This is a genomic window from Pseudomonas sp. RIT411, from assembly GCF_003057735.2.
In the GTDB taxonomy this organism is placed as follows: domain Bacteria; phylum Pseudomonadota; class Gammaproteobacteria; order Pseudomonadales; family Pseudomonadaceae; genus Chryseomonas; species Chryseomonas oryzihabitans.
The window spans coordinates 1-112,174 of sequence record NZ_QBIZ02000018.1 but is presented as its reverse complement, the minus strand read 5'-3'; the positions used below and the strand labels follow the sequence as shown (position 1 = coordinate 112,174).

Genomic DNA, 112,174 nt, shown 5'->3' with positions numbered 1-112,174 from the left:
GCCTCGGGAGCCGTGGGCAGTGAGGTCTCGCGACCCTGGCTACAGGCGGCCAGGGTCAGGGACAGGAAAAGGGGCGTAAAGATCGACAGAGGCATTCGCAATGGGGGGCTCCTGGGCAACGGGGCTTTCGCCCGCCAAGCCTAGCCCATCACCTGCCCCACCGCCGCCTGTCTGACCTCAGAGCGGCAGGTGACGGTGCAGAAAGCCGCCGCAGAGCACATCCAGCCAGAGCAGCTGGTGCAGGGCGACGATGGCGAAGAACACCAGCCGAAAGCTCAGCTTGACGGTCTTGTGGCGAAAGCGCTGCTGGGCGATCAGGGCGCCCGGCCAGCCGCCGAGCAATTCGCCCAGGTGCAGCATGCGCTCCGGCACGCGCCAACCCTTGTCGCGGGCGCGCTGCTTGTCGTGCTTGTAGAGCAGGTAGGTGGCCACGCTGGCCACCAGATAGAGCGGCATCGGCCAGAGCACCCCGCGGCCGAAGGCCAGCGACAGCATGCCCACCAGGGGCAGGATGAAGACGGCGATCTGCAGCAGCGCCAGCATGTCCTGGCGGGCGATGGCGGCGCGCTGCTGATAGGGCGTCAGCGGCGCTGCCCGCTTGGCGGCCTTAGGGGAAGCATTCTGCCCAGACGCACGAGCCGGCTTGCGCCGGCTCTGCTGTTCCTTCTCGGGTTTCACCCGGCCGCCTTGGCCGCGTGCCAGTCGATCCAGCCGAATTGCCAGGTGGCCAGGATCAGCAGTCCGAAGACGATGCGGTACCAGCCGAAGACTTCGTAGCTGTGGTTGCCGATGAACTTCAGCAGGGCCTTGACCGCCAGCATGGCGAAGAGGAAGGAGGTGACGAAGCCGACTCCGAACACCAGGACGTCGCTGGCGGTGAACAGGTGACGGTACTTGTACACGGAGTAGACCGTCGCTCCGACCATGGTCGGCATGGCCAGGAAGAAAGAGAACTCGGTGGCCGCCTTGCGCGACAGGCCGAACAGCAGGCCGCCGATGATGGTGGAACCGGAACGCGAGGTGCCCGGGATCATCGCCAGGCACTGGGCGCAGCCGACCTTGAGGGCGTCATGCCAGCGCATGTCGTCCACCTCTTCCACGCGGATGCGATGGGTACGCTTTTCCGCCCAGATCATGATCACGCCACCGATCACCAGGGCGAAGGCCACGGTGATCGGGTTGAACAGGTATTCGTGGATCAGGTCACCCAGGATCACGCCCAGCACCGCGGCGGGCAGGAAGGCGATGATCAGGTTGCCGGTGAAACGCTGTGCATAGGACTTGCGCGGCAGATCGGTGACGATCTCGAAGACCTTGAAGCGGTATTCCCAGACCACGGCCAGGATGGCCGCCAGCTGGATGATGATATTGAAGGCGATGGCCCTTTCCCCACCGAAGCCGATCAGATCGGCAACGACGATCTGGTGGCCGGTACTGGAAATGGGCAGAAACTCGGTGATGCCCTCGACGATCCCCAGAATCAGCGCCTGCAAGGCACTCCATAGGTCCATGGTATTACTCCATCCAAGTGAAACATTTGCAGGTAGCCGGAGCTGCAGGCTCCGGCGGCAACGGGGTTCGAACCGTGACGCTCCGCAGGGCATGGCCCTTCGCGGTACCCAAGACAGCACGTGCTGAAGTCAGCGCCCGGCACCTTACCAGAGCGAGACCGGTTGAAGAGACCGATAGACGGCCATTAGGTGCCGTACAATGACGAATTCAATCTTTCCGGATGTGAAGCATGTCGTTTCTGGAGTCGCTCACCACCCTGCTGGGCATGTCGCCCGTGGAGCTGCTGGCCGCCGTTCTCGGGGTGATCGCTGTCTGGCTGACGGTGCGCCAGAACATCTGGGCCTGGCCCATCGGCCTGGTGATGGTGGTGCTCTACGCCTGGATCTTCCTGGACGTGAAGCTCTATTCGGACATGCTGTTGCAGTGCATCTATGCGGTGCTGCAACTCTATGGGTGGTGGCAATGGCTCAGGGGCGGCCAGCAGCACCAGGGCCGCGAGGTCACTTCGCTGGCGGCGAAACCCCTGCTGGCCGGTCTGGCCGTTGGCGCCCTGGGCAGCCTGGCCCTCGGCTATCTCATGGGCACCCATACCGATGCCGCCCTGCCCTGGCTGGACGCCGCGCTCACCGGCTTCAGTCTGGTCGCCCAGTTCTGGATGGCGCAGAAGCGCCTGCAGTGCTGGGTGCTGTGGTTCGTGCTGGACGTCATCTATGTGGGCCTCTTCTATTACAAGGGCCTCTACCCCACCGCGATCCTCTATGCGGTCTTTGTCGGCCTGGCGGCCTATGGCTGGCTCGACTGGCGTCGCGCCCTGGCGACCGCGCGATGAAGGTGGTGGTACTGACCGGCCCCGAGTCGAGTGGCAAGTCCTGGCTGACGCAGGTGCTGAGCGAAAGGTTCGGCGGTATGCGGGTCGACGAGTACGTCCGCGAATACTGCGAGCGGCACGGTACCGACACCACCCTGGCGGATGTGGAGCTCATCGCCCGCGAGCAAGTGCGTCGGGAAGACCAGGCGCGCGCCGCCGCGCCGCCCCTGCTGCTGCTGGACACCCATCTGCTGAGCAATCTGCTGTGGAGTCGGCTGCTGTTCGGCACCGCGCCCGCCTGGCTGGAGCCGGCGCTGCTGGCCCGCCGCTACGATCTGCACCTGCTGCTCGACCCCCGCGACGTCGCCTGGCAGGACGACGGTCAGCGCTGCCAGCCGGAGCTGACCGAGCGGCTGGCGTTCTTCGCCCACTGCCGCGACTGGCTGCAGGCCCATGGCCAGCCGCTGCTGGAAATCGCCGGCGACTGGTCCGAGCGGCAAACGGCCGCGCTGGCCGCGGTGAGCCGATTGCTGCACGAGGCCTGACCCGCCGGTAGAATGACGTCCTACACCGGAGAACGCCATGCACGACGACGATGCCTCTTTCGCCGACTTCACCCGCGGGATCCGTCCGCTCAAGCAGGATCGCGCCGACACCGGCAAACCGCGCGCCGACCTGGGCCAGGTCGCCCAGCGCCGTGCCGATGCGACCAGGACCACGACCGCTATCCGGGTCGATGGCCTGAGCGATGCCTTCGTCATCGATGTGGGCGCCGAGGACGAACTCTACTGGGGTCGCGACGGTGTCCAAGACACCCAGCTGCGCCGCCTCAAGGGTGGACAGATCCCGTTCGAGGGCAGTCTGGACCTGCACGGCATGACCGTGGAGAAGGCCCGGGAAACCCTCTGGGACTTTCTCGCCGAGGCCACCCGCCTGGAAATCCGCTGCGTGCGCATCACCCATGGCAAGGCCGCGCGCCTGGACGGGCGCCGTCCGCTGATCAAGAGCCACGTCAACACCTGGCTGCGCCAGCACCCCCAGGTACTGGGCTTCACCTCCTGCCTGCCCCGCCACGGCGGTACCGGCTCGCTTTATGTCTTGCTCAAGCGCACCATGCTCGAAGGTCGCGACGAGTGACTCCGCGACTCGGGTGACGTCTCATCCGAGCGCCAACCTCCTTATCGACAAACAGGAACCCAAATGTCTCTCGAACAGCACTACTCCTCGATCCTGACCGGACTCGGCGAAGACATCGGCCGGGAGGGGCTGGTGGACACGCCCAAGCGCGCGGCCAAGGCCATGCAGTACCTCTGCCGTGGCTACAACCAGACGCTGGAAGAGGTGGTGGGCGAGGCGCTCTTCACTTCCGACAACAGCGAGATGGTGCTGGTCAAGAACATCGAGCTGTACTCCCTGTGCGAGCACCACATGCTGCCCTTCATCGGCAAGGCCCACGTCGCCTACATGCCCAAGGGCAAGGTGCTCGGCCTGTCCAAGGTGGCGCGTATCGTCGACATGTTCGCCCGTCGGCTGCAGATCCAGGAAAACATGACCCGGCAGATCGCCGAGGCCATCGAACAGGTCACCGGTGCCGCCGGGGTCGCAGTGGTCATCGAGGCGCAGCACATGTGCATGATGATGCGCGGCGTGGAAAAGCAGAATTCCTCCATGGTCACCTCGGTGATGCTCGGCCAGTTCCGCGCCAGCGATGCCACCCGCGCCGAATTCCTCAGCCTGATCAATCGCTGAGTCGGCTGCGACGTCCGCCACCCTGGAGGGTCGAAGTCTCGAACCTCCAGGAGACCTGCACGCCATGCCGGACATCCACAGCCTCACCCTGCTCAGGGCCCAGCCCGAACGCTCCCAGGCACTGGGCGCCCATCTGCTCGATCTCGCCGCCGTGGCGGTGACCGATGCAGGCTGCCTGGACTACCGGGTGTTCCAGGGCAGCGAGGATGGCGACCTCTGGGTGATCCAGGCCCGCTGGGCCTCGGTCGCCGCCCAGGACGACCACTTCAACCAGCCCCATACCCTCGCCTTTCTCGACGAGTTGCCCAAGCTGGCGGACGAGGTGGACCTGTATCCGCTGGAGCCGAGAAGACCGGCTGGCAAGCCTTGATACGGCTTACAACGTCCTATCGCGGCCATGGCGGTCCGCCGATGCGGCCGCTCCTACAGAGGGTGATGCTTTTGTAGGAGCGGCCCATGGCCGCGATAAAGCTAAGTCAGCTGTCGCGTGACCTCATCAATACTCGGACAGCGCAAAGCTCGTCAGGGCGAAGGTGGGGATGCCGGCGGCTTCCAGGCGCTTGGAGCCGCCCAGTTCGGGCAGGTCGACGATGGCGGCGGCCTCGTGGACCTCGGCGCCCAGGCGGCGGATCAGGTTGCCGGCGGCGACCAGGGTGCCGCCGGTGGCGATGAGGTCGTCGACCAGCAGCACCGAATCGCCGGCGCCGACGCTGTCCTTGTGCACCTCGATCACGGAGTCGCCGTATTCGGTGCTGTAGACCTCGGTCAGCAACTCGGCCGGCAGCTTGCCCTGCTTGCGGAACAGCACCAGCGGCTTGCCCAGTTCATAGGCCAGGATCGGGCCGATGAGGAATCCGCGGGCATCCAGCGCCCCGACATGGGTGAAGGACGCCGAACGATAGCGCTCCAGCAACTCCGCCATGACGGCGCGCAGGCCTTCGGGCGACTGGAACAGCGGCGTGATGTCCCGAAAGATCACCCCCGGCTTGGGAAAATCGGGCACGGCGCGGATGAGGGATTTCAGGGCGGATTCGGAAAAGGACATGGCAAAGACTCTCGGGCGCCGGGCGCCTGGTTGAACACGATTGCACAGTATACCGGGGGCTACAGGGCCGGGGCCAACCTGCCGTCCCCTGGCGCTGAATCGATTCATGTAGTGACTTCCGTTGACAGCTACCAACGAAGCGGACATTCTCGCTCTCGCGCAAACGTTTGCGCGACCACAAGAACCATAAGAATTCGGAGATTCCCCTATGCTGGCCTTTCGCCCTGCCCGCCTGCTGGCGGCTATCGCTCTCACCTCCGCTTCGCTGATCCTGCCGCTCGCCGCCAGTCACGCCACGGCCGCCGAAAAGCCCAAGGTCGCGCTGGTCATGAAGTCCCTGGCCAACGAATTCTTCCTGACCATGGAAGACGGCGCCAAGACCTACCAGAAAGACCATTCCGCCGATTTCGACCTGATCTCCAACGGGATCAAGGACGAGACCGACACCTCCAGCCAGATCCGTATCGTCGAGCAGATGATCGTGTCCAAGGTCGACGCCCTGGTCATCGCTCCGGCCGACTCCAAGGCGCTGGTTCCGGTACTGAAGAAGGCCAGCGACGCCGGCATCAAGGTGGTCAACATCGACAATCGCCTGGATCCCGAGGTGCTCAAGTCCAAGTCCCTGGACATCCCCTTCGTCGGGCCCGACAACCGCAAGGGCGCGCGCCTGGTGGGCGAGTACCTGGCCAAGCAGCTCAAGCAGGGTGACCAGGTCGGCATCATCGAGGGCGTCTCCACCACCACCAACGCCCAGCAGCGCACCGCAGGCTTCAAGGACGCCATGGAAGCGGCCGGCATGAAGATCGTCGGCGTGCAATCCGGCAACTGGGAAATCGACAAGGGCAACGCCGTCGCCGCGGCCATGCTCAACGAATACCCTGACCTGAAGGCCCTGCTGGCCGGCAACGACAGCATGGCGCTGGGCGCCGTCTCCGCCGTGCGCGCGGCCGGCAAGAAAGGCCAGGTGCAGATCGTCGGCTACGACAACATCAAGGCCATCCACCCGATGCTCAAGGACGGTCGCGTCCTCGCTACCGCCGACCAGTTCGCTGCCAAGCAGGCCGTGTTCGGGATCGAAGCCGCGCTCAAGCTGGTCAAGGGCGAGCCCACCGGTGCCAAGGACGGCGTGATCGAGACCCCGGTCGAACTCGTCACCCAGCCCTGATCCGAGGAGAGCCCCCATGTCGTCCGAGGTCATCCTCAGCGCCCGTGGCATCGGCAAGACCTATGCACAGCCGGTACTCGGCGGCGTGGACCTGGAATTGCGCGCCGGCCAGGTGCTGGCGCTCACTGGAGAAAACGGCGCCGGCAAGAGCACCCTGTCCAAGATCCTCTGTGGCCTGGTGCAACCCACCACCGGCGAGCTGAGCTTTCTCGGCCGACCCTATGCCCCGGGCAGCCGCCGCGAGGCGGAAGCCCAGGGGGTGCGGATGGTCATGCAGGAGCTCAATCTGCTGCCCACCCTCACCGTGGCGGAAAATCTCTTTCTCGACCGCCTGCCCCGGCGGCTGGGCTGGATCGACCGCCGCCAGCTGCGCGAACAGGCGCGGCTGGCCATGGCCCAGGTCGGCCTGGAGTCCATCGATCCGGATACCCCCATCGCCGAACTGGGCGTGGGTCACCAGCAGATGGTGGAAATCGCCCGCAACCTGATCGGCGATTGCCGGGTGCTGATCCTCGACGAACCCACCGCCATGCTCACCTCGCGCGAGGTGGAGCTGCTGTTCGAGCAGATCGAGCGGCTGCGTGCCCGGGGCGTGGCCCTGGTCTACATCTCCCATCGCCTGGAAGAACTCAAGCGCATCGCCCAGCAACTGGTGGTGCTGCGCGATGGCCGCCTCGTGGCCGATGCGCCCATGGCGGAGTACGCCACCGACCAGATCGTCAGCCTCATGGTCGGCCGCGATCTCGGCGAGCATCTGGACATGGGCGAGCACCGGTTCGGGCCGCCGCTGCTGGAGGTCAAGGGCCTGTCGCGCGCCGACAAGGTCCAGGACGTCTCCTTCAGCGTCCGCGCCGGGGAGATCTATGGCATCTCCGGACTGATTGGCGCCGGACGGACCGAACTGCTGCGGCTGATCTTCGGTGCCGACCGCGCCGACTCCGGCGTGGTGCACCTGGCCGGCAAGCCGGTCGACCTGGCCTCGCCGGCCAAGGTGGTTCGCCAGGGCATCGCCCTGATCACCGAGGACCGCAAGGGCGAAGGCCTGCTGCTCAGCCAGCCCATCAGCGCCAACCTGGCCCTGGGCAACATGGCCAAGGTTGCCCAGCAGGGCCTGGTCAGCAGCGCCCGTGAAGCCGCCCTGGCCGAGCGTCATATCAAGGGCATGCGCATCCGCTGCAACGACGGCAGCCAGCCCGTGGGCGAACTTTCCGGGGGCAACCAGCAGAAGGTGGTCATCGGCCGCTGGCTCGAACGCGACTGCCAGGTGCTGCTGTTCGACGAACCCACGCGCGGCATCGACGTCGGCGCCAAGTTCGAGATCTATGGCCTGCTGGCCGAACTCACCCGCCAGGGCAAGGCCCTGGTCGTGGTCTCCAGCGATCTGCGCGAGCTGATGCTGATCTGCGATCGCATCGGCGTGATCTCCGCCGGCCGCCTGGAAGCCACCTTCGAACGCCATGACTGGGATCAGGAGCGGCTGCTGGCCGCCGCCTTCGCCGGCTATCGCTCCCGCGAAGCCCTGCTGGAAGAACCTGTCCCGCCGCAACCCCTTTCTCAGGAAGCCATTCGATGAGCAGTCTTCCCGTCACCTCCTCCCGGCGCGCCTTCGGCCTGGGCCTGGGCACCTACGTCGGCCTGGCCGCTGCCCTGCTGGCCATGATCGTGCTGTTCTCCCTGATGAGCAGTCACTTTCTCTCCTATGCCACCTTCACCACCCTGGCCAACCAGATCCCCGATCTGATGGTGCTGGCGACCGGGATGACCTTCATCCTGATCATCGGCGGCATCGACCTCTCGGTGGGTTCGGTAGTGGCCCTGGCCGCCGCCGTGGTCAGCGTCGCCACCCTGGAATGGGGCTGGGGCATCCTGCCCGCCGCCGCCCTGGGCATGCTCTGCGCCGCCCTGACCGGCACCCTCACCGGCAGCGTGACCGTGGCCTGGCGCATCCCTTCCTTCATCGTCTCCCTGGGCGTGCTGGAAATGGCCCGCGGCGCGGCCTACCAGTTGACCGATTCGCGCACCGCCTACATCGGCGATGCCTATGCCTGGCTGTCGACGCCCTTCGCCTTCGGCATCTCGCCCTCCTTCGTGATCGCCCTGCTGGTGATCGTGGTCGCCCAGTTGCTGCTGACCCGCTCGGTGCTCGGACGCTACCTGATCGCCATAGGCACCAACGAGGAAGCGGTGCGCCTGGCCGGGATCAATCCCAAGCCCTACAAGGTCATCGTCTTCGCCCTCATGGGCCTGCTGGCGGGCCTCGCCGCGCTGTTCCAGATCTCCCGCCTGGAAGCCGCCGATCCCAATGCCGGCGTCGGCCTAGAGCTGCAGGTGATCGCCGCGGTGGTGATCGGCGGGACCAGCCTCATGGGCGGTCGCGGCTCGGTCATCAGCACCTTCTTCGGCGTACTAATCATCTCGGTGCTGGCCGCGGGCCTGGCCCAGATCGGCGCCAGCGAGCCGACCAAGCGCATCATCACCGGCGCGGTCATCGTGGTCGCCGTGATCCTCGACACCTACCGCAGCCAGCGCGCCAAGAGCAAGGGCTGATGGCGACCATCAAGGATGTCGCCGCCCGCGCCGGCATCTCCTACACCACCGTCTCCCATGTGGTGAACAACAGCCGCCCGGTCAGCCCGGGCGTGCGGGAAAAGGTCGAGGCGGCCATCGCCGAACTGGGCTACGTGCCCAGCGGCGTGGCGCGCTCCCTGCGCAGTCGCGCCACCGGCACCTTCGGCGTGCTGGTGCCCAATGCGGTCAATCCCTACTTCGCCGAGCTGGCGCGGGGGATCGAGGATCACTGCGAACGCCAGGGCTACAGCGTCATCCTCTGCAATTCCGATGACGACGCCGACAAGCAGCTGCGCTATCTGCGGGTGCTCAAGGAGCGCCGGATCGACGGTCTGGTGGTCGCCACCGTGGACGGCGATCCGCGCTTCGCCCGCGCCCTCGCCGGCCTGCGCATCCCACTGGTGCTGGCCGACCGCCCGCTGGACGGCGTCCAGGCCGCGCATATCCGCATCGATCACCACCAGGGTGGCCTGCTCGCCACCCGCCACCTGCTGCAACTCGGTCACCGGCGCATCGCCTGCATCGGCGGCCCGGCCGACTCTCCCGTCGCCAGCGAGCGCATCACCGGCTACCAGCAGGCCCTGGCGGAGGCCGGTATCGCCCCTGGCGCCATCCAGCGCTGCTCCTTCACCGCCGCCGCCGGTCATGCCGCAGCCCGCGAATTGCTGGCCCGGGCGGAGCGCCCCACCGCGATCTTCGCCGGCAACGACACCATCGCCCTGGGCGTGCTGCGCGCCGCCGCCGAACGGGGCCTGAGCGTCCCCGGCCAGCTGTCCGTAGTGGGCTTCGACGACATCGAACTCAGCCGCTATCTCTACCCGGCCCTGACCACCATCGGCCAGTCGATCCGTGACCTCGGCGAACGCGCCGCCCAGCTGCTGCTGGCGCGCCGCGAGACGGTCGGCAGCCCTTCCACCCACGACATCGCCGTACCCCGGCTGGTGCTGCGCGAATCCACCGCGGCGCCCTCTGCTCTGGAGACCTCCCATGCACCCTGACGTCGTCGTCATCGGCAGCCTGAACATGGACCTGGTGGTGCGCACCCCGCGCCTGCCCAAGGGCGGCGAGACCCTCGCCGGCCATACCTTCACCACCGCACCCGGCGGCAAGGGCGCCAACCAGGCCGTGGCGGCCGCGCGCCTGGGCGCCCGGGTCGCCATGATCGGCTGCGTCGGCGCCGATCCCTATGGCGACTTCCTCACCCGCAGCCTGCTCCAGGAAGGCATCGACTGCCAGGGCGTCTCGGTGGCGGCCGAGGTGCCCACCGGCATCGCCTCCATCCTGGTGGACGACCAGGGCCAGAACGCCATCGTCATCGTCGCCGGTGGCAACGGCGAACTGTCCGCCGCTCATCTGCAGGCCCAGGAACGCGTGCTCGACCAGGCCAAGCTGGTGATCGCCCAGCTGGAGGTCCCACTGGCTACCGTGGGCGCCGCCCTCGCCCGCGCCCATGCGCTGGGCAAGACGGTGATCCTCAATCCGGCGCCGGCCACCGGACCGCTGCCGGCCGAGTGGTACGCCCATATCGACTACCTGGTGCCCAACGAAAGCGAGGCCAGCCTGCTGACCGGCCTGCCGGTGGACACGCTGGAGCAGGCCGAAGCCGCTGCGCGCCAACTGGTCGCCGCTGGCGCCCGGCAGGTGCTGCTGACCCTGGGCGGCCAGGGCCTGCTGCAGGTCTCCGCCGACGGCTGCCAGCACCACCCGGCCACGCCGGTCAAGGCGGTGGACACCACGGCCGCCGGAGACACCTTCCTGGGTGGCTTCGCCGCCGGCCTGGCGGAGGGTCTGAGCGTCTCGGCGGCCATCGCCCTCGGCCAGCAGGCCGCCGCCATCGCTGTCACCCGTCCGGGCGCCCAGCCCTCCATCCCCAGCCGCCAGGAGCTCGCCCGGTGAAGAAGACCGCTCTGCTCAACATCGCCCTGTCCCAGGCCGTCGCCAGTCTCGGCCACGGCGACCTGGTGGTCATCGGTGACGCCGGCATGCCGGTGCCGCCGGGCACGCCCCTGGTCGATCTGGCCGTGACCCCGGGCGTCCCGGATTTCCTCAGTGTGGTGCAGGCGCTGCTCAGCGAGATGCAGGTGGAAAGCCATCTGCTCGCCGAGGAAACCCTCGAGGTCCAGCCCCCGGCCCTGGCCGAACTGGAGCGCCTGAACGCCGACGGCGCCCTGGGCAGCCGCCGCCTGGTTTCCCATGACGAGATGAAGACCCTGTGTCGCCAGGCGCGGGTGCAGATCCGCACCGGCGAGTGCCAGCCCTACACCAACCTGATCCTGGTGGCCGGCGTCACCTTCTAGCCGGCGGCCCTGCCCAATAGCTGCCGGGTCGCCTGCAGGTCCAGCGGCCGGGCGAACAGATAGCCCTGGGCATGGCGGGCGCCCATGTCCTTGAGCAGTTGCAGTGCCTGGGCGTCCTCGACGCCCTCGGCGACCACATCCAGGCCTAGCGACTCGGCCATGCGCACGATGGCGCGGACGATGGCGACACTGCGCGTGCTGTCGCCCAGACGCAGCACAAAGGATTTGTCGATCTTGAGGCCGCGAAAGCGGTATTCGTGGACATAGCCCAGCGACGAGAAGCCCGCGCCAAAATCGTCCAGCACCACCGAGACCCCGTGGCGATCCAGGGCCTCCATGGCCGCCTTGGCACGCTCCGGCTCGGCGACCAGGGCCCCTTCGGTCAATTCCAGGCAGATCCGTGACGGCGCCACACCGTACGCGGCGAGGATGCTCAGCACCTCGTCGGCGAATTCCGGCTGCACGATGCTGTAGCTGGAGCAGTTGACGTGCACCACCGGCCAATGAGCCTGGGCGGGCTCGGCCAGGGTGGCGGCGATGCGCGTCAGCATGTAGGTATCCAGCCGTCCGATCAGGCGCAGGCCTTCCAGCTCGGGGAGAAAGGCCCCCGGCGCCAGCACGCTGCCATCGGGCTGTCGCCAGCGGATCAGCGCCTCCAGCGCCGCCACGCGACCGGTGCCGACCTCGATGATCGGCTGGAAGAAGGGCTCCAGTTCGTTACCGTTCTTCAGCGCCTTGCGCAGCGCGCCTTCGCGCACCACCTGGTCGGACACCACCTGGCGCAGTTCCTGGTTGAACACCGCGAAGTTGTCGCGGCCGCCCTGCTTGACTCGGTACATGGCCGTGTCGGCATCGCGCAGCAGGTCATCCGGCTGGCGATGCAGACTGGGATCGGCCACCACGATGCCGATGCTGCAGGACGCGAACAGACTGTGGTCGTCGATCACCAGCGGGCGATCGAAGGCGTCGATGATGCGCTGGGCGATGGCCACCGGCGACTCCAGACCGCCACCGGGCACCAGGATGGCGAATTCGTCACCCCCCAGCCGCGCCAGCAGGTCGGTCTCCCGCAGGCAGCCAGACAGCCGCTCCCCCGCCGCCACCAGCAGCAGATCGCCGAAGGGATGGCCGAACTGGTCGTTGATGCGCTTGAACCTGTCCAGGTCGAGAAACATCACCGCCAGGCCGGCACCGTCGCGCTCCAGCGCCGTCCAGAGTTCGCCCAGGCGCTGCTGCAAGAAGCTGCGATTGGGCAGCCGGGTCAGGGCATCGTGATTGTTCTCGTACAGCAGTCGGGCATTGGCCGCATCCAGGGCCCGGGTGCGCTCCTGCACCCTGACCTCCAGGGCCTGGCGCGACTGCTGGATGGCTTCCGCAGCGCTGCGCCGGGACAAGGCGGTATCGATGTGGCGCGAGACGAAGGTCAGCAGCTCCTGGTCGCGCTGGCTGTAACGGACATCTTCGCGATAGCTCTGCACCGCCAGCACGCCGCGGACCTGCTTGCCGTCATAGAGCGGGATGCCCAGCCAGGAACAGGCTTCCGGGGTGCCCTCGACCGGGGTGATCTCGCCGCGCTCAATGAGCAGGCGGGCCTTGTGCCGATCGATGATGCAGGGCCGCCGTTGGCGGATGGTGTATTCGGTATAGCCGCGGCTGCCGCGCCGGGCGACGGGGGCCGCGGTACGGCGCTCATCGGCGAAATAGGGAAAGCTCACCTCGCCCGAGGCGTCGTCGTAGAGGGCGATGTAGAAGTTGTGGGCATAGAGCAACTCGCCGACGACGCGGTGCAGCCCCCCCAGCAATTCCGGCATGTCGGTGCTGGCGCTGGACAGCTCGGCGATGCGGAACAGCGCCGCCTGCAACTGCTCGGCGCGTTCGCGCTCGGCGATCTGCTCGCGCAGCCGGGCGTTGACCTCCGACAGCTCCTGGGTGCGCTGGCCCACGGTGGCTTCCAGATCCTCGCGCCGGAGAATGCGATCCAGGGCCATGGCCACGTCACGGGCGATGACCTGGAACAGTGCCTGGTCCTCAGGGCCGTAACGGCGCTCGCGGTCGTAGACCTGCAGACTGAGCACGCCGAAGGTGCGATCGGCGCCATCCTTGAGCGGGATGCCCATCCAGAATTCGGGCACGCTGCCCTGGCAGTAATAGGGTCCGTTGGCCTGGGCGGCCTCCATGGCCTCCTTGGGCAGCAGCAGCGGCTCGCCGTGCATGAGGACAAAGGCGGTCAGGCTCGGCTGCTCCCTGTCCAGCGGCTCGAAGGAACCCGGCGCCGGGGGGCTCTCGTCGCGCTGATCGAAGTAATAGGGATAGTGGATCCGGTCGGCATCGGGATCGAGCAGTGCCAGGCAGAGATTCTCCGCATCGATCAGGGTCACCAGCAACTCATGGGTGCGCTGCATGAACAGCTGGCGATCCAGGGTCGAACTGGCCAGGTAAGTGATGTCGTAGAGCACCTGCTGGATGGCCTGGGCCCGCTGCAACTGCAGGCGCTGCAGTACGAAGCCGAATCTCAGGGCCAGGGCGGCGAAATCGGTATGGCCATCGGGACGGGCGAGCAACCAGCCCAGCGGGGTCGGGCCACTGCCGGTGGGATAGCAGCGGAGCGAGGTCTGGGCGGACAGTAGCGCCAGTTCCTCGTCGTCGAGCAATTCCGGCCAGCCACCGGCGTCATTTCCGGTGGCCATGCAAGACCAGTGGCCACGGCGCTGGTACCAGGCCCAGTCAGCGCCCGCAGCCGACGCCCGCAGTTGCGCGATGATCTCGTCCGGCTCCAGCCCCGGCACATTCGGATCCGGCCAGCGTGTCTCCGGCGGCCTGACCGGGCCTACGCCTGGCAGCTGTTCCTCAGCCCCTTTCATGCTGACTCCTTCCCATGCATTCGCCGGATCCTGACACAGATGTCCCTGGCTTCGGCAAGTACGGAATGAACGGTTTGCTCGAGGGGGTGAACGGCAAAGATATGACTAAAGACGCTATTTGGCTAATACAAGAGTTGTACAGCCGACAGGCGCCTGTCCAACAACTCGGCGTTCCAGACAATCCCCTGCCGCTGGGCTTGTAAAACAAAAAGCCCAGGGCTTCCCCATCGATCCGAAAGGCCGTCGCCACCCGAATCTCTGGCTAGGCCAGGACCACTAATAAGCAGACAGAACGCAATCTGGCGGGGCGCTCCAGCCCGTTGTCGCCACTCTCCACGAGCAGGAGTTTTCCATGACCGCTTCCAAGCAAGACAACCTCATCGATTGGCTGCGCGATGCCCATGCCATGGAGGAACAGGCCGAGAAGATGCTCTCGGCCCAGGCCGCGCGCCTCGAGCACTATCCGCAGTTGCGCCAGCGTATCGAGCAGCACATCCGCGAGACCCAGGAACAGCGGCAGGTGATCGAAGGCTGCCTGAGCCGTCACGGCAGCAGCCCCTCGACCCTCAAGGACATGGGCGGCAAGTTGATGGCGCTGGGCCAGGCCATCGGCGGCGCTCCTATGAGCGATGAGGTCATCAAGGGGGCCATCGCCGGCTATGTCTTCGAGAACATCGAAATCGCCACCTACACCACGCTGATCGCGGCCGCTGCCGAGATCGGCGACAGCGAAACGCAGCAGGCCTGCGAACGCATCCTCGAACAGGAGAAGGCCATGGCGGCCTGGCTGCTGGAAGACCTGCCCGCCACCACCCGCGCCTTCCTGGAACGCTCCGCCGACCCCGATCTGACCGCGAAGCGCTGAAACGCCCGAGTTATACCGTGACTAGCCCCTGGAGGTTACATGTTCGTCCATAACAAGCGACTGCAATACACCGTGCGCGTGTCCGAACCCAATCCCGGCCTCGCCAACCTGATGCTGGAGCAATTCGGCGGTCCCCAAGGCGAACTCGCCGCCGCCATGCGCTACTTCACCCAGGCGATAGCCGAACTCGACCCGGGCCGCAAGGACATGCTGTTCGACATCGCCACCGAAGAACTCAGCCACCTGGAAATCATCGGTTCGATGATCGCCATGCTGAACAAGGGCGCCAAGGGCGACCTGGCGGAAAAGACCCAGGAAGAAGCGGACATGTACCGCTCCCTGACCGGTGCCGGCAATGATTCCCACCTCACCCAGATCCTCTACGGTGGCGGCCCGCAACTGATCAACTCGGGCGGGGTGCCCTGGACCGCGGCCTACATCGACACCGTCGGCGAGCCGACCATCGACCTGCGATCCAACATCGCCGCCGAGGCCCGGGCCAAGATCGTCTACGAGCGCCTGATCAACGTCACCGACGATGCCGGCATCAAGGACACCCTGAGCTTTCTGATGACCCGCGAGATCGCGCACCAGAAGTCCTTCGAGAACGCGCTGCACTCCATCCAGCCCAACTTCCCCCAGGGCAAGATGCCACCGCGGCCGGAATTCGCCAGCGTCTACTACAACATGTCGCAAGGCGAAGGCGATATGCGCGGTCCCTGGAACCAGGGTCAGGACTGGGAGTTCGTGGAGCAGCCCAGCCCCGCCGTGGACGGCGGCGACGGCCTGGCCAGCGTCAAGCTGCCGCCGATGCAGGCCAAGGCGGTCGAACAGCTCGCGACCCGCACCATGTCGGATCCGAATGCTGCACCGGTAACGGGTGCCGATCTGGGCGCCGGCCTGGCCAAGCAACTCGACAAGAACCGTCTGGAAGAGTGATGTCTAGGCGACGGCGCCCATCGGGCGTCGTCGCCCTCCCCTCGGCCCGATGACCTTTCGTCGGCCCGCTTGCGCGCGCTGCGCTTCCGCACGAACCTGGCCAATTGCCATCGGTCCTACTGCCGTCATCGTAGTAGGGAAAGCCCTGATGGAAGATTATCTCCTGGCGTTCGCCATGGTCGCCCTGACCGCCCTGTTCATAGGTCTCACTACCGTCGGTCTGGTGGAATTCACCTGATGGCGCTTTGCCGCCTTTCGCGCTGAACATTTGTCCGGCGGTGCAGTCTGCCGCTGTGCATTGATGCCATCACGTTGTATGACGTAGCCAGGGACGCCACCATGAAACGCCACGCTTACGCCTTAGCCCTCGTTGCAGCCGCCGTCTGCAGCGCCCCCGTTTTCGCCATGGATCAGGATGCCCTGCAATTCGAGCAGGCCAGCATGGTCGCCTTCAAGAGCTGTGCGAACAAGGCGGTGATCGCCGGAACCCGCATCGGCGATACGGCTCGCTTCTCCGATACCGACAGCTGTGTCGTCCAGGCACTGTCGCAGATCGAGCCGGCCTATCAGAAGGCCCTCACCTCCCTGCAGAACAACGGCACCGCCCGCCGCTGCCTGCAGACCTACTACAGCAACTGGCTGACGCTGATGAAATCCCTGCCGGAGCTGCAGTCCAAGCCGCCGTCCTCCGTGCTGCTGACCGCCAACGGTGGCGAGCGCCGCCTCAACCAGTACTGGCAATTCGTGGTCAGCGCTCGCTGATCACGTCCGAGCGTCCCGCGGGGAGCCCTGGCTCCCCGCTCGCGTTTCAGCCGATGGCGATATGCCCCGGCTGCGCCGCTACCCGCGCCAGCCAGGCCTGGATGGCCGGATAGTCGTCCAGGCTGAAGCCGCCTTCGTGGGCGACGTGGGTGTAGGCATAGAGCGCGATATCGGCGATCGAGTAGTCCTCGCCGACCAGGAAGGGCGTGCGCTGCAACTGCTGCTCCATCACCCGCAAGGCCTTGTAGCCGCGCACCAGGCAGACCTCGTACTCCTCCCGGCGCTCCGCCGGCAGCCCCTGGTAGAGCTGGATGAAACGCGCCACCGCCACATAGGGTTCGTGACTGTACTGCTCGAAGAATTGCCACTGCAGCACCTGGGTCCGCAGCCGCGGCTCGCTGGGCAGGAAGCGCGTGCCGTCGGCGAGGAAGTTGAGGATGGCATTGGATTCCCACAGGCAGGTGCCGTCTTCCAGCTCCAGCACCGGAATCTTGCCGTTGGGATTCTTCGCCAAAAAGGCTTCGCTCTGCGTCTCGCCAGCGAGGATATCGACCTCGTGCCAGCGATACTCCAGGCCGAGCAGGTGCAGCATCAGCACCACCTTGTAGCAGTTGCCGGAACGACGATCGCCATAGACCTGATTCATCTCACAGCTCCTTGTCATGGGGGGGTGGCTTCCCGGATCACGCTGGCCAGGCGCGCAAGGCCCGTATCCAGCCGTTCGGGCAGCACATGGCTGAAATTGAGCCGCAGCAGACCGCAGTGACGATCCGGTTCGGCGAAGAATGGCTCGCCCGGCATGAAGGCGACGTCCTGCGCCAGGGCGGCATCCAGCAGCGTACGGGTATCCAGGGGCGTTTTCAGCCGTAACCAGAAGAACAGTCCACCCTGGGGAATCTGCCAGTCGGCGATGTCGCTGAAATGTCGCGTCAGCGCCCGCGCGAAGCCATCGCGACGCTCACGGTAGAAGGTCCTTACCTCCTCCAGGTGCCGGGCATAACGCTCACTACCCAGCCATTGCAGCACCTGCCACTGGCTCATGCGGCAGGTGTGCAGATCGGCCGCCTGCTTGAGCGCCCGCAGGGGCTTGAGCAGTTCAGGCGAGGCGATCAGGTAGCCCACGCGCAGGCCGGGCAGCAGCGTCTTGGACAGGCTGCCGGTGTGGATCCAGGCGCTGCGCCGGAGTTGGCCGCACAGCGGCCGCGCCGGCGCGCCGTCATAGCTGAGTTCGCGATAGGGCTCGTCCTCGACCAGGGTCACGCCATACTCGTCCAGCAGGGCTGCCACCGCCGCACGGTTGGCTGCGGAATAGCGCACCCCGGAAGGATTCTGGAAGGTCGGGATCAGATAGGCGAAGGCCGGGCGTTGCTCTTCCAGGCGCAGGCGCAAGGCCTCCAGATCCAGGCCCTCCGGCGTCAGACTGACCTCCAGGCACTCGGCGCCAAAGAACTGGAAGCTCTGCAGCGCCGCCAGGTAGGTCGGGCCCTCCACCAGCACCGGGGTGCCGACGTCGAGATAGAGCTTGGCGATCAGATCCAGGGCCTGCTGCGAACCCGTGGTCACCAGCACCTGGTCCGCCGTGCAGTCCAGGCCATAGGCGCGGGCCTGGGCGGCGATGGCCTCGCGCAGCGCCGGCTCGCCCTCGCTCATGCCGTACTGACCCAGGCTGGCCGGCATCGTGCTCCAGTCCACCGCTGGCAGACAGCGCTCGGCCGGCAGCCCTCCGGCGAAGGACATCACCTCCGGGCGCTGCGCCGCCGCCAGGATGTCGCGGATCAGGCTGCTCTTGAGTCGGGTCACCCGTTCGGAAAATGCCATCTGCCCTCCTGTGGCCCGTGGCCTGGTAATGAGTCAAACTACTTGACCGACCCTAATCCACTCCGGAAAGACAAGTCAATATGCTTGACCTAAATCAGACCTCCCAGCAGCGCCTGGTCATGGAGACCTTCTTCTTCGGGTACCAGGCGTTCACCGCCAAGGCCGACGACATGCTGGCGCGGCGCGGCCTGAGCCGGGTCCACCAGCGCATTCTGTTCTTCATCGCGCGCGAGCCGGGCCTGAGCAACAAGGCGCTGCTGGAGGTGCTCAACGTCAGCAAGCAGGCGTTGAACATTCCGCTGCGGCAGTTGCTGGAAATGCAACTGGTGGCCATGGAGACGGATGCCGCGGACAAGCGCAAGCGACGGCTATCCCTGACCCGGGGTGGCGCCGCCCTGGAGCAGACCCTAAGACGCGAGCAGATGCGCCTGGTGCAGGCGGCGCTGGCTTCGGCGGGAGCGGACGCGGCCGAGGGCTGGCTGGCGTTCAATCAGGCCCTGGCCGGTCGCCAGGAGAGCGAAACCGAAAGCCAGGACAGTTCGAGCCCTTCGGTCGACTCCTGAAAACTGTACCGCTGGTTCGCGGCCTTGGTGTACGGATACCGGCCCGAGCGGCCTGGCTAAGCTGGCGCAAAGCCCAGGGATGCCCCTCATGACCGTCGAACTGCTCTCCGCCTTCATGCTCTTCGCCTTCGTCTCCTCCGCCACGCCCGGCCCCAACAACATGATGCTGCTGGCGTCGGGAGTGAATTTCGGCTTTCGGCGGACCCTGCCGCACATGTTCGGCATCAGCCTGGGCCACATGCTGCTGGTCATCTGCACCGGCCTCGGCCTGGGTCAGCTGTTCTTGCTCTATCCGCCGCTGCAGATCGCCTTGCGGGTCATTGGCGGCGCCTACCTGCTGTATCTGGCCTGGAAGCTGGCTACCGCTTCTGCCCCCACACCGCGGGAGTCGGGCAGCGGCAAACCCTTCGGCTTCTTCCAGGCGGCGGCCTTCCAGTGGGTGAACCCCAAGGCCTGGGTGATGGCCATCGGCGCGGTCACCGCCTATATTCCGGCCGAGAACTTCACCGCCAACCTGCTGCTGGTCGCCCTGCTCTTCGCCCTGATCAACCTGCCCAGCGTCAGCCTCTGGACGCTGTTCGGCATGGGCCTGCGCCGTCTGCTCAGCAGCCCGGCACGGCTGCGGCTGTTCAACTGGAGCATGGCCCTGCTACTGGTGCTGTCCCTCTATCCCATCCTGTTCGGCCATCACTGAGGTTTTTCGATGCACGCGGCTCCGCAACGCCTTTCCCCGCTGGCCGATACCTCGCCCGCCGCCGTGGTCGCCGGCTTCGTCGCCATGCTGGTGGGCTACACCAGTTCCCTGGTGCTGATGTTCCAGGCCGGCCAGAATGCCGGCCTGAGCAGTGGACAGATCTCCTCCTGGATCTGGGCACTGTCCATCGGCATGGCGCTGACCACCATCGGTCTGTCGCTGAAACACCGCACCCCCATCGTCATCGCCTGGTCGACCCCGGGCGCCGCGCTGCTGGTCACCAGCCTGCCATCGGTGCCCTACAGCGACGCCATCGGCGCCTTTGTCCTCTGCGCCGTGCTGCTCGCCCTCTGCGGCCTCACCGGCAGCGTCGACCGCCTGCTGCGCCGGGTCCCGCCGGCGCTGGCCGCCGCTCTGCTGGCCGGCATCCTCTTTCGCATCGGCATCGAGATCTGCTCCGCGGCCCAGCACCAGACCGCGCTGGTGCTGGGCATGGCCCTGGCCTATCTGGTGGCCAAGCGGCTGTGGCCGCGCTATTGCGTGCTGGTCGCCCTGGTGGCTGGCCTGTTGCTGGCCGCCGGGCTGGGCCTGCTGGACTTCCACGGCCTGCGCCTGGAGTTGGCGGTGCCGGTGTGGACCAGCCCGACCTTTTCCCTGGCCGCCACCATCGGCATCGCCATCCCGCTGTTCGTGGTGGCCATGGCGTCGCAGAACATGCCCGGTATCGCCGTACTGCGCACCGATGGCTACGCGGTCCCGGCCTCCCCGCTGATCGCCACCACCGGCCTCGCCTCGCTGCTGCTGGCACCCTTCGGCTCCCATGGCATCAACCTGGCGGCCATCAGCGCGGCGATCTGCACCGGTCCCCAGGCCCATGAGGACGCCAGCAAGCGCTATACCGCGGCGGTCTGGTGCGGACTCTTCTATGGCATCGCCGGGCTGTTCGGCGCCACCCTGGCAGCGCTGTTCGCCTCGCTGCCCGGCGAACTGGTGATCTCGGTAGCCGCCCTGGCGCTGCTCGGCTCCATCATGAACGGCCTGCACGGCGCCCTCGCCGACCCCGGCCAGCGCGAACCGGCACTCATCACCTTTCTGGTCACCGCCTCGGGCCTGACCCTGGCCGGCATCGGCTCGGCCTTCTGGGGCCTGGTCGCCGGTCTTTTGGCCAGTTTGCTACTGACCGCACGCCGCCGTTAGAACCCGCGCCCCTCCTGACGGGTCGGAACTGGATCCTTCCCGTCAGGAGAACACCATGTCCCGTACCAATCGCCAATTCCTGCTCGCCAAACGCCCATCCGGCGAACCCACCGCCGACACCTTCGAGCGCGTCGAGCAGCCGATCGGCGAACCCGGCGCCGGTCAGGTGCTTATCAAGAATCTGTACCTTTCCCTCGACCCGGCCATGCGCGGCTGGATGAACGAGGGCAAGTCCTATATCAAGCCCATCGGCATCGGCGAGGTCATTCGCGCCCTGGGCGTCGGCGAGGTGGTGGCGTCCAACCACCCGGACTTCAAGGTGAGCGATACCGTCAATGGCATGCTCGGCATCCAGGACTATTACCTGGGCGAGCCCCAGGGCTTCTACAAGGTGGACCCCAGCAAGGCCAGCCTGCCCCAGTACCTTTCCGTGCTTGGCATGACCGGCCTGACCGCCTACTTCGGCCTGCTGGAGGTCGGCGAGCCCAAGGCCGGCCAGACCATAGTGGTCTCCGGCGCCGCCGGCGCGGTGGGCAGCATGGTCGGCCAGATCGGCAAGCTCAAGGCCTGCCATGTGGTGGGCATCGCCGGTGGCGCGGAGAAATGCCGCTATCTGATCGAGGAACTCGGCTTCGACGCCGCCATCGACTACAAGGCCGAACCGGACCTCGCGGCCGCCCTGCAGCGCGAGTGCCCCAACGGCATCGACGTCTATTTCGACAACGTCGGCGGTCCGACCCTCGACGCGGTGCTGGCGCAGATCAATTTCCGCGCACGGGTGGTGCTCTGCGGCGCCATCAGTCAGTACAACAGCGACAAGGTGCAGGGCCCGCAGAACTATCTGGCGCTGCTTAGCAATCGCGCGCGCATGGAAGGGTTCATCGTGCTCGACCACGCGGCTCGCTATGCCGAGGCGCAGAAGCAGTTGGCGATCTGGCTGGCCGACGGCCAGCTCAAATCCCGCGAGCATGTGGTGGAAGGCCTGGACACCTTCCCCGAGACCCTGATGAAGCTGTTCTCCGGCGAGAACTTCGGCAAGCTAGTACTCAAGGTATAGGCCACGCGTCGGAAAGTCGTCACGAGCGGGTCGCAAAAGCGACTCGCCTGGCCTTCAGGCGTCAACTTACAGACGGCCAATCGCCACCATACGCCTAAGTCATTGATTTTACTGCCACTGCGAGACTGGCACGCTTCTCGCTGTAGAGGGACTATCCGCCAAGGAGAACAGGCATGGTCCCGCCCTCGTCCAACACCATCAATCTTGATCGCGCTCGCCAGCAGCGCAACGCCAACCTGGCCGCCCCCGCCCGCGACAGCGATCCGGCGGTGCTGGGCGCGCTGCGTCAGCGCCTGCTCAGCGTCCTGCAGACCTCGCTGGAGCTCGAACGGGTCCTGCAACTCTTCCGGCAGGAGGTTGATACCCTAGTGGACCTGCCCGGCCTCAGCTACCGCAATGCCGCGGAAGACGTGGCCATCGGCCTGGGCGAAGAACAGGGTCATCAGGTGCACTATCACCTGAGCCAGGGGGACCTGCGCCTGGGTGACCTGACCTTCTACCGCCAGGAGCGCTTCCAGGAGAGCGAACTCGGGGCGCTGGAATACCTGCTCGGCAGCCTGCTGTTTCCCCTGCGCAATGCCCTGCTGTTTCGCGAAGCCCAGAACAACGCCCTGCGCGATGCCCTGACCGGTGTCGGCAATCGCAGCGCCCTGGATCGCGCCCTGGTGCGGGAACTGGAACTGGCCCGCCGGACCCAGCAGCCGCTGTCACTGCTGATGCTGGACCTGGACCACTTCAAGCGCATCAATGACAGGTTCGGCCATAGCGTCGGCGACGACGTGCTGCGCCAGACCGCCCGCACCCTCGGCAACAACCTGAGAAGCATGGACATGGTCTTTCGCTTTGGCGGCGAGGAATTCTGCGTACTGCTGTCTGCCACCGGCCACGACGCGGCGCATATCGTGGCGGAACGCCTGAGAGCGGCGGTGGAGGCCCAGTCGGAGACCGCCGGTGCCATCCCCCTGCCGGTCACCCTGAGCCTGGGCCTGGCGACCCTGCGCGACGTCGAGTCCCCGCGCTGCCTGCTGCTTCGCGCGGATCGCGCCCTCTATCAGGCCAAGGCCGAAGGCCGCAATCGATTCTGCAGCCTGGCCTAGCGGTCGCCTGGGGCCAGGCGACCTCTCTGCTTAGCGGCGACCGCCCTTGCCGGTACCGCCGCCGCTCGGACCACGACGCGGGGCAATGCCCGGTGAGGTACGGCCCTTGCTGACCGGCTTGCGGCCCATTTCGCTGGGACGCTCGGCCACGGCCGACCCCTGGGGCTTGCCGGTCTTGCCCGTCTTGTTGAGCTTGTTGCGCGAACCCCGACCGGCATCGATCGGCCGCGCCGTCTTGCGCTGCTGACGCTCGAGCTTTTCCTTGGTCTTGCCGCCCATGGACGGCAGCGCCACCGGCGGCAGGCCGACTTCGCCCGCGAGGATGTCGATCTCCCCCTGGGTCATCTCGCGCCAGCGCCCGACCGGCAGATCGCTGGTCATGAACACCGGACCGAAACGTACGCGCTTCAACCGGCTCACCACCAGGCCCTGGGATTCCCACAACCGACGGACTTCGCGGTTGCGGCCTTCCATCACCACGCAATGAAACCAGTGGTTGAAGCCATCGCCCTCCGGCGCCTGCTGGACGTCGGTGAAGCGCGCCGGGCCGTCTTCGAGGATCACCCCGTTCTTCAGGCGCAGCAGCATCTCTTCGGTCACCTCGCCCCGTACCCGTACCGCGTACTCGCGGTCCATCTGGTAGGACGGGTGCATCAGCCGGTTGGCCAGTTCGCCATCGGTGGTGAACAGCAGCAGGCCGGTGGTGTTGATGTCCAGGCGACCGACATTGATCCAGCGGCCCTGCTTGGGCTTGGGCAGGCGGTCGAAGACGGTGGGCCGGCCTTCGGGATCGTCACGGGTGCAGATCTCGCCCTCGGGCTTGTTGTAGATCAGCACGCGGCGTACCACTTCCTCGGCCTGGTCGCGCTTGAGCAGCCGTCCGTCCACCGCGATGGCGTCCTTGGGCATGACGCGCAGGCCCAGGGGCGCGACCACGCCGTTGACCTTGATGCGGCCTTCGCCGATCCAGGCCTCGACGTCGCGGCGCGAGCCGACGCCCAGGCGCGACAGCACCTTTTGCAGCTTTTCGCCAGCCGGCGCGGGTGCGCTTTCTTCGAGGATTTCGTTTGGGGGATTCTTGTCGAGGGTCATCAGGCACCTCCCGGTGTAGTGGACGACAAAGGCGCCACGGAACGGGCGCCAGGAAAAAGACAGGGGCGCATGATAGCGCCCCTGCTCGCGCCAGCCTAGCGAGTGTGGTGTCTCAGAAGTTGACTGCACAATTTTGGCGGCGCTTTTTCGGCTATGGCCGCGTTGCCACTCCTCGCCATAGCCCTGCTATGACTCGTACCGGCGCCTAGCCATAGCCAAAAAATCACTCGCCAATTCTTGCGCGAACTTCAGAGACACCGCACTAGCCTGGCGGGTGACGGATGGCCGCAGTGTCAGTCCAGTGTGGCCAGGGCGTCGCGGCACAGCTGCTCGACGCGGGTCCAGTCCTTGGCTTTCACCACGTCGCCGGGCAGCATCCAGCTGCCGCCGACGCACAGCAGGTTGGGCTGCTGGAAGTAGTTCTTCACATTGCCCGGGTTGACGCCGCCGGTGGGGCAGAACTTGAGTTCGGCGAAGGGACCGGCAAAGGCCTTGAGCGCATCCACGCCGCCATAGACGTTGGCAGGAAACAGCTTGAAGCGGCGATAACCCAGGCGGTAAGCCTGCATGATCTCCGAGGGCGTGGCGATGCCGGGCAGCAGCGGGATGGGCGCCGCTACCCCGGCCTGGAGGATCTCCTCGGTGGTGCCCGGGGTGACGATGAACTGGGCGCCGGCCTCGACCGCGGCGTCGAACATCCGCACGTCCAGCACGGTGCCCACACCGACATCCAGCTCGGGACGTTCCTGGCGCAGCAGGCGCACCGCGTCCAGCCCGTGGGCCGATCTCAGGGTGATTTCCAGGGCGGTCAGTCCCCCCGCAGCCATGGCGTCGGCGAACGGCAGCACGTCAGCGGGATCGTTGATCACGATCACCGGCAGGATCCGCGCGCGGGCGCACAGGGCATCTAGGGTCGCGATCTTATTCTGCATGTCCAAAACTCAACTCCTCGTCAGGGGCACCAAAAGACGACCAGGGGTTCGCGCAGGAACGCCTTGATCGGAGTGGCCAGCTCGTCGCCCTCGGCCAGAGCGGTTTCCAGTACCTGTCGCTTGCCTGCGCCCTGGATGGCGAGGATCTGTTGCCGCGCGCGGCTCAGGTAGGCACGGCTCAGGGTGATGCGGGTCTGGGGCGCGGACGGTGCCACGCCGTGAAAGCTGAGGCGCTCGCTGGCCGGATCCAGGGCCTCTTCCAGGCCGGGACTGCCGGGGAACAGCGAGGCGGTATGGGCGTCGTCACCCATGCCCAGCACCAGCACATCGGGCGTCGCCAGGGCGTCGCGCAGCCGGGCTTCGGTCAGGGCCATGCCCTCTTCCGTGGAGCTGGCCGGACTGTAGAGGTCGACGAAGCCGGCCGCGGCGGCAGGCCCCTGGAACAGGTGCTTGCGCAGCAGGCCGGCATTGCTGTCCGGATGGTCAGCGGGTACCCAGCGCTCGTCCGCCAGGGTCACCAACACCTTGGACCAGTCCAGCTCGGCCTGGGCCAGGCGCTCCAGAAAGGGCACCGGACTGCGACCGCCGGAGACGATCAGCAGCGCCTCGCCGCGGGCCGCCAGGGCTTCGCGCAGCGCGGTAGTGACGGTCTCGGCCAGCGCCGCGGCGTGGGCGTCGCGGTCAGGCAGTTCGCGCAGGGTCACGCCCTGCCCCAGATCAGACGTCGCCATACCAGGATCTCCCGTCTCGTGCGATCAGTGCGATGGAGGTCAGCGGACCCCAGCTGCCGGCGGCATAGGACTTGGGCGAATCGCCCATCTTCGACCAGCCATCCATCAGCTGGTCGCACCATTTCCAGGCCGCCTCGATCTCGTCCTTGCGGACGAACAGCGACTGGTTGCCCTGCATGACTTCCAGCAGCAGTCGCTCATAGGCATCCGGCGTGCGCAGGTGCTTGAAGGTCTCGGAGAAGTTGAGCTGCAGCGGACCGCTGCGCAGCTGCATGCCCTTGCGCAGGCCCTGATCCTTGCTCATTACCTGCAGCGAGATACCCTCGTCCGGCTGGATGCGGATGATCAGACGGTTGCTGATCAGGCTGCGCTGCTCGGGGGCGAAGATGTAGTGTGGTGGTTCCTTGAAATGGATGACGATCTGCGACAGCTTCTGCGGCATGCGCTTGCCGGTGCGCAGATAGAAAGGCACACCGGACCAGCGCCAGTTGCGGATGTCGGCGCGGATGGCGACAAAGGTCTCGGTGCGGCTCTCGGTGTTGGAATTGGGCTCTTCCAGATAGCCCGGCACCGGCTTGCCGTCGCTGTAGCCGGAGGTGTACTGCCCCAGGACCACCCGGCTGGCGAGCTGGTCGGCGGTGATGGGCTCCAGCGCCTTGAGCACCTTGACCTTCTCGTCGCGGATGCTGTCGGCGGAAAGATCCGCCGGCGGATCCATGGCGGTCAGGCAGAGCAGTTGCAGCAGGTGGTTCTGCACCATGTCGCGCAGCTGGCCGGCCTGGTCGAAGTAGCCCCAGCGACCCTCGATGCCGACCTTCTCGGCCACGGTGATCTCCACGTGGGAGATGTAGTTCTGGTTCCACTGGGTCTCGAACAGGCTGTTGGCGAAACGCAGGGCGATTAGGTTCTGGACGGTTTCCTTGCCCAGGTAGTGGTCGATGCGATAGACGCGGTCTTCGGGAAAGAAGCGCGCCACGGCATCGTTGACCACCTTGGAGGATTCCAGGTCGTAGCCGATGGGCTTTTCCATCACCACCCGGGTGCGCTCGCACAGGCCGACGGCGGCGAGGTTCTCGCAGATGGCGCTGTAGACCAGCGCCGGGGTGGCGAAATAGGCGATCAGCGGCGACGTCTCACCCACATCCTCGGCAAGTCCCGTATAGTCTTCGCGATTGCGGAAATCGATGGCGCGATAGCCGAGACGACCACGCATCCGGGTCCATACCGCTTCGTCCCAATCGGCCTTGGGCACATAGTGGCGCAGGCGCTCCTCGATGTGCTCCAGCTGCTTGACCCCATCGCCCTGGTCACGCGCCAGCGCCATGATGCGGGTATCCTCGTGCAGCAGACCTTCACGATCCAGCTGATACAGGGCAGGGAAAAGTTTGCGCAGGGCCAGATCGCCCAATGCGCCGAAGATTGCCAGGGTACAGGGTAGAACTCGGACGCCAGCCATAAATATTCGTTCTTTTACTTAAAGTTTGAGATATTCCAGCACCATCATAGGGGAGCCGGGGCGATTCGCGTAGTCTTTATATTAAAAAATACGGCGCAGGGGTAAGCCCGGCCCACACCTTTTATAGCCTTAGGATAGAGGCACAACAACCACTAGGAGTTCTCATGGATCGTGCCAGCACCCTGCTGCAAACCATCCAGACCCGTATCGGCGAACTCAACCGCGCAGAACGCAAGGTCGCCGAGGTCATTCTGCAGAATCCCCGGCAGGCCACCCGCTACACCATCGCCGCCCTGGCCCAGGCGGCCCAGGTCAGCGAGCCCACCGTCAACCGCTTCTGCCGTTCCCTGGGCGTGAGCGGCTATCCGGAAATGAAGATCCAGCTGGCGCAAAGCATTGCCAGTGGCGCGGTCTATGTCAGCCAGGCGGTGGAAGCCAACGACGAACCCGAGGCCTACGCGGAAAAGATCTTCAGCAGCACCATCGCCTCGCTGGACAGCGCCCGCCAGCGGCTGGACGCCCGCACGGTGGATCGCGCGGTCGACCTGATGATCCAGGCGCGGCAGATCCACTTTTTCGGTCTCGGTGCCTCGGCGCCCGTGGCCCTCGACGCCCAGCACAAGTTCTTTCGCTTCAACATGGCGGTGTCGGCGCATTCGGACGTCCTGATGCAGCGGATGCTCGCCTCCATCGCCAGGACCGGCGATCTCTTCGTGATCATCTCCTACACCGGCCGCACCCGGGAACTGGTGGACGTGGCCAAGCTGGCCCGCGACAACGGCGCCTCGGTGCTCGGCCTCACCGCCAGCAACACCCCGCTGGCCAAGGTCTGCACCCACAGCCTGGACATTCCGCTGCCGGAAGACACCGACATCTACATGCCCATGACCTCGCGGATCATCCAGCTCACCGTGCTGGACATCCTGGCTACCGGGGTCACGCTCAAGCGCGGCGTGGACTTCCAGCCGCACCTGCGCAAGGTCAAGGAAAGTCTGGTCGCGACCCGCTATCCCTCGGAGCCCGACCAAGGCTGACGCGCCCTGCCCGTTCGTGTGCTCCAGTCCCCTGGAGCACGTCGCTCATCAAATATCGTCGCGGTGGCTGAACAGGTCCCAGGTCGACATGAACAGCGCGGCGATCAGCGGGCCGATGACGAAGCCGTTGAGGCCGAACAGCGACATGCCGCCGATGGTGGAGATCAGCACCACGTAGTCGGGCATCTTGGTGTCCTTGCCGACTAGGATGGGGCGCAGCAGGTTGTCCACCAGGCCGATCACCACCACGGCGAAGACGATCAGGATCACGCCCTTGATCACCGCTCCCGTGGCCAGGAAGTAGATGGCCACCGGCACCCAGATCAGCGCCGAGCCGACCGCGGGCAGCAGCGAGAGGAAAGCCATCAGGGTGCCCCAGAGCACCGCGCCCTGCACACCCAGCACGCCGAGGATGAAGCCGCCCAGGGCGCCCTGCACCACGGCCACGATAATGTTGCCCTTGACCGTGGCGCGCACCACGGCGGTGAACTTGGCCATAAGGCTGCGCTTGTGCATGTCGCTCAGCGGAATGGCCTTGCGGATCAGCGCCACCAGCTGGGAACCGTCGCGCAGCAGGAAGAACAGCAGATAGAGCATCACGCCGAAGCCGATCAGGAATTGGAAGGTGCCCTGCCCGAAGCTGAAGGCCTGGGTGGCGACCCACTGGCTGCCCTGCATGGCGCCGGCGGAAAGCTTCTGGCGGATGCCATCCAGGTCACCGGCGCCAAAGCGCTGCAGGACGCTGCGTACCGAATCCGGCAAGGCGCCCCAGATCTGCTGGTAGTACTGGCCGAAGTTGAGCTGACCGCTACTGATCTGCTGATAGAGCAGCGAGCCTTCCTGGACCAGGGAAATGGCGATGAACACCACCGGCAGGATGACGATGAGTAGGATCACGAACAGGGTGCAGAGCGCCCCGAGGTTGCGCCTGTTGTTGAAGCGGCGGACGAACCAGCGCTGCAGCGGGGCGAACAGGATGGCGAGGATGGCGCCCCAGAACACCGCCCCCAGGAACGGGGTGAGGATCCAGACGAAGGCCAGTGAGACCACCACCAGCAGGATCAGGAACGTCTTGTTTTCCAGCCGAGCACTTTTCATTGGCTTTCGCGATTCCAAACAAGGATGACAGGCCTTGCTTAGAGCCTCGGAAGCCGTGGGGTTCCCGTGAGCACCCCCAACTCGACCTGAAGAGGCGCGCCGGAGTACCCGACGCGCCGGCGATCATACACGGAACTGGCGAACCAATCCGTCCAGCCGCTCGCCCAGACCGACCATGCCGGCAGTACTCTGGGCACCCTGTTGAGCCCCCTGGGCCATGCTGTCCACGGCACCGGCGATGGTATGGACGCTGCGATTGATCTCCTCCGCCACCGCTGTCTGCTCTTCCGCCGCACTGGCGATCTGGGTGTTCATGGCATTGATGGTGGCGATCAATTCGCTGATGGCAGCCAGGGCTGTCCCCGCCTGCTCGGCCTGGGCCGTAGTGGCCTCGCCCATGCCTCCCGAGCGCTCCATGGCACCCACCGCACGGCCAGTGGCCTGCTGCAGACGATCGATCATGCCCTGGATTTCCTGGGTGCTCTGCTGCGTCCGGCTGGCCAGCGCGCGTACTTCGTCGGCGACCACGGCGAAACCGCGCCCGGCTTCACCGGCCCGGGCCGCTTCGATGGCGGCGTTGAGTGCCAACAGATTGGTCTGTTCGGCAATGGCGCGGATCACGTCCAGTACGCCGACGATGGCGCCGACGTCCTGCTTGAGGCCATCGAGGGAGACGCTGCTCTGGCGTACCTCCTCGACCAGCTCGTGGATGCGCGCCACACTGGTGGCTACCGTCTCCCGGGCCAGCCGGCCCTTCTCCTCGGTCTGGCGGGTGGCTTCGGAGGCCCGCAGGGCGCTGCTCGCCACCTCCTGTGCCGCGGCGGACATCTGGTTGATGGCGGTCGCCACCTGATCGGTTTCGCTGCGCTGACGCTGCATGTCGCGATCGGTGCGCTGGGCCTGCTGGGCCACATCGTCAAGCAGACCGGTGAACTGGTGGGTGATGTCGACGACCTGGGCGATGGTGCCCTGGATGCGATCGACGAAGCGATTGAAGGCAGCGGCGAGTTCACCGATCTCGTCGCGCCCGTTGACCGGCAGGCGGCGGGTCAGATCACCCTCGCCAGCGGCGATGTCATCGAGGTTCTCGCGAATCTGCGCCAGGGGCCTGAGGGTCCGGGCGGCAAAGAGTTGCGCGGCGATACCGATCACCACCAGCAGCACGCCGGAGGTACCGAAGATCAGCCAGAGCTGGTCCTGGGTACGCTTGGCGACCTGGTCGGCCACGGCGGCGACCTCGGCCTCCACGCCATCCAGGTTCACCGCGGAACCGATCACCAGATCCCACTTGGGCAGGTAGTCGGTATAGGCGAGCTTGGGCACCAGCACGTCCTTGTTGCCCGGCAGCGAAGAGCTGTAGCGACTGAAATGCGAGCCATCCTTGCCGACCCGGACCAGTTCCTGATTGAGGTAGACGCCGCTGGGATCGCGATTGTCCTTGAAGCTCTTGCCGATCCCGGCCGGGTCGTTGCCCTTGAACAGGCGGACCACGTTGGAATCGTAGCCGAAGATATAGCCATCCTTGCCGTAGCTGATGGCGGACAGCAGGCGGATGGCCTCCTGGCGCGCCTCGGTATCACCCGCGGCGGCCTTGTCGTACAGCGGCTTGACCACGGTCATGGCCGCTTCCACGGTGTTCTGCAGGCCGTTGCGACTCTGCACCATCAGCCGCTCGCGGGCATCGGCGACGTCCTTGAGCGCCTGCTCGTGCAAGACCCAGTAAGACAGACCACCCAGCACGAGCGTGAACAGGCAGACGGGCAGGACCGCCAGTAAGGTGACTTTAAGTTTGAGGCTCACGAGGTTCTCCTTGTTCGCAAGAGCTGATGCCGTTATCGGCATCGCGCTGCAGAACTTGACCGAGAAGTCACCTCGTAGACGCTGTGCGCACCGGCGCCGGAAGGCAGATGACCACCGCCAGCCCACCCAGCCGGGAAGTCTCAAGGGCGAGGGTTCCAGCGCAACCTTCGACGATGTCCTTGGCGATTCCCAGCCCCAGGCCATGACCGGCCACCGCCTCGTCCAGTCGGGAACCCCGCTCGAGGATGGCCGCGCGCTGCGCTTCCGGCACGCCGGGGCCGTCGTCCTCGATCCGGATCAGATAACCCTCTTCCCGCTGCGCCACCTCCAGCCGAACCTGCCGATCCGCCCACTTGCCGGCGTTGTCCAGCAGGGTACCGAACAGCTCCAGCAGGTCTTCCCGGTCCCAGGGCAGGCGCAGTCCTTCGGGCAGATGGCAGTCGAACCGCAGGTGCTCGCCATGCAGGCGATTGAGCAGCCGGCAGAGCTCGCGCAGTTCGGCGGCATCCAGATGAGCGCCTGGCAGGGCCTCGCCGGCCAGCCGGGCGCGGCGCAACTCCCGCTCCAGCCGCTGGCGGATACGCGCCAGTTGCTCGCGCAAGACCTCGCGCTGCTCGGGCAGTGCCTGGAGCTCGGGACGCTCGGCCAGGCTGGTGAGCACCGCCAGCGGCGTCTTGAGCGCATGCCCCAGGTTGCCGATGCCATGCCGCGCGCGCTTCAGGCCGTCCTCGGTATGGCGCAGCAAGGCGTTCATCTCCTCCACCAGCGGCGCAAGCTCGATGGGCACGCCGGCGTCCAGCGTCGAACGGCGCCCCTGATGCAGCTGGGCGATCTGCTCGCGCACCTGGTCCAGCGGGCGCAGTGCCCGGCGCACGATCAGCCGTTGCAGCAGAAGGACCAGCAGCAGGGTCGCCAGCCCCAGCAGGGCACCGAACGCGAGGATGCGCGTCAGGTTGGTCAACAGCGGGTTGTAGTCGTCGGCCACCACGACCCGTACCGTCTGGCCATAGCGCTGGTAGTCAGCGCGGTAGGTGAGCAATCGCTGGCCGCTGGGGCCGTCCGCCAGGGTCTCGCTCAGGCCACTCCTGGGCGGCGCTTCCAGTTGCGCGTCCCACAGGGAGCGCGAGCGCCAGCGGATATCCAGCGCCGGGATCTCGATGAGGAAATAGCGACCGGACAGCGGGCGGGTGTAGAGGCTGCCCAGGCGGCCCTCGTCCAGTTGCAGGCCATGGGGCCCACGTACCAGGGCGGCGAGCAGATTTTCCGTCTCGCCGCGCAGCCCGGTCTCCAGATAGCGGCGCAAGGCGTGGTCCACCAGCCAGGCGCCCCCGAGGACCAGCACCAGGCCCGCCACCAGCAGAATGGCCACCAGCCCGACCCTGAGGCGGGCCTGGATGGACCTCAATCGACACCGCCCAGGCGATAGCCCTGGCCGCGCCGCGTCTCGATGACTTCGCGCCCCAGCTTGCGCCGCAGGTGATTGACGTGCACCTCGATGACATTGGAGTCGCGCTCGCTCTCGCCGTCGTAGAGGTGGTCGTTCAGGCGCGTCTTGGAAAGGATCTGCCCGGGATGCAGCAGGAAACAGCGCAGCAGACGGAATTCCGCGGCGCTCAGGGAGATGGTTTCGCTGCCACGCACCACGCACTGGCGCGCCTCGTCCAGCGCGAGTCCGGCGGCCTGCAGGAGCGGCTGGTTGGCCACGCCGCGAACCCGCCGCAGCAAGGCGGCGATGCGCAGGCCCAGCTCTTCGGGGTGAAAGGGTTTGGTGAGGTAGTCGTCGGCACCGGCCTTGAGACCGTCGATGCGCTCCGCCCAGCTGTCGCGGGCGGTCAGAATCAGGACCGGCGTCGCCAGCGCCTTTGCGCGCCACTCGCTGAGCACCTCGAGCCCTGGCCGCCCCGGCAGGCCGAGATCGAGCACAATGAGGTCATAGGGCTCCTGAGCACCCTGCCAGGCAGCGTCGCGGCCATCGGCGAGCCAGTCCACGGCATAGCCCTGGCGGGCAAGGAACGCCGAAATTTCGTCGGCCAGGGCGACATCGTCTTCCACCAGCAACAGGCGCATCTAGTCGTCCACCTCGTCCTTCATGATGGCGCCATCCATCGCGCCGATTTCCAGTTCGCGGACGACATCGCCGACGAGGATCTCGATCTCGTAGCGATACTGACCGTCTTCTTCTTCCAGTTCGGCTTCCAGCAGCCGAGCCTGGGGATAGCGTTCGTTGACCCGCTGCAAGAGGGTCTCCAGCGGGCGGATAACCCCCTCCTTGCGCAGCTTGAGGGCCTCGTCCTGATCCAGGTCGCGGGCCTGGATCAGCGGCGAGACGCTGCCGAGCAGCAAGAGTCCGGCGAGGACAACGGTCAGTCGTCGCGCTGATCTTTCAGGACTTCGCCGGTGGTGGCGTCGAGTTCCAGATCCCATTTCACACCTTTGGGGTCACGCAGTTCCAGTTGATAGATGTAGCGACCGTATTCTTCTTCCAGTTCGGTCTCGTGGGTGGTCGAGCCCGGATGCTTGGCGATGGCGGCCTGGTTGAGCACCTCGAAGCTCTTGATCTTGCCGCTGTCACGCAGCTTGAGGGCTTCGTCGGGGCCGAGATCGCGGGCCTGGGCAACGCCCATACCGGTGAGCAAGAGGGTGGCGGTCGCAAGGGCGGTAAGCTTTTTCATGGTGATGCCTCTGGTTGCTGTCTGAACGGTTTCCAGAGTAGCCATCGGCCATTAATCGAAACTTAAACGCCGCTTAAGCCAAGCTTAATCGGATCGGACCGCGCCAGGTCGCTTCGGTATCCAGGACCTCGCCCTTCTGCGTCACCCGTAGTTGGCCTGCGCGAGCCAGCTCCCGTGCCACCTCGCGCAGGGGCTCCATCAGTGGTCGCCAGTCCGGCGCAAGGTCGCGCGCAACTTCCGAAGGACAGAAGGTGGCCCCTGGGCGGCGCGCCCGTGCCTTGGCCAGCAAGGCTTCGCGCAACTGTGCGTCGGTCGGCTCGAGCGCTGTCATGAGAACCGGGTCCTGTTTCCTGGAGTCCACCGTTTCGACCAGGAAATCGTCGGTGCAGTCATGACCTCTCGCTCGAAACCCTCGAAAGTAATGCAACGCCTCGCCCAGACCGACCTGCCCATCCCCGCCGATGAGCGTGACGACACCGGTACCGCCCTCTGCACCCCCCTGCCGCCCGACCTCAACTACGTCGACGACAGCCAGCCGGGTCTGAGCCGGCGCAAGCTGCGTGGCAAATGGGCCTACTTCACCCCCGCTGGCGAGCGCATCCGCGACCAGGCGGAAGTCGAGCGGATCAACAAGCTGGCCATCCCGCCGGCCTATACCGACGTCTGGATCTGTCCGGACGCCAACGGCCATCTGCAGGCCACCGGACGCGACGCCCGCGGTCGCAAGCAGTATCGCTACCACCCGCGCTGGCGCGAGATCCGCGATACCGACAAGTACGAGCGGATGCTGGCCTTCGGGCAGGCCCTGCCCAAGCTGCGGCAGCGGGTGGAAGAGGATCTCGCCCGTCGCGGCCTCTGTCGGGAAAAGGTCATGGCCACGGTCATCAGCCTGCTCGACGCGACCCTGATCCGGGTCGGCAACGCCCAGTATGCCAAGAGCAACAAGTCCTATGGACTCACCACGCTGCGCAACCGGCACGCCGAGGTGCATGGCAACACCATCGCCTTCCACTTCCGCGGCAAGAGCGGGGTGGAGCACGACATCAAGGTCAGCGATCCGCGGCTGGCGCGCACCGTGAAGAAGTGCCTGGAGCTGCCCGGCCAGCACCTTTTCCAGTATGTGGACGGTGATGGCGAACGCCATACCGTGACCTCGTCGGACGTCAACGCCTACCTGCACGAACTCACCGGCGCCGACTTCACCGCCAAGGACTATCGCACCTGGGCGGGCAGCGCCCTTGCCCTGGAAGCCTTGCGCGAATTGCGCTGCGAGACCCAGACCGATGCCAAGAAGGAACTGGTGGACATGGTCAAGGCGGTTTCCCGCACCCTGGGCAATACCCCGGCGGTCTGCCGCAAGTGCTACATCCATCCCGGGGTGCTGGATGCCTTCCTCGCCGGTGACCTCTGCACCCTGCCCAAACCGCGCAAGCGCAAGGGGCTGAAGGAAGAAGAGGTGCTGCTGCTCAACTTCCTGCAACGGCTGGAAGAGCGGATGGCGGAGACCCAGGCGGCCTGACAGGGTCGCGCCCTTCCCTGCCTCTTGCTTGGGGCAGGGAACATTCTGCGGCAAAGCCCGACCCTGCTCGCCTAGCGTGATTCATCCCGCGCGCCCTGATGACGCTACTGCATTTGTTATGTTATAACTTTTGCACGTTATCCAAGGCTCGATCATGGCATCCCCGCGCGCTTCCCTTCTACTGCTCTCCGTACCCGCCCGCCTGCTGCTCGCCAGCATTCCCCTGGTCGCCCTGTGGCTGGCCGTGCTCTGGGCGGTCGCCCTGCCATGAGCGCGGCCATCGAGCTCCAGGACCTGACCCTGGCCTATCAGCGACATCCGGCCATCCATCATCTCAGCGGCTGCTTCCGGACCGGCAGCCTCACCGCCATCGTCGGCCCCAACGGCGCCGGCAAGTCCACCCTGCTCAAGGCCATCGCCGGCACCCTGAGACCCGTCAGTGGCCGGGTCAACCGCGCGGTGCCGCAACGCCGTCTGGGCTACCTGCCCCAGGCCGCCGAGATCGACCGCAGCTTTCCCCTCAGCGTGCTGGAAACCGTGGTGCTGGGCGCCTGGCGCGGCCTGGGCCTCTGGCGCGGGGTGACCGCCGTTCACCGGGAGGAAGCGGCCAGGGCGCTGCAGGCGGTCGGTCTCGAAGGCCTGGAGGACCGCCTGGTCGGCGCTCTCTCGTCCGGGCAATTCCAGCGGGTACTGTTCGCCCGCCTGCTGTTGCAGGACGCTCCCGTGCTGCTGCTGGACGAGCCCTTCACCGCCATTGATGCGCGCACCACCGCAGACCTGCTGACCATCGTCCGCCGCTGGCATGGCCAGGGCCGCACGGTGATCGCCGTGCTGCACGATCTGGAGCAGGTTCGCCAGCACTTTCCCGAGACCCTGCTGCTGGCCCGGGAAGCCATCGCCTGGGGCGACACCGATCAGGTGCTGGTCAGCGAGCATCTGGCCCGCGCGCGCAATCTCGCCGAACGCTGGGACGCCAACGCGGCGGTCTGTGAACGCGCATGACTCTCTATCAATTCCTCGTCGAACCGTTCGTCGAATTCGGCTTCATGCGCCGCGCCCTGGTGGCCTGCCTGGCCCTGGCGCTGGGCGCCGGTCCGGTGGGTGTCCTGCTGATGCTCAGGCGCATGAGTCTGGTGGGCGATGCCATGAGTCATGCCGTGCTGCCAGGCGCAGCCCTGGGCTTCATGGTCGCCGGGCTGTCGCTGCCGGCCATGGGCATCGGCGGAATGCTCGCCGGCCTGCTGGTGGCCGGTCTCGCCGGCCTGGTCAGCCGCTTCACCAGCCAGCGCGAGGATGCCAGCTTCGCCAGCTTCTATCTGATGTCCCTGGCCGCCGGGGTGCTGATCGTGTCACTGCACGGCTCCAGCGTGGATCTGCTGCACGTGCTGTTCGGCACCATCCTGGCCATCGACGCCACGGCGCTCTATCTGGTCGCCGGCATCGCCACCCTGTCGCTGCTGGTGCTGGCGGTGATCTACCGGCCGCTGGCGCTGGAGTGCTTCGATCCGGGCTTCCTGCGCGCCGTGGGTGGTCGCGGTTCGCTCTATCACCTGCTGTTTTTGCTGCTGGTGGTGCTCAACCTGGTCGCCGGCTTCCAGGCCCTGGGCACCCTGATGGCGGTTGGTCTGATGATGCTGCCGGCCACCGCGGCGCGCTTCTGGGCCAACAGCCTGCCCGGGCTGATGGCGGTAGCCAGCCTGATCGCCAGCCTCAGCGGCCTGATCGGCCTGGTGCTGTCCTACCACCTTGGCTGCGCCTCGGGTCCGGCCATCGTCCTCACCGCGGGTGGCTGCTACCTCCTGTCCCTGCTGTTCGGTCGCCTGGGTCTCTACCGGCGACTGCGCCCCCGCCCCCACCTCACCCACTGAAAGGAGTCACCATGAAATCCCTGTTCTCCCTGGGCGCTGCCCTCCTGCTCGCCGCTGCCGGCCAGGCCCAGGCCGCACCGGTCAAGGCCGTCGCCACCTTTACCGTGATCGCCGACGTGGTCAAACAGGTCGGTGGCGATCAGGTGCAGGTCTCCTCCCTGGTCGGTCCCAATGGCGATCCCCATGCCTATGAACCGACGCCCACCGATGCCCAGGCGCTGAAGCAGGCCGATGTGGTGTTCATGAGCGGCCTGCACCTGGAAGGCTGGATGGACCGCCTGATCAAGGCCTCCGGCCAGGCGCGCCCGCCGGTGGTGCTCAGTGAGGGGATCAAGACCCGCGAGATGGCGGAAGACGAGGATGAACATGGCAACGCGGACCATGATCACGACCATGGCGGTATCGATCCCCATGTCTGGAACAACCCGCTGAACGTGGTCGTCTACACCCGCAACGTGGTGAAGGCGCTGTCCGCGGTGGATCCGGCGGACGCGGCCACCTTCAAGGCCAACGGCGATCGCTACATCGCCGAACTGGAAGCCCTGGATCGCTATGCCCGCGAGCAGATCGGCCAGGTACCCAAGGCCAAACGCAAGGTACTGACCTCCCATGATGCCTTCGGCTACTTCGCAGACGCCTATGGCGTGACCTTCATCTCGCCGCTGGGGCTATCGACCGAAGCCGAGGCGTCCGCCCAGGACGTCGCCAAGCTGATCCGCCAGATCAAGCAGGAGCATGTCGCCACCTACTTCTTCGAGAACTCCAACGATCCGCGCCTGGTACAGCAGATCGCCAAGGCCAGCGGCGCCCAGCCGGGTGGCGAGCTGTACGTCGAAGCCCTGTCTCCGGCGGACGGCCCGGCGCCCACCTATGCCGCCATGTTCCGCTACAACGTGGATACCCTGGTCAAGGCGATGAAGGGCGGGCATTGAGGCTCTCTGGTAGGTTGGGTTGAGCGCAGCGAAGCCCAACAGAACGAGGCTCGAGTTCCCCGATGTCGGGCTTCGACGATGGGACCGCCTCAACTCGACCTACGCCGCACCGGTGGCTAGACCACCGGTACCTCCTCGAGGTGAAGGTATTCCGCGCCCAGGCGCCGAGCCAGTTCCCCTGCCCGTCCCAGGCGCAGTGGTCCCAACTCGATATCCAGCACCCGGATCGGACAGTCCGGTAGGGCCAACCCCTCCAGCTCACGCAGACGTCCATCGGTGACCAGCAGCAGCTGGCATTCCTCGCCGGGGTGTTGCCGCCGACGGCTCGTCAACCAGGCCTGAGCTTCCACCAGTCCCGCCAGCAAAGGCGTTCCGCCTCCCGCGCCCAGCTGCTCCAGCCATGCCTGAAGGGCCTGCCCGCTACGCTGGCCCTGGAAAGACCATTCGGGTCGCGCCCCCGCCGCCTGCAGGACCGCGACCCTGACCCGCTGGCGATAGGCCTGCTCGAACCAGTCGGCCAGCAGCCCCTTGGCCTGGGCCAGGGCACCGTGGCGGCGGGTGGACGCGGAGTGATCGAGGATCACCAGCCAAAGCTGGGCCGGAGGCCGACGGCGTGGTTGCCGGAGGAGATCACTCGCGCGACGGGGACGCCCGCGTAGCAGCGTCGGCACCCAGGCAACAGGGCCTTCGGTACCCGGCGAGCGCGCGCCCTGGCGACCGCCTGCGGCCTTGCCCGTCCCGCTTCGGGCATCGCGATCCAGGGTGCTGGACGATCGGATGCCTAGGGCTTTTTTGCTCCACCCAATCGGCGTCTGGGACCCGTTGCAGTGGGCTCCGGCGCCAGGGCACCCCAGCTATCGCCCTCGCCCTGCGCGGGCTCGGCATCCCCCCGCCCCTGTTGATCGCCAGGCTCTCGCTCCGGAGTAGTGGGAGCCAAATCATCCTGCAGGGGTGGTATTAATGAGGGACCATCCGCCAGTTCGCGGCGCCGATGGCGCAAGGCGAATTCGGCCACGGCGGCGATATCGGCGTTTTCGATCGCCGTGGCGCCGCGCCAGGCCGCATGGGCGCGCGCCGCGCGTAGCCAGACCAGGTCGGCGCGCAGGCCATCGACACCGGCCTGGTGGCAGCCTGCAGTGATGGCCTCCAGGGCGGCATCGTCCAGTGGAATGTCGGCCAGCCGTGTACGGGCCACAGCGCAGCGCTGACGCAGTTCCCCCTGCGCCGCTTCCCACTGCGCAATGAAGGCTGACGGATCGCTGTCGAAGGCCAGCCGCCGGCGCAGGATCTCCGCCCGCTCCCGGGGGGCCGGCCGGCTGTCCAGCGCCAGGGCGAAGCCGAACCTGTCCAGCAACTGCGGACGCAACTCGCCCTCCTCCGGATTCATGGTGCCCACCAGCAAAAAGCGCGCGGCGTGCTCATGGGAGATGCCGTCGCGCTCCACCCGGTTGACCCCACTGGCCGCCACATCCAGCAGCAGGTCGACCAGGTGATCCGGCAGCAGATTGACCTCGTCGACATAGAGCACGCCGCCATGGGCCGCCGCCAGTACGCCCGGCGCGAAGCGCGCCCGGCCTTCGCCCAGCGCCGCATCCAGATCCAGGGTGCCGACGATGCGCTCTTCGCTTGCGCCCAAAGGCAGGGTGACGAAGGGACCGCCGCCGAGCAGATCGGCCAGGCCCCGGGCCAGGGTCGACTTGGCCATGCCCCGGGGACCTTCGATCAGCACACCGCCGATACGGGGATCGATGGCATTCAGGCACAGCGCCAACTTGAGGCTGTCTGCGCCGACCACGGCGGCCAGGGGAAAGACAGGGGCGGTCATCTCAGGCTTCATCCATATCCATCAGCAGCTGTTCGAGGGCTTCGCGGTAGTCGCCCGGCTGTTGCCAGAGACCGCGCTGCTGGGCCTCCAGCAGGCGCTCGGTCATGTCGCGCAGGGCCTCGGGGTTATGGCGCTCGACGAAGTCACGGGTATCGGCGTCGAGCAGATAGGCATCGGCCAGTTGCCGGTACTGGTGATCCTCCACCAGTTCGGTAGTGGCGCCGAAGCCGAACAGGTAGTCCACGGTGGCGGCCATCTCGAAGGCCCCCTTGTAGCCATGGCGCTTCATGCCGGCGATCCACTTGGGATTGGCTGCCCGGGAGCGCACCACGCGGCCTAGCTCTTCCTTCAGGGTGCGGATCTTCGGCAGATCGGCCTGGGCATGGTCGCCGAAGTAGCTGGCGCGCCGTTGGCCGCTTAGGGTCTCAGCGGCGGCCAGCATGCCGCCCTGGAACTGGTAGTAGTCGTTGGAATCGAGCAGGTCGTGCTCGCGGTTGTCCTGGTTCTGCAGTACGGCCTGCAGCCGACCGAGGCGGCGGGAGAAGTCGTCACGGGCGGCGGTGCCCTCATCCTCGGCACCATAGGCATAGCCGCCCCAGTTGAGGTAGGCCGTGGCCAGTTCGCTGCGATCCTGCCACTGGCGTTCTTCCACCGCGCCCTGCACACCGGCGCCGTAGGCACTGGGCTGGGCGCCGAAGATGCGCCAGCCGGCCTGACGCCGGGCGAGGTCAGCAGCGGTACCGGCCGCTTCCAGGGCAGCGCGCTCGCGGCGAACCTGGGCGGCCAGGGGGTTGAGATCGTCCGGCTCGTCCAGAGCGGCCACCGCCTGGACCGCGGCATCGAACAGCCGTACCAGACCGCCGAAGGCATCGCGAAAGAAACCGGAGATGCGCAGGGTGACGTCCACCCGCGGACGATCCAGCAGCGACAGCGGCAGGATCTCGAAGTCTTCGACCCGGGCGCTGCCGGTCTGCCACACCGGGCGCACACCCAACAGCGCCATGGCCTGGGCGATGTCGTCGCCGCCGGTCCTCATGGTCGCCGTGCCCCAGACCGAAAGACCCAGCTGGCGCAGGTGGTCGCCCTCCTCCTGCAGATGACGCTCCAGCAGCAGATTGGCCGACTGCCAACCGAGCCGCCAGGCGGTCATGCTCGGCAGGTTGCGCACGTCCACGGAAAAGAAGTTGCGCCCGGTGGGCAGGACATCCAGCCGCCCGCGACTGGGCGCGCCGCTGGGGCCGGCCGGCACGAAGCGCCCGTCCAGGGCCGCCAGGAGGCCGCCGATTTCAGCGGGGCCACAGCCGTCCAGTGCCGGCGCCACCTGGGTGACCAGGTGTTCCAGCACCGGACGGGTCGCCGGCAATTCGACCAGCGCCAACGGCAAGGGCTCGGCATCGACCATCGCGGCGACCAGCGCCAGGGCCAGCAATTCCAGGCGCTCCCGGGTATCACCCAGGGTGCGCCAGGGTTCGGCGGACAGCGCCGCCAGGCAAGCCGGGCGCGCCCCTTGCCAGGGCTCGCCCAGGTCGGCGGCCAGGGGATCGAACTCCAGCTGCAGATCCTTGGCCAGCGCCCGCAAGAGACTCGCATTGCCGCCCTGGGCATCGCCACGGGGGATGCGCAAGAGCGCCACCAGGGTATCGCGACGCAATTGCCCGGTCGGGGATTCACCGAACACATGCAGGCCATCGCGGATCTGGGACTCCTTGAGGTCGCACAGGTAGGCGTCCAGCTGCGGCAGCCAGCTGTCCGGATCGTCGGTGATCACCAGCCCCAGCTCGCGATCCAGGGCGGTCTCGCGCACCAGTTGCAGGATCTCGCCGCGCAACTCGGTGGCACGCCGCAGATCCAGCAGGCTGGCGTCATAGTATTCGTCGGCCAGCCGCTCCAGATCGCGCAGCGGCCCGTAGCTCTCGGCTCGGGTCAGCGGCGGCATCAGGTGGTCGATGATCACCGCCTGGGTGCGCCGCTTGGCCTGGGCGCCCTCGCCCGGGTCGTTGACGATGAAGGGATAGACGTTGGGCAGCGGTCCGAGAATGGCGTCCGGCCAACACTCCGCCGACAGCCCGACGCCCTTGCCCGGCAGCCATTCCAGGTTGCCGTGCTTGCCCAGATGCACCACGGCCTGGGCGCCATAGGCCTCGCGCAGCCAGAAATAGAAGGCCAGGTAGCCATGGGGCGGCACCAGCGCAGGATCGTGGTAGACCGCCGCCGGATCGACGTCATAGCCACGCGCCGGCTGGATGCCGACAAAGGTCAGGCCGAAGCGCACCCCGGCCACCATGAGCCGACCGCGACGGTGCATGGGATCGGTCTCGGGTCCGCCCCAGCGCTCGATCACCGCCTGCTGCAGGCTGAGCGGCAACCCGGCGAACAAAGCGTGGTAGTCCTGCAGCGCCAGGCTCTGCAACGCCGGGCGCAGATCGCGCAGGGCGCTGTCGTTGGTCACCCCACCGAGCAGACGCTCGATCAGGGCGGTGCCGCTGTCCGGCAGATTGGCCACCGGATAGCCGGCCGTCTGCAAGGCGCGCAGTACCCCGAGCGCTGCCGCCGGGGTATCCAGGCCCACGCCATTGCCGATGCGGCCGTCACGGGTCGGATAGTTGGCCAGGATCAGGGCGATGCGCTTGTCCGCCGCGGGACGCCGCGCCAGCTCGATCCAGTTGCGCGCCAGGCGGGCGACGAAGGCCATGCGCTCGCCATCGGCCTGGTAGTTGACCACGTCGCTCTGGCTGCGCTCGCAGCGCCAGGCCAGGCCCTTGAAGCTGATCGGCCGGGTAATGATGCGCCCGTCCAATTCCGGCAGGGCGATATGCATGGCCAGATCGCGGGCACCCAGACCCTGGGGATTCTCCAGCCAGCGCTCGCGATTGTCCTGGGCGCAGATGGCCTGGAGCACCGGCACCGGGCGACGGAACGGCGTGAGATTCGGCCGCTCCGGACTGGATTGGGCGAAGCCGGTGGTATTGAGGATCAGCGCGGCGTTGGTCTCGTCCAGCAGCCGCTCCACCTCCTCCAGACAGGCCGGCTCCTTGAGACTGGCCACGGCGATAGGCAACGGATTCAGCCCTTCGGCGGCCAGCTGTTGGCAGAAGACGTCGACGAAGGCGGTGTTGGCCGACTGCAGATGGGTGCGATAGAACAGCAGCGCCGCGGTCGGCCAATCCGGTCGCCAGTGCTGGCGCCAGCCGTCCAGACCCAGGCCTTCCGGCTGATAGACCGCCACCCGCGGCAATTCCCGTGGCGGCTGGTAGGTGTACGGGGCACCCAGGCATTCGGCCGCCAGGCAATGCAGGAAATCCTGGGCATTGCCCAGCCCTCCTTGGCGCAGATAGCGCCACAGCCGTTCGGCCAGCTCCGGGGCCACCGTACCCAGGGCCATCAGCTCCGGATCGGGCCGATCGCAGCCGGGTACCGCGATCAGGGTCAGCCCCCGCGCGGCCAACTCGGCCAGCCGTTCCATGCCATAGCGCCAGTAACCCTGGCCGCCATGCAGGGAGATGAACACCACTCGCGCCTGGCTCAGCACCTCCTCGACATAGAGGTCCACCGAGGCGTGGTTCTGCAACTGCATGGGATTGGCCAGGCGCAGACTCGGATAGTCCTCGTCCAGGCTACGGGTCGCCTCCGCCAGCAGCGCCAGGTGCGAATCGCCACTGCAGAGCACGACGATCTCACCGGGCGTCTGCGCCAGGTGAGCGATGCCGTCGTCGGGGACGAAGCCGCCCGGCTGGGTACGCAGCAGATGCATCTGGCGTCAGGCGACCGCGGCGCGCAACTGGGTGGTGATGGCCGCCTGGTCCAGCTCCTGGCCAATCAGCACCAGCTGGGTGCTGCGGGTCTCATCGGTCTTCCAGGGGCGGTCGAAGTGCTTGTCGAAGCGGGTGCCGACCCCCTGGACCAGCAGTCGCAGCGGCTTGCCGCCGATGGCCGCGAAGCCCTTCACCCGCAGCACACCATGGGTCTTGACCACCTCGGTCAGGGCCGCCAGCAGGGTCGCCTCGGCCACCTCGGGCAGCTCGACGCCGAAGGAGTCGAATTCGTCGTGATCGTGGTCTTCATGACCTTCGAGGTCATGGTGCGTCGGACGGCTGTCGATATGGGCCTCGGATTCGGCCTGCAGCCCCAGCAGAACCGACAGCGGCAGCACGCCGCGACTGGCTTCCACCACCTTGACCGCTGGCGGCAACTCCTCGGTGACCTCGGCACGTACCCGCGCCAGGGCCTCGGCATCCAGGCCGTCGGCCTTGTTGAGGATCACCAGATCGGCGCTGGCGAGCTGGTCTTCGAACAACTCGTGGAGCGGCGATTCATGGTCGAGGTTGGGGTCCTGGCGGCGTTGGACGTCCACCTGCTCGGGATGGGCAGCGAAGGTGCCGGCCGCCACCGCGGGGCTGTCGACCACGGTGATCACCGCATCCACCGTGCAGGCGTTGCGGATCTCCGGCCACTGGAAGGCCTGCACCAGGGGCTTGGGCAGGGCCAGGCCACTGGTCTCGATGAGGATATGGTCGATGTCGCCGCGGCGGGCTACCAACTCCTTCATCACCGGGAAGAATTCTTCCTGCACGGTGCAGCACAGGCAACCGTTGGCCAGTTCAAAGACGCGGCCCTGGGCCTCTTCCTCGGTACAGCCGATGCTGCACTGGCGCAGGATTTCACCGTCGATGCCCAGCTCGCCGAATTCGTTGACGATCACCGCGATGCGGCGGCCTTCGGCATGGTCGAGCATGTGCCGCAGCAGGGTGGTCTTGCCGGAACCGAGGAAGCCGGTGACGATGGTGACGGGGGTCTTGGCCAGGGTTTTCATGGGCTGCCCTTAGAGAGAAAGCGAAAGAAGACGGGCAGGCATGCCAGGCGCTCGCGCCGCGGCGAGGCCCCAATGGCAGCCCGGATCACCCCGCCCGGTTGCGTGTTCGAAACGTGGCGAGGCAGGTCTCCTGGCTCGCGGCGCCCGGCTCCGGCCTTCCCGCGTGAGCAGTGGCCTGGTGGAGAGGCTAAAAACGCCGCTTACAGTTGCGGGGGCAGCCGCGGTGTCGCACCGCGTTCCCTTTCAAGCTCTTGCCGACAAGAGCACCTCGGAACGCGACAGGCTACGAGTGCCCCGCCGGGGTGTCAATCGGCCAGACTTGACCGGCGGACGAGGCGCGTGGTCTGCTCGCCGCTGCTTCAGGTGTCGCGACTCCGCCATGGGTCGCGGTGAAACGGGAAGCCGGTCCGAGTCCGGCACTGCCCCCGCAACGGTAGACGAGCGCAGGATCACAGAGCCACCCGGCCGGCAAGTCTGGGGAAGGCGATCCTGGTAGTTGCAGCCTGCAACCCTCGTGAGTCCGGAGACCGGCCTGCTGCTTTCAAGCAACCCGCGGTGGGCGGTCGTGCTGGACGGCGGCCGCCTGCGGCTCGCTGCCTCGGCGCGTCCCTGCCGCTTCGACTCCGAGGCCCTGCCATGACCGCTACCCGCTCGACCACCGCCCTGCCCCAGACCAGTACCCGCACCCAGCGCCTGACCGCCACCCTGCTCGCCTGCCTGCTCGGCCTGGGCCTGGTGCTTCTGGCCGGTTTCTCCCATGTCGAGGCGCTGCACAACGGCGCCCACGATACCCGCCATAGCGAAGGCTTCCCCTGCCACTAAAAGGAGTTCGCCATGTTCCAGCGTATTGCCTTCAGTGCCGGCGTGGCCGGTCTGCTCGCTGCCCTGCTATTGAGTGTCCTGCAAAGCCTGTGGCTGACCCCGCTCATCCTCCAGGCGGAAACCTACGAGGTCCAGACCGAGGCGCCCGCCATGGCCGGACCGCATCATCATGGTGAAGAAGCAGCCTGGACGCCGGCGGATGGCTGGCCGCGAACCCTGTCGACCTTTGGCGGCAACCTGGTGGTGGCGGTAGGCTTCGGCCTGATCCTGGCGGGCCTGTTCAATCTGAGGGGCCCGACCCGCCTGCACCAGGGCCTGCTGTGGGGCCTGGCCGGCTATGCCACCTTTTGCCTGGCGCCCAGCCTCGGCCTGCCGCCGGAGCTACCCGGCACGGCCGCGGCGGATCTCACCCTGCGTCAAGCCTGGTGGCTGGGCACTGCCGGTGCCACTGCCGCGGCGCTCGCGCTCCTGGCGTTCACTCGCCATCCCGGCTTCAAGATCGCCGCCCTCGGGCTGCTGCTCATTCCCCATCTGCTGGGTGCGCCCCAACCCGTCGCCCAGGCGAGCCTGGCACCGGAGGCCTTGCAACGGCACTTCCAGATCGCCGTGCTGGCCAGCAACCTGCCGTTCTGGCTGCTCCTGGGACTCGCCTGCAGCTGGCTGTTCCATCGCCAGGCGCCTCAGGCCTGATGGCGCTGGTCCTGGGCCTGGGTTGCCGCCGGGGCTGTTCGGTGGAGGAGCTGACCGCGCTGGCGCTGGCAGTGCTGCAGGAGGCCGGCTGCGACCCCAGCGCCCTCACGGCGCTGGCGACGGTGGACCGCCGCGTGGAGGAAAACGCACTGCAACACCTGGCCCAGCGCTGGCAACTGCCCTTGCAGGGCTTCTCCGCCGAACGTCTGGCGCAACAAAAGGGCATCGCCGCGCCGAGTGCGGTCGCCTTGCAACACACCGGCAGTCCCAGCGTGGCTGAAGCCGCGGCCCTGGCCGCGGCCGGTGAAGGCGCCCGGTTGCGGGTCGGCAAGCGCAAGAGCGCGGCCGCGACGGCAGCGCTGGCTTACGCCTGAGCGACCTCTTCCGCATCAGTGTCTCTGACCCGAGCGCGGACATGGATGGGGCTGAAGGGCTCGTTCTGCACCAGCTCCACCAGGGATTCCTTGACCAGCTCGAGGATGGCCATGAAGGTCACCACCACCCCGAGCCGGCCTTCATCCAGGGTGAACAGCGCCACGAAGGGCACGAAGGCGCCATCCTTGAGGCGCTCCAGCACCTGGCTCATGCGCTCGCGGGTGGACAGCACCTCGCGGGTCACCTGGTGACTCTCGAACAGGTCGGCGCGGCGCAGGACCTCGCCCATGGCCAGCAGCAACTCGCCCAGCTCCACCTCGGGTAGGAGCTTGCGCGCCCGCGCCTCGGGTGCCGGCAAGCTGGGCACCACGAAGTTGCGTCCCTCCCGCGGCAGGTCGTCGAGGTCCTCGGCGGCCTTCTTGAAGCGCTCGTATTCCTGCAGCCGGCGGATCAGTTCGGCGCGCGGATCTTCCTCTTCGGCCTCCAGGCCTTCGGCGCGCGGCAGCAGCATGCGCGACTTGATCTCCGCCAGCATGGCCGCCATCAGCAGGTATTCGGCGGCCAGCTCCAGTTGCACCGCCTTCATCAGCTCGACGTAGCTCATGTACTGCCGGGTGATCTCGGCGACCGGAATGTCGAGGATGTCGATGTTCTGCTTGCGGATCAGATAGAGCAGCAGGTCGAGAGGCCCCTCGAAGGCTTCGAGAAAGACCTCCAGCGCATCCGGCGGAATGTAGAGGTCCTGGGGCAGTTCGGTGAAGGCCTCGCCATAGACCAGCGCCAGGCGCAGCTGCTCGGGTTCGAGCAGCTGGGGGTCCAGGGCTTCGCTCATGCTTCGATCATGAAGGGCGTGGGATCACCGGCACCGACGCGGATCACTTCCGGCTCGTCGTCGGCCAGGCTGATCACGGTGGAGGGCTGCAGGCCACCCGGACCGCCCTCGATCACCAGGTCGACGAAATGCTCGAGACGCTCGCGGATCTCCCAGGCATCACCCAGGGCCTCGTCATCGCCCGGCAGGATCAGGCTCACGCTCATCAGCGGCTCGCCCAGCGCCTCCAGCAGCGCCAGGGTGATGGGATGCTGGGGCACCCGCACGCCGATGGTGCGCCGCTTGGGATGCAGCAGCATGCGCGGCACCTCGCGGGTGGCGTTGAGGATGAAGGTATAGGGGCCGGGGGTATAGGCCTTGAGCAGGCGAAAGGCGCTGGTGTCCACCTTGGCATAGATCCCCAGCTCGGAGAGGTCGCAGCACACCAGGGTGAAGTTGTGCTTGTCGTCGAGCTGGCGGATGCGGCGGATACGCTCCACCGCGCTCTTCTCACCGATACGGCAGCCCAGGGCATAGGACGAATCGGTGGGATAGGCGATGACACCGCCGGACTGAATGATTTCCACGGCCTGACGAATCAGCCGCGGCTGGGGATTCTGCGGATGAATCTCGATGAACTGGCTCATTGGGGTTCCCGATTCTGAGGGTACAGCGGTTGACTGAAGCGCGCCCAGAGGGGCGGCAGATCTTCGGGCAACGGGCGGTACATCCCCAGCTCCGACCAGTCGGCCGGCGCATGGAAATCGCTGCCCGCACTGACCATCAGACCGAATTCCCGCGCCAGAATTGCCAGGGTGCCGACCTGCTCCGCCGGCTGCACGCCATTGACCACCTCGATGGCGTGGCCACCGCCGGTGACGAATTCGCCGATCAGCTTGCGCAGCTTGGTGCGGGTGAAGCCATAGGCCAGCGGGTGGGCCAGACTGATCCATGCCTTGGCGCCCTTCAGGGTCGCCAGGGTCTCGGCCAGGGTCGGCCAGTGCTGCTTGACGTCGCCGAGCTTGCCGCCGCCCAGCCACTTGCGAAAGGCATCGCCGCGGTCTTCGACGAAGCCGGCCTGCACCAGGTATTCGGCGAAATGCGGCCGGGCCGGCGCATTGCGACTGTCGCCCAGGGCCAGCTGCACCGCCCGGGCGCCGTCCAGGGTGCCGGGCATGCCCTTGGCCGCCAGCCGCCGGTCGATTTCCCGGGCGCGTTCCCAGCGTCCCTCGTGCAGGGCTTCCAGCGCAGCGTTCAATTCGGGCGCCTCGGGGGCGAAGTTGTAGCCCAGCACATGCAGGGTCGCCCCACCCCAGGTACAGGACATCTCGATCCCGGGCAGCAGGCGCAGACCCAGGCCGTCCGCGGCTTCCAGGGCTTCGGCATAGCCATCCAGGGTGTCGTGGTCGGTGATGGCCAGCAGTTGCACCCCGCGCTCATGGGCGCGTCTGACCACCTCGGCGGGCGCGAAGGCGCCGTCCGACGCGGTGGTATGACAGTGCAGGTCGATACGCATGGCTTTCTCCTCCGGCTTCATCAGGTATTATGCCGCGATGCACTGCTATCGGCTGCGTTAATGAAACAATTCATCGATTTCATCCCCCTGCTCCTGTTCTTCCTGGTCTACAAGCTCGATCCGCGTCCGGTGGAGTTCGCCGGGCACGCCTTTACCCTGGGCGGCATCTTCAGCGCGACCGCGGTGCTGATCATCGCCTCCCTGGTGGTCTACGGCGCGATCTTCGCGACCCAGCGCCGGCTGGAGAAGAGTCAGTGGCTGACGCTGATCGCCTGCCTGGTGTTTGGTGGCATGACCCTGGCCTTCCATAGCGAGACCTTCCTGAAATGGAAGGCGCCGGTGGTGAACTGGCTGTTCGCCCTGGCCTTCCTGGGCAGCCAGTTCATCGGCGACAAACCGCTGATCCAGCGCATGCTGGGCCACGCGGTGCGCCTGCCAGCCCCCATCTGGACGCGGCTGAACATCGCCTGGATCGTCTTCTTCATCGTCTGCGGCTGCGCGAATCTCTACGTGGCCTTCACCTACGAAAGCTTCTGGGTCGACTTCAAGGTCTTTGGCAGTCTGGCAATGACCCTGGTGTTCATGCTCGGTCAGGGCCTCTATCTGGCGCGCCATCTGCAACCCATGGATGAACCGCGAGACTGATCCCATGAGCCAGATACTGCTGATCGACGACGACCAAGAACTGTGCGACCTGCTTGGTGCCTGGCTGAAACAGGAAGGCTTCGAGGTCAACGCCTGTCATGCCGGCAGCGACGCCCGCACCCAGTTGCGCGAGGCGACACCGGATGTGGTGGTGCTGGACGTGATGCTGCCTGACGGCAGTGGCCTGGAATTGCTCAAGCAGCTGCGCAGCGATCATCCGCAACTGCCCGTGCTGATGCTGTCGGGACGGGGCGAACCCCTCGACCGGATCCTCGGCCTGGAGCTGGGTGCCGACGACTACCTGGCCAAGCCCTGCGATCCGCGCGAACTCACCGCGCGCCTCCGAGCCATCCTCAGACGCAGTCATCCGGCCCAGCCCGCGGCCCGCCTGCAGCTGGGCGACCTGTCGCTGAGTCTGGCGCGCGGCGTCGCCAACATCGGCGAAACCGAGATCACCCTGACCCTCACCGAGAGCCGCATCCTCGAAGCCCTGCTGCGGCAACCGGGCGAACCCCTGGAAAAGCAGGCCCTGGCCCAGGCGGCCCTGGGCCGCAAGCTGACCCTCTACGATCGCAGCCTGGACATGCATGTCAGCAATCTGCGCCGCAAACTCGGCAGCCATGCCGACGGTCGTCCGCGCATCCTGGCGCTGCGGGGCCGCGGCTACTACTACAGCGTCTAGCCCACCGCGCAGCCTTTACCCCCTCTTTACCCCCGCTGACCGCCACTGACTCCCCCGCTCCTAGACTGGGCTCATCCGGTGTTGCACCGGTCATCCCAAGGAGATTTCCCGATGCGCAAACTCATGCCCGCCGTGCTGTTCGCCGCCCTGCTGCCGACCCTGACCCTGGCCGCTACCCAGGACAGCACCGACATCACCCCGCCGCCCCACGGCAAGCTGATGGACGGCGGTCCGCGTGGCGATGGCCCCCTGCGCGGTCTCAAGCTGACCCCCGAGCAACGCGAGCAGGTCGGCAAGCTGATGGGCGAGGAACGCCAGCAGCAGCGCGAGATCGTCAAGAGCTACCTCGACAAGCTGCCCGAGGATCAGCGCAAGGCCCTGCACGATCAGCTGGATGGCAGTCGCGACAAGACCCGTCAGTCCATTCGCGCCCTGCTCAAGCCCGATCAGCAGAAGCGCTTCGACGAAATGGAAAAGAAGCGTGAGGATCGCGCCAAGGAGTGGGCCGAGTTCCAGCAGTGGAAGCAGGACCACAAGTCCTCCTGATCCCCGATCGCTGCGCCGATGGTCCTCGGCGCAGCGTCTGACCAAGAACCTGCCCAAAATCTCGCGAGCTAGAGACAAACAAGGCGAAAATGCCTGAGGAAGCGGAGTTTACGAGTGGTAAATGAGCATTCCGAAGGCATTTTCAACGCCGTTTGGCCGACGCGCAGCAGACTTTGAGCAGCTTCTAAGGCGACTGCATGGTTTTTCGTTCCCTCTTCTGGCGCATCTTCGCCACCTTCTGGCTGGCCATTCTGTCCGCGGTCGGTCTGACCATGCTGCTCGGCCACCTGGCCGACCAGGACTCCTGGATCCTCGCGCAGCATCCCGGCCTGCGCGACCTCCCCGAACAGTGGGTGCAACGCTATGAAAACGACGGTCCCGCCGCCGCCCAAGGCCTGCTCGAACAGCGCAAGGGCCGCTACGGCATCGATGTGCTGGTGCTGGGCGAGAACGGCTCGCCCCTGGTGCGCGGCACCCTGCCACCGCGCATCTTCGACCAGGATCTCGACCAGCCGCAGCGTCAGCAGCGCCCCGGCCCCGGCGCCCGCGACCCCAACCGGCCGCTGCCCTGGCGACGCCTGACCGACGAATACACCAGCCCGAGCGGCCAGACCTACCTGTTCATCTACCACCTGCCCACCCCCGAACTGGGCGCCTGGCGCCGCCAAAGCCTGTTCTGGCCGGTCGGCATGCTGGCCATCGCCACGGTGGTGCTGACCCTGTTCAGCCTGCTGCTGACCCTCAGCCTGACCCGCCCGCTCAATCATCTCAGGCGTGCGGTCCACGATCTCGGGCAGACCGCCTATCAGCAGGACACCCTCGCCCGCCTCGCCCGCCGCAAGGACGAACTGGGCGTGCTGGCCGAAGACTTCAATCGCATGGGCGCCCATCTGCAGCGCCTGATCGACAGCCAGCGGCAGCTGCTGCGCGACGTGTCCCACGAGCTACGCTCCCCGCTGGCCCGCCTGCGCATCGCCCTGGCGCTGGCCGAACGCTCCGACCCCCATGACCTGGGCAACATGTGGCCGCGCCTGACCCTGGAATGCGATCGCCTGGAAACCCTGATCGGCGAGATTCTCGCCCTGGCCCGCCAGGAAGCGGATCCCGGTCCGCCCGAGCAGCTGGAATTGCACCCGCTGCTGGAAGGCCTGGTCGAGGATGCCCAGCTCAGCGCCCCGCAGCAGCGGGTAGAGCTGGACGTTCCCGACGCCCTGCGGCTGGACGGCTGGCCCGATGTACTGGAACGGGCCCTGGACAATCTGTTGCGCAATGCGCTGCGCTTCAACCCGCCCGCCCTGCCGATCGTCATCTCGGCGACCGCCGCCGCGGGCGAGGTGTGCATCCAGGTGCGTGACCATGGCCCCGGAGTCAAGGTCGACGACTTGCCCCGGCTGGGTGAGCCCTTCTTCCGCTCGGATCAGCAGCAGGCCACCGGCTATGGCCTGGGGCTGGCCATCGCCCGCCGCGCCATCCAGCGCCATGGTGGCGAGCTGCACCTGAGCAATCACCCGGACGGCGGCTTTCTCGCCACCGTCACCCTGCCGCTCAGACCGGTCCTGACCAATGGCTGACCTGGCCGCTCAGATCACGCGGCGCCGGGATCCGCGGCGCCATCTCCGGCGTGCCCAGGTAGATGTAGCCCACCAGTTGTTCGTCCTCGGCCAGTCCCAGCCCTTGCAGCACCCAGGGATCGTAGCTGAACTCACCGGAGCGCCAGACCGCACCCAGGCCCAGGGCGAAGGCCGCGTTGACCAGGCCGTGGGCAACGCAGCCGGCGGTGATGATCTGCTCCTGGACCGGCACCTTGGGGTGTTCCTGGGGCGTGGCGACGACGGCGATCACCAGGGGGGCCCGCAGCGGCATGCGCCGCGCCTTGTCCAGGGCCGCCGCATCGGCGTCGGGCTCGCGCCGGCGCAGGGCATCGGCATAGAGCTCGCCGAGCGCCGTGCGGCCGGCGCCGCTCACCAGGATCAGCCGCCAGGGGCGCAGCAGCTTGTGGTCCGGCGCTCGGTCCGCGGCGCGCAGCAGGGTCTCGAGTTGCGCGGGCGTTGGGCCCGGTTCGGTCAGGCGACCGACCGAGGCGCGATTGCAAAGGGCTTCGAGGGCATCCATAGCGTCTCTCCTGTAAAGATGCCGCAGTGTACCCCAGGGACGACTGCCGAATTTGGCTGTCACAGCAGCGGAATGGCTGACATTCTTGGCCGCTACCGGGGCGGTCGGCTAAGATCGCGAATGCTAGAAAACCCGGCCGCTTTCATCGTCGCGAACGGAGTTATCCCGACCTCTCGCCTTTTTCGAAACGGACCCGACAGATGAAGTTTGCGCTCAACCGGTTCCTCGCTGCGTCCGGTGACAGCCTGGGCGTCTACTACGCCCGGGTATTCGCCTATCTGATCGCCGCCGCCAGCGTCACCGCCGGGTACTACACCCAGGCCGATGCGGTGGGCCTGTGGCTGATCCCCTATGCCCTGCTCTACCCCCATGTGGCCCAGACCCTGAGTCTCAAGCTCAGACGCGATCGCGGCGCCCAGACCGATATCATCCTCGCCGCCCTGGACGCCATCCATGTCGGCATGGCCGCGGTGGTGTTGCGCTTCCCGCTGATGCCCACCCTGATGCTGCTGTTCATGCTCGGCTATACCAGCATGCTGCGCGGTGGTCCGCGCCTGCTTGGCCTGTGCCTGCTGTTCGCCACCAGCGCCGCGGCGCTGGGCAGCGCCACCTTCTTCCAGGGCGTCGACCTCACCAGTCCGCTGCTGGTGGCGGTCACCAGCGTGGTGGGCACCATGCTGCACCTCTGGGGCACCGGCTACTTCCTGCATCGCCAGCGCAAGCGCCTCATCCAGATCAACGATGACCTCAAGCGCGAGCAGGAAAAGTCGGCGATCCTGGCGCACAACCTGGCCAAATACCTCTCGCCCCAGGTCTGGGAATCCATCTTCACCGGCAAGCAGCACATCGCCCTGGGCACCCAGCGCAAGAAGATCACGGTGTTCTTCTCCGACATCAAGGGCTTCACCGAGCTGTCCGAAGAACTCGAGGCCGAAGCCCTCACCGACATGCTCAACAACTACCTCAACGAGATGTCGAAGATCGCCGTCAAATACGGTGGCACCATCGACAAGTTCGTCGGTGACTGCGTGATGGTGTTCTTTGGCGACGCCAACAGCCAGGGCGCCAAGAAGGACGCCGTGGCCGCGGTCTCCATGGCCATCGCCATGCGCAAGCACATGAAGGTCCTGCGCCAGCAGTGGCGCAGCCAGGGCATCAACAAGCCACTGGAGATCCGCATGGGCCTGAATACCGGTTACTGCACGGTCGGCAACTTCGGCTCCAGCACGCGCATGGACTACACCATCATCGGTCGCGAAGTGAACCTGGCAAGCCGCCTGGAGAATGCCGCCGATGCCGGCGAGATCCTGATCAGCCACGAGACCTACTCGCTGGTCAAGGAAACCATCATGTGCCGCGACAAGAGCTGGATCACCGTCAAGGGCTTCAGCAAGCCGGTGCAGATCTATCAGGTGGTGGACTTCCGTCGCGACCTGGGCGCCTCTCCCAGCTATGTCGAGCACGAACTGCCGGGCTTCTCCATGTACCTGGATACCAACAACATCCAGAACTACGACAAGGAGCGGGTCATCCAGGCGCTGCAGCTGGCAGCGGAAAAGCTCAAGGACAAGGTAATTCTTTAAAGCGACCGCAGACCCTGCGGCCGCATCTGGACGTACCTCGGCGCCCTTGGCTGGGCGCAACCAGACCGCCAGCGCAGGCGGTATTCGGACTGCTGCTCGGTAGGATGCTGATATATCGCTGACAGCCACCAAGCACAGCCAAGCCTGCCCTCCCTTGGCAATACTCATTGCCGCCCACCAGATCGCCTCTTTGCTCGGCGAAGAGGCAGCGGTCTGAGCTGAAGCGAACGTGCTGTTGCGGCCCCGCTGGAAAGGCCCAGGCCTTCGATACCCAGGCTGCCCTGCCCCTTCCGGGAGCATTCGACGCCGAAGACTTATCTGTGACTCCAGGACGAGCACCCCCAGTGATGAGGCATCTCCCTTTGCGCCGCTGGCGAACCGGCCTATCCCGATTTGCAGGAAAGGCAGCCGGGCGGTGATCAGCCTTGACCAGCGTATCTTCGCGTCACAGGGTACCGATGCTGGCAAGGTGCAGCCCAACCTCCTGGGCAACTTCCACAGTGGGCCTTCGATAGCGCCCCGTAGCCCCTCCCCGCAACGTGGAATCTCGCGAAGCGACTTTAATAAGCCATGAACATGCCAGCAGCATGATTTCCAAAGAAATACTATCAGCATATCAATTTTCGGCCTGCTTATTACATGCTTGCCAATACCTATCGCGCGGACCGGCGTATCTTCGTTATATGAACTAGCCTAACCAGGCCAAGCCGCCAACCACAGGTATTTCAGAAAAACGCAGCAGTAATCAGGAACATCCACTACAAATCGCCACCCAAGCAAGAACTATCAATTAAGCAGAAGGCGCGCACACTCACCCGCACCCTTAGCACCGGCACCCGACCACAACATACGAATACCGTCATCTTATAATCCGACTATATATAACTTCCTAACCGCCTCTCTTGCCACCCACTATTTTTTCGCCAAACATATACTCTTCATTTACTGCCGAAGGCCATTTATCATGGAATTCCAAACAGAAGAGCCGTCATCCTTTTCCAACCTGGAAAGCCCCGTAGAAGTCTATACGGAGTGGGATCCCCTGGAGGAGGTCATAGTTGGCATAATGGATGACATCCGCGTACCTGAATGGGATACCGGTCTGAGAGCCATCATACCCAGAGAGTCGAGCGATTTTTTCCAGACATACTCTGGACAGCGATTTCCGGAAGAACTGGTCATCAAGGCCAGGCAGGAAGTCAATACGCTGGCCAGGATCCTGGAAGCCGAGGGCATAAGAGTAAAACGGCCAAACGAGTTCAATCACCATCAGCCCATAGTGACTCCCCATTTCACTACAGGTGGCACCTTCTACTCCGCCATGCCAAGGGACTGCCTTTTCGCAATCGGCAAAAAGATCATTGAAGTGCCCATGGCCTGGCGCAGCCGTTACTTCGAGACCTTCGCTTTTCGTGACATCCTGAACGATTACTTCAGCAGAGGTGCAGACTGGATCTCAGCCCCCAAGCCGATGCTGAAAGACAACATCTGGAAAAAGGATTATGACTTCGACCAGGAGATTCCATTCAACTCCATAATCACCGAGGTGGAACCGCTATTTGACGCGGCCGACTTCATGAAGATGGGCCGCGACATCATCGGCCAGCGTAGCCATGTAACGAATAACAAGGGCATCGAATGGCTGCGCAGAACCCTCGGATCGGATTATCGCATCCACATCTATGAGTTCGAAGAGCCAGGACCCATGCACATCGACACGACGATACTGCCGCTGGCGCCAGGCCGCGTACTCGTCAACAAGGGCTGGGTACCGCAGATTCCTGACATCTTCAAAGATTGGGAAATCCTGACTCCGCCGCCGTCCAACCTGCCCGACGACCATCCTCTTTACATCACTTCCAAGTGGATTCACATCAATGTGCTGATGCTGGACGAAAGAACGGTGGTCGTCGAGCAGGACGAGGAGGCTCTGATCAACGCCTTCCGCCAGTGGGGTTTCAAGACCATCCTCTGTCCCTTCAAGCACTTTCAGACCTTCGGTGGCTCCTTCCACTGTGCCACGCTGGATGTCAAACGGCGCGGAAGCCTGAAAAGTTATATCTGAAGACTTCCGGCGCCCATCTGGAAACAGTGGGGCGCTCTAAGCGCGCAGGGCCCGAGGCCCTGCGCGCACCAATAGCCGCAAGCATGACAGGATTTGGAAATGCAGCTCGAACATACGGTACTGATCGTTTCTTCCGACCTGGATGTCGCCTTGAACGTAGCGGCGCTCAAGGCGAAGTATGACCTGCAGACCTGGAGTTTCGTCTTCCTGCTGGAGGATTATCTGGGCGAGGCGCGAGAGGAATTGGAACGCCCGGAAAACTTTCTCGTCTCTGACTTCGCCATTGCCACCGAGGTAGAGGCAGCGCTTGATAAGATAGCTCGCCACTACAGCATTTCTACCGCGGTGGCTTTCGACGAATTTTCGCTCTACGTAGCCGCTTCAGCAAATGAGCGCTGGCAACTTCCAGGCATCACCCGAGAAGAGGCGCAAAGGTTTCGCGACAAGAAAAAAATGAAAGAGATCGCTCAGCGCGCAGGAATCAGGACCGCCAGAGAAATAACGCTCGATGAAATCAAGCTTGGGCAGGTGCAGTTTCCCATCATCGTCAAACCGCGTTCGCTGGCGGGCGCTCAAGGCGTCCGGATCATTACCGAAGCAGACGAAATGTCGTCCATCGATATCGATTCGAACCCTGAATATCAGGATATGAGCAAACATCAGTATCTTATCGAAACCTATAATCCAGCCTGCATCTACCATATTGATTGTATCGTCCGTAAAGGAACACTGGCCTTCCTATCGGTCGGCGAATATCTAGGCAAACCCATGGATTTCCTGCAGGAAAAACCGGTCGGCGTGATAGCGGTTCCCGAGGAGATGATCGAGGATATCTGGCGCCATTTTACCGAATCCGTGATAGCCGCCTTTGACGCGCCTGACGGGGTCTATCACATAGAGGCCTTTGCTGGCGCAGAACTGCTGGAAATCGCCTATCGACCTGGCGGCGCGGCCATTGTCGAGATGATAGAGATGGTCTACGGGCTGGACCTGAAGCTAATCCATCTCGCGGCACAACTGGGCTTGGAACCTTCACTAGATATCCAGCGGAAGGCCCAAGCCTTTGGCTATATGACCTTTCCTAAAAAGCACCTTTCCCTCACACCGCTTTATGTCACAGAGGTGGCCTTACCACCCCTGGAAAATCTGCCAACGCTTAGCACCCATTCGATACCCAAGGCCGGCGACGTCGCTTCGGGAGAATTCTACTGCTACAAGGACTCGCTGGGCTCATTCGTCTTTTGCGGCGATCGCGATCTCGTGCTTCAGGACATCGACTACCTGAACAGGCATTACAGCGTCGCTGTTGACGCTGAACCGTAGATAGCGGCCTGGGACCGCTGCTCCCACAGATATCCGCCACGACCAAAGGCCCCGTTCATCATGAGAATTGACCAGCCCAACACCCTATTGATCATTTCCTCCGAACTGGATGTCGATAAGGTGGTCGCCAGACTCAGGGACACCTATGAGCTAGCGCGATGGACATTCGTCTACCTCCTGGAGGACCTGCTGGGCCAGGCTGGAGCGGAACTGGTGCGGAGCGACACCTTCCTGGTCCGGGACTTCGCCGTCCATGGCGAAATTGACAGCGTCCTTGATCGAATCGCCGACACCTACGCCATTACCGCAGTCCTTCCCAATGACGAATTCGCGGTGCACGTCGCGGCATGGGCCAACGAACGCTGGGGCTTGCCGGGGCTTACGCTCGATATGGCTGTGCGCTTTCGCGACAAGAAGCGGATGAAACAGATCGCCCAGCTGTTCAACATACCCACCGCCAAGGAAGTCACCTTCGACGAGCTGAAAAGCGGCGCCGCGACCCTTCCGGTCATTCTGAAACCCCGATCGCTGGCGGGCGCCGTGGGGGTCAGGATCATCACCGATGCCCGCGAGCTCTCCGGCCTCCCCCGCGATACGGGTGACAGCTACCAGGACATGAGCGAACACCAGTACATCATCGAAACCTATAACAGCCAGCCTCTGTATCAACTCGATGCCATCGTTCTCGGCAAGCAACTGGCGTTCCTCAGTACCGGTGAATACCTGGGGAAACCCATCGACTACCTTGCCGAGCAACCATTGGGGTATCTATCAGTTCCCCAAGAGGATCTCGAGGCGCTCTGGCGTCCCTTCGCCGAACGGGTGATAGCTGCGTTCGATTGCCCGGACGGGGTCTATCACATCGAAGCCTTCGGCGACGCAGGCGTTGGTTTGGAACTGCTGGAAATCGCCTTCCGCCCGGGCGGCGGACATACGACCGAGATGATAGCGTTCGCTCATGGCCTGGATCTGCGCCTGCTTCACCTGGCCCTGCAACTTGGCCTCTGTGAATCCCTGCAGGCCAGCCGCCGCTGCGAAGCCTGGGCCTATATGATGTTTCCGAAAAAGCACCTGTCCCGCGAAACGCTCCATGTCTCCCACCTGACGCTCGCAGCGATCGAAAGCCTTCCGACATTGAGCATGAAGACCCTACCGCGTCCGGGAGACATAGCTTCGGGTGCCTTTTTCTGCCACAAGGATGGCCTGGGTACTTTCGTATTCTGTGGCGAGCGGCGAAGAGTCGCCGAAGACGTCCAGTACGTTCTGGAACATTACCAGGTACATCTCGCTGTCAGAGGCAGCTAGCCCTTAGCAGCGCTCGCAATCCGCGCTCCTCTCACCGTTCTTGCCTGAGACCGTTCCCGCGGATTTGGCGGCCTACCAGTCCCTTTGCAAGGGGGGAAAACGGCGACCCGTGCGTATACGCGCGTGAGCACAGGTTGGTCGTACCAGGCGTCCTGCGCAACAAAAAGGCCCCGACGCCTTACAGCGCCGGGGCCTCTTATCGCCAGGCAAAAGCCTAGGGATCAATCCTCGCGATAGCGACGCAGGCGCAGGGCCTTGCCGGCTACGCGGGTGTCCTTGAGCTTGGTCAGCAGACGCTCCAGGCCTTCTTCGGGCAGCTCCACCAGGCTGAAGGAGTCACGGATCTGGATGCGGCCGATGGCCTCGCGATCCATGCCGCCTTCGTTGATGATGGCACCCAGCAGGTTCTTGGCGGCGACGCCATCACGGGCGCCCAGGGCGGTGCGGCAGCGCACGCGGCCTTCCGGCAGCGGCTGCATCGGACGACGCTCGCCACGGTCCGGACGCTCACCACGCTCGGGACGATCGCCCCGCTCGCTGCGCTCGCCACGGGGACGCTCGCCACGGCCGGCGCCGGGGGTGAGCGGCTGCTCGCGACGGACCGACTCGATGTCCAGGGCGCGGCCGCTGGTCAGCTTGGCCAGCAGGGCCGCGGCCAGGGTCGAGGGATCGCACTGCAGACGCTCGCACAGCTCCTGACGCAGGGCGCCGTGAGTGGTGTCGGCATCGGCCAGCAGCGAACCCACGCCATCGGCCAGGCGGGAGATACGGGCTTCCAGCACGGCTTCGGCGTCGGGCAGGCGGATCTCGCCGACGCGCTGACCGGTGACGCGCTCGATGACCTGCAGCATGCGGCGCTCGCGCGGGGTGACCAGCAGCAGCGCGCGACCTTCACGACCGGCACGGCCGGTACGACCGATACGGTGCACGTAGGATTCCGGATCGTAGGGCATGTCCACGTTCAGGACGTGGGTGATGCGCGCCACGTCCAGGCCGCGAGCGGCGACGTCGGTGGCGACCACGATGTCCAGCGAACCATCCTTCAGCGACTCGATGGTCTTCTCGCGCTGGGCCTGGGGCATGTCGCCGTTCAGGGCGCTGACGCGATAGCCCTGGCGCTCCAGCAGCTCGGCCAGGTCCAGGGTCGCCTGCTTGGTGCGCACGAAGGCGATCAGGGCGTCGAAGTTCTCCACTTCCAGCAGGCGCAGCACCGAGGCCGGCTTCTGGTCGGCGTGGACCATCAGGTGCGCCTGCTCGATGCGGGCGACGGTCTGGGTCTTGGCCGCGATGCGGACGTGTTGCGGCTCCTTGAGGTGACGCTCGGCGATGGCGCGGATCGACGGCGGCAGGGTCGCCGAGAACAGCACGGTCTGGCGGGATTCCGGCATGGCTTCGAAGATGAATTCGAGGTCATCCATGAAGCCCAGCTTGAGCATCTCGTCGGCTTCGTCGAGCACCAGGTGCTGGACGGTGGCCAGCAGGTTGTCGTCGCGACGCAGGTGGTCGCACAGACGACCGGGGGTGGCGACCAGAACCTGGGCGCCCATGCGCAGGGACTTCAGCTGCGGGCCCATGGGCGCGCCGCCGTAGAGGGCCACGACCTTCACGCCGGGCATCTCGGTGGAATAGGTTTCGCAGGCGGTAGCCACCTGCAGGGCCAGTTCACGGGTGGGAACCAGCACCAGAATCTGGGGTTCGCGGCGGGACGGGTCGAGCTTGGAGAGCAGCGGCAGAGCGAAGGCTGCGGTCTTGCCGGTACCGGTCTGGGCCTGGCCGATCATGTCGTGGCCGGAGAGAATCACCGGGATGGACTGCGACTGGATGGGCGACGGCTCTTCGTAGCCGACGGCCTTGATGGCGGCGAGGATGGCGGGATTGAGATTGAGCGCAGCGAAACCGCTGGTGTCCTGGGTCATTGTCTTGCCTCGTGTGCTTCGCAAAGACCCCAAAGCCAAGAGCTGCGCTTATCCGAATGACCGAAGTCGCCCAGGCAGCCAAGGTGTGAGCTTTTTGCGAAATAGCGGATGAAAAAGGGGTGAAGCGTCTAGGATTGTTCGCCGTCGGGCGAACGCACGACCGGTGTGGCCATGGCGGCGGACCGGGAAAATGCAGTTCCTGAACGGAAGGTCAAAAAGACCGGGGCGAATGATACCCGAACCCTGGACATTTCTCCAGAGAACCTTGGTCTACTTTTGTGGTCAGGTTGCCGCACGCAGGTTGTCCAGATAGGCCTCCACATCGAAGCCTATCCGCGGGGTCAACTCCCGGGCGCGCTGCCGCGTGCCCGCCTCGTCCAGCTCCTGCTCCAGACTGGCCGGCACCAGCAGGATGACATTGCCCTCGACCACCGGGCACTCCCAGTAATGATGGCGGAACAGGCCGCGCAGCAGTGCGGCGCCCAGGGGCTTGCCGTCGGTGGCGCTCCACTGGTTGATCATCAGCCAGCCGCCGGGGTTGAGCTTGGCCTGGCAATTTTCCAGGAAGCGCCAGGCCAGGTGCGCACTGGAGGGGCCGACATCGGTATAGAGGTCGACGAAGATCAGATCGGCAGGCGCCGCGCTGTCGAGCAGGTCCAGGGCATCGCCGATGCGGATGGCCAGGCGCGGGTCCTCGTCGAGGCCCAGATGCTGGCGTGCCAGGCGCGGTACCGCGGGGCGCAGCTCCAGGGCTTCCACCGCCTCCAGGGGCAGCCACTTGAGGCAGGCCTGGGTCAGGGTGCCGGCGCCCAGGCCGAGAAAGAGCGCTCGCCGCGGCTGCGGGTGGCAGAGCGCGCCCAGCAGCATGGCGCGGTTGTAGTCGTATTCCAGCCAGGCGGGGTCCGCCGTAAAGACGCAGCTCTGCTCCACCTCCTCGCCAAACTCCAGGAAGCGATAAGGCCCCACCTCCACCACCCGGATCCGGCCATGGTCATCGACGACCTCTTCCAGCAACACTTCCGTCTCGACCATCACCACCCTCCTCTATAGCCGCCCATGGTAGCCGCGATGGGCACTGTCTATCGAGCCATGCCGCCGCTATCGGTTACCATGGACGGCTTCATCGCACCCTCAGAGAGAATCATGTCCGCGCCCTGGAGCCCCACCAGCTGGAGAGGCCTGCCCATCCAGCAACAGCCCGAATACCCCGACAAAGCCCGTCTCGCCGATGTCGAGCGCACCCTGGCCGGCTATCCGCCGCTGGTGTTCGCTGGCGAGGCCCGCGAATTGCGCCGGCAGTTCGCCGAGGTCACCCAGGGCCGGGCCTTCCTGCTGCAGGGCGGCGATTGCGCGGAAAGCTTCTTCGAATTTTCTGCCGGCAAGATTCGCGACACCTTCAAGGTGCTCCTGCAGATGGCGGTGGTCATGACCTTCGCCGCCGGTTGCCCGGTGGTCAAGGTCGGCCGCATGGCCGGCCAGTTCGCCAAGCCGCGCTCCTCCGGCGACGAGGTCCAGGACGGCGTCTCCCTGCCGGCCTACCGTGGCGACATCGTCAACGGCATCGACTTCACCGAAGGCAGCCGCATCCCCGACCCGCAGCGCCTGATCCAGGCCTACAACCAGTCCACCGCGACCCTCAACCTGCTGCGCGCCTTTGCCCAGGGCGGTTTCGCCGATCTGCACCAGGTGCATCGCTGGAATCTGGACTTCATCGCCAACTCGGCCCTGGCCGACCGCTACCACCAGCTGGCGGACCGCATCGACGAGACCCTAGCCTTCATGCGTGCCTGCGGCCTGGACACCGCGCCCCAGGTCAAGGAAACCAACTTCTTCACCGCCCACGAGGCGCTGCTGCTCAACTACGAAGAAGCCTTCGTCCGCCGCGACAGCCTGACCGGTGACTGGTACGACTGCTCGGCGCACATGCTCTGGATCGGTGACCGCACCCGCCAGCCCGACGGTGCCCACGTCGAATTCCTGCGCGGCGTGAACAACCCCATCGGCGTCAAGGTCGGTCCTTCCACTACCAGCGAAGACCTGATCCGCCTGATCGACACCCTCAACCCCGAGAACGATCCGGGTCGCCTCAACCTCATCGTGCGGATGGGCGTGGGCAAGGTCGGCGATCACCTGCCGCGCCTGATCCAGACCGTCGAGCGCGAGGGTCGCCAGGTGCTGTGGAGCTCCGACCCCATGCACGGCAACACCATCAAGGCGTCCACCGGCTACAAGACCCGGGATTTCGCCAGCGTGCTGGGCGAGGTCAAGGAATTCTTCGGCGTGCACCAGGCCGAGGGCACCTACGCGGGCGGCATCCATATCGAGATGACCGGCCAGAACGTCACCGAATGCATCGGTGGCGCCCGCCCGGTCACCGAAGACGCCCTGTCCGATCGCTACCACACCCATTGCGACCCGCGCCTGAATGCCGACCAGTCCCTGGAACTGGCCTTCATGATCGCCGAGACGCTCAAGGGCATTCGCCGCTAAGGCAGAGAGGGCGCGGCGCGCCCTAGTGCCGCGCCACCGCCTCGCGCAAGACGTCCGCCGGCCCGTGCAACTGCAGGTCGGCGAGGCCGAGCCAGTCGGCCAGGGCACGCAACTGCCCCGCCAGGGCGTCCAGCCCCTCGTCATCGAGCCCCGCCGCCTCCAGATGCACGGCATGCACCGCCAGCCGTGACTGCGCCCGCTCGGCGCGCAGATCCACCCGCGCCGCCAGCCGCTCCCGGTAGAGAAAGGGCAGCACATAGTAGCCGTAGACCCGCTTGGACGCCGGCGTGTAGATCTCCAGTCGATAGCGAAAGCCGAACAGCTGCTCGGTGCGCTCACGCTCCCAGACCAGCGAATCGAAGGGCGACAGTAGCGCCGCGGCGCGCACGGGGCGCCCGGGATTGCGCGTCTCGGCGACATAGGCCGGCTTCGACCAGCCCTGCACCTGGAGGGGCTGCAGACTGCCCTCCTCCAGCAATTCGGCGAGGCCCTGGCGAGCTTCGGCCGGACTGAGACGAAAATAGTCACGCAGCTGGACCTCGCTCGCCACGCCCAGGGCACGGGCGCTGCGCAGCAGCAGGGCGCGGCGGGCGGCTTCAGGCGCAACAGCCGGCGCCGCGAGGATCTCCGCCGGAAGCACCCGCTCGGGCAGGTCATAGAGGCGCTCGAAGCCGCGCCGCCCGGCCACCGTCACCTCACCGGCGGCGAACAGCCACTCCAGCGCCAGCTTGCCCGGACTCCAGTCCCACCAGGGACCGGCCTGCTCGACCCGCTTGGCCAGGCTGCCGGCGCCCAGGGCACCGCGCTGCACCACCGCCTCCAGGGTCTGGGCGACGACCTGCGGCTGTTCGACGGCGAAACGCGCCAGCTGCCGATAGATGCCGATGCCCTGGCGCGCCTGATCGCGCCGCCAGCGCAGCTCGGCCCAGACCTCGGCCGGCACCAGCGAAGCCTCGTGGGCCCAGCATTCATAGAGCTGGCGCTTGCGCCCCTGGCCCCAGGCCAGGGCATCGAAATCGGCGAAGGCATAGTGGCCGAGACGGCTGAACAGCGGCAGGTAATGGGAGCGCACCAGCGCATTGACCGAATCGATCTGCAGCACGTTCAGCCGTGCGGCCTGGCGATACAGGGCGGCGGGACCCGCGCCACCCTTGGGTTGATTACCGAAACCCTGGGCGCGCAAGGCCAGACGCCGGGCCTCGCGCAGGGAAAGGCTGTCCATCCGAGCTCCTGATAGAGGAAGGGATCTTTCACCCTAGCAGGATCGGCGGCGGCGCTCCTCCGCGGGCTGCTGCCAGAACGGCTTGTCGGCCTCCTGCCAGGCATCGGCGCGACTCAGGCCAAGGTCGTGCAGCGCACCTTCATCCAGCCGATAGAGCGCTCGGCGTTGGCGGGAGACCTCTATTGCCCGCCGCAACCAGGCCCAGACCTGCCGCAGACGAGAGGTGACGCCCGCAACACCAGGGGAACGCCCGGACGAATCTCGGTGAGCTATGAGCTGAGCCATGGTGCATCTCCTTCTCCAGAGGGTATGGCTCAAGTCTGGAAGCCGGATTAACATCAATCCAACGAATCTTTCTGATGCGATCCATTCACCGAGCTGATGCCATGAACTACCCCAGCATAGAGACCGATCTGCTGCGCACCTTTGTCGCCATCGCCGATCAGGGCGGCTTCACCCGCGCGGCCGAGGTGGTCAACCGCACCCAGTCGGCGGTGAGCATGCAGATGCGCAAGCTGGAAGAGGACGTGCTGCAGCGGCGACTGTTCGAGCGTGACGGCCGCCAGGTGCGTCTGACTGCGGAAGGCCAGGTCCTGCTGGGCTTCGCTCGGCGGATCCTCAAGCTGCATGGGGAGGTGATGACCACCCTGCGCGAGCCGCACATGGTGGGGACGGTGCGCATCGGCACCCCTGACGACTACGTCATGAGGTTCATTCCGGGCATCCTTGCGGGCTTCGCCAAGGCCTACCCGCTGGTGCAGGTGGATGTCCACTGCGAGCCCACCGCGGGTCTGCTGCAGCGCCAGGATCTGGATCTGACCATCGTTACCCGCGAACCGGGCAACGAGATCGGTCTGCCGTTGCGGCGGGAACGCTTCGTCTGGGCCGAGGCACCCGGGTTCGACATTCACCAGCGCGATCCGCTGCCGCTGGCGATGTTCAATACCTCCTGCTTTCTCAGCGAATGGGCCCGCCGCGCCCTGGACAATCGCGACCGTGGCTATCGCCTGGCCTACAGCAGCCCCAGCCTTGCCGCGCTGCTGGGCATCGTCAAGGCAGGCCTGGCGGTCACCGCGCAGCTGGAGAGCCTGCTGCCGAGCGAATTGCGCCGGCTGGGAGAAGCCGACGGCATGCCCGACCTGCCCTCCTGTTCCATCGAACTGCTGCGTAATCCACGCAGCGCCTCGCCGATCATCGACACCCTCGCCGAGCATATCGCCGAGGGCTTTCGGCAGTAGTCAGCGCAGCGCCAAGAGCACCGCACAGAGCAGCAGGAAGCCGCAGAACAGCAGGCGCAACAACCGCTCGGGGAGTTGGTGGGCCAGCTTCACGCCCCAGCTGACGCTGAGCAGGCCGCCGATGGCAAGAGGAATGCCGACGCTCCAATCCACTTCGCCATGCCAGGCATAGCTGGCCAGGGTGACGCCCGTGGTGGGCAACGCCATGGCCAGGGACATACCCTGGGCCGCGACCTGGGTCAGCCCCATCACGCCCGCCAGGATGGGCGTGGCGATCACCGCCCCGCCGACGCCGAACAGCCCACCGACCAGTCCCGCCACCAGCCCCAGCACGCCAAGGCCCAGACGGCTCGGCGTGGTCAGCGGTGGCTGGCCACGGCGATAGAGTTGCCAGAGGTTGTAGAGCACAAGGAGCAGCAGGAAGCCGACGAAGCCGTGGCGCATGGAGCGGGCGTCCAGGGAGACCGCCAGTGCCGTGCCCACCAGGGCCGAGACCATGCCCGCGCCCGCTAGCAAGGCGGCGCGCTGCCAATCAATGCGGTTGCGCTGGTTGTACTTGTAGACCGACAGCAGCACGTTGGGCACCACCATCACCAGGGCGGTGCCCTGGGCCAGTTGCTGGTCGAGGCCGAACAGCAGCGCCAGCACCGGAATGGCGATGAGGCCACCGCCGATGCCGAACAGCCCACCCACCACACCCAGCACCGCCCCGAGGACGACATCGATCAACAAGGTAAACAGCGATTCCACGGCAATTCTATCCAGCGGCGAACGGATTTGGAGAGACCGGCCAGGCCGGCCTGCGGCGAAAGCCCAGACAGCAAAAAGCCCGGCAAGCCGGGCTTTCTGGTCGAGACGCCTGGTTTAGACCTTGGCGCGCGACTTGTACTCGTTGGTACGGGTGTCGATCTCGATGTGGTCACCGATATCGCAGAACTCGGAGACCTTCAGCTCGTAGCCGTTGTTCAGGCGAGCGGTCTTCATGACCTTGCCCGAGGTGTCGCCGCGAACGGCCGGCTCGGTGTAGGCGATCTGGCGCACGATGGTGGTGGGCAGTTCGATGGAGATGACGCGGTCGTTGTAGAACACCGCTTCGCAGACGTCGGTCATGCCGTCTTCGATGAAGGCGATGGCTTCGCCCAGGTCGTCCTTCTCCACTTCGTACTGGTTGTAGTCGGCGTCGACGAAGACGTACAGGGGATCGGCGAAGTAGGAATAGGTTACTTCCTTGCGATCCAGAATCACCGGCTCGAGCTTGTCGTCGGCGCGGAAGACGGTCTCGGTCGCGCTGCCGGAGAGCAGGCTCTTCAGCTTCATCTTGACCACTGCAGCGTTACGGCCGGACTTGTTGTATTCAGCTTTCTGGATGACCCAGGGAGCGTTATCGATCATGGCCACTTGGCCGGCACGGAACTCTTGTGCGGTTTTCATGCGGTTATCCGTATGGATGGAAGAACGGGATTTCGAGGCGCCATATGATAGCCAATCTGTATGGAAATGCACCAGGCTGGCGGCAAGATCGCTGTGAGAAGCCATCCGATCGCTCCAGTCACGCGCCAGCAGACGCCAGTTTTCGACCTGTGCGTCCAGCGCCGACCAGGCCGCAGCCAGGTCGCCACGACCGTTCCAGGCCAGCCACAGGGCACTGACCGCCGCGCCCAGTTCAGGGGTGCCGGACGCCACATAGCGCGCCAGGAAGGCCTCGAGCTTGACGAAGTGGGCGTCCTCTTCCTGCGGATAGATGTGCCAGACGAACGGATGCGCGGCCCATTGCGCGCGGACGAAGGAGTCCTCGCCGCGGATGGCATTGAAGTCGCAGCACCACAGCAGGCGGTCGTATTGCTGCTGGGAGACGAAGGGCAGCACCTGCACCCGCAGCGCGCCACGGCCGTGGCTGTCGCCGGCCTTGAGCCAGTCGACGCCCAGCCAGGCGGCGACGTTGGCCAGCACGCGCCCCTCCGGCACCAGCAGGCAGGTCGGTCGATTACCGGCGCTCAGGGCGTCGAGCCAGTCGATCAGCGCCGGATTCTCGTAGGCGAACAGCGAGAACAGGCGCTCGCCCGGTTGCCGGTGGACACCCAGCCCGGCAAGGAAATCGTCCCGCGTCGCGGCCGCCTGCTGGAAGCCGTCCCGCTGCTCGAGCAGGTCTCGCTCGCGCAGCAGACCACCGACCTTGGCGGTAAAGCCCGGAAAGAAGAAGTACTTGTTCAGCCCGGTGGGCTGCAGCGACGGCAGGGCGTGACAGCCTTCGATCCACTCCTCGGCGCTCAGGTATTCTAGATTGAGCCAGAGCGGTCGCTCGGCGCGCCCCGCCATGGCGGTGATGAAGCCTTCCGGCAACTGGCAGGCGAAGGCCTCCACCACCACGTCGCCCGGCTCGGCCGGCGTCCAGTCGGCATGCCAGAGGCGTACCTCGACCCCGCGATGCCACTGCTGCTCGGCCGTGCCATCGACCCCCGGCTGGATCCGCGCCAGGGGATAGAGGTCGTCGATCCAGAGGCGGACCTGCTGTCCATGCTCGGCGACCAGCTGATGGGCCAGACGCCAGGTGATACCCGCGTCCCCATAGTTGTCCACCACTGTGCAGAAGATGTCCCAGGCTGCCATGCCATACCTCTAAGTCATTGATATCGAATCGTGTTTCGCTTCAGCCAGCGGGTGATGCGCGGCAGATTCCAGTGAACCCAGTCACACCGCGCCCCCAGGCGGGTCGGTAGTATCCGCGCTTTTTCGGACGGATTCTCCATGTCGTTGCGCCCCGCCCTGCTGTTCTGCCTGAGCCTGGCTTCCCTGAGCGCCCTGGCGACACCCCAGCCACCCCGCACCTTCAGCGAAGCCAAGGTGGTCGCGACCAAGGTCTATGCCAAGCAGGGCGTGGACTTCTATTGCGGCTGCCACTACAGCGGCAAGACCGTGGATCTGAAGAGCTGCGGCTACGTCCCGCGCAAGAGCGCCCAGCGCGCCAGCCGCATCGAGTGGGAGCACATCGTGCCGGCGTGGGTGATCGGTCACCAGCGTCAGTGCTGGCAGAAAGGCGGTCGCAAGAACTGCACGGCCAGCGATCCGGTGTACCAGAAGGCCGAGGCCGATCTCTTCAACCTGGTGCCGGTAGTCGGCGAGGTCAATGGCGATCGCAGCAACTTCGCCTTTGGCTGGCTGCCGCAGAAACCCAGCCAGTACGGCGCCTGCCAGATGGTGGTGGACTTCAAGGCCAAGACCGCCATGCCGCGTCCGGAGATCCGCGGCATGGTCGCCCGCACCTACTTCTACATGAGCGATCGCTACGGCCTGCGGCTGTCCAAGCAGGACAGCCAGCTGTACACCGCCTGGACCAAGCAGTACCCGCCCGAGGCCTGGGAGCGCCAGCGCAATCAGCGCCTGGCCTGCATCATGGGCCATGGCAATCCCTACGTGGGCCAGACCAAGGCCTGCAAGTAGCGCGACTCAGGCAGCGGTTGGAATACCGCTGTGGAATCTCAGCTCGCTATCGCTTGAGGTGATCAGTTCCACCTCCAGGGCGCGAACCTCGGCGATCTTGGCGTCGACGTCATCGCGCTCGCCATAGAGATAGGCGAGCTTGAGATAGTCCTGGAAATGCCGGGCCTCGGAGGCCAGCAGGCCGCTGTAGAACTTGCCCAGCTCCGCGTCCAGATGGGGCGCCACCGCACCGAAGCGCTCGCAGGAGCGGCATTCGATGAAGGCACCGATCACCAGGCTGTCGGTCAGCTTCAGCGGCTCATGGTTGCGGCAGAGCTTGCGCAGGGCGCCGGCATAGCGCGCCGAGCTGACGTTGCGATGCTCGATGCCGCGGCGCTTCATGATCTGCAGCACCTGTTCGAAGTGGCGCAACTCTTCACGGGCGATGCGCGACATCTTCCAGGACAGTTCGGCGCGATTGGAATAGGTGAACAGATAGTGGAAGGCGGCGCCGGCGGCCTTCTTCTCGTTGTTGGCGTGGTCCTGCAGCAGCGTCGGCAGATCCTGCAGCGCGGCCTCGACCCAGGCATCCGGCGTACGGCAACCGAGGAATTCGTTCATCTCGGGCAAGGACATCAGCGTAATCCCGTGCAAAAGCCGCGTATTATAGAGAAAGGCGCGCGCCTGGGCAGCGCCGCTCGCCTGCTGACGCTCAGACGCGGCTGTCGACGCCTTCGAGCAGGAAGCGCGGGGCGATGTAACGGTCGTAGTGGGCTTCGGAGAGCAGGAAGAATTCCCGGTCGATGGCGTCGCGCAACTCGGCCAGCGGGCGCTCGCGAAATTCCGGCAGGAGGCGTACCCCATAGGCGTCCAGCTGCTGGATATGGCGCGCACCCCGGGCCAGCAACTGATAGGCCCAGCAATACTCGGACTGATCCGGCCGGAAACGGATGCTGCGCTGCTGCAACTGCTGGCGCAACAGCCCCGCATCGAAGACATCGACCTTGGCCGACACCACCTGCACCAGCAGCAGCTCCAGGCGCGCCCAGACGGCGCGACGCTCCTCTTCGCCGTAGAGATTCCAGTTCACCACCTCGTGGTGGAATCTCTTGCAACCACGGCAGACGTGGTCGCCGAACATCGTCGAGCACAGGCCGACGCAGGGCGTCTTGATGACAGGAGCGGGCATGGGCGGCAAGCCTTGGAGCAAAACGCCTAGTCTAGCCGGAAACGGCAACGACCGGCGCGGGTGGCCCGCGCCGGTCGTGCAGAACCTCAGGTCAAATCACACCGCGGTGACGCCGCGGCTCGGCAGCGGGCTGGCGCTGCGCCGGCTCAGGGCATAGAAGAACAGCCCGCCGAGGAAGCAGCCGGTGAACCAGGCGAAGTTGGCGATCGGCTTGAACCAGGGCACGAAGGTGAAGCACAACCCGATCAGCGCCGCGGCCACCAGCGCCTGGACCGCGACCCAGTTGACGCCACCGCTGTACCAGTAAGCGCCCTGCGGGGAATCGTCGAACAGGGCATCGACGTCGATCCGGCCCTTGCGCAGCAGGTAGTAGTCCACCAGCAGGATGCCGAACAGCGGGCCGATGCAGGCGGCCAGGACATCCAGGGTGTAGTGGATCACCTCAGGGTTGTTGAACAGGTTCCAGGGGGTGATGAAGATCGACGCCACGGCCGCGATCATGCCGCCGGCGCGCCAGCTGATCTTGCTCGGCGCCACGTTGGCGAAGTCGAAGGCCGGCGAGACGAAGTTGGCGACGATGTTGATGCCGATGGTGGCGGTCACGAAGGTGAAGGCGCCCAGCAGCACCGCGGTGGTGTTGTCGATACGGGCCACGGTGGCGATGGGGTCGTGGATCATCTCGCCGAATACCGGCAAGGTGCCGGAGACGATCACCACGGTGACCAGGGAGAAGGCCAGGAAGTTGATCGGCAGGCCCCAGAAATTGCCGCGCCGCACATCCTGCATGGAGCGGCAGTAGCGACTGAAGTCACCGAAATTAAGCGTGGGCCCGGAGAAGTAGGACACCACCAGGGCGATGGCGACGATCACCTGGCCAAAGGCCGCCCAGCCGGTCAGCTGCTTTTCCGCCAGGGTGAAGCTGATGTTGCTCCAGCCGGCGCGCCAGACGATCCAGGCGGCGAGCAGGAACATCACCGCATAGACGGCGGGACCGGCCCAGTCGATGAAGCGGCGGATGGACTCCATGCCCGCCCAGAAGACGCAGGCCTGCAGGAACCAGAGAGTGAGGAAGCCACCCCAGCCCAGGTAGGAAAGGCCCAGGAAGCTGCTGTCGCCATAGACCGCCAGCGCGGGAAAGAAGCGCAGCACCACGATGACCAGGGCGCTGGAGGCCAGGTAGGTCTGGATGCCGTACCAGGCGACCGCGATCAGGCCACGGATCACCGCCGGAATGTTCGCGCCGAAGACGCCGAAGGCCAGCCGGCAGATAACCGGATAGGGGACGCCGGCCTGCTGGCTGGGCCGGGCGACCAGGTTGGCGACCACCTGCACGATGCAGATCCCCACCAGCAGCGCGATCAGCACCTGCCAGCTGGCCAGCCCTAGGGCGAACAGGCTGGCGGCGAAGACATAGCCACCGACGCTGTGCACGTCGCTCATCCAGAAGGCAAAGATGTTGTACCAGCTCCATTTCTGCTCGACCGGGCCGAGGTCTTCGTTGTACAGGCGCGGGCTGTAGCCCGGGGGAATCTGCTGGTTCATGAATCGCCTCCTCCGTGGTGGCGAGCACCTGCATACGGCGCTCGCCTTGTTTTGTATACAATCCACCAGGCAGAGAACGTGCCAGCTACCGAAAAATGTCCTTAACCTCCTGGCTCGATAGAGAATTTTGAGGAAAAGAGGCTCTAACCCAGGCCTGCAGGCGTTACCGCAGATGCACTTCTCTGGGGCGTTTGGTGGCAGACAGGCGCTACCTTGGCGCACGGGGCGGAACGCATTCGCCCATCGTCGTCGCCCGAGACTTTGTATACAATTCAGGCAAATCGCCGGAGTCAGCCCATGAGTGCAGTACCCTCGCCGCTCGCCGTTGCCGCCTCGCCCCGGGACGAACGGATCTACCAGGACATTCTCGAAGCCATCGTCGAGCATCGGCTGACCCCGGGCACCCGGCTGCCGGAAGACACCCTGGCGGAAACCTTCGGCATCAGCCGCACCGGCATTCGCAAGGTGCTGCAGCGGCTGGCCCTGGAGCGGCTGGTGACCCTGCGCGCCAATCGCGGCGCCCAGGTCGCCCAGCCCAGCGCCAAGGAGGCCCAGGACATCCTCGCCGCGCGCCAACTGATCGAACCGGCGCTGATGCCGCTGGTGGCCGCCCGCGTCGACAGCGCCCAGCTCGCGCCCCTACGGCAACTGTGCCTCGAAGAGCACGAAGCGCAGCATGGCGGCCGCCACAGCCTGGCGATCCAGCTGTCCGCGCGCTTTCACGTCGAACTCGCCGCCCTGGCCGACAACCAGGTGCTGACCGAACAGGTCGCCCAACTGGCCAGTCGCTCTTCGCTGCTGATCGCCATCTATGGCTCGCGGCACAGCCTGGGCTGCGATTGCGGTCAGCACGAAGACCTGCTGGACCTGCTCGCCCGCGGCGACGGCACGGCCGCCAGCGAGTGGATGGCGCAGCACCTGCGCCTCATCCGCGAATCCCTCCGGATCGACCGGCCCACGGCCGCCGAGCCCGATTTCCGCAGCATCTTCAAACGCAGCTGAGGCTCCCATGCAGATTCAGGTCATCAATCCCAACACCAGCGCCAGCATGACCGCCAAGATCGGTCGCGCGGCCCAGGCCATTGCCCGACCGGGCACCACCATTCTCGCCAGCAATCCGGACGCCGGTCCGGTGTCCATCGAAAGTCACTACGACGAGGCCGTGGCCGCGGTCGGGGTGATCGAAGAGATGCGCAAGGGCGTCGAGGCCGGCTGCGCGGCCCACGTCATCGCCTGCTTTGGCGATCCGGGCCTGCTGGCCGCGCGGGAAATGGCCCAGGGGCCGGTACTGGGCATCGCCGAGGCCGGCTTTCACCTGGCCAGCCTGCTGGCCACCCGCTTCGCGGTGGTGACCACCCTCACCCGCACGCGCATCATCGCCGAGCACCTGCTGCAGCGTTACGGCTTCGCCGAGCTGTGCACCTCGGTGCGCTGCATCGACCTGCCGGTGCTGGCCCTGGAAGCCGCCGACGACAGCCTGATCGAACTGATCGCCGCCGAGGGCCGCCGCGCCCGTGACGAGGAAGGCGCCGGCGCCATCGTGCTCGGCTGTGGCGGCATGGCCGATCTGCGCGAGGCCCTGAGCGAAGCCATCGGCATTCCGGTGATCGAAGGCGTCAGCGCCGCGGTCAAGCTGGCCGAATCCCTGGTCGACTTGGGCCTGGGCACCAGCAAGCACGGTGACCTGGCCTACCCCATCGCCAAACCCTTCAGCGGACGCTTCGCGCACCTGGGCCGGTAGCAGCCTGCGGCCAAGGTATAATCAGCCTAAGCAGCGATGCGACAACGCGGCGCTTAACTTCGCTCGAGGCTTGGCGTAGAATTAGGCAGCCTTATAGGCGCAATGTCCGATACGAAGCTGTTTTCAAAGCGTCACGAGCAAAGTATCCGGCGATCCGGCAGCGGCGGCCTCATCAACCGCCCTGCTGCCGATCAGCTTTTCAGCAGCCGGCGTAAAACTTTGAAAACAGCTTCCAGCGGAATGCGTCCGGCGCGACGGCGGTCCTGCCCGCAGCCTCCCCCGTCTTACCCTGCCGGATACATTTCGGGGCGCCAGCCCCCGGACGCAATATTGGACCACTGATGAGGGTCAACCTGTGCTTGAAGCCTATCGTAAACACGTAGAAGAGCGTGCCGCCCAGGGCATCGTGCCCCAGCCGCTGAACGCCGAGCAAACGGCCGGTCTGGTCGAACTGCTGAAGAATCCCCCGGCCGGCGAAGAAGAATTCCTCGTCGACCTCGTTACCAACCGCGTGCCGCCGGGCGTCGACGAAGCCGCCTACGTCAAGGCCGGTTTCCTCTCCGCCATCGCCAAGGGCGAAGCCCAGTCCCCGCTGATCTCCAAGCAGCGCGCCACCGAGCTGCTGGGCACCATGCAGGGCGGCTACAACATCGCCACCCTGGTCGAGCTGCTGGACGACGCCGAACTGGGCGCCGTGGCCGCCGAACAACTCAAGCACACGCTGCTGATGTTCGACGCCTTCCACGACGTGGCCGAGAAGGCCAAGGCGGGCAATACCCACGCCAAGGCCGTCATGCAGTCCTGGGCCGAGGGCGAGTGGTACAAGAAGCGTCCGGAAATCGCCGAGAAGTACACCCTGACCGTGTTCAAGGTGCCGGGCGAAACCAACACCGACGACCTCTCTCCTGCGCCTGACGCCTGGTCGCGTCCGGACATCCCGCTGCACGCCCTGGCCATGCTGAAGATGGCTCGCGACGGCATCGTGCCCGAGCAGCAAGGCAGCATCGGTCCGCTGAAGCAGATCGAGGAAGTGCGTGCCAAGGGCTTCCCGGTCGCCTATGTCGGTGATGTGGTCGGTACCGGTTCGTCCCGTAAGTCCGCCACCAACTCGGTGCTGTGGTTCTTTGGCGACGACATCCCCTACGTGCCCAACAAGCGCGCCGGTGGTTTCTGCTTCGGCTCCAAGATCGCCCCGATCTTCTACAACACCATGGAAGACGCCGGCGCCCTGCCGATCGAATTCGACGTGTCGGAGCTGGAAATGGGCGACGTCATTGACGTCTATCCCAAGGCCGGCAAGGTCACCCGCCACGGCAGTGACGAGGTGCTCGCCACCTTCGAACTCAAGACCCCCGTGCTGTTGGACGAAGTCCGCGCCGGCGGCCGTATCCCGCTGATCGTCGGCCGCGGCCTGACCGAGAAGGCGCGTGCCGAACTGGGCATGGGTCCGACCGACCTGTTCAACAAGCCGGACCAGCCGGCCGAGAGCAGCAAGGGCTACACCCTGGCGCAGAAGATGGTCGGCAAGGCCTGCGGCGTCGAGGGCGTGCGCCCCGGCACCTACTGCGAACCGAAGATGACCACCGTCGGTTCCCAGGACACCACTGGCCCGATGACCCGCGACGAGCTGAAGGACCTGGCCTGCCTGGGCTTCTCGGCTGATCTGGTGATGCAGTCCTTCTGCCACACCGCGGCCTATCCCAAGCCCATCGACGTCAAGACCCACCACACCCTGCCGGATTTCATCCGCACCCGTGGCGGCGTCTCCCTGCGTCCGGGCGACGGCATCATCCACAGCTGGCTGAACCGCATGCTGCTGCCCGACACCGTCGGCACCGGTGGCGATTCCCACACCCGCTTCCCGATCGGCATCTCCTTCCCGGCCGGTTCCGGCCTGGTGGCCTTCGCCGCGGCCACCGGCGTCATGCCGCTGGACATGCCGGAGTCGGTCCTGGTGCGCTTCAAGGGCAAGATGCAGCCCGGGATCACCCTGCGTGACCTGGTGCATGCCATCCCCTACTACGCCATCCAGAAGGGCCTGCTGACCGTCGAGAAGAAGGGCAAGAAGAACATCTTCTCCGGCCGCATCCTCGAGATCGAAGGCCTGGAAGACCTGACCGTGGAGCAGGCGTTCGAGCTGTCCGATGCCTCCGCCGAGCGTTCCGCCGCCGGTTGCACCATCAAGCTGTCGCCCGAGTCGATCACCGAGTACCTGCAGTCCAACATCACCCTGCTGCGCTGGATGATCGAGGAAGGCTACGGTGACCCGCGCACCCTGGAGCGCCGCGCGCGCGCCATGGAAGCCTGGATCGCCAACCCGGAACTGCTCGCCGCCGATGCCGACGCTGAATACAGCGAAGTCATCGAGATCGACCTGTCCGAGGTCAACGAGCCGGTACTGTGCGCCCCGAACGATCCGGACGACGCCCGCCTGCTGTCCCAGGTGGCCGGCGACAAGATCGACGAGGTGTTCATCGGTTCCTGCATGACCAACATCGGCCACTTCCGCGCCGCCGGCAAGCTGCTGGACAAGGTCAAGGGTTCGATCCCGACCCGTCTGTGGCTGTCGCCGCCGACCAAGATGGACCAGCACCAGCTGACCGAGGAAGGCTACTACGGCATCTACGGCAAGGCCGGTGCGCGCATGGAAATGCCGGGCTGCTCGCTGTGCATGGGCAACCAGGCCCGCGTGGCCGCCAACGCCACCGTGGTCTCCACCTCCACCCGCAACTTCCCCAACCGCCTGGGCGACGGCGCCAACGTCTACCTGGCGTCGGCTGAGCTGGCAGCGGTGGCCTCGATCCTGGGCAAGCTGCCCACCGTCGAGGAGTACATGGAATACGCGAAGAGCATCGACAGCATGGCCGCGGACGTCTACCGCTACCTGAGCTTCGATCAGATCGCCGAATTCCGTGAAAGCGCGGAAAAGGCCCGCATCGCCGCCGTCGAAGTCTGACGTAGCGTTCGGTACTGAAAAACCGCCCCTCGGGGCGGTTTTTTTATGGGGATTTCGCCGTAGGGTCGACAACGCGAAGCTTGTCCACGTAGCCGTCGGGAGAGGCCTTGATGGCTGCCGGTGGAAAAGGCTGCGCCGTATTCCACGCTACGCGGGCAGCGGCATAGGCGCTGGTCTTAAGCGCCTGTTAACCCGGGTGCCGTTACCTTCGGCGCTCCAGCACGCCTCGGATACCTGCCATGAAACGTCTTGCGGTCATCACCCTGTCATTTTTCCTGCTTGCCCTCAGCCAGGCGAGTCTGGCGGCGGGTTGCATCAAGGGTGCCGTGGTCGGCGGGGTGGCCGGGCATGTCGCCGGTCACCATGCCATCGCCGGTGCGGTGGCCGGGTGCGTCATCGGCCACCACCTGGCGGCCAAGGCCAAGGAAGAGTCGCCGCATACTCATGGCTGAACGGCCGTCCGCCACCCACTACCGATTGCTGGGAGATCATCACTATGCCGCGCGCTCTGCTCGCCCTGCTGGTGTCTCTGGGTCTCTGGAGTGCCGCTGCCCTGGCCGCGGAGCCGATCGCTACCCGCTCCCTGGCGGCGGCCTATGGCGGGCGCCTGAAGATCGGCGCCGCCATCGAACCCGATCAGCTCGCGGGCCCCGACGGGGCGCTGCTGGCGCAGCAATTCGGCAGCCTGGTGGCCGAGAACGCCATGAAGCCCCTGCGCATCCATCCGCAGGAAGATCGCTATGTCTTCGGGCCGGCCGATGCCATCGTCGCCTTCGCCGAGCAGCACGGCCTGGCGGTGCGCGGCCATACCCTGCTCTGGGGCAGCCACACCCCGGACTGGTTCTGGCGGGGTGCCGACGGGCAGCCGGCCACCCGGGAGCAGGTTCTGCAGCGCCTGCGAGCGCATATCGCCACGGTGGTCGGCCACTACCGCGGGCGAGTCTATGCCTGGGACGTGGTCAACGAGGCCATAGACCCCAACCAGCCCAGTTGCCTGCGTGACGATCGCTGGCTGCAGGTGGTCGGTCCGGGCTATCTGGCCGAGGCCTTTCGCGCCGCCCATGCCGCCGATCCCCAGGCGCGCCTGTTCATCAACGAATTCAACACCCACGAGCCCGCCAAGCGCGACTGCCTGGCGCGGGTGGTCAAGGGCCTGCTGGCCGAGAGCGTGCCGGTGCAGGGCATCGGCCACCAGACCCATATCAGTATCTACTGGCCAGCGCTGGCGGCCATCGATCAGTCGCTCACCACCTTCGCCAAGCTGGGGATGGAAAACCAGATCACCGAGCTGGACATGAGTCTCTATCAGCACCACGACTACCACCCCGTACTCGGTCTGCCGCAGCGGCTGGACCTTCAGGCCGAACGCTATCGCGACTTCATGGCCATGGTCCTGAGGCACCCCGAGGTGAGCGCCGTGACCTGGTGGGGCGTGGCCGACGACCACAGCTATCTGAACAACCCGCCCGGCGTACCGGGAGACGACCAGCCGCTGCTGTTCGACCGCCACCAACGGCCGAAACCAGCCTACTGGGCCGTCCTGCATCAGGCGCCCCACCCGTAGCCTGGCGGCTGGCAGGCTCTGGCATGCGGCTTGTCCACGGAAGATTTGCACGAGGCAGCGAACCCCCGGAGCGCCGCCAGGTCAATTGTTACAGGACATTACTTCGCACCCACGAGAGGTCGCCACCATGAAGCTCCTGCCTACCCTTGCCCTGTCTGCTCTGCTGCTCGGCGCCAGCCAAGTTACCTTCGCCGCCGGTTGCGTCAAGGGCGCCGTGGTCGGCGGCGCCGCGGGTCATGTCGCCGGTGGTCACGGCGTCGCCGGTGCCGCCGCGGGCTGCGCCATCGGTCACCACGAGGCCAACAAGAAGGCCAAGGAAGAACAGCAGGCCGCGCCCAAGCAATAGTCGCAAGGCCCCGCCAGCACTGGCGGGCGGGGCCGATTTAACGCTTTCTTTACGCCCCGCCACCGCTCCCCGCCTCGCTTCTTTACACCCCTCCTCCCGACAATTTCTCCACGCGGCAACGGCCGTCTCTGGAGAACTCGCGATGACCCCCTGGAATCTTCTGGCCCTGCTCCTGGCACTGGGTCTGTTCGTCTATCTGCTGGCGGCGCTGTTGCGCGCCGGCCGGTCCTAGGGAGGCGGCATGGACAGCCAAGCCGCGTTCCTGATCCTGGCCTTCCTGGCCCTGACCTTTCTTCCCGCGCCCTTCCTCGGGCGCTACTTCTACCGCGCGCTGGAAGGCGAGCGGACCTGGCTGACCTTTGTCGGCGGGCCCCTGGAGCGCCTGACCCTCAAGGTGGTGGGCACCGATGGCCGTGGCCAGGACTGGCGCGCCTATGCCATTGCCCTGGTGCTGTTCAACCTGCTGGGGATCATCCTGCTGTTCGCCATCCTGCTGCTGCAGGGCGAACTGCCGCTCAATCCGCAGCACCTGCCCGGGCTCGAATGGACCCTGGCGCTGAACACCGCCATCAGCTTCGTCACCAACACCAACTGGCAGGCCTACAGCGGCGAAGCCTCGCTGAGCTACTTCAGCCAGATGGTCGGCCTGGGCGTGCAGAACTTCGTCAGCGCCGCGGTGGGCGTCGCCGTGCTGGCCGCGCTGGCCCGCGGCATCACCCGCCGCAGTGCCCAGGAGATCGGCAATTTCTGGGTCGATCTGTTTCGCGCCACCTTCTATGTGCTGCTGCCGCTGTGCGTGCCCCTGGCGCTGCTGCTGATCTGGCAGGGCGTGCCCCAGACCTTCGCCGCCTATGTCGATGCCACCACCCTGCAGGGCGCCAGCCAGACCCTGCCGCTGGGCCCGGCGGCCAGCCAGATCGCGATCAAGCAGCTGGGTACCAACGGCGGCGGCTTCTTTGGCGTCAACTCGGCGCACCCCTTCGAGAACCCCACGGCGCTGAGCGATCTGCTGGAGCTGTCGGCCATCCTGATGATTCCGGCCGCGCTGGTGTTCAGCTTTGGCCACTACGTCAAGGATCGGCGGCAGAGCTGGGCGATCTTCGCCGCCATGTTCGGCCTGCTGGTGGTCGGCGGCGCCGTGGCCATCGGTGCCCAGAATCACGCCAACCCCGCGCTGGCCGGTTTGTCGATCACCCAGGGGGCGTCCCTGGAAGGCCTGGAGACCCGCTTCGGCGGTACCGCCTCGGCGCTCTGGGCCACGGTGACCACGGCGGCATCGAACGGCTCGGTGAACGCCATGCATGACAGCCTGGCCCCCCTGACCGGCCTGATCGCCCTGTTCAACATGATGCTCGGCGAGGTGATCTTCGGCGGCGTCGGCGCCGGCCTCTACGGCATGTTGCTCAATGTGCTGATCGCCGTCTTCATCGCCGGCTTGATGGTGGGTCGTACCCCGGAATACCTGGGCAAGAAGCTGGAAGCCCCCGAGGTACGGCTGCTGGTGGCGACCCTGCTGGTCATGCCGCTGGGCGTACTGGTGCTGGGCGCCATCGCCGCCAGCGTTCCGGCCGGCGTGGCCGGGATCGGCGCGACGGGCCCCCATGGCTTCAGCCAGCTGCTCTATGCCTACACCTCGGCCACGGCCAACAACGGCTCGGCCTTTGGCGGCTTCAGCGCCAACACCCCCTTCCACAACCTGATGCTGAGCCTGGCCCTGCTGATCGGTCGCTTCGGCTACATCCTGCCGATCCTGGCCATCGCCGGCAGCCTGGCCGCCAAGCGACCCGTGCCGCTCGGCCCCAACAGCTTTCCCACCCACGGCCCGCTGTTCGTCACCCTGCTGGTGATCACCCTGCTGCTGGTGGGCGGCCTGACTTTCCTGCCGACGCTCGCCCTGGGGCCGATCGCCGACCATCTGCAACTGTTCGGAGTCCGCTGAAATGGATGCCCAGACCCACACCCTGCCCACTCCTACCCCTGGCACCCTGTGGCGCCAGGCGCTGCGGCAGGCCTTCGTCAAGCTCGACCCGCGCCAGCAGATCCGCTCGCCGGTGATGTTCGTGGTCGAGATCACCGCGCTGTTTTCCACCCTGCTGTGCCTGGCGCCGGACAATGGCGTGAACACCGGGGTGGCGGTGCAGATCACCCTCTGGCTGTGGTTCACCCTGCTGTTCGCCAACTTCGCCGAAGCCCTCGCCGAGGGACGTGGCAAGGCCCGCGCCGACAGCCTCAAGGGCATCGGCCAGAATCTCGCCGCCCGCCTGGAGGAAAACGGCGAGCACCGGATGGTGCCGGCCAGCTCGCTGCGCAAGGGCCAGATCGTGCGGGTGGAAGCCGGCGAACTGATCCCCGGTGACGGCGAGATCATCGAAGGCGTGGCCGCGGTCAACGAGGCGGCCATTACCGGGGAATCGGCACCGGTGATCCGCGAATCCGGTGGCGATCGCTCGGCAGTCACCGGCAACACCCGCGTGGTGTCGGACTGGATCCGGGTGCGCATCACCGCCAACCCCGGCGAGTCGACCCTGGACCGCATGATCGCCCTGGTGGAAGGCGCCAAGCGGCAGAAGACCCCCAACGAGGTCGCCCTGGACATCCTGCTGATCGGCCTGACGCTGATCTTCCTGCTGGTGGTGGTGACCCTGCAGCCTTTCGCTGCCCTGGCCGGTGGTGAGTTGCCGCTGCTGTTCCTGGTGGCGCTGCTGGTGACCTTGATCCCCACCACCATCGGCGGCCTGCTCTCGGCCATCGGTATCGCCGGGATGGATCGCCTGGTCCGACTGAACGTGATCGCCACCTCGGGGCGCGCCGTGGAAGCCGCCGGTGACGTCCATACCCTGCTGCTGGACAAGACCGGCACCATCACCTTCGGCAACCGCCGTTGCAGCGCCCTGTACGCTACCCCCGGCATCACGCCCAAGGGCTTGGCCGAGGGTGCGCTCTACGCCTCGCTGGCCGACGAGACCCCGGAAGGCCGCTCGATAGTGGAGTACCTGCGCAACCTGCACCCGCTGGAAGAGCCGCCGCGCGCCCAGGTTATCCCCATTCCCTTCAGCGCCGAGACGCGCCTGTCGGGCATCGACTGGCAGGGCCGCGAGTATCGCAAGGGTGCGGTGGACGCCGTGCTGATGTTTCTCGGCCAGACCCGCGCCGACCTGCCGGAGGTATTGGCCCGGGAGATCGAGACCATCGCCAAGAGTGGCGGCACCCCGCTGCTGGTCTGCGGCGAAGGCCGGCTGCTGGGCGCCATCCACCTCAAGGACGTGGTCAAGCCGGGCATCCGCGAGCGCTTCGCCGAGCTGCGTACCCTGGGCATCCGCACCGTGATGGTGACCGGCGACAACCCCCTGACCGCCACCGCCATCGCCGCCGAGGCCGGGGTGGACGACGTCATCGCCGAAGCCACGCCGGAAAAGAAGCTGGAGCGCATCCGCAGCGAACAGGCCGAGGGCAAGCTGGTGGCCATGTGCGGTGACGGCGCCAACGACGCCCCGGCGCTGGCCCAGGCCGATGTCGGCATGGCGATGAACGACGGCACCCAGGCCGCCCGCGAGGCCGCCAACCTGGTGGACCTGGATTCGGACCCCACCAAGCTGCTCGACGTGGTGCAGGTGGGCAAGGAACTGCTGGTGACCCGCGGCGCCCTGACCACCTTTTCGGTGGCCAATGACGTGGCCAAGTACTTCGCCATCCTGCCCGCGCTGTTCGCCGGCATCTATCCGCAGCTGAACGTGCTCAACGTAATGCACCTGGCCAGTCCGCAGAGCGCCATCCTGTCGGCCATCGTGTTCAACGCCCTGATCATCGTCGCGCTGATTCCCCTGGCGCTGCGCGGAGTGCGGGTCAAGGCCGCCAGCGCCGCCGCCCTGTTGCGCCGCAACCTGCTGATCTATGGGCTGGGCGGCATCGTCGTGCCCTTCGTCGGCATCAAAGCTATCGACCTGGCGCTCGGCGCCCTGGGTCTGGTCTGAGGAGACCGCCATGCTCATGCAATTGCGTTCCGCCGTGCTGATGCTCCTGTTGCTCAGCGCCCTGACCGGGGGCGCCTACCCCCTGCTGGTGACGGTGCTCGGCCAGGTGCTGTTCGCCGACCAGGCCGGCGGCAGCCTGATCCAGCGCGCCGACGGCAGCGTGGTCGGCTCACGCCTGATCGCGCAGAAATTCAGCGGCCCCGAGTGGTTCCAGCCGCGCCCCTCGGCTGGCGACTACGCCACCGTCTCCAGCAGCGCCAGCAACCTCGCGCAGTCGGCACCGGCGCTGCGCGAGCGGATCGAGAAGGCACTGCCCGAGGTCCAGGTGACCGGCCAGGGCCCGGTGCCCCAGGAACTGGTGACCACCTCCGCCAGCGGCCTCGACCCGGACCTCACCCCGGCCGGCGCCCGCTATCAGATCGCCCGGGTCGCGGCCGCGCGCGGCCTGGCCCCGGAACGCCTGCAAGCCCTGGTGAACGAACAGACGCGCACCTCGCGCTTCGGTCCGGCAACGGTTAATGTCCTGCTCCTCAACCTGGCCCTGGCAGACCTGAGCAAATGACCGACAGCACCGGGCGCGCCGAAGCGCTGCTCGCCGAACACCGCGAAGGCCGTGGCCGCCTCAAGGTCTTCCTGGGGGCGGCGCCCGGCGTGGGCAAGACCTACGCCATGCTGCAGGCGGCCCAGACCGCCCTGCGCCAGGGCCGCCGGGTGCGCGCCGGGATCGTCGAGACCCATGGGCGGCGGGAGACCGCCGCCCTCCTCGCCGGCCTGCCGCAGCAACCCCTGCGGCGGGTCGAGCACCGCGGCCTCAAGCTCACTGAACTGGATCTGGAAGGCCTGCTGGCGGACCCGCCGGAACTGGTGCTGGTCGACGAACTGGCCCACAGCAACGCCCCCGGTAGTCGCCATGCCAAGCGCTGGCAGGACGTCGAAGATCTGCTCGCCGCCGGCCTCAACGTCTACACCACGGTCAATGTCCAGCACCTGGAAAGCCTCAATGACGAGGTGCGCGACATCACCGGCGTCCAGGTGCGCGAGACCGTGCCGGACCAGGTACTGCTCGACGCCGATGACCTGGTGCTCATCGACCTGCCACCCCGGGAATTGCTGGAGCGCCTGCGCGAGGGCAAGGTCTATGTGCCCGAGCAGGCGCGCGCGGCCATCGATGCCTTTTTCAGCCAGACCAATCTCACCGCCCTGCGCGAGCTGGCCATGCGCACCGCCGCCGCCCAGGTGGATTCGGCGCTCGCTCTGAGATACCGCCAGCAGGGCCAGGCCGCCCCGCCGCTACTGGGTCGCCTGATCGTCGGCGCCGGCACCGCACCTTCGGCGGAGCGCCTGGTGCGCCATGCCAGTCGCCTCGCCGACCAGCGCCACCTGCCCTGGACCCTGGTCCACGTCGACACCGGCCAGCCGCTGGACGACGCCGCCCGCGCCAACCTCCAGGCCAGCCAGCGCCTGGCCGAACGCCTGGGCGGCGAGGTGCTGACCCTGCGCGACAGCGATCCGGCCCGCGCCCTGGTCCGCCATGCGCGCGACCAGCGCGCCAGCGTGCTGCTGATCGGCCGCGGCCGGCCGCGCGGCTTCAGCTTGCGGCGCCGTCTGGCGAGTCGCCTGCTGCGCCTGGCCCAGGGGCTGGAGATCGCCATCCTCGATCTGGATCGCGACGCCCCGCCGGCCGCCCGCCCGCGCCGAGCCATCAAGCCCGGCCCCTATGGCGCCGCCGTCCTGGCGACCGCTGTGGCCGCGGCCATCGCCGAAGGCCTGTCCGGACTGCTGGAACTGCCCAATATCTCGCTGATCTTTCTGGCCGCCGTCCTGCTGGTGGCGGTCCGCAGCAGTCGCGGTCCGGCGCTGTTCTGCGCCCTGCTGGGCTTTCTTGCCTACGATTTCCTGTTCATCCCGCCGGCCTTCTCGCTGACCATCAACCGCGAGCAGGACGTCCTCACCCTGGCCTTCTTTCTGCTGATGGCCCTGCTCACCGGCGACCTGGCCGCCCGTCAGCGGCGCCAGCTACAGGCGCTACGCCGGACCCAGCGCGAGACCCTGGCGCTGCTGGACTTCACCCGCCAGCTGAGCGCTGCCAGCGATCGTCAGGCGGTGGCGAGCGTCACCCTCAAGCAATTGGGCGACGCTACTCGCCACGTCTGCCTGCTGTTGCCGGAAAAGGCGGGGCAGCTGGTGAGCCAACCGGGCGATCTGCACCTGGCCGACAACGAACGCATCGCCGCCGAATGGGCCTGGAAGCAGGAAAAGCCGGCGGGTCGCGGCACCGATACCCTGCCCTCCGGCGGCTGGTGGTGGTGGCCGCTGCTGGGCGAGGGTGGCAGCCTGGCCGTGCTGGGCATACGGCGTGACGACGGCCAGCCGCTGGATCACGCCGAGCGCCGCCAGCTGGCCAGCCTGGCGCAACCGCTGGCTCAGGCCCTGGCCCGGGTGCGCCTCAGCGAGGATCTCGAGGCCGCGCGCCTGCACGGCGAGACCGAACAGCTGCGCAGCGCCCTGCTCGCCTCGGTGTCCCACGACCTGCGCACGCCCCTGACGGTGATGCGCGGCTCCATCGATGCGCTGGCGACCCTGGGCGAAGCCATACCCGCCAGCGATCGCCAGGAGTTGCTGGACGCCACCTGCCAGGAGGCCGAACGCCTCGATCGCTATATCCAGAATCTGCTGGACATGACCCGCCTCGGCCACGGCAGCCTGCAGCTGGCGCGGGACTGGGTCGACCCCGGCGACATCCTCGCCAGTGCCCTGCAACGCCTGCAGCCGCTGCTGACGGGATTGCGGGTAGCCACCCGGATCGAGCCGGGTCTGCCGCTGCTCTGGGTTCATCCGGCGCTGATCGAACAGGCGCTCGTCAATGTACTGGAGAACGCCATCCGCTTCTCCGCACCCGGCGGGCGGCTGGAGATCAGCCTGCTGCGCCAGGGCAATGAACTGCAGCTGGCCGTGGCCGACGAAGGCCCGGGCATTCCGCCCGAGGATCGCACGCGGATCTTCGACATGTTCTATACCGCGGCGCGCGGCGATCGCGGTGGCCAGGGTACCGGTCTGGGTCTGGCGATCTGCCAGGGCATGGTTGGCGCCCATGGCGGACGGGTCAGCGTGGAAGACGGCCTGGACGGTCGCGGCACCACGATGCGCATGCACCTGCCGCTGCCCGCTCCTCCGGCGGCATAAGACTGGCTCATGCGGCAGCCGCAGCGGCTATGATGACGCCCTCTCGTGTGGAACCCGTTCAGATGCCCGCTCACGTCCTCGTCATCGACGATGAACCCCAGATCCGCAAATTCCTGCGCATCAGTCTCGCGGCCCAGGGCTACCAGGTCAGCGAAGCCGCCACCGGCACCGAAGGCCTGGCCCAGGCGGCGTTGGGCCAGCCGGACCTGGTGATTCTCGACCTGGGTCTGCCCGATCGCGACGGCCAGGAGGTGCTGGTCGAATTGCGCGAATGGTCCGCGGTGCCGGTGCTGGTGCTGTCGGTGCGGGCGGACGAGCGCGAGAAGGTCCGCGCCCTGGATGCCGGCGCCAACGACTACGTGACCAAGCCCTTCGGTATCCAGGAATTCCTGGCGCGCAGTCGCGCCCTGTTGCGCCAGACCTCGGCCACGGCGAGCCAGCAGGTGGCGGCGCTGGAGGTTGGCGATCTTAAAGTGGATTTCGCCTATCGCCGGGTCACACTGGGCGGCAGCGAAGTGGCCCTGACGCGCAAGGAATACGCCGTGCTGGCCGCCCTCGCCCAACATCCGGGACGGGTGGTGACCCAGCGGCAATTGCTGATCGATATCTGGGGCCCGACCCATGCGCAGGACAGTCATTATCTGCGCATCGTGATTGGCCATCTCCGACAGAAGTTCGGGGACGATCCGGTAGCACCGCGCTATATCGTCACGGAGCCCGGCGTGGGTTATCGCCTGCGCGCCGAAGGTTAGCCTTGCTGGGCTGAATGCCGCTTATCCAGTGCGGAAACAAGCCGCCTTCGCCGTTATCCCCGCACCCTAGACCCTCTGCATAAGTCTGAATGGCACTGGCCTTTCTTATGAGCCTAGAGGCGACTAAAAGATATGATGAATGCGGGGGTGATTGCAGCTAGAGCAGCTGCCTGGAACATATTCGTCCCTGGTAAGGACTTGAAGAGGGCGGAAGTGCGCGAGGTGAAGAGGCTGCAGCGGTGGGAAAAGATTCCAGTCGGTAGACTCGCCTTGCACGACTACCGACTGCAATCCCGTCGAGACGTTACTGCAACCAGCCTTCCACGGTATCGGCGCCGTGTTCGGCTTTCCAAGCCTTGAGCAACTTGTGGTTGCCGCCCTTGGTTTCGATGATTTCGCCGGTCTTGGGATGCTGATAACGCTTGGTGCTGCGCGGACGACGCTTGCCTGCCGGCTTTTCCGGATGCGGCGTCTGCGCCTTGTGCTTGGGGGCAGCGTTGGGATCCAGGATGCCGATGATATCGCCCAGGTTCATGTGGTATTCATCCATCAGGGCATGGAGCTTACTTTCGAATTCGATTTCTTTTTGCAGGGAACTGTCCTGCTTGAGATCTTCGAGCAGCTGCAATTGGGCGCGAAGTTGCTCTTCGGCGGCACGGAATTCGGCGAGACGGGACATGGGCACTCCTGAGGGCTATTTGAAAAAGCGGGTGGAAACTTCGCCCGCGGGCGAAAGTTGCACGCGACAATAAAGGATTGATGCCCCGGATGCCAGCGACAAGTAATCCTTTTGAAAAAATAGAGGCCACTTCTTGTGTCTGCAAGTTTGAATATTAAGAAAACCTTAAGCCAGGCCGGCGGATTGGCGCCAACAAGGTCTTGCGAGGCCTCTTCGCAAGTTACCCGGTAGTAACCGAAGCCATCAAAGAACAGCCAGCCAAGTAAGAACGCTCAACTAAACTGCATAATCATGCAGAAGTTGGCAAAACTTCCGGGCTTGGACCTGGCTAGACGCTCTGGCATGCGCCTCAGGCCGAGGCGTCCAGGTCTGGCTGGGCTTCGGGCAGGGGCTGCCAGTTGAAGGTCTGGGCTATTACCCGGCGGTATTCGGTATCTATGGCCACGGGCGTGCGCCGGATATAGTCCCGCGCATGGGCCTGCCGCTCGTGATCGAGGGTGCGCAGATAGTGGAGCGCTTCCGCCGCCGTGGGCATGCGCTGGTTCAGACCACCACTGCGCGGCGGCAAGGCCGTCCAGACCACGGCGTCGACGCCCTGCTCCGCGGCCCAGGCGGCGATGCGCGGCTGAAAGGGCGAATGCGGACCACTCGGCCAGCTGCCGATGCATTCGGGCTGCTCTCTTGGCACCCCCTCGCGCTCACGCAGGGCGTCGCGCGCTTCTTCCAGGGTGTCGATCGCCAGATAGGCCCAGAGCACCTGAACCTCGGCCACACCGTCACAGATGACCGTGGCCAACTCGCCGCTGTCACCTTCCCGGGCGAATTCGATGGGCAACCTGGGGCCGTCGTCGAACCAGTCCGAGGCGACCGGCAATTCCGCCGCCTTCCAGATCAACGACCCCCAACCCAGACAGGCGATCTTCATGGCCACTCCTACGCATCGACGTTAGGCCATTGGAGACTAACGAAGCGTCGGGGGTTTCCTGGCGGCAAGACTTGGCGACAAAGGTGCAGGACGAAAAAAAGCGGCCTCGAGGGCCGCTTCTTTCGTTACCCGCAAGCCAGAGCTCGCGGGTGGTAGGTGGCGCAGCGGACGGGACTCGAACCCGCGACCCCCGGCGTGACAGGCCGGTATTCTAACCGACTGAACTACCGCTGCGCATGGAAGCCTTGCGGCATCCTGCTGGCACTTGCCGAGAACCTGTTCAGCGGGGTTCTCTGCACCAGCGGCCGCTAAGATACTGATTTATCAGGGAAGAAACAACAGGCGTAGCGAAAATATTTCTCGCCGTGCACAGCCGGCGGCGTCCCCCGTCTCGTTCAGGCCGCGGCGCCAGCGGCCTGCTGCCTGAGCAGGCCGAGAAAGCCTTCCAGGGCCGCGCTGGGTACCTGCCCCGTGCGCAGCAGGATACCGAAGGGCGTCAGGGGTTCGGTGATCTCCAGGTCGAGCGAGACCATCAGCCCGGTACGCAGGTGATCGCGCACCACCGCCTCGGTCAGCACCAGGATGGCGTCGGTGATCTGTACCAGCTGCAGCATGGCGAACACCGAGCCGCATTCGATGACGTCCGCGGGAGGTGGCAACTGGCGCCGGGCGAAGGCGGCCTCCAGCGCCACCCGGGCCGGACTGGCTTCGGGCTGCAGGATCCACGGCCACTCGGCCACCAGTTCGGCCAGATCGGGCGCGGCGCGCCCGGCCAGCGGATGCCCGGTGCGCACCACCACCGCCAGGTGCTCGTTGCCCAGGGGCTCGAAGGTGAAGCGACCGAGATCGGCCGGCTGGGTGAAACGGGCGATGGCCACATCGATCCGCTCCTGCTCCAGCAGCTCGGTGAGCTGGTCGCTGGTGTCGCCGAGGATGCGTAGCTGCAGGCCCGGCTGGCGCGCCTTGCTCTCGGCGATGGCCCGCACCACCAGATCGGGCAAGGCGCCCATGATGGCGCCCACCGCCAGATGCCCATAGCCACCGGAGCGCCGCGCATCGAGGTCTTCGGCGCAGCGATCCAGGCCATTGAGGGCGCGACGGGCGAACTCTAGGATCTCTGCCCCCAGCGCCGTGGGCTTCAGGCCGCGCGCCTGGCGTTCGAACAGCGCGCAGCCAAAGGCTTCCTCGACGTCCTGCAGCATCCGCGTGGTGGCTGGCTGGGACATGTGCAGGGCTTCCGCGGCGCGGTGCAGATTGCGGGTACCGGCCAGGGTCACCAGCATCAGCAGGTGCTTGTAGCGCAGGCGACTGAACAGCGCGCGGGCATGAGGAGAAGCGTTCATTGGCGGCGTCCTGATGGGGCGAGCGGCGGCGGGTCCTGCAGGGCGGGAAGGCTCTGGCCAAGCCCCGCGCGCGAATCGATACCTTAAGGGTATCGGTCCTAAACAAAAAGCGATTATCCAGGCATTGCAACTGCGACTACCTTGAGCCGTGGCCAAATCACAACAACAAGAGAGATCGCCATGCACACCACCCTGTCACCGGGGCTGGTCGCCAAGGTCACCCGGCGCCTGCTGCCCTTCCTGCTGCTGATGTACGTCATGGCCTTTCTCGATCGGGCCAACGTGGGTTTCGCCAAGGTCGCCTTCCAGGCCGACACCGGCATCTCCGACGCGGCCTTCGCCTTTGGCGCCGGGGTCTTCTTCGTCGGCTACGCCTTTCTCGAGATTCCCAGCAACCTGATCATGCACCGCGTCGGCGCCCGGCTGTGGATGTGCCGGATCATGGTCAGCTGGGGGCTGATCTCCGCCGCCATGATGTTCGCCCACACGGCGACGGCCTTCTATGTGCTGCGCTTCTTGCTCGGGGTAGCCGAAGCCGGCTTCTTCCCGGGCGTCATCCTCTACCTCACCTACTGGTTCCCCTCGCGCTACCGCGCCCGGGCCCTGGGTTTCTTCTACTTCGGCGCGCCCCTGGCCTTCATCTTCGGCAGTCCGCTGTCGGGCCTGCTGCTGGAATTCGACGGCTTCGGCGGTCTGCACGGCTGGCAATGGATGTTCCTGGTCGAAGGGCTACTGGCCAGCCTGGTGGGTGTCTGGGCCTGGTTCTACCTGGACAATCGGCCGCGCGATGCCCGTTGGCTGAGTGCGGAAGAAAAGCAGACGTTGCAGCAGGCGCTGGACGCCGAGGACGCCGCCAAGCCGCACCATGGCGGGCTGCTGCGCCTGCTCGGTCAGCCGCGCATCCTGCTGCTGTGCAGCATCTACCTGCTGATCCAGGCCAGCGTCTATGGCGTGGTCTTCTATCTGCCGACCCAGGTGGCCGGGCTACTCGGGCAGAAGGTCGGGCTGCTGGTCGGCCTGGTCTCGGCGATTCCCTGGATCTGCGCCCTGCTCGCCGCCTGGCTGATCCCCAGCTGGTCGGATCGCACCGGCGAACGCCGGCGCACCGCCGCCGCCACCCTGGCCATCTCCGGTCTGGGCATCGCCGCCTCGGTGACCTTCTCGCCGCTCTATGCCCTGATCGCCCTGTGCTTCGCCGCCGCCGGCTTCATCGCCGTGCAGCCGCTGTTCTGGACCTTTCCGTCCGACCAGTTGCGCGGTAGCGCCGCCGCGGGCGGCATCGCCCTGATCAATACCTGCGGCGCCATCGGCGGCTTCATCGCGCCCCTGGCCAAGCGCTGGGCCGAGGTGACCTTCGCCCACCCCGGCGCCGGCCTCTATCTGCTCGCCGGCACCACCCTGGTCGCCGCCGCCCTGATCCTCGGCCTGCGCCGCCGCGACCAGGCCGATCCCCAACCTCAGCTCACGCCCAGTCATTAAGGGAGCCTCGCCATGACCCTACCCACCATCAAGCAGGTGCGCGCCTACACCCTTCGCGGCGGCGGCGCCGACTACCACGACCAGGGCGACGGCCACTGGATCGACGACCACATCGCCACGCCCATGGCCAAGTACCCGGAATACCGCCAGAGCCGGCGCAGTTTCGGCATCAATGTGCTGGGCACCCTGGTGGTGGAAGTCGAGGCCAGCGACGGCACCGTGGGCTTCGCCGTCACCACCGGCGGCGAGCTGGGCGCCTTCATCGTCGAGCGGCATCTGGCGCGCTTCCTGGAGGGTGCCAAGGTCACCGACCTGGAAAAGATCTGGGACCAGATGTACCTCTCCACCCTCTACTACGGTCGCAAGGGCATCGTGCTCAACACCATCTCCGGGGTGGATCTCGCGCTCTGGGATCTGCTCGGCAAGCTGCGCCAGGAGCCGGTGCACCAGTTGCTCGGCGGCGCGGTACGTGACGAACTGCAGTTCTATGCCACCGGCGCCCGGCCGGACCTGGCCAAGGAGATGGGCTTCATCGGCGGCAAGTTGCCGCTGCAGCATGGCCCGGCCGAGGGCGAGGAAGGCTTGCGCAAGAACCTGGAGGCCCTGGCGACCATGCGCGAACGGGTCGGCGACGACTTCTGGCTGATGCTCGACTGCTGGATGAGCCTGGACCTCAACTACGCCACCCGCCTGGCCCAGGGCGCCCAGCAATTCGGTCTCAAGTGGATCGAGGAGGCGCTGCCACCGGACGACTACTGGGGCTATGCCGAACTCAAACGCAACGTGCCGAAGGGCATGCTGGTCACCACCGGCGAGCACGAAGCCACCCGCTGGGGTTTCCGCCTGCTGCTGGAGATGGGTTGCTGCGACATCCTCCAGCCCGACGTCGGCTGGTGCGGCGGCCTCACCGAGCTGATCCGCATCTCGGCCCTGGCCGATGCCCACAACGCCCTGGTGGTTCCCCATGGCTCCTCGGTCTACAGCTACCACTTCGTCATCACCCGCACCAACAGTCCCTTCGCCGAGTTCCTGATGATGGCGCCCAAGGCCGACGAGGTGGTGCCCATGTTCCATCCGCAGTTGCTCGACGAACCCGTCCCGGTGCGCGGCCGCATGCGCGCCTCGGCGCTGAATCGGCCCGGCTTCGGCGTGCGCCTCAATCCGGAGTGCGCCCTGGAACGTCCCTATCGCCACTGAGGCCTTGCCCAGGAGGGCTGGATGAAAGCGACCCAAGACACCCTGGCGACGCCCCTGCCGGATGCGCGCCCCGCGGCGACGCCGCTGCCACCCAAGAGCGCCCGGCTCAAGCGGGTCCAGGTGATCGCCCTGGCGCTATTGGTGCTGGCCGGCTTCGTCAACTACCTGGACCGCAGCACCCTGGCCATCGCCAACCAGACCATCAGCGGCGAACTGGGCTTCACGCCGACCGAGATGGGCCTGCTGCTGTCGGCCTTCGCCTGGGCCTATGCCTTCGCCCAGCTGCCCATCGGCGGCCTGCTGGATCGCTTCGGCGCGCGCCTGACCCTGGGCCTGGGCATCTGCCTCTGGTCCATCGCCCAGGGCGTGCTCGGGCTGCTCAGCAGCCTGCACCTGATGATCCTCGCCCGCGTCGGCCTGGGCATCGGCGAGGCGCCGCAATTCCCGGCCGGCGCCAAGGTGGTCAGCGAGTGGTTCAACGTGCGCGAGCGCGGCCTGCCCTCCGGCATCTTCAACCTCTCCTCCTCGCTGGGACCGGCGATCTCCCAGCCGATCCTCACCGCCCTGCTGCTATGGCTGGGCTGGCGGCAGATGTTTATCGCCATGGGCGTGCTGGGCGTCCTGGTGGCGGCGCTCTGGTACCTGAGCTATCGCGACCGGGTCCAGGTGGCGCTGGACGCCGCCGAGCGGGCGTACCTGGACGCCGGGCTGCCACCCCAGGACGCCGGCCAGCGACTGACCTTCGCCGACTGGCTGGGGCTGTTCCGCCGCCGCCTGACCTGGGGCGTGGTGATCGGCTACGTGGGCATCATCTACATGCTGTCGCTGTTCCTGACCTGGCTGCCGGCCTACCTGGAGCGGGTCCATCACCTGTCCCTGTCCCAGGCCGGCTGGGTCGCCAGCCTGCCGTTCCTGGCCGGCGCCTGTGGCGTGATCGGCGGCGGCCTGCTGGTGGATCGCCTGACCCGCAGCGGGCGCAGCCTGGCCTTCAGCCGCAAGCTGCCGATCTGCGGCGGTCTGGCCGCAGCCGGGCTGTTCGCCCTGTGCAGCGCCGGGGTGACCGGCATCGGCAGCGTCATCCTCTGTTTCAGCATGGCGCTGTTCAGCCTCAACGTGGCGGTGGCCGGCACCTGGTCGCTGGTCAGCGTCGCCGTGCCCTCGCATCAGGTCGCCTCGCTGGCCAGCATCCAGAATTTCGGCGGCTACTTCGGCGGCGCCTTCGCCCCGGTCATCACCGGCATGATCGTCCAGCAGACCGGCTCCTTCGGCCTCGCCCTCGGCATCGCCGCCGCGGTCGCGGTGGCCGGCGCCCTGAGCTACGGCCTGCTGGTGCGCCTGCCCGATACCCCTTCCTGATTCCCCTGGAGACCACCGTCATGGACCTGCCACGCAATCCCTTCAAGGCCCGCCTCACGGGCAGCGATACCCTCTATGGCCTCTGGGCCGGCTTCGCCACCGGCTATGCCGCCGAGATCGCCGCCAGCACCGGCTACGATTGGCTGCTGATCGACGGCGAGCACGCGCCCAACACGGTGCCGAGCATCCTCGCCCAGTTGCAGGCGGTGGCGCCCTACCCCACGGCGCCGGTGGTGCGCTGCGTGACCGGCGATGCGGTGCTGATCAAGCAATTGCTGGACATCGGCGTGCAGACGCTGATGGTGCCCATGGTGGAGACCGCCGACCAGGCCCGCGCCCTGGTGCGGGCCATGCGCTATCCCCCGCATGGCATCCGCGGCGTCGGCGGCGGCCTGGCCCGCGCCACCCGCTGGGACGCGGTGCCCGACTACCTGCACAACGCCCATCGCGAGCTGTGCCTGATCGTCCAGGTGGAATCGCGACTGGGTAGCGACAACGTCGCCGAAATCGCCGCGGTGGACGGGGTGGACGCCGTCTTCGTCGGTCCGGCCGATCTCTCCAGCGGCCTCGGCCATGCCGGCAATCCGGGCCATCCCGAGGTGCAGGCGCGCATCCGCGCCGCCATCGACGCCACCCGCGCCGCCGGCAAGGTGGCCGGGATCCTGGCGCCCCAGGAAGACGATGCCCGGCGTTATCGCGACTGGGGTTGCCAGTTCGTCGCCGTCGGCATCGACATCAGCCTGTTCCGCCAGGCAGCGCTGGCCAACCTGGCCCGCTATCGCCCCCTCGACGCGCCCCAGGCGCCCTCTCGCACCTACTGACCCGGAGTCCGCCATGGCCGATCTGCCCCTTTACCAGAACTACATCGATGGCCGTTTCCTGCCGGCCGCCGAGGACTTTCTCGTCCACAACCCGGCCACCGGCGAGGCCCTGGCCCGGGTGCCGGCCTCCAGCCGAGACGACGTCGACCAGGCCATCGCCGCCGCCCGCCGCGCGCAAAAGGCCTGGGCCCGCAAACCGGCGATCGAGCGGGCCGGCCATCTCAGGCGCATCGCCGCCAAGCTGCGCGAGCAGGCACCGCGACTGGCCCAAACGATTGTCGCCGAACAGGGCAAGATCCACGGTCTGGCCGAGGTGGAGGTCAATTTCACCGCCGACTACCTCGACTACATGGCCGAGTGGGCGCGGCGCATCGAAGGCGAGATCATCACCAGCGACAGACCCGACGAGCAGATCTTTCTGCTGCGCAAGCCACTGGGCGTGGTGGCCGGCATCCTGCCCTGGAACTTCCCCTTCTTCCTGATCGCCCGCAAGCTGGCGCCGGCGCTGCTCACCGGCAACACCATCGTCATCAAGCCCAGCGAAGAAACCCCGATCAATGCCCATGAATTCGCCCGCCTGGTGGCCGAGACGGATCTGCCGCCCGGGGTGTTCAACCTGGTCAGCGGCGCCGGTTCCGTGGGGGGCCAGCTTAGCGCCCACGCCGGCATCGACATGGTCAGCTTTACCGGCAGCGTCGCCACCGGCTCGCGGATCATGGCCGCTGCCGCACCGAATTTGACCAAGCTGAACCTGGAGCTGGGCGGCAAGGCGCCGGCCATCGTCCTGGCCGATGCCGACCTGGACCTGGCGGTCCGCGCCATCCGCGACTCGCGCATCATCAACACCGGGCAGGTATGCAACTGCGCCGAACGGGTCTATGTGGAGCGCGCGGTGGCCGAGGACTTCATCGAGCGCATCGGCCGCGCCATGGCCGCCACCCGCTATGGCGACCCCCAGGCCGACACCAATGTGGAGATGGGACCGCTGATCAACGCCGCCGGTCTGGACAAGGTGGCGGCCAAGGTCGACGTCGCCCTCGGCCAGGGCGCCCGCCTGGTCACCGGTGGCCGTCGTGCCGACCTGGGTCGCGGCTTTCACTTCCAGCCCACGGTGCTGGCGGACTGTCGCGCGGACATGCCGATCATGCGCGAAGAGATCTTTGGCCCCGTGCTGCCGATCCAAATAGTCGATGATCTCGACGAAGCCATCGCCCTGGCCAACGACTGCGAATACGGCCTCACCTCCTCCGTCTATACCCGCAGCCTGGGCAAGGCCATGCACGCCATGCGCGAGATCGACTTTGGCGAGACCTACATCAATCGGGAGAACTTCGAAGCCATGCAGGGCTACCACGCCGGGGTGCGCAAGTCCGGCATGGGCGGCGCCGACGGCAAGCACGGCCTCTATGAGTACACCCACACCCAGGTGGTCTATCTGCAGGGCTGAGTGGCGCGGCCTGGTCCCCTGCCGGGCCTGCCCGGGCCGCTTCGCTCGAATGTTCTTGGGCGAACGCGGGTCGAAACAGGCGCAACCCAAGACCAGGCAAGGGCCAAAGGGCCCCAGGGAGACCAGATGCAGAACTACCACATCCTACCCACCGACACCGGCTGGGAATTCAAGGAAGAGCACGGCGATCGCGCCCTGCTCAAGGCCTCGACCAAGGACGCCATCGTCCACCAGGCGGCGCAATACCTGGACGGCAAGACCGGCAGCGTCAAGATCCACACCGCGGATGGCCGCATCGAGGAAGAGCGCACCTATCCACGCAGTGCGGATCCGGCGCAGTCCAAGGGCTGAGGAGTACCAGCCACCGTTGCGGTGGCTGGCGCGGTGCGAGGTGCCGACTCAGCCGTAGGCTTTTTCGCCGTGCTGGAAGAGGTCCAGGCCCTGAGCCTCGGTCTGCTCGCACACGCGCAGGCCGCGGGTCAGGACCCGGGTGACGCAGAGCAGCACGAAGGTCATGACCCCGCAAAAGACCACGGTGAAGAGAACGCTCTTGAGCTGGATCATCACCTGGCTGGCAATGGCGATGTCCTGGTAGCCGCCTAGGCTCTTGCTGGCGAAGACGCCCGTCAGCAGCGAGCCGACGATGCCGCCGATGCCGTGCAGGCCGAAGGCATCCAGCGCATCGTCGTAACCGAAGGTGCGCTTGAGATAGACCACCGCCATGTAGCAGAGAGCGCCGGTCAGCAGGCCCATGGCGAGGGCGCCGGCCGGACCAACGAAGCCGCAGGCCGGGGTGATGGCGATCAGGCCAGCCAGGGCACCGGAGGCGACGCCGAGGGCGCTGGCCTTGCCGGTGCGTAGCCATTCCACGGCGAGCCAGCCGAGGATGCCGGCGCAGGCGGCGATCTGGGTAGTGAGCATGGCCATGCCGGCACTAGCGCTGGCGGCCACCGCGGAACCGACGTTGAAGCCGAACCAGCCGACCCAGAGCAGCGCTGCGCCCGTCAGGGCGAAGCCCAGGTTGTGCGGCGGCATGGCCTGGAGGCTGTAACCCTGACGCCGACCGAGCATCACACAGGCCACTAGCCCGGCAACGCCAGAATTGATGTGCACTACGGTGCCACCGGCGAATTCGAGGATGCCCCAGTCATAGAGCAGGCCACCCGGACCGCTCCAGGCCATGTGCGCCAGGGGCAGGTAGCAGAAGGTGAACCAGAGGGCGCAGAACAGCACAGCGGCGCTGAATTTCATCCGCTCGGCAAAGGAGCCGGCGATGATCATCGGAGTGATCAGCGCGAAGGTCATCTGGAAGGTGGCGAAGACGCTTTCCGGAATGGTGCCCACCAGGCTGTCACGCACCACGTCGAGCAGCATCCAGTGCTTGAAGCCGCCGATCAGGCTATGGAAGTTGAACTCGCCAGCCACCATGCCAGTGGTGTCGGCGAACAGACTGTAGCCGTAGACCACCCAGAGCACACCGATTACCCCGGCCACGGTAAAGCTCTGGGTGAAGATCGAGAGCAGATTCTTCGCCCGCACCAGGCCGCCATAGAAAAGTGCCAGGCCGGGGACCAGCATCATCAGCACCAGCACGCTGGAGATCATCATCCAGGCCGTGTCGCCGCTGTCGAGCCGGGCCTCCTGCGCCAGGGCCATACCGGGCATCCCGAGAGCTGCCACCAGAACCGCAACCGCCTTGCCTTTACCGATCATGTCGAGCTTCCTTCGCTGAGGGATGAAAGGGAACGTCTTGTGTTGCTGCCTGCCGGAGCGAGGCGTGGTGTATCGCCCTATCGCGGCCATGGCGATCTGCCGATGCGGCCGCTCCCAGGGCGCTCTGTCTGATCGCGGCCATGGGCCGCTCCTACAAAGTCAGATATCCGGTAGGAGCGGCCCATGGCCGCGATTGGAGTACACACTGGACCCTAATTGTAGGAGCGGCCGCGACGGCGGACCGCCGTGGCCGTGTTCGATAAGCCGTCTCCACCGGGGAACGGCTCCTGCTCACTAGAACCCGCTCTGCCCCGGTACCCAGCTGGTACCGGCCAACGGCACCCGCGCCATGGCCGCGGCCTCGATGGTCAGGGCCACCAGATCTTCCGGGTCGAGGTTATGCAGGTGCGACTTGCCGCAGGCGCGGGCCATGGTCTGGGCTTCCAGCACCAGCACCCGCAGGTAGTTGGCCAGCCGACGACCGCCCTCAACCGGGTCGAGGCGCTTGGCCAGTTCAGGGTCCTGGGTGGTGATGCCAGCTGGATCGCGGCCGTTCTGCCAGTCATCGTAGTAACCGGCGGCCGAGCCGAGCTTGCGCAGTTCGGCGTCCAGCCGCGGATGGTTGTCGCCCAGGGCGATCAGGGCAGCGGTGCCGATGGCCACGGCGTCGGCACCCAGGGCCATGGCCTTGGCCACGTCGGCGCCATTGCGAATGCCACCGGAGACGATCAGCTGCACCTTGCGGTGCATGCCCATCTCCTGCAGCGCCTGTACCGCCTGGGGAATGGCCGGCAGGATGGGGATGCCGACGTGCTCGATGAACACCTCCTGGGTCGCCGCGGTGCCGCCCTGCATGCCGTCGAGCACGACCACGTCGGCGCCGGCCTTGACCGCCAACTTGACGTCGTAATAGGGCCGGCTGGCGCCGATCTTGACGTAGATGGGCTTTTCCCAGTCGGTGATCTCGCGCAATTCGGCGATCTTGATCGCCAGGTCGTCCGGGCCGGTCCAGTCGGGATGGCGGCAAGCGCTGCGCTGGTCGACACCGATGGGCAGGGTGCGCATGCCGGCCACCCGCTCGGTGACCTTCATGCCCAGCAGCATGCCGCCACCGCCGGGCTTGGCGCCCTGCCCCAGGACGATCTCGATGGCGTCGGCCTTGCGCAGGTCGTCGGGGTTCATGCCGTAGCGCGACGGCAGGTACTGGTAGACCAGGTGCTGGGACTGGCCACGCTCCTCGGGGGTCATACCGCCGTCGCCGGTGGTGGTGCTGGTGCCGGCGATACTGGCACCGCGGCCGAGAGCTTCCTTGGCGTTGGCCGAGAGCGCGCCGAAGCTCATGCCGGCGATGGTCACCGGGATCTTCAGGTGGATGGGCTTCTTGGCGAAGCGGGTGCCGAGCACCACGTCGGTGCCGCACCGCTCCCGGTAGCCCTCCAGCGGATAGCGCGAGACGCTGGCGCCCAGCAGCAGCAGGTCGTCGAAATGCGGCAACTTGCGCTTGGTGCCGCCACCGCGGATGTCGTAGATGCCGGTCTCGGCGGCACGCTGGATTTCCTGGATGGTAAGGCGATCGAAGGTGGCCGATTCGCGCAGCACGGGGGTGTTCTGGTCAGTCATGGCGATTCTCCTGCGCGATCAATAGGCCGAGGCGTTGTCGACCTTGAAGTTGTAGAGCTGGCGGGCGGAGCCGTAGCGCTTGAAGTCGGCGGCCCGCTCGGCGAAGCCGGCGGTGTCGAGCAGTTCCTGCAACTCGGACAGGTGCTCGGCGCGCATCTCCTTCTCGATGCAGTCCGAGCCCAGGGAGGCGACGCTGCCCTTCACGTAGATGCGCGTCTCGTACAGCGAATCGCCCAGGGCGTCGCCGGCGTCGCCGCAGACCACCAGGCGCCCGGCCTGACCCATGAAGCAGCTCATGTGGCCGATGCTGCCGCCGACGACGATGTCGACACCCTTCATGGAGATGCCGCAGCGCGCGCCGGCGTCGCCCTCGATGACCAGCAGGCCGCCATGGGCGGTGGCACCGGCCGCCTGGGAGGCGCTGCCCTTGACCCGTACCGCGCCGGACATCATGTTCTCCGCGCAGCCGACGCCAACGTTGCCATGTACGGTGATGGCGGCATGCTGGTTCATGCCCGCGCAGTAGTAGCCGGCGTGCCCGTTGATATCCACGGAAACGGCAGCGTTCACGCCCACGGCAAGGTTGTGGGCGCCGTTGGGATGGGTAACCAACCACTCGCGCTCGGCAGCGGTCTGGGCGGCGTCGTGCAGGGCCTGGTTGAGGTCACGTACGGCGGTTTGGGTGAGATCGAAGGTTTTCATGTGCGCTGCTCCTCAGGCCGACTCGCGTTCCCAGACGTACAGGGTGGCCGGTGCCGGCTCCCAGACCTTGGCCCGCTCGATGCCGGGCAGGCTCGACAACGCCTGGTACTCGGAGGCCATGGCCACGTAGTCGTCGGTTTCGGCAAGGATCGCCGGCTTGCAGGCGATGGGATCGCGGATCACTGCGAAGCCGTTGCGGGTGCCGATGGCAAAGGTGAAGAAGCCGTCCAGATCCTCCAGCGAGCGATCCAGGGCCTGCTTGAGGCTGTCGCCTTCGCGCAGCCGCCAGGTCAGGTAACCGGCGGCCACCTCGGTGTCGTTCTCGGTCTCGAAAGCGATGCCTGCGCGCCTGAGGTTCTGACGCAGCCGCGAGTGGTTGGACAGCGAGCCGTTGTGCACCAGGCAGAGGTCGGCGCCGGTGGAGAACGGGTGGCTGCCTTCCATGGTCACGGCGCTCTCGGTGGCCATGCGGGTATGGCCGATGATGTGACTGCCCTGCATGCCGGCCAGGCCGAAGCGGCTGGCGATCTCCTGGGGCAGGCCCATGCCCTTGAGGATTTCGATGCTGCGCCCGGCGCTCATGATGCGCACCTCCGGCGCGAGTTCGGCTAGGGCGGCGCGCACCTCGGCTTCCGCCGCGCGGATCTTGAGCACGACGGCGCTGGCGTTCTGGAACCAGTCCAGCTCGGCAGCGAGTTTTTGCTGCAACGCGGTGACCAGGGCGGCAAAGTCATAGCCCTCGCTGGTGGCCTGCAGGGTCAGCTTGACCCAGCCCTCGGCCACCTCGTCGCCATAGATGGCGAAACCGGCACTGTCCGGACCGCGGTCGGTCATGGCTTCGAGCATGGGCTCGAAGAGGCTGCCGAGCTGGGTCTCCAGCGCCGGGTTCTTCAGATAGAGTCCAACGATTCCACACATGGGTGTCACTCCTTCGCAGGCAGGGGGCGCGCCGCGGCGCCCGAAGAACGATCGATAAAGCGGTAGCGATCAGAAGAATTCGGTGTAGCGCTGGATCTCCCAGTCGGAGACGTGGCGGCTGTATTCCACCCACTCCATGCGCTTCAACTTGATGAATTCGTCGACGATTTCCGGGCCGAGCATCTCGCGGAACAGCGGATCGGCGTCCAGGGCGTCGCAGGCCTCCTTGAGGCTCTGCGGCAGGGTCTCGATGCCCCGCGCGGCGATGGCCTCGAGGCTCAGGTTGTAGAGGTTCTCGTTACAGGGCGCGCCCGGGTCCAGCTCGCGCTCAATGCCGTCGAGACCGGCGGCGATGATGGCGGCGGTGACCAGATAGGGATTGCATCCGGCATCGGGCAGGCGAAACTCCAGGCGGCCATAGGGCACCCGAACCATCGCCGAGCGGTTGTTGGCGCCGTAGGCGATGAAAGCCGGCGCCCAGGTGGCGCCGGACAGCGAGCGACCGACCACCAGGCGCTTGTAGGAATTTACCGTGGGCGCGGCGAAGGCGCACAGCGCCGGACCGTGGGCCAGCAGGCCACCGAGGAAGTGGTAGGCCAGGCGCGACAGGCCCATGCCACGCGGATCGCTGTCGTCGTGGAAGAGATTGCGGCTGGTGGCGCTGGCCAGCGACAGGTGGAAATGCATGCCGTTGCCGGCGCGCTTGGGATCGGGCTTGGGCATGAAGGAGCAGATCATGCCCAGTTCGTTGGCGATCTCGCCAGCGGCCATACGGAAGAAGGTGAAGCGATCCGCCGACTCCAGCGCCTCGCTGTAGGTGTAGTTGATCTCGAATTGGCCGTTGGCGTCTTCGTGGTCAATCTGATAGATGTCGAAGCCTACCGGTTGCAGGGCTTCGGTGAGCTTTTCGAGAAACAGCCGCGAGCGCGACAGGCCCTTGTAGTCGTAGCAGGGCTTGTCCAGGGTGTCGCTGCCATCCACCAGGGACAACTTGCCGACCTCATCGCGGCGCATGAGGAAAAACTCGGGTTCCAGTCCGGTGTTCAGGCTCCAGCCTCGGTCGCTCAGGCGCTGTACCTGGCGCTGTAGCACGTAGCGACTGTCATAGGGATGGGGCTTGCCGTTGACGTGACCGATGCATACCACCCGACCGTAGCCAGCCTGCCAGGGCACAGGGATCAGGGTGGAGAGATCGCCACGGGCCATGAAGTCAGGCCCATGGGGCTCCATGCCCATGCCGCAGATGGCGAAGCCGGCGAAGCCCGCACCCTCCTCCGCCACGGCGGCAAGGCCCGCCACCGGCACGGACTTGGTCTTGGCGGAACCATGGATGTCGACGAACTGGGCCAGCACATAGCGGATACCGTGCTGGTCGATGAGATGCTGGGTTTCGCTGGGCAACATGACGGGCTCCTTGAGTGAGGTCCACTATATTCCCAATGGGAATTTAATCTTCCCATCAGGAAAGCAAGGACTTTGCCAAGTCGCGTCAGCGGTGCCGATTGGTATGCCAGAATTTTTCTGCCAGTGAGTTAACCGTGCGGATCCCAAGGAAAATTCAGGCGGCAGCCCGCAGGGACTTTTTCCGGCATGATGGGAGCTACATCGGACGCCCGCGTGCATCCGCCCTCTTTCCTGCACTTTACTGGTGCGAATTTTTTATTCTCAAAACTAAAATGATGCAAGAATCCCCGAGCCGTGAGCCACGCCTGAAGATCGAGCAGTACATAGGCATCCAGATTCGTCGCCAGCGCCAGAATCAGGGCTTGAAGACCGCCGAGGTGGCGCGCATGGCCGGTATCAGTCAGGGCATGCTGAGCAAGATCGAGAACGCCCAGGTCTCCACCAGCCTGGAAACCCTCGGCCGGCTGTGCGACACGCTGGGCCTGCCGCTGTCGCGGCTGTTCAGCCAGTACGACCAGCAGGAACGCGACGCCCTGCTGGTCAAGGCGGGCGAAGGTCTCGAGGTCGTGCGCCGGGGGACCGACAAGGGACACACCTATCACCTGCTCAACCACTCTCGCGGACCAAAGAAGAGCCTGGAGGCCTATCTGGTCTCCATGGACGATGCCAGCGAGGAATTCCCTACCTTTTCCCATCCCGGTACCGAGTTCATCCACCTGCTCGAAGGGAGCCTGGTCTATCGCCATGGCAACCACCTCTATGAAATGGGCCCGGGCGACAGCCTGACCTTCGACAGCGACATTCCCCACGGCCCGGAGCGATTGAACCAGGTGCCGATCAAGCTGCTGTCGATCATGACCTTCAAGGACGACTGAGCCGCGTCCGCTTCACCGGTGAAAGGGGATTTCACCGGTAAAAGACGAACTTATAACTGCTGGGAAATTTTTATTACTTGACTCTGGACGAGCGCCTGCGCTTGCCCTATAAAAGCATCCGTGAATTTTATATTCCCAACAGGAAATAACGCCGCAGCGAAATCTTCCTCCACTGGTGAAATCCGGACGCGAACATGGAAACCTTGCCCACCTACATCCTCAATGTCAGTTGCCCGGCCACCTCGGGCATCGTGGCCGCCGTCAGCACCTATCTCGCCCGCAACGACTGCTACATCGCCGAGATGGCGCAGTTCGACGACGATTTCACCGAGCGCTTCTTCATGCGCACGGTGTTCCGCTTCAACCCCGGCGCCAGTAGCGGCATTGAGGCGCTGCGCGATGGCTTCGCCGCGGTCGCGGCCGACTTCGCCATGCAATGGGAGCTGTACAGCACCGCCCGCCCCACCCGCGTGCTGCTGATGGTGAGCAAGTTCGATCACTGCCTCGCGGACCTGCTCTATCGCCACCAGAAGGGCGAGTTGCCGATGGAAATCACCGCCATCGTCTCCAATCACCTGGAGCTGCGGGCCATGGCCGAGCGGGAAGGCATCCGCTTCGTCTACCTGCCGGTGACCAAGGACAGCAAGCGGCAGCAGGAACTCGAACTGCTGCGCCTGGTGGCGGAGACCGGGACCGAACTGGTGGTGCTGGCGCGCTACATGCAAATCCTCTCGAACGAGCTCTGCCAGGAGCTCGCCGGACGCGCCATCAACATCCACCACTCCTTCCTGCCCGGCTTCAAGGGCGCCAAGCCCTACCACCAGGCCTTCGAGCGCGGCGTCAAGCTGATCGGGGCCACCGCCCACTACGTGACCTCGGACCTCGACGAAGGCCCGATCATCGAGCAGGAGGTGCAACGCGTCGACCACGGCTATCGCCCCGAGGACCTGGTCGCCATCGGCCGGGATACCGAGACGGTCGCCCTGTACAAAGCGGTGAAGTACCACATCGAGCGGCGGCTGTTCCTCAATGGCAATCGCGTGGTGGTGTTTCGATGAGCGCCCGGCTGATCGATGGCAAGGCCGCCGCCGCCCGCCTGCTGCAGTGGGTCGCCCAGGACGTGGCCGAGGTGCGCGCGCGGGGTATCCAGCCGGCCCTGGCGGTCATCCTGGTGGGCAGCGATCCGGCCAGCCAGGTGTACGTGCGCAACAAGATCCGCCGCGCCGCCGAGGTGGGCATCCGCTCGCTCAGCCATGAGCTGCCGGCGGATCTCGAGCAGATCGAGTTGCTTGGCCTGATCGCCGCGCTCAATGCCGATCCGGAAGTGCACGGCATCCTGGTGCAACTGCCGCTGCCGCCGCAGATCGACGAGGCAGCGGTGATCCAGGCGATTCGCCCGGACAAGGACGTCGATGGCTTCCATCGCGAGAACGTCGGCGCCCTGGCCCTCGGGCAACCCGGCCTGGTGCCCTGCACCCCGGCGGGCTGCCTGCGGCTGCTGCAGGAGCAACTGGGTGATCTCAGCGGACGCCATGCAGTGGTGGTCGGCCGCTCCAACATCGTCGGCAAGCCTATGGCGGCCCTGCTGTTGCAGGCGCACTGCACGGTGACCCTGGTGCATTCGCGCAGCCGCGACGCCGCCACGCTCTGTCGCCAGGCCGACATCCTGGTGGCCGCGGTCGGCCAACCCGGCCTGATCACCGCGGACTGGGTCAAGCCTGGCGCGGTGGTCATCGACGTCGGCATCAATCGTGTGGAGCGCGAAGGCGGCGCCCGGCTGGTGGGCGATGTCGCTCCGGCGGTCGCGGCTGTGGCCGGTGCCCTCACCCCGGTGCCGGGCGGAGTCGGGCCAATGACCATCGCCCTGCTCCTGCACAACACCCTGAGCGCCGCCCAGCGCCAGCACCCCTACGCCGCGACCTGACCGGGAGCCCATCATGCCTTTCAGCCTGTTGAAATACGGCCTGTCCGCCGACTACCCGGTGGAGGTCGACCTGCCGCCACCCAAAGAACTCAAGTCCAGCTACGACGTGGTAATCATCGGCGGCGGCGGCCATGGCCTGGCCACCGCCTACTACCTGGCGAAGTACCACGGCATCACCAATGTCGCGGTGCTGGAAAAGGCCTACCTGGGCGGCGGCAACACGGCGCGCAACACCGCGGTGATCCGTTCCAACTACCTCACCAGCGAGGGAGTGAAGTTCTATATCGAGTCAGTGCGGCTGTTCAAGGAGCTGTCCAACGAATTCGACTTCAACATCATGTATTCCGAGCGCGGCCAGCTGACCCTGGCGCACACCGACGCCACGGTGCGCGCCTTCCGCCAGCGCGCCGAGGTCAACAAGCACTTCGGCGGACGCACCGAGCTGATCGACCGCCAGCAGATCCGCGAACTGGTGCCCTGCCTCAACCTCGATCCGGGCCACCTGCCGGTGCTGGCCGGACTCTGGCACATGGATGGCGGCACCGCCCGCCACGACGCCGTGGCGTGGGGCTACGCCAAGCAGGCGGCCAAGCGCGGCGTGGAGATCCACCAACTGACCGAGGTACAGGACTTCGTGGTGGAGAACAACAGGATCGCCGCCATCAAGACCAATCGCGGCACGGTACGCTGCGGCTGCGCGGTACAGGCGGTGGCCGGCACCAGCTCGCTGCTGATGAACAAGCTGGGCATCCGCGCGCCGCTGCACACCTATCCGCTGCAGGCCATGGTCACCCAGCCGTTCAAGCCCTTCCTCGATCCGCTGGTGAGCTCCAGTGCCCTGCACTGCTACGTGCAGCAGACCAGCCGCGGCGAGATCGTCTTCGGCGGCGGCTCGGACCCCTATCCGCTGTACCACACCCGCTCCACCCTGGACCTCAAGGAAAGCCTGCTGGCCCACGCCATCGAGATGTTTCCCTTCATGGCCAACGCCAAGCTGATGCGCCAGTGGGCCGGAATGACCGACATGACCCCGGACTACAGCCCGCTGATGGGCCTGTCGCCCATCGACGGCTACTACCTGGACGCCGGCTGGGGCACCTGGGGCTTCAAGGCCACGCCGATCTGCGGCAAGACCATGGCCGAACTGGTGGCCAGCGGCGGCCGGGTGCCCGAGCTCATCGCCCCCTTCGGTCTCGACCGGTTCAGCCGCTTCCAGCAGGTCAACGAGATGGGCGCCACCGCGGCCAGCCACTAAGGAGCTGTCATGAAGATCCTCACCTGCCCGCTCAACGGGCCGCGCAACATCAGCGAATTCACCTACGGCGGCGAACTCAAGGCCATGCCCGATCCCAAGGCCTGCAGCACCGCCGAGTGGGCGGACTACGTCTTCAACTGCGAGAACCGCCGCGGCGTGGTCACCGAATGGTGGCTGCACAACGCGTCCAGCTACTGGTTCCTGGCCGAACGCCACACCGGCAGCGACGAGGTGCTGCGCACCTTCGACCCCCGCGAGCTGTTCACCCAGCGCGTTGACTTCACCGCTGCGGAGGTGCGCTCATGACCCGCCTGCCCGCCCCCATGGGGCTGCTGATCGATCGCAACCGTCCCCTCACCTTCAGCTTCGAAGGCCAGAGCTACCAGGGCTATGCCGGCGATACCCTGGCCAGCGCCCTGCTCGGCGAGGGTCGCTGGTTGCTGTCGCGCTCCTTCAAGTATCACCGGCCCCGAGGGCCCCTGACCCTGGCCGGCCAGGACGCCAACACCCTGGTGCAACTGCCGGACGAGCCCAATGTGCTGGCGGATGAACTGCCGCTGCGCGAGGGTCTGACTGCCCGCGCGCAGAACGTCAGCGGCAGCCTCGAGCGCGACCGCGACGCCCTGCTCGGCAAGTTCTCCAGGTTCATGCCGGTGGGTTTCTACTACCGGGCCTTCTACAAGCCCAAGGGCATGTGGAAGCGCTGGGAGCCGCTGATCCGCAAGAAGGCCGGCCTCGGCGTGCTCGACCTGACCTTCGTCCCTACCTACCACGACAAGGCCTACCTGTTCTGCGACGTGGCGGTGATCGGCGCCGGTCCCGCCGGTCTCGCCGCAGCACTGGCCGCGGCCCAGGGTGGCGCCGAGGTGCTGCTCGTCGAACAGCAGCCGCTGCTCGGTGGCGCCCTGGCCTGGGGCCGCTTCGGCCTCGACGGAGGTCAGGGTGAAGGGCTGCGCGAGGCACTGGTCGCCGCGGTGCGTGCCGAGCCACGCATCCGGGTGCTGGAGTCCGCCGTGTGCAACGGCTGGTTCACCGACCACTACCTGCCGGTCATCCAGGACAACCGGATGTTCAAGGTCAGGGCGCGGCAGACCATCCTCGCCAGTGGCGCCTTCGACCAACCGGTGATCTTCCGCAACAACGACCTGCCCGGCATCCTGCTGACCAGCGCCGCCCAGCGCCTGATGCGTCTCTATGGCGTGCGACCGGGCCGCCGCGGCGTGGTCCTGGCCGGCAACGACGATGGCTATCTGGCCGCCCTAGACCTGCAGGAGCAAGGGGTCGCCGTCGCCGCGCTGCTTGATCTGCGCACCGCGCCGCGGGACGCCCAACTGCTGCAGGCGGTAAGCGAACGCGGCATCCCCGTGCACCTGGGGCATACGGTGTACGAAGCCCACGCCGATGCCTATGGCCGCCAGCTGGCACGGGTCGACGTCCGTCCCATCGTCGGCCAGGGCCAGGTCGGCCCCGCGGGGCTGACCCTGGATTGCGACCTGCTGTGCATGTCCGCCGGCTACATGCCGGTCTACCAACTGGCCTGCCAGGCTGGCGGCACCCTGGGTTACCTCGACGACCAGGCGGCCTTCAGCCTGGGCAACCTGCCGCGTGGCCTGCACCTGGCCGGCTCGGTCAATGGCCGCCATGCGCTGGAGCGGGTACTGGCCGATGGCCGCGCCGCCGCGGCCCGCGCCCTGACCGAACTGGACCTCGCTCCGCTCGCCAGCGAGCAGACCCAGGCCGACGATAGCCAGGTCAACTTTCCCTGGCCAATGTTCGCCCACCCCCAGGGCAAGGAATTCGTCGACTTCGACGAAGACCTGCAGATCGCCGACATCGTCAATGCCACCCGCCACGGCTATCGCGACGTCCAGCTGGTCAAGCGCTTCTCCACCGTCGGCATGGGCCCATCCCAGGGTCGCCATTCGGCGCTGCCCACCGCGCGCCTGGTGGCCGCCGCCACGGCACGCAGCGTCAGCGACACCGGGGTAACCACCGCCCGACCGCCCTTTACCGCGGAAAAGCTCGCCCACGTCGCCGGCCGCGCCTTCGATCCCTATCGGCGCACCGCCATGCACAGGCGCCACCTGGAACTGGGCGCCAGCCTGATGCCGGCCGGTGTCTGGCAACGACCGGCTTTCTACGGCCCGGCCAGCGAACGCCAGCGTTGCATCCAGGCCGAGGTCCGCCAGGTCCGCGAGGGCGTGGGGCTGATCGACGTCTCTACCCTGGGCGGCCTCGATGTACGCGGTCCCGACGCCGCCGAGCTGCTGGAACGGGTCTACACCTTCGGCTTCCGCAAGCTGCCCGTGGGGCGTACCCGCTATGCGCTGATGACCGCCGAGGATGGCGTGGTGATCGACGACGGCGTGGCCGCGCGCCTGGGCGATGAGCACTTCTATGTCTCGGCCACCACCAGCGGTGTCGACCGCGTCTACCGCAGCCTGCTGAAGTGGAACGCCCAGTGGCGGCTGGACGTCGACATCGCCAACGTCAGCGCCGCCTTCGCCGCCGTGAACCTGGCCGGTCCGCGCTCGCGGGAGGTGCTGCGCGAGCTGTGCCCCGAGCTGGACCTGACGCCCGAGGCCTTTCCCTATCTCGCCGTGCGCGAGGGCCGGGTCGCCGGCATCCCCGCCCGCTTGCTGCGGGTCGGTTTCGTCGGCGAGCTGGGCTACGAGATCCATGTGCCGGCGCGCTTCGGCGAGCGGCTCTGGGATGCGCTGATGGAGGCAGGGACCCGCTTCGGCGTCCGCCCCTTCGGCGTCGAGGCCCAGCGTCTGCTGCGGCTGGAGAAGGGCCATGTGATCATCGGCCAGGACACCGACGGCATGACCCACCCAGCCGAAATCGACATGGGCTGGGCCATCGGCCGGCAAAAGCCATTCTTCGTCGGCCAGAAGTCCATCGAGATCCTCGAAAGCCAGCCACTGCGGCGCAAGCTGGTGGGCTTCACCCTGCCGGCGACCGCCAGCCAGCCGCTGGAAGGCCACCTGGTGCTGCGCGGCGACGACATCGCGGGCAACGTCACCTCCTGCGAATTCTCCCCCACCCTGGGCTGCATCGTCGGCCTGGCCTATGCCGCAGCCGACCAGGCCGAGCCTGGCATGTCCCTGCCGATCCGCGTCGAAGGGGGCGAGATCGTCCAGGCCACGGTGGCGCGCCTGCCCTTCTACGACCCCCAAGCCCAACGCCAGGAGGTGGACGCATGACACCGAATCCCTTTGACTTCGACGAACGCAGCCCGCTGGTGGAACTGCAGCTAGATACCCCCGTACTGCAGCATCAGGGACGGATCTTCGCCGAACGCCTGAGCGAGGGCGACGAGGCGGCACTGCTGCAGCGCGGCGGCCTGGCCGACCTGAGCAACCTGCCGCGCTTCGGCCTGCGCGGCCCGGCGGCCGCCGGCCATCTGCAGGGCCAGGGCTATGTCCTGCCGGAACGCCCCAACCAGGCGCTGCGCCAGGCGACCGGGGAATGGCTGCTGCGGCTGTCCCAGAGCGAGTACCTGCTGCTCGGCGCCCTGGCCGATGGCGGTGCGCGGGTCGCCGCCCTGGAAGCGGCGGCTGCCGACCTCGGCCCTGGCTGCTATCCGCTACCCCGCCAGGACTCCCATGCCTGGCTGATCCTCACGGGCACCCAACTGCCCGCACTGTTCGCCAAGCTGTGCGGCGTGGACCTGGGCAAGCCCTTCGCAGTCGGCCAGGTGGTGCAGACCTCGGTGGCCCGGCTCAACGCCATCCTGCTCAATGCCGGCGACGGTGCCCTGCCGCATGTCCACCTGCTCTGCGACCGCGCCAGCGCCCACTACCTCTGGCACGTGCTGCTCGATGCGCTGGAGGAGTTCGACGGTGGCGCCCTGGGGGTCGCGGCCCTGCTCGCGGCGGGCATCCCATGACCGTGGGCGAGGCGACAGCGGTCGAGGCAGACAGCGACTATCGGGTGCCCGCCCTGCTGCGCGGCCTGCGGGTGCTGGAGTTGTTCGGTCCCGAGCGCCGCGTGCTGAGCCTGCAGGAGATCGCCGACGGCCTTGGCGGCTCGACCTCGTCGGTCTATCGCATCGTCATGACCCTCACCGAGCTGGGCTATCTGGAACGCCAGTCCAAGACCGAATACGGCCTGGGCATCAAGGTGGTCAGCCAGGGCTTCGCCTACCTGGCCAGCCGCGACCTCGTGGATATCGCCCAGCCCCATCTGGAGCGGCTGCGCGACATCACCTCGCTGTCCTGTCACCTGGGCGTCCGTGATCGCACCGAGGTGGTCTATCTCTACCGCAGCATGGCCAGCCAGCGATTGACGGTGAACGTCCCGGTGGGTACCCGCTTGCCCTGTACCCGCACCGCCCTGGGTCGGGTGCTGCTCGGCGGTCTCGACGACGAGGCCCTGAGCGCCCTCTACCAGCACGAGCGGTTGGACGATCAGCCGCCGCCCGCGCCCCGTACCCTGCCGGAGCTGTTGCGCCTGGTCGAGCAAGACCGCCGTCAGGGCTGGGTACTGCACCGCTCCGATTACTCCACCGCCATCGCCACCGGCATCCACGATCACCGCGACCAACTGGTGGCGGCGCTCAACGTTTCCGGCCCCGATGCCGTGATGGATGCCGCCGCGACGCGGGAATGGGTCGGCGCCCTGCTGGCCGAGACCGCCGCGCGGATCGCCGTCGAGCTGGGGCATCGTCCGCGCGGTGCAGCTCAGGGTCCAGGCTAGGCCTCTGCCGCAATTTGGTATACCGTAAGACCAGAACAATCAGAGCAGCGGCCATTCGAGGTCAGCATGAGCCCTTCCCCACGTTTCTGTTGCCAGTGCGGCAGCACCGAACTGGTCCATCGCCATCCCCCTGGCGACAGCCACAGACGACTCCTCTGCAACACCTGTGGCCATGTGCTCTATGACAATCCGCGGGTAATCGCCGGTTGCCTGGTGGAGCACCAGGGCCGCTATCTGCTCTGCCGACGCGCCATCGAACCGCGGCGTGGCTACTGGACGCTGCCCGCAGGCTTCATGGAAAACGGCGAGAGCGCCGAGCAGGCGGCCCTGCGTGAGACCTGGGAGGAAGGCGGGGTGCGGGCGCGGATCCTGGCGCCCTACTCCATCTTCAATGCGGCGGCGGTCAACCAGGTCTATCTGATCTTTCGCGCCGAATTGATCGAGATCGATGCCGAGGCCGGTGTCGAGACCCTGGAGCGCCGCTTTTTCGCGCCGGATGAGCTGCCCTGGGCCGAACTGGCCTATCCCTCGATCCAGCAGATACTGGAGCGCCGGCTGCACGAGCAGGCGCGGGGTCAGCATGGCCTCTATTTCGGTACGGCCGAGGCCGGGCAGCTGCATCCCTTGGGCTGATGGCGCCGGGAGCTATTGGGCTTCGACGATAGAGCCGTCTCAACCCAACCTACGGGTGCTGGTAGGCTGGGTTGAGCACAGCGAAGCCCATCAGATCAGCGGCGTCGGGTCAGACGCCCAGGCAGAGGTACTTGATCTCCAGGTATTCCTCGATGCCGTACTTGGAGCCCTCGCGGCCCAGGCCCGAGGCCTTGACGCCGCCGAAGGGGGCGACCTCGTTGGAGATCAGGCCGGTGTTGATGCCGACCATGCCGTATTCCAGCGCCTCGGCCACGCGGAACACGCGGGACAGGTCGCGGGCATAGAAGTAGGAGGCCAGGCCGAATTCGGTATCGTTGGCCAGTTCGATGACTTCGGCCTCGTCCTTGAAGCGGAACAGCGGCGCCAGCGGGCCGAAGGTCTCTTCCTTGGACC

109 protein-coding genes, 1 tRNA gene, 1 pseudogene and 2 riboswitches (1 of these 113 cut by a window edge) are annotated in these 112,174 nt (G+C 66.2%); of the genes and pseudogenes, 65 read left to right on the top strand and 46 right to left on the bottom strand.

What is annotated here, in order from left to right:
* From DBY63_RS20645 to DBY63_RS20635, 3 genes are all read right to left on the bottom strand, one after another.
* On the bottom strand, positions 1–95 hold part of the coding region annotated (locus tag DBY63_RS20645) for a gamma-glutamyltransferase (RefSeq protein ID WP_256594470.1) (this coding region is incomplete at its 3' end). 1,047 nt of the annotated region lie to the left of the window's left edge; 95 of 1,142 annotated nt are visible.
* 82 nt (positions 96–177) lie between these two features.
* Positions 178–678 (bottom strand): DUF1294 domain-containing protein, encoded by a 501-nt coding sequence (locus tag DBY63_RS20640; protein WP_027599467.1) that lies wholly within the window; start codon positions 676–678, stop codon positions 178–180.
* Positions 675–1,511 carry an undecaprenyl-diphosphate phosphatase gene (locus DBY63_RS20635; RefSeq protein WP_027599468.1) on the bottom strand — a complete coding sequence of 279 codons (837 nt, stop codon included), beginning with the start codon at positions 1,509–1,511 and terminating at the stop codon, positions 675–677. The genes DBY63_RS20640 and DBY63_RS20635 overlap by 4 nt, the downstream gene beginning before the upstream one ends.
* A 266-nt stretch (positions 1,512–1,777) precedes the next feature.
* Between DBY63_RS20635 and pnuC the strand changes: the two genes are divergently transcribed.
* The 5 genes from pnuC (at position 1,778) to DBY63_RS20610 (ending at position 4,439) form a co-directional block, all read left to right on the top strand.
* Positions 1,778–2,341, top strand: a complete 564-nt coding sequence (gene pnuC, locus DBY63_RS20630; RefSeq protein ID WP_027602227.1) for a nicotinamide riboside transporter PnuC — start codon at positions 1,778–1,780, stop codon at positions 2,339–2,341.
* Positions 2,338–2,865 carry an AAA family ATPase gene (locus DBY63_RS20625; protein ID WP_108582681.1) on the top strand — a complete coding sequence of 176 codons (528 nt, stop codon included), beginning with the start codon at positions 2,338–2,340 and terminating at the stop codon, positions 2,863–2,865. Before pnuC ends, DBY63_RS20625 begins: the two co-directional genes overlap by 4 nt.
* A 37-nt stretch (positions 2,866–2,902) precedes the next feature.
* Complete coding sequence (locus DBY63_RS20620) at positions 2,903–3,457, top strand: Smr/MutS family protein (RefSeq protein WP_007158436.1); 555 nt, start codon at positions 2,903–2,905, stop codon at positions 3,455–3,457.
* 63 nt (positions 3,458–3,520) lie between these two features.
* The gene (gene folE, locus DBY63_RS20615) at positions 3,521–4,069 is read left to right on the top strand and encodes a GTP cyclohydrolase I FolE (protein ID WP_027599472.1); all 549 of its coding nucleotides are present in this window, start codon (positions 3,521–3,523) and stop codon (positions 4,067–4,069) included.
* Positions 4,070–4,133: 64 nt separating this feature from the next.
* Positions 4,134–4,439, top strand: coding sequence for an antibiotic biosynthesis monooxygenase (locus tag DBY63_RS20610; RefSeq protein ID WP_108582682.1), 306 nt, complete (start codon positions 4,134–4,136; stop codon positions 4,437–4,439).
* A gap of 126 nt (positions 4,440–4,565) precedes the next feature.
* Here the strand turns inward: DBY63_RS20610 and DBY63_RS20605 are convergent, their stop codons facing one another.
* Entirely contained in the window at positions 4,566–5,114 is a 549-nt protein-coding gene (locus DBY63_RS20605) for an adenine phosphoribosyltransferase (RefSeq protein ID WP_017640536.1), read from the bottom strand.
* A gap of 208 nt (positions 5,115–5,322) precedes the next feature.
* On the opposite strand from DBY63_RS20605, the gene DBY63_RS20600 reads away from it, so the two are divergent.
* Genes DBY63_RS20600 through rbsD form a run of 6 tightly spaced genes read left to right on the top strand, consistent with a single transcriptional unit; the run spans position 5,323 to position 11,144 of the window.
* Positions 5,323–6,279 carry a sugar ABC transporter substrate-binding protein gene (locus DBY63_RS20600; protein ID WP_007158440.1) on the top strand — a complete coding sequence of 319 codons (957 nt, stop codon included), beginning with the start codon at positions 5,323–5,325 and terminating at the stop codon, positions 6,277–6,279.
* Positions 6,280–6,295: 16 nt separating this feature from the next.
* The gene (locus DBY63_RS20595) at positions 6,296–7,852 is read left to right on the top strand and encodes a sugar ABC transporter ATP-binding protein (protein WP_108582683.1); all 1,557 of its coding nucleotides are present in this window, start codon (positions 6,296–6,298) and stop codon (positions 7,850–7,852) included.
* Positions 7,849–8,826 carry an ABC transporter permease gene (locus tag DBY63_RS20590; protein ID WP_007158442.1) on the top strand — a complete coding sequence of 326 codons (978 nt, stop codon included), beginning with the start codon at positions 7,849–7,851 and terminating at the stop codon, positions 8,824–8,826. Before DBY63_RS20595 ends, DBY63_RS20590 begins: the two co-directional genes overlap by 4 nt.
* Positions 8,826–9,845, top strand: coding sequence for a LacI family DNA-binding transcriptional regulator (locus DBY63_RS20585; protein ID WP_027599476.1), 1,020 nt, complete (start codon positions 8,826–8,828; stop codon positions 9,843–9,845). Before DBY63_RS20590 ends, DBY63_RS20585 begins: the two co-directional genes overlap by 1 nt.
* The gene (gene rbsK, locus DBY63_RS20580) at positions 9,835–10,743 is read left to right on the top strand and encodes a ribokinase (RefSeq protein ID WP_108582684.1); all 909 of its coding nucleotides are present in this window, start codon (positions 9,835–9,837) and stop codon (positions 10,741–10,743) included. The genes DBY63_RS20585 and rbsK overlap by 11 nt, the downstream gene beginning before the upstream one ends.
* Entirely contained in the window at positions 10,740–11,144 is a 405-nt protein-coding gene (gene rbsD / locus DBY63_RS20575) for a D-ribose pyranase (protein ID WP_027599478.1), read from the top strand. The genes rbsK and rbsD overlap by 4 nt, the downstream gene beginning before the upstream one ends.
* Here rbsD and DBY63_RS20570 read toward each other — a convergent pair.
* Positions 11,141–14,005, bottom strand: a complete 2,865-nt coding sequence (locus DBY63_RS20570; protein ID WP_256594469.1) for an EAL domain-containing protein — start codon at positions 14,003–14,005, stop codon at positions 11,141–11,143. The two genes, rbsD and DBY63_RS20570, sit on opposite strands and share 4 nt — an antisense overlap.
* A 352-nt stretch (positions 14,006–14,357) precedes the next feature.
* Here DBY63_RS20570 and DBY63_RS20565 point away from each other — a divergent pair, with 352 nt between their 5' ends.
* The 3 genes from DBY63_RS20565 to DBY63_RS20555 all read left to right on the top strand — a co-directional run bounded on the left by DBY63_RS20565 (position 14,358) and on the right by DBY63_RS20555 (position 16,571).
* A complete protein-coding gene (locus DBY63_RS20565) occupies positions 14,358–14,870 on the top strand; it encodes a ferritin-like domain-containing protein (protein WP_007158447.1) in 513 nt (170 codons plus the stop codon).
* A 39-nt stretch (positions 14,871–14,909) separates the two neighbouring features.
* Positions 14,910–15,809: a manganese catalase family protein gene (locus DBY63_RS20560; RefSeq protein WP_007158448.1), complete on the top strand. Its 900-nt coding sequence runs from the start codon at positions 14,910–14,912 to the stop codon at positions 15,807–15,809.
* A gap of 339 nt (positions 15,810–16,148) precedes the next feature.
* The gene (locus tag DBY63_RS20555) at positions 16,149–16,571 is read left to right on the top strand and encodes a hypothetical protein (RefSeq protein ID WP_235389917.1); all 423 of its coding nucleotides are present in this window, start codon (positions 16,149–16,151) and stop codon (positions 16,569–16,571) included.
* A gap of 46 nt (positions 16,572–16,617) precedes the next feature.
* Here DBY63_RS20555 and DBY63_RS20550 read toward each other — a convergent pair whose 3' ends face one another.
* Positions 16,618–17,217, bottom strand: a complete 600-nt coding sequence (locus DBY63_RS20550) for a glutathione S-transferase family protein (RefSeq protein ID WP_108582685.1) — start codon at positions 17,215–17,217, stop codon at positions 16,618–16,620.
* 14 nt (positions 17,218–17,231) lie between these two features.
* Positions 17,232–18,389: a PLP-dependent aminotransferase family protein gene (locus DBY63_RS20545; RefSeq protein WP_108582686.1), complete on the bottom strand. Its 1,158-nt coding sequence runs from the start codon at positions 18,387–18,389 to the stop codon at positions 17,232–17,234.
* Between the two features lie 80 nt (positions 18,390–18,469).
* Here DBY63_RS20545 and DBY63_RS20540 point away from each other — a divergent pair, with 80 nt between their 5' ends.
* The 5 genes from DBY63_RS20540 (at position 18,470) to DBY63_RS20520 (ending at position 22,997) form a co-directional block, all read left to right on the top strand.
* The gene (locus DBY63_RS20540; protein ID WP_027599483.1) at positions 18,470–18,952 is read left to right on the top strand and encodes a MarR family transcriptional regulator; all 483 of its coding nucleotides are present in this window, start codon (positions 18,470–18,472) and stop codon (positions 18,950–18,952) included.
* An 88-nt stretch (positions 18,953–19,040) separates the two neighbouring features.
* Entirely contained in the window at positions 19,041–19,646 is a 606-nt protein-coding gene (locus tag DBY63_RS20535) for a LysE family translocator (protein WP_108582687.1), read from the top strand.
* Positions 19,647–19,655: 9 nt separating this feature from the next.
* The gene (locus DBY63_RS20530) at positions 19,656–20,843 is read left to right on the top strand and encodes a benzoate/H(+) symporter BenE family transporter (RefSeq protein ID WP_108582688.1); all 1,188 of its coding nucleotides are present in this window, start codon (positions 19,656–19,658) and stop codon (positions 20,841–20,843) included.
* Positions 20,844–20,898: 55 nt separating this feature from the next.
* Positions 20,899–21,900 (top strand): NADP-dependent oxidoreductase, encoded by a 1,002-nt coding sequence (locus DBY63_RS20525; protein ID WP_108582689.1) that lies wholly within the window; start codon positions 20,899–20,901, stop codon positions 21,898–21,900.
* 173 nt (positions 21,901–22,073) lie between these two features.
* A complete protein-coding gene (locus DBY63_RS20520; protein ID WP_074582494.1) occupies positions 22,074–22,997 on the top strand; it encodes a GGDEF domain-containing protein in 924 nt (307 codons plus the stop codon).
* A 30-nt stretch (positions 22,998–23,027) separates the two neighbouring features.
* On the opposite strand, the gene rluB is transcribed toward DBY63_RS20520, so the two are convergent.
* The 4 genes from rluB to zwf all read right to left on the bottom strand — a co-directional run bounded on the left by rluB (position 23,028) and on the right by zwf (position 27,208).
* Positions 23,028–24,089 (bottom strand): 23S rRNA pseudouridine(2605) synthase RluB, encoded by a 1,062-nt coding sequence (gene rluB / locus DBY63_RS20515; protein ID WP_042133979.1) that lies wholly within the window; start codon positions 24,087–24,089, stop codon positions 23,028–23,030.
* A 293-nt stretch (positions 24,090–24,382) separates the two neighbouring features.
* Positions 24,383–25,021, bottom strand: a complete 639-nt coding sequence (locus DBY63_RS20510) for a bifunctional 4-hydroxy-2-oxoglutarate aldolase/2-dehydro-3-deoxy-phosphogluconate aldolase (protein ID WP_074583170.1) — start codon at positions 25,019–25,021, stop codon at positions 24,383–24,385.
* 20 nt (positions 25,022–25,041) lie between these two features.
* A complete protein-coding gene (gene pgl, locus DBY63_RS20505) occupies positions 25,042–25,752 on the bottom strand; it encodes a 6-phosphogluconolactonase (protein WP_108582690.1) in 711 nt (236 codons plus the stop codon).
* Positions 25,739–27,208, bottom strand: a complete 1,470-nt coding sequence (gene zwf / locus DBY63_RS20500) for a glucose-6-phosphate dehydrogenase (protein ID WP_027602213.1) — start codon at positions 27,206–27,208, stop codon at positions 25,739–25,741. The genes pgl and zwf overlap by 14 nt, the downstream gene beginning before the upstream one ends.
* 164 nt (positions 27,209–27,372) lie before the next feature.
* Here zwf and DBY63_RS20495 point away from each other — a divergent pair, with 164 nt between their 5' ends.
* Positions 27,373–28,242: a MurR/RpiR family transcriptional regulator gene (locus DBY63_RS20495; RefSeq protein ID WP_007158461.1), complete on the top strand. Its 870-nt coding sequence runs from the start codon at positions 27,373–27,375 to the stop codon at positions 28,240–28,242.
* A gap of 48 nt (positions 28,243–28,290) precedes the next feature.
* On the opposite strand, the gene DBY63_RS20490 is transcribed toward DBY63_RS20495, so the two are convergent.
* The 7 genes from DBY63_RS20490 to DBY63_RS20460 all read right to left on the bottom strand — a co-directional run bounded on the left by DBY63_RS20490 (position 28,291) and on the right by DBY63_RS20460 (position 34,143).
* Positions 28,291–29,340: an AI-2E family transporter gene (locus DBY63_RS20490; RefSeq protein ID WP_027599490.1), complete on the bottom strand. Its 1,050-nt coding sequence runs from the start codon at positions 29,338–29,340 to the stop codon at positions 28,291–28,293.
* Positions 29,341–29,463: 123 nt separating this feature from the next.
* On the bottom strand, positions 29,464–31,182 hold the full coding sequence (locus DBY63_RS20485) for a methyl-accepting chemotaxis protein (protein ID WP_177411481.1): 1,719 nt from the start codon (positions 31,180–31,182) through the stop codon (positions 29,464–29,466).
* Between the two features lie 25 nt (positions 31,183–31,207).
* Positions 31,208–32,545: a sensor histidine kinase gene (locus tag DBY63_RS20480; protein ID WP_108582691.1), complete on the bottom strand. Its 1,338-nt coding sequence runs from the start codon at positions 32,543–32,545 to the stop codon at positions 31,208–31,210.
* Entirely contained in the window at positions 32,542–33,207 is a 666-nt protein-coding gene (locus DBY63_RS20475; protein WP_007158465.1) for a response regulator transcription factor, read from the bottom strand. The genes DBY63_RS20480 and DBY63_RS20475 overlap by 4 nt, the downstream gene beginning before the upstream one ends.
* Positions 33,208–33,564, bottom strand: a complete 357-nt coding sequence (locus tag DBY63_RS20470; protein ID WP_223855441.1) for a PepSY domain-containing protein — start codon at positions 33,562–33,564, stop codon at positions 33,208–33,210.
* Positions 33,504–33,812, bottom strand: coding sequence for a PepSY domain-containing protein (locus tag DBY63_RS20465; protein WP_007158467.1), 309 nt, complete (start codon positions 33,810–33,812; stop codon positions 33,504–33,506). Before DBY63_RS20465 ends, DBY63_RS20470 begins: the two co-directional genes overlap by 61 nt.
* A gap of 73 nt (positions 33,813–33,885) precedes the next feature.
* Positions 33,886–34,143 carry a DUF3253 domain-containing protein gene (locus DBY63_RS20460; protein WP_108582692.1) on the bottom strand — a complete coding sequence of 86 codons (258 nt, stop codon included), beginning with the start codon at positions 34,141–34,143 and terminating at the stop codon, positions 33,886–33,888.
* A 90-nt stretch (positions 34,144–34,233) separates the two neighbouring features.
* On the opposite strand from DBY63_RS20460, the gene DBY63_RS20455 reads away from it, so the two are divergent.
* From DBY63_RS20455 to DBY63_RS20440, 4 genes are all read left to right on the top strand, one after another.
* A complete protein-coding gene (locus tag DBY63_RS20455; protein ID WP_007158469.1) occupies positions 34,234–35,331 on the top strand; it encodes a DNA topoisomerase IB in 1,098 nt (365 codons plus the stop codon).
* Positions 35,332–35,598: 267 nt separating this feature from the next.
* Positions 35,599–36,333 (top strand): zinc ABC transporter ATP-binding protein AztA, encoded by a 735-nt coding sequence (gene aztA, locus DBY63_RS20450; protein WP_108582693.1) that lies wholly within the window; start codon positions 35,599–35,601, stop codon positions 36,331–36,333.
* Positions 36,330–37,199, top strand: coding sequence for a metal ABC transporter permease (locus DBY63_RS20445; protein ID WP_007158472.1), 870 nt, complete (start codon positions 36,330–36,332; stop codon positions 37,197–37,199). The genes aztA and DBY63_RS20445 overlap by 4 nt, the downstream gene beginning before the upstream one ends.
* Before the next feature lie 11 nt (positions 37,200–37,210).
* Entirely contained in the window at positions 37,211–38,131 is a 921-nt protein-coding gene (locus DBY63_RS20440; RefSeq protein ID WP_027599496.1) for a metal ABC transporter substrate-binding protein, read from the top strand.
* 116 nt (positions 38,132–38,247) lie between these two features.
* Here the strand turns inward: DBY63_RS20440 and DBY63_RS20435 are convergent, their stop codons facing one another.
* The 4 genes from DBY63_RS20435 to cobW all read right to left on the bottom strand — a co-directional run bounded on the left by DBY63_RS20435 (position 38,248) and on the right by cobW (position 44,766).
* Complete coding sequence (locus DBY63_RS20435; protein WP_349254544.1) at positions 38,248–38,715, bottom strand: VWA domain-containing protein; 468 nt, start codon at positions 38,713–38,715, stop codon at positions 38,248–38,250.
* Between the two features lie 197 nt (positions 38,716–38,912).
* The gene (locus DBY63_RS20430) at positions 38,913–39,956 is read right to left on the bottom strand and encodes an AAA family ATPase (protein WP_108582695.1); all 1,044 of its coding nucleotides are present in this window, start codon (positions 39,954–39,956) and stop codon (positions 38,913–38,915) included.
* A gap of 1 nt (position 39,957) precedes the next feature.
* Entirely contained in the window at positions 39,958–43,707 is a 3,750-nt protein-coding gene (gene cobN, locus DBY63_RS20425; protein WP_108582696.1) for a cobaltochelatase subunit CobN, read from the bottom strand.
* Between the two features lie 6 nt (positions 43,708–43,713).
* Complete coding sequence (gene cobW / locus DBY63_RS20420; RefSeq protein WP_108582697.1) at positions 43,714–44,766, bottom strand: cobalamin biosynthesis protein CobW; 1,053 nt, start codon at positions 44,764–44,766, stop codon at positions 43,714–43,716.
* A 102-nt stretch (positions 44,767–44,868) separates the two neighbouring features.
* A riboswitch (cobalamin riboswitch) is annotated at positions 44,869–45,052 on the bottom strand.
* Positions 45,053–45,110: 58 nt separating this feature from the next.
* Positions 45,111–45,317, top strand: a riboswitch (cobalamin riboswitch).
* A gap of 85 nt (positions 45,318–45,402) precedes the next feature.
* On the opposite strand from cobW, the gene DBY63_RS20415 reads away from it, so the two are divergent.
* From DBY63_RS20415 to DBY63_RS20405, 3 genes are read left to right on the top strand one after another with little or no spacing between them, the layout of a single operon-like run.
* Positions 45,403–45,588 (top strand): CbtB domain-containing protein, encoded by a 186-nt coding sequence (locus DBY63_RS20415; protein WP_007158478.1) that lies wholly within the window; start codon positions 45,403–45,405, stop codon positions 45,586–45,588.
* Positions 45,589–45,600: 12 nt separating this feature from the next.
* Positions 45,601–46,278, top strand: coding sequence for a CbtA family protein (locus DBY63_RS20410; RefSeq protein ID WP_108582698.1), 678 nt, complete (start codon positions 45,601–45,603; stop codon positions 46,276–46,278).
* Positions 46,278–46,652, top strand: a complete 375-nt coding sequence (locus DBY63_RS20405; RefSeq protein WP_108582699.1) for a cobalamin biosynthesis protein — start codon at positions 46,278–46,280, stop codon at positions 46,650–46,652. Before DBY63_RS20410 ends, DBY63_RS20405 begins: the two co-directional genes overlap by 1 nt.
* On the opposite strand, the gene DBY63_RS20400 is transcribed toward DBY63_RS20405, so the two are convergent.
* From DBY63_RS20400 to DBY63_RS20390, 3 genes are all read right to left on the bottom strand, one after another.
* On the bottom strand, positions 46,643–47,371 hold the full coding sequence (locus DBY63_RS20400; protein WP_161796601.1) for a ScpA family protein: 729 nt from the start codon (positions 47,369–47,371) through the stop codon (positions 46,643–46,645). The two genes, DBY63_RS20405 and DBY63_RS20400, sit on opposite strands and share 10 nt — an antisense overlap.
* Before the next feature lie 110 nt (positions 47,372–47,481).
* A complete protein-coding gene (locus DBY63_RS20395; protein WP_027599504.1) occupies positions 47,482–48,111 on the bottom strand; it encodes an L-threonylcarbamoyladenylate synthase in 630 nt (209 codons plus the stop codon).
* Complete coding sequence (locus DBY63_RS20390) at positions 48,108–48,980, bottom strand: PHP domain-containing protein (RefSeq protein WP_007158483.1); 873 nt, start codon at positions 48,978–48,980, stop codon at positions 48,108–48,110. The genes DBY63_RS20395 and DBY63_RS20390 overlap by 4 nt, the downstream gene beginning before the upstream one ends.
* 60 nt (positions 48,981–49,040) lie before the next feature.
* On the opposite strand from DBY63_RS20390, the gene DBY63_RS20385 reads away from it, so the two are divergent.
* The 4 genes from DBY63_RS20385 (at position 49,041) to DBY63_RS20370 (ending at position 52,424) form a co-directional block, all read left to right on the top strand.
* Positions 49,041–49,625 (top strand): septation protein A, encoded by a 585-nt coding sequence (locus tag DBY63_RS20385; RefSeq protein ID WP_108582700.1) that lies wholly within the window; start codon positions 49,041–49,043, stop codon positions 49,623–49,625.
* Between the two features lie 4 nt (positions 49,626–49,629).
* Positions 49,630–50,307, top strand: coding sequence for a response regulator transcription factor (locus tag DBY63_RS20380; RefSeq protein ID WP_007158485.1), 678 nt, complete (start codon positions 49,630–49,632; stop codon positions 50,305–50,307).
* Positions 50,308–50,418: 111 nt separating this feature from the next.
* Positions 50,419–50,853, top strand: coding sequence for a hypothetical protein (locus DBY63_RS20375; protein ID WP_007158486.1), 435 nt, complete (start codon positions 50,419–50,421; stop codon positions 50,851–50,853).
* Positions 50,854–51,050: 197 nt separating this feature from the next.
* The gene (locus DBY63_RS20370) at positions 51,051–52,424 is read left to right on the top strand and encodes a HAMP domain-containing sensor histidine kinase (protein ID WP_108582701.1); all 1,374 of its coding nucleotides are present in this window, start codon (positions 51,051–51,053) and stop codon (positions 52,422–52,424) included.
* Here the strand turns inward: DBY63_RS20370 and DBY63_RS20365 are convergent.
* Entirely contained in the window at positions 52,399–52,965 is a 567-nt protein-coding gene (locus DBY63_RS20365; RefSeq protein WP_042133943.1) for a nitroreductase, read from the bottom strand. The genes DBY63_RS20370 and DBY63_RS20365 overlap by 26 nt on opposite strands.
* Positions 52,966–53,165: 200 nt before the next feature.
* Here DBY63_RS20365 and DBY63_RS20360 point away from each other — a divergent pair, with 200 nt between their 5' ends.
* The 4 genes from DBY63_RS20360 (at position 53,166) to DBY63_RS20345 (ending at position 59,241) form a co-directional block, all read left to right on the top strand.
* Positions 53,166–54,548 carry an adenylate/guanylate cyclase domain-containing protein gene (locus tag DBY63_RS20360; protein WP_007158489.1) on the top strand — a complete coding sequence of 461 codons (1,383 nt, stop codon included), beginning with the start codon at positions 53,166–53,168 and terminating at the stop codon, positions 54,546–54,548.
* 964 nt (positions 54,549–55,512) lie between these two features.
* Positions 55,513–56,613 (top strand): amidinotransferase, encoded by a 1,101-nt coding sequence (locus tag DBY63_RS20355; protein WP_027602197.1) that lies wholly within the window; start codon positions 55,513–55,515, stop codon positions 56,611–56,613.
* Between the two features lie 99 nt (positions 56,614–56,712).
* The gene (locus DBY63_RS20350) at positions 56,713–57,936 is read left to right on the top strand and encodes a serine kinase (RefSeq protein WP_108582702.1); all 1,224 of its coding nucleotides are present in this window, start codon (positions 56,713–56,715) and stop codon (positions 57,934–57,936) included.
* Between the two features lie 60 nt (positions 57,937–57,996).
* Positions 57,997–59,241, top strand: coding sequence for a serine kinase (locus DBY63_RS20345; protein WP_108582703.1), 1,245 nt, complete (start codon positions 57,997–57,999; stop codon positions 59,239–59,241).
* A gap of 221 nt (positions 59,242–59,462) precedes the next feature.
* Here the strand turns inward: DBY63_RS20345 and DBY63_RS20340 are convergent, their stop codons facing one another.
* Positions 59,463–61,157: a DEAD/DEAH box helicase gene (locus tag DBY63_RS20340; protein ID WP_007158490.1), complete on the bottom strand. Its 1,695-nt coding sequence runs from the start codon at positions 61,155–61,157 to the stop codon at positions 59,463–59,465.
* A gap of 282 nt (positions 61,158–61,439) precedes the next feature.
* Positions 61,440–62,189: a spermidine synthase gene (locus DBY63_RS20335; protein WP_027602193.1), complete on the bottom strand. Its 750-nt coding sequence runs from the start codon at positions 62,187–62,189 to the stop codon at positions 61,440–61,442.
* A 111-nt stretch (positions 62,190–62,300) separates the two neighbouring features.
* Between DBY63_RS20335 and DBY63_RS20330 the strand changes: the two genes are divergently transcribed.
* Positions 62,301–63,647: a 3-deoxy-7-phosphoheptulonate synthase class II gene (locus DBY63_RS20330; protein WP_007158492.1), complete on the top strand. Its 1,347-nt coding sequence runs from the start codon at positions 62,301–62,303 to the stop codon at positions 63,645–63,647.
* A 22-nt stretch (positions 63,648–63,669) separates the two neighbouring features.
* Here DBY63_RS20330 and DBY63_RS20325 read toward each other — a convergent pair whose 3' ends face one another.
* Positions 63,670–64,869 carry a crosslink repair DNA glycosylase YcaQ family protein gene (locus tag DBY63_RS20325; RefSeq protein WP_108582704.1) on the bottom strand — a complete coding sequence of 400 codons (1,200 nt, stop codon included), beginning with the start codon at positions 64,867–64,869 and terminating at the stop codon, positions 63,670–63,672.
* Positions 64,870–64,902: 33 nt separating this feature from the next.
* Complete coding sequence (locus DBY63_RS20320; protein WP_052504120.1) at positions 64,903–65,154, bottom strand: DUF1127 domain-containing protein; 252 nt, start codon at positions 65,152–65,154, stop codon at positions 64,903–64,905.
* A gap of 101 nt (positions 65,155–65,255) precedes the next feature.
* Here DBY63_RS20320 and DBY63_RS20315 point away from each other — a divergent pair, with 101 nt between their 5' ends.
* Positions 65,256–66,107: a LysR substrate-binding domain-containing protein gene (locus DBY63_RS20315; protein WP_007158495.1), complete on the top strand. Its 852-nt coding sequence runs from the start codon at positions 65,256–65,258 to the stop codon at positions 66,105–66,107.
* Here the strand turns inward: DBY63_RS20315 and DBY63_RS20310 are convergent, their stop codons facing one another.
* The 3 genes and pseudogenes from DBY63_RS20310 to earP form a co-directional block, all read right to left on the bottom strand.
* Positions 66,108–66,848: a sulfite exporter TauE/SafE family protein gene (locus DBY63_RS20310; protein ID WP_027602189.1), complete on the bottom strand. Its 741-nt coding sequence runs from the start codon at positions 66,846–66,848 to the stop codon at positions 66,108–66,110. It lies immediately after the preceding gene.
* 123 nt (positions 66,849–66,971) lie between these two features.
* On the bottom strand, positions 66,972–67,538 hold the full coding sequence (gene efp, locus DBY63_RS25050; RefSeq protein WP_007158497.1) for an elongation factor P: 567 nt from the start codon (positions 67,536–67,538) through the stop codon (positions 66,972–66,974).
* A 48-nt stretch (positions 67,539–67,586) separates the two neighbouring features.
* A pseudogene (earP, locus tag DBY63_RS25045) lies at positions 67,587–68,714 on the bottom strand (elongation factor P maturation arginine rhamnosyltransferase EarP); the annotation flags it as partial.
* A 138-nt stretch (positions 68,715–68,852) separates the two neighbouring features.
* On the opposite strand from earP, the gene DBY63_RS20300 reads away from it, so the two are divergent.
* Positions 68,853–69,545 (top strand): endonuclease I family protein, encoded by a 693-nt coding sequence (locus tag DBY63_RS20300; protein WP_007158498.1) that lies wholly within the window; start codon positions 68,853–68,855, stop codon positions 69,543–69,545.
* A 6-nt stretch (positions 69,546–69,551) separates the two neighbouring features.
* Here the strand turns inward: DBY63_RS20300 and miaE are convergent, their stop codons facing one another.
* The 3 genes from miaE to DBY63_RS20285 all read right to left on the bottom strand — a co-directional run bounded on the left by miaE (position 69,552) and on the right by DBY63_RS20285 (position 72,255).
* The gene (gene miaE / locus DBY63_RS20295) at positions 69,552–70,163 is read right to left on the bottom strand and encodes a tRNA isopentenyl-2-thiomethyl-A-37 hydroxylase MiaE (RefSeq protein ID WP_161796600.1); all 612 of its coding nucleotides are present in this window, start codon (positions 70,161–70,163) and stop codon (positions 69,552–69,554) included.
* Between the two features lie 73 nt (positions 70,164–70,236).
* Complete coding sequence (locus DBY63_RS20290) at positions 70,237–70,713, bottom strand: DUF1289 domain-containing protein (RefSeq protein WP_007158500.1); 477 nt, start codon at positions 70,711–70,713, stop codon at positions 70,237–70,239.
* A 96-nt stretch (positions 70,714–70,809) separates the two neighbouring features.
* Positions 70,810–72,255, bottom strand: coding sequence for an NCS1 family nucleobase:cation symporter-1 (locus DBY63_RS20285; protein ID WP_108582706.1), 1,446 nt, complete (start codon positions 72,253–72,255; stop codon positions 70,810–70,812).
* A gap of 297 nt (positions 72,256–72,552) precedes the next feature.
* Here DBY63_RS20285 and DBY63_RS20280 point away from each other — a divergent pair, with 297 nt between their 5' ends.
* The 12 genes from DBY63_RS20280 to DBY63_RS20225 all read left to right on the top strand — a co-directional run bounded on the left by DBY63_RS20280 (position 72,553) and on the right by DBY63_RS20225 (position 86,768).
* Positions 72,553–73,257 (top strand): GntR family transcriptional regulator, encoded by a 705-nt coding sequence (locus tag DBY63_RS20280; RefSeq protein ID WP_007158502.1) that lies wholly within the window; start codon positions 72,553–72,555, stop codon positions 73,255–73,257.
* 7 nt (positions 73,258–73,264) lie between these two features.
* Positions 73,265–73,996: an aspartate/glutamate racemase family protein gene (locus DBY63_RS20275; RefSeq protein ID WP_027599521.1), complete on the top strand. Its 732-nt coding sequence runs from the start codon at positions 73,265–73,267 to the stop codon at positions 73,994–73,996.
* A gap of 355 nt (positions 73,997–74,351) precedes the next feature.
* Complete coding sequence (gene acnB / locus DBY63_RS20270) at positions 74,352–76,952, top strand: bifunctional aconitate hydratase 2/2-methylisocitrate dehydratase (RefSeq protein WP_042133928.1); 2,601 nt, start codon at positions 74,352–74,354, stop codon at positions 76,950–76,952.
* Positions 76,953–77,191: 239 nt separating this feature from the next.
* Positions 77,192–77,404, top strand: coding sequence for a hypothetical protein (locus DBY63_RS20265; protein WP_007158505.1), 213 nt, complete (start codon positions 77,192–77,194; stop codon positions 77,402–77,404).
* A 44-nt stretch (positions 77,405–77,448) separates the two neighbouring features.
* A complete protein-coding gene (locus tag DBY63_RS20260; RefSeq protein ID WP_108582707.1) occupies positions 77,449–78,516 on the top strand; it encodes an endo-1,4-beta-xylanase in 1,068 nt (355 codons plus the stop codon).
* Between the two features lie 127 nt (positions 78,517–78,643).
* On the top strand, positions 78,644–78,862 hold the full coding sequence (locus tag DBY63_RS20255) for a hypothetical protein (RefSeq protein WP_007158508.1): 219 nt from the start codon (positions 78,644–78,646) through the stop codon (positions 78,860–78,862).
* Positions 78,863–79,004: 142 nt separating this feature from the next.
* The gene (locus DBY63_RS25040; protein WP_017640468.1) at positions 79,005–79,094 is read left to right on the top strand and encodes a potassium-transporting ATPase subunit F; all 90 of its coding nucleotides are present in this window, start codon (positions 79,005–79,007) and stop codon (positions 79,092–79,094) included.
* A 9-nt stretch (positions 79,095–79,103) separates the two neighbouring features.
* Positions 79,104–80,801: a potassium-transporting ATPase subunit KdpA gene (gene kdpA, locus DBY63_RS20245; protein ID WP_027599524.1), complete on the top strand. Its 1,698-nt coding sequence runs from the start codon at positions 79,104–79,106 to the stop codon at positions 80,799–80,801.
* A gap of 1 nt (position 80,802) precedes the next feature.
* Positions 80,803–82,833, top strand: coding sequence for a potassium-transporting ATPase subunit KdpB (gene kdpB, locus DBY63_RS20240; RefSeq protein ID WP_108582708.1), 2,031 nt, complete (start codon positions 80,803–80,805; stop codon positions 82,831–82,833).
* Positions 82,834–82,843: 10 nt separating this feature from the next.
* Positions 82,844–83,395 carry a potassium-transporting ATPase subunit KdpC gene (gene kdpC / locus DBY63_RS20235; protein ID WP_027602178.1) on the top strand — a complete coding sequence of 184 codons (552 nt, stop codon included), beginning with the start codon at positions 82,844–82,846 and terminating at the stop codon, positions 83,393–83,395.
* Positions 83,392–86,016: a sensor histidine kinase KdpD gene (locus DBY63_RS20230; protein WP_108582709.1), complete on the top strand. Its 2,625-nt coding sequence runs from the start codon at positions 83,392–83,394 to the stop codon at positions 86,014–86,016. Before kdpC ends, DBY63_RS20230 begins: the two co-directional genes overlap by 4 nt.
* A gap of 62 nt (positions 86,017–86,078) precedes the next feature.
* Positions 86,079–86,768 carry a response regulator gene (locus tag DBY63_RS20225; RefSeq protein WP_027599528.1) on the top strand — a complete coding sequence of 230 codons (690 nt, stop codon included), beginning with the start codon at positions 86,079–86,081 and terminating at the stop codon, positions 86,766–86,768.
* A 304-nt stretch (positions 86,769–87,072) separates the two neighbouring features.
* On the opposite strand, the gene DBY63_RS20220 is transcribed toward DBY63_RS20225, so the two are convergent.
* The 4 genes from DBY63_RS20220 to DBY63_RS20205 form a co-directional block, all read right to left on the bottom strand.
* Complete coding sequence (locus DBY63_RS20220) at positions 87,073–87,447, bottom strand: histone-like nucleoid-structuring protein, MvaT/MvaU family (protein WP_108582710.1); 375 nt, start codon at positions 87,445–87,447, stop codon at positions 87,073–87,075.
* A gap of 349 nt (positions 87,448–87,796) precedes the next feature.
* Positions 87,797–88,372, bottom strand: coding sequence for a hypothetical protein (locus tag DBY63_RS20215; RefSeq protein WP_108582711.1), 576 nt, complete (start codon positions 88,370–88,372; stop codon positions 87,797–87,799).
* A 157-nt stretch (positions 88,373–88,529) separates the two neighbouring features.
* Positions 88,530–88,606: transfer RNA gene (locus DBY63_RS20210), tRNA-Asp, on the bottom strand.
* Between the two features lie 161 nt (positions 88,607–88,767).
* Entirely contained in the window at positions 88,768–89,715 is a 948-nt protein-coding gene (locus DBY63_RS20205; RefSeq protein ID WP_007158516.1) for a LysR family transcriptional regulator, read from the bottom strand.
* A gap of 180 nt (positions 89,716–89,895) precedes the next feature.
* On the opposite strand from DBY63_RS20205, the gene DBY63_RS20200 reads away from it, so the two are divergent.
* The 6 genes from DBY63_RS20200 (at position 89,896) to DBY63_RS20175 (ending at position 96,366) form a co-directional block, all read left to right on the top strand.
* On the top strand, positions 89,896–91,194 hold the full coding sequence (locus tag DBY63_RS20200) for an MFS transporter (RefSeq protein ID WP_027602175.1): 1,299 nt from the start codon (positions 89,896–89,898) through the stop codon (positions 91,192–91,194).
* Positions 91,195–91,206: 12 nt separating this feature from the next.
* On the top strand, positions 91,207–92,391 hold the full coding sequence (rhmD, locus tag DBY63_RS20195; protein WP_108582712.1) for an L-rhamnonate dehydratase: 1,185 nt from the start codon (positions 91,207–91,209) through the stop codon (positions 92,389–92,391).
* Positions 92,392–92,412: 21 nt separating this feature from the next.
* Positions 92,413–93,747, top strand: a complete 1,335-nt coding sequence (locus DBY63_RS20190) for an MFS transporter (protein WP_108582713.1) — start codon at positions 92,413–92,415, stop codon at positions 93,745–93,747.
* A 20-nt stretch (positions 93,748–93,767) separates the two neighbouring features.
* A complete protein-coding gene (locus tag DBY63_RS20185; protein WP_027599533.1) occupies positions 93,768–94,568 on the top strand; it encodes an HpcH/HpaI aldolase/citrate lyase family protein in 801 nt (266 codons plus the stop codon).
* Between the two features lie 13 nt (positions 94,569–94,581).
* Entirely contained in the window at positions 94,582–96,015 is a 1,434-nt protein-coding gene (gene aldA, locus DBY63_RS20180; protein ID WP_108582714.1) for an aldehyde dehydrogenase, read from the top strand.
* A gap of 126 nt (positions 96,016–96,141) precedes the next feature.
* Entirely contained in the window at positions 96,142–96,366 is a 225-nt protein-coding gene (locus DBY63_RS20175) for a DUF2188 domain-containing protein (protein ID WP_007158522.1), read from the top strand.
* A gap of 48 nt (positions 96,367–96,414) precedes the next feature.
* Here the strand turns inward: DBY63_RS20175 and DBY63_RS20170 are convergent, their stop codons facing one another.
* The 5 genes from DBY63_RS20170 to glnT form a co-directional block, all read right to left on the bottom strand.
* Positions 96,415–97,728, bottom strand: a complete 1,314-nt coding sequence (locus tag DBY63_RS20170) for an ammonium transporter (RefSeq protein ID WP_108582715.1) — start codon at positions 97,726–97,728, stop codon at positions 96,415–96,417.
* 294 nt (positions 97,729–98,022) lie between these two features.
* Positions 98,023–99,348, bottom strand: a complete 1,326-nt coding sequence (locus tag DBY63_RS20165) for an FMN-binding glutamate synthase family protein (protein ID WP_108582716.1) — start codon at positions 99,346–99,348, stop codon at positions 98,023–98,025.
* A gap of 18 nt (positions 99,349–99,366) precedes the next feature.
* Positions 99,367–100,050: a protein glxC gene (locus DBY63_RS20160; RefSeq protein ID WP_108582717.1), complete on the bottom strand. Its 684-nt coding sequence runs from the start codon at positions 100,048–100,050 to the stop codon at positions 99,367–99,369.
* A 12-nt stretch (positions 100,051–100,062) separates the two neighbouring features.
* A complete protein-coding gene (locus tag DBY63_RS20155) occupies positions 100,063–100,968 on the bottom strand; it encodes a glutamine amidotransferase family protein (RefSeq protein ID WP_108582718.1) in 906 nt (301 codons plus the stop codon).
* Between the two features lie 69 nt (positions 100,969–101,037).
* Positions 101,038–102,372: a type III glutamate--ammonia ligase gene (gene glnT / locus DBY63_RS20150; RefSeq protein WP_108582719.1), complete on the bottom strand. Its 1,335-nt coding sequence runs from the start codon at positions 102,370–102,372 to the stop codon at positions 101,038–101,040.
* A gap of 275 nt (positions 102,373–102,647) precedes the next feature.
* Here glnT and DBY63_RS20145 point away from each other — a divergent pair, with 275 nt between their 5' ends.
* From DBY63_RS20145 to DBY63_RS20105, 9 genes are all read left to right on the top strand, one after another.
* Positions 102,648–103,247, top strand: coding sequence for an XRE family transcriptional regulator (locus DBY63_RS20145; protein WP_108582729.1), 600 nt, complete (start codon positions 102,648–102,650; stop codon positions 103,245–103,247).
* Between the two features lie 194 nt (positions 103,248–103,441).
* Positions 103,442–104,305, top strand: coding sequence for a formyltetrahydrofolate deformylase (gene purU, locus DBY63_RS20140; protein WP_108582720.1), 864 nt, complete (start codon positions 103,442–103,444; stop codon positions 104,303–104,305).
* Positions 104,302–105,171 (top strand): bifunctional methylenetetrahydrofolate dehydrogenase/methenyltetrahydrofolate cyclohydrolase FolD, encoded by an 870-nt coding sequence (gene folD / locus DBY63_RS20135; protein WP_108582721.1) that lies wholly within the window; start codon positions 104,302–104,304, stop codon positions 105,169–105,171. The genes purU and folD overlap by 4 nt, the downstream gene beginning before the upstream one ends.
* A 13-nt stretch (positions 105,172–105,184) precedes the next feature.
* The gene (locus DBY63_RS20130) at positions 105,185–106,426 is read left to right on the top strand and encodes an FAD-dependent oxidoreductase (protein WP_108582722.1); all 1,242 of its coding nucleotides are present in this window, start codon (positions 105,185–105,187) and stop codon (positions 106,424–106,426) included.
* Positions 106,427–106,435: 9 nt separating this feature from the next.
* The gene (locus DBY63_RS20125) at positions 106,436–106,732 is read left to right on the top strand and encodes a sarcosine oxidase subunit delta (RefSeq protein ID WP_108582723.1); all 297 of its coding nucleotides are present in this window, start codon (positions 106,436–106,438) and stop codon (positions 106,730–106,732) included.
* The gene (locus DBY63_RS20120) at positions 106,729–109,632 is read left to right on the top strand and encodes a 2Fe-2S iron-sulfur cluster-binding protein (protein ID WP_108582724.1); all 2,904 of its coding nucleotides are present in this window, start codon (positions 106,729–106,731) and stop codon (positions 109,630–109,632) included. The genes DBY63_RS20125 and DBY63_RS20120 overlap by 4 nt, the downstream gene beginning before the upstream one ends.
* Positions 109,629–110,318: a sarcosine oxidase gene (locus DBY63_RS20115; protein WP_108582725.1), complete on the top strand. Its 690-nt coding sequence runs from the start codon at positions 109,629–109,631 to the stop codon at positions 110,316–110,318. The genes DBY63_RS20120 and DBY63_RS20115 overlap by 4 nt, the downstream gene beginning before the upstream one ends.
* Positions 110,315–111,127 (top strand): IclR family transcriptional regulator, encoded by an 813-nt coding sequence (locus DBY63_RS20110; protein WP_108582726.1) that lies wholly within the window; start codon positions 110,315–110,317, stop codon positions 111,125–111,127. Before DBY63_RS20115 ends, DBY63_RS20110 begins: the two co-directional genes overlap by 4 nt.
* Before the next feature lie 66 nt (positions 111,128–111,193).
* Complete coding sequence (locus tag DBY63_RS20105) at positions 111,194–111,760, top strand: NUDIX hydrolase (protein ID WP_108582727.1); 567 nt, start codon at positions 111,194–111,196, stop codon at positions 111,758–111,760.
* 109 nt (positions 111,761–111,869) lie between these two features.
* On the opposite strand, the gene DBY63_RS20100 is transcribed toward DBY63_RS20105, so the two are convergent.
* Positions 111,870–112,174, bottom strand: a 305-nt coding sequence (locus tag DBY63_RS20100; RefSeq protein ID WP_146750264.1) for an aldehyde dehydrogenase family protein, incomplete at its 5' end; no start/stop codon positions are given.

Coding starts and splice junctions, on each gene's coding strand:
- DBY63_RS20440 (WP_027599496.1), top strand. CDS start 37,211: ATGAAATCCCTGTTCTCCCTGGGCGCTGCCCTCCTGCTCGCCGCTGCC.
- DBY63_RS20190 (WP_108582713.1), top strand. CDS start 92,413: ATGAAAGCGACCCAAGACACCCTGGCGACGCCCCTGCCGGATGCGCGC.
- DBY63_RS20390 (WP_007158483.1), bottom strand. CDS start 48,980: ATGCGTATCGACCTGCACTGTCATACCACCGCGTCGGACGGCGCCTTC.
- DBY63_RS20510 (WP_074583170.1), bottom strand. CDS start 25,021: ATGCAGAATAAGATCGCGACCCTAGATGCCCTGTGCGCCCGCGCGCGG.
- DBY63_RS20350 (WP_108582702.1), top strand. CDS start 56,713: ATGCAGCTCGAACATACGGTACTGATCGTTTCTTCCGACCTGGATGTC.
- DBY63_RS20300 (WP_007158498.1), top strand. CDS start 68,853: ATGTCGTTGCGCCCCGCCCTGCTGTTCTGCCTGAGCCTGGCTTCCCTG.
- DBY63_RS20385 (WP_108582700.1), top strand. CDS start 49,041: ATGAAACAATTCATCGATTTCATCCCCCTGCTCCTGTTCTTCCTGGTC.
- DBY63_RS20415 (WP_007158478.1), top strand. CDS start 45,403: ATGACCGCTACCCGCTCGACCACCGCCCTGCCCCAGACCAGTACCCGC.
- DBY63_RS20555 (WP_235389917.1), top strand. CDS start 16,149: ATGAAACGCCACGCTTACGCCTTAGCCCTCGTTGCAGCCGCCGTCTGC.
- DBY63_RS20535 (WP_108582687.1), top strand. CDS start 19,041: ATGACCGTCGAACTGCTCTCCGCCTTCATGCTCTTCGCCTTCGTCTCC.
- DBY63_RS20605 (WP_017640536.1), bottom strand. CDS start 5,114: ATGTCCTTTTCCGAATCCGCCCTGAAATCCCTCATCCGCGCCGTGCCC.
- DBY63_RS20370 (WP_108582701.1), top strand. CDS start 51,051: ATGGTTTTTCGTTCCCTCTTCTGGCGCATCTTCGCCACCTTCTGGCTG.
- kdpA (WP_027599524.1), top strand. CDS start 79,104: ATGGACAGCCAAGCCGCGTTCCTGATCCTGGCCTTCCTGGCCCTGACC.
- DBY63_RS20185 (WP_027599533.1), top strand. CDS start 93,768: ATGGACCTGCCACGCAATCCCTTCAAGGCCCGCCTCACGGGCAGCGAT.
- DBY63_RS20530 (WP_108582688.1), top strand. CDS start 19,656: ATGCACGCGGCTCCGCAACGCCTTTCCCCGCTGGCCGATACCTCGCCC.
- DBY63_RS20125 (WP_108582723.1), top strand. CDS start 106,436: ATGAAGATCCTCACCTGCCCGCTCAACGGGCCGCGCAACATCAGCGAA.
- aztA (WP_108582693.1), top strand. CDS start 35,599: ATGAGCGCGGCCATCGAGCTCCAGGACCTGACCCTGGCCTATCAGCGA.
- rbsK (WP_108582684.1), top strand. CDS start 9,835: ATGCACCCTGACGTCGTCGTCATCGGCAGCCTGAACATGGACCTGGTG.
- DBY63_RS20355 (WP_027602197.1), top strand. CDS start 55,513: ATGGAATTCCAAACAGAAGAGCCGTCATCCTTTTCCAACCTGGAAAGC.
- DBY63_RS20325 (WP_108582704.1), bottom strand. CDS start 64,869: ATGGACAGCCTTTCCCTGCGCGAGGCCCGGCGTCTGGCCTTGCGCGCC.
- DBY63_RS20595 (WP_108582683.1), top strand. CDS start 6,296: ATGTCGTCCGAGGTCATCCTCAGCGCCCGTGGCATCGGCAAGACCTAT.
- DBY63_RS20620 (WP_007158436.1), top strand. CDS start 2,903: ATGCACGACGACGATGCCTCTTTCGCCGACTTCACCCGCGGGATCCGT.
- DBY63_RS20315 (WP_007158495.1), top strand. CDS start 65,256: ATGAACTACCCCAGCATAGAGACCGATCTGCTGCGCACCTTTGTCGCC.
- DBY63_RS20360 (WP_007158489.1), top strand. CDS start 53,166: ATGAAGTTTGCGCTCAACCGGTTCCTCGCTGCGTCCGGTGACAGCCTG.
- DBY63_RS20430 (WP_108582695.1), bottom strand. CDS start 39,956: ATGACCGCCCCTGTCTTTCCCCTGGCCGCCGTGGTCGGCGCAGACAGC.
- DBY63_RS20155 (WP_108582718.1), bottom strand. CDS start 100,968: ATGTGTGGAATCGTTGGACTCTATCTGAAGAACCCGGCGCTGGAGACC.
- DBY63_RS20260 (WP_108582707.1), top strand. CDS start 77,449: ATGCCGCGCGCTCTGCTCGCCCTGCTGGTGTCTCTGGGTCTCTGGAGT.
- DBY63_RS20275 (WP_027599521.1), top strand. CDS start 73,265: ATGCAGATTCAGGTCATCAATCCCAACACCAGCGCCAGCATGACCGCC.
- DBY63_RS20215 (WP_108582711.1), bottom strand. CDS start 88,372: ATGAAGATCGCCTGTCTGGGTTGGGGGTCGTTGATCTGGAAGGCGGCG.
- rluB (WP_042133979.1), bottom strand. CDS start 24,089: ATGACCCTCGACAAGAATCCCCCAAACGAAATCCTCGAAGAAAGCGCA.
- DBY63_RS20175 (WP_007158522.1), top strand. CDS start 96,142: ATGCAGAACTACCACATCCTACCCACCGACACCGGCTGGGAATTCAAG.
- DBY63_RS20115 (WP_108582725.1), top strand. CDS start 109,629: ATGACACCGAATCCCTTTGACTTCGACGAACGCAGCCCGCTGGTGGAA.
- DBY63_RS20330 (WP_007158492.1), top strand. CDS start 62,301: ATGTCCGCGCCCTGGAGCCCCACCAGCTGGAGAGGCCTGCCCATCCAG.
- DBY63_RS20600 (WP_007158440.1), top strand. CDS start 5,323: ATGCTGGCCTTTCGCCCTGCCCGCCTGCTGGCGGCTATCGCTCTCACC.
- DBY63_RS20205 (WP_007158516.1), bottom strand. CDS start 89,715: ATGAACGCTTCTCCTCATGCCCGCGCGCTGTTCAGTCGCCTGCGCTAC.
- pgl (WP_108582690.1), bottom strand. CDS start 25,752: ATGGCGACGTCTGATCTGGGGCAGGGCGTGACCCTGCGCGAACTGCCT.
- DBY63_RS20455 (WP_007158469.1), top strand. CDS start 34,234: ATGCAACGCCTCGCCCAGACCGACCTGCCCATCCCCGCCGATGAGCGT.
- DBY63_RS20445 (WP_007158472.1), top strand. CDS start 36,330: ATGACTCTCTATCAATTCCTCGTCGAACCGTTCGTCGAATTCGGCTTC.
- DBY63_RS20120 (WP_108582724.1), top strand. CDS start 106,729: ATGACCCGCCTGCCCGCCCCCATGGGGCTGCTGATCGATCGCAACCGT.
- DBY63_RS20290 (WP_007158500.1), bottom strand. CDS start 70,713: ATGCCCGCTCCTGTCATCAAGACGCCCTGCGTCGGCCTGTGCTCGACG.
- DBY63_RS20565 (WP_007158447.1), top strand. CDS start 14,358: ATGACCGCTTCCAAGCAAGACAACCTCATCGATTGGCTGCGCGATGCC.
- DBY63_RS20470 (WP_223855441.1), bottom strand. CDS start 33,564: ATGGGATCTGGAACTCGACGCCACCACCGGCGAAGTCCTGAAAGATCA.
- DBY63_RS20340 (WP_007158490.1), bottom strand. CDS start 61,157: ATGACCCAGGACACCAGCGGTTTCGCTGCGCTCAATCTCAATCCCGCC.
- DBY63_RS20550 (WP_108582685.1), bottom strand. CDS start 17,217: ATGAATCAGGTCTATGGCGATCGTCGTTCCGGCAACTGCTACAAGGTG.
- DBY63_RS20520 (WP_074582494.1), top strand. CDS start 22,074: ATGGTCCCGCCCTCGTCCAACACCATCAATCTTGATCGCGCTCGCCAG.
- DBY63_RS20475 (WP_007158465.1), bottom strand. CDS start 33,207: ATGCGCCTGTTGCTGGTGGAAGACGATGTCGCCCTGGCCGACGAAATT.
- DBY63_RS20495 (WP_007158461.1), top strand. CDS start 27,373: ATGGATCGTGCCAGCACCCTGCTGCAAACCATCCAGACCCGTATCGGC.
- rhmD (WP_108582712.1), top strand. CDS start 91,207: ATGACCCTACCCACCATCAAGCAGGTGCGCGCCTACACCCTTCGCGGC.
- DBY63_RS20395 (WP_027599504.1), bottom strand. CDS start 48,111: ATGAGCCAGTTCATCGAGATTCATCCGCAGAATCCCCAGCCGCGGCTG.
- DBY63_RS20405 (WP_108582699.1), top strand. CDS start 46,278: ATGGCGCTGGTCCTGGGCCTGGGTTGCCGCCGGGGCTGTTCGGTGGAG.
- DBY63_RS20200 (WP_027602175.1), top strand. CDS start 89,896: ATGCACACCACCCTGTCACCGGGGCTGGTCGCCAAGGTCACCCGGCGC.
- DBY63_RS20525 (WP_108582689.1), top strand. CDS start 20,899: ATGTCCCGTACCAATCGCCAATTCCTGCTCGCCAAACGCCCATCCGGC.
- DBY63_RS20460 (WP_108582692.1), bottom strand. CDS start 34,143: ATGACAGCGCTCGAGCCGACCGACGCACAGTTGCGCGAAGCCTTGCTG.
- DBY63_RS20145 (WP_108582729.1), top strand. CDS start 102,648: ATGCAAGAATCCCCGAGCCGTGAGCCACGCCTGAAGATCGAGCAGTAC.
- DBY63_RS20485 (WP_177411481.1), bottom strand. CDS start 31,182: ATGCCGATAACGGCATCAGCTCTTGCGAACAAGGAGAACCTCGTGAGC.
- DBY63_RS20380 (WP_007158485.1), top strand. CDS start 49,630: ATGAGCCAGATACTGCTGATCGACGACGACCAAGAACTGTGCGACCTG.
- DBY63_RS20220 (WP_108582710.1), bottom strand. CDS start 87,447: ATGTCCCGTCTCGCCGAATTCCGTGCCGCCGAAGAGCAACTTCGCGCC.
- DBY63_RS25040 (WP_017640468.1), top strand. CDS start 79,005: ATGACCCCCTGGAATCTTCTGGCCCTGCTCCTGGCACTGGGTCTGTTC.
- DBY63_RS20160 (WP_108582717.1), bottom strand. CDS start 100,050: ATGAAAACCTTCGATCTCACCCAAACCGCCGTACGTGACCTCAACCAG.
- DBY63_RS20490 (WP_027599490.1), bottom strand. CDS start 29,340: ATGAAAAGTGCTCGGCTGGAAAACAAGACGTTCCTGATCCTGCTGGTG.
- DBY63_RS20285 (WP_108582706.1), bottom strand. CDS start 72,255: ATGAACCAGCAGATTCCCCCGGGCTACAGCCCGCGCCTGTACAACGAA.
- DBY63_RS20280 (WP_007158502.1), top strand. CDS start 72,553: ATGAGTGCAGTACCCTCGCCGCTCGCCGTTGCCGCCTCGCCCCGGGAC.
- DBY63_RS20585 (WP_027599476.1), top strand. CDS start 8,826: ATGGCGACCATCAAGGATGTCGCCGCCCGCGCCGGCATCTCCTACACC.
- DBY63_RS20465 (WP_007158467.1), bottom strand. CDS start 33,812: ATGAAAAAGCTTACCGCCCTTGCGACCGCCACCCTCTTGCTCACCGGT.
- DBY63_RS20560 (WP_007158448.1), top strand. CDS start 14,910: ATGTTCGTCCATAACAAGCGACTGCAATACACCGTGCGCGTGTCCGAA.
- DBY63_RS20110 (WP_108582726.1), top strand. CDS start 110,315: ATGACCGTGGGCGAGGCGACAGCGGTCGAGGCAGACAGCGACTATCGG.
- DBY63_RS20320 (WP_052504120.1), bottom strand. CDS start 65,154: ATGGCTCAGCTCATAGCTCACCGAGATTCGTCCGGGCGTTCCCCTGGT.
- cobN (WP_108582696.1), bottom strand. CDS start 43,707: ATGCATCTGCTGCGTACCCAGCCGGGCGGCTTCGTCCCCGACGACGGC.
- efp (WP_007158497.1), bottom strand. CDS start 67,538: ATGAAAACCGCACAAGAGTTCCGTGCCGGCCAAGTGGCCATGATCGAT.
- DBY63_RS20545 (WP_108582686.1), bottom strand. CDS start 18,389: ATGGCATTTTCCGAACGGGTGACCCGACTCAAGAGCAGCCTGATCCGC.
- DBY63_RS20255 (WP_007158508.1), top strand. CDS start 78,644: ATGAAGCTCCTGCCTACCCTTGCCCTGTCTGCTCTGCTGCTCGGCGCC.
- DBY63_RS20335 (WP_027602193.1), bottom strand. CDS start 62,189: ATGGTCGAGACGGAAGTGTTGCTGGAAGAGGTCGTCGATGACCATGGC.
- pnuC (WP_027602227.1), top strand. CDS start 1,778: ATGTCGCCCGTGGAGCTGCTGGCCGCCGTTCTCGGGGTGATCGCTGTC.
- DBY63_RS20225 (WP_027599528.1), top strand. CDS start 86,079: ATGCCCGCTCACGTCCTCGTCATCGACGATGAACCCCAGATCCGCAAA.
- kdpC (WP_027602178.1), top strand. CDS start 82,844: ATGCTCATGCAATTGCGTTCCGCCGTGCTGATGCTCCTGTTGCTCAGC.
- DBY63_RS20345 (WP_108582703.1), top strand. CDS start 57,997: ATGAGAATTGACCAGCCCAACACCCTATTGATCATTTCCTCCGAACTG.
- DBY63_RS20130 (WP_108582722.1), top strand. CDS start 105,185: ATGCCTTTCAGCCTGTTGAAATACGGCCTGTCCGCCGACTACCCGGTG.
- DBY63_RS20365 (WP_042133943.1), bottom strand. CDS start 52,965: ATGGATGCCCTCGAAGCCCTTTGCAATCGCGCCTCGGTCGGTCGCCTG.
- DBY63_RS20625 (WP_108582681.1), top strand. CDS start 2,338: ATGAAGGTGGTGGTACTGACCGGCCCCGAGTCGAGTGGCAAGTCCTGG.
- DBY63_RS20590 (WP_007158442.1), top strand. CDS start 7,849: ATGAGCAGTCTTCCCGTCACCTCCTCCCGGCGCGCCTTCGGCCTGGGC.
- cobW (WP_108582697.1), bottom strand. CDS start 44,766: ATGAAAACCCTGGCCAAGACCCCCGTCACCATCGTCACCGGCTTCCTC.
- DBY63_RS20170 (WP_108582715.1), bottom strand. CDS start 97,728: ATGATCGGTAAAGGCAAGGCGGTTGCGGTTCTGGTGGCAGCTCTCGGG.
- DBY63_RS20610 (WP_108582682.1), top strand. CDS start 4,134: ATGCCGGACATCCACAGCCTCACCCTGCTCAGGGCCCAGCCCGAACGC.
- DBY63_RS20165 (WP_108582716.1), bottom strand. CDS start 99,348: ATGACTGACCAGAACACCCCCGTGCTGCGCGAATCGGCCACCTTCGAT.
- DBY63_RS20265 (WP_007158505.1), top strand. CDS start 77,192: ATGAAACGTCTTGCGGTCATCACCCTGTCATTTTTCCTGCTTGCCCTC.
- DBY63_RS20635 (WP_027599468.1), bottom strand. CDS start 1,511: ATGGACCTATGGAGTGCCTTGCAGGCGCTGATTCTGGGGATCGTCGAG.
- folE (WP_027599472.1), top strand. CDS start 3,521: ATGTCTCTCGAACAGCACTACTCCTCGATCCTGACCGGACTCGGCGAA.
- DBY63_RS20375 (WP_007158486.1), top strand. CDS start 50,419: ATGCGCAAACTCATGCCCGCCGTGCTGTTCGCCGCCCTGCTGCCGACC.
- DBY63_RS20570 (WP_256594469.1), bottom strand. CDS start 14,005: ATGAAAGGGGCTGAGGAACAGCTGCCAGGCGTAGGCCCGGTCAGGCCG.
- aldA (WP_108582714.1), top strand. CDS start 94,582: ATGGCCGATCTGCCCCTTTACCAGAACTACATCGATGGCCGTTTCCTG.
- DBY63_RS20105 (WP_108582727.1), top strand. CDS start 111,194: ATGAGCCCTTCCCCACGTTTCTGTTGCCAGTGCGGCAGCACCGAACTG.
- DBY63_RS20540 (WP_027599483.1), top strand. CDS start 18,470: ATGCTTGACCTAAATCAGACCTCCCAGCAGCGCCTGGTCATGGAGACC.
- DBY63_RS20410 (WP_108582698.1), top strand. CDS start 45,601: ATGTTCCAGCGTATTGCCTTCAGTGCCGGCGTGGCCGGTCTGCTCGCT.
- kdpB (WP_108582708.1), top strand. CDS start 80,803: ATGGATGCCCAGACCCACACCCTGCCCACTCCTACCCCTGGCACCCTG.
- DBY63_RS20230 (WP_108582709.1), top strand. CDS start 83,392: ATGACCGACAGCACCGGGCGCGCCGAAGCGCTGCTCGCCGAACACCGC.
- folD (WP_108582721.1), top strand. CDS start 104,302: ATGAGCGCCCGGCTGATCGATGGCAAGGCCGCCGCCGCCCGCCTGCTG.
- glnT (WP_108582719.1), bottom strand. CDS start 102,372: ATGTTGCCCAGCGAAACCCAGCATCTCATCGACCAGCACGGTATCCGC.
- zwf (WP_027602213.1), bottom strand. CDS start 27,208: ATGGCTGGCGTCCGAGTTCTACCCTGTACCCTGGCAATCTTCGGCGCA.
- purU (WP_108582720.1), top strand. CDS start 103,442: ATGGAAACCTTGCCCACCTACATCCTCAATGTCAGTTGCCCGGCCACC.